We start from the raw sequence: 112047 nt of genomic DNA, 5'->3' as shown, positions 1-112047 counted from the left end.
GACGTCTTCGCCCTCGTCACCGAGGAGCTCGAGGCCTCCGTCCAGGTCTTCCACGTCCGCCAGGGACGGATCAGGGGCCAGCGGGGATGGATCATCGAACGCTCCGACGACCACACCCCGGCCCAGCTCACCACCGACTACCTGAGACAGGCATACACGGGACTCGACGCCGAGGCGATTCCGCGCGAGATCCTCGTCGACACCGTCCCCGCCGACCTCGAGTCGCTCGAGGGATGGCTGAGCGGGCAGCGCGGGGCCAAGGTCACCGTCCGTGTGCCCGAGCGAGGGGAGAAGAAGGCGGTGCTCGAGACCGTCGCGAAGAACGCCAAGGAGGCGCTGCTCCAGCACAAGCTCAAGCGATCCTCCGACCTCACCACGCGCAGCACCGCGCTCAGGGAGATCCAGGAGCACCTCGGCCTGCCCGAGGCGCCGCTGCGCATCGAGTGCATCGACATCTCGCACACCCAGGGGTCGAACGTCGTCGCCAGCCTCGTCGTCTTCGAGGACGGACTGGCGAAGAAGCGCGACTACCGGCACTTCGCGATCCACGGGGAGGCGGCCGCCGACGACACCGCCTCGATGTACGACGTCGTGTCCCGCCGGTTCTCCCGCTACCTCGAGACGCTCGGGGACGCAGAGCCCGACGAGCGCTTCGGGTACCGGCCGAGTCTCCTCGTCGTCGACGGCGCGGCCCCGCAGGTCGCTGCCGCCACCCGGGCCCTGTCCGACCTCGGGATCGTCGACATCTCGGTTGTCGGGCTCGCCAAGCGGCTCGAGGAGGTGTGGATCCCCGACGACCCGTTCCCCGTCATCCTTCCGCGCAACTCGGAGGGGCTCTTCCTCATGCAGCGGCTGCGCGACGAGGCCCACCGCTTCGCGATCACCTACCACCGGTCGAAGCGGGCGAAGGCGATGACCTCGTCGGTCCTCGACGACATCCCCGGCCTCGGCGAGTCCAAGCGCAGCGCTCTGCTGCGGCACTTCGGCTCCGTGCGGAAGGTGCGGGAGGCGAGCGTCGAGGAGCTGTGCGAGGTCCGGGGGATCGGACCGGCGCTGGCCGAGAAGATCGCCGCCGCCCTGGAGTGAGGCACCCTGCCCGACTGCAGGGCACGGGTCGGACTGCAATAGAGTAGGGAGCACAACGATGACCCGCAGCAGGGCCGAGGAGGACGTGTGAACGCACAGGCAGAGGCGAACGGATCCGAGCATTCGGTCGAGGTCGTGCTCGTCACCGGGATGTCGGGAGCCGGACGCACCTCGGTGGCGAACGTCCTCGAGGACATGGACTGGTACGTCGTCGACAACCTGCCTCCCCAGATGATGCGCCCGCTCGTCGAGCTCGTCGCCCGTGCGGAGGGTGCGCTGCCGAAGATCGCGATCGTCACCGACTCGAAGGGGCGGGCGAAGTACGGTGAGCTCGAGACGACGATCACCGACTTCCTCGACCAGGGCCTGTCCCTGCGCGTGCTCTTCCTCGACGCCTCCGACGAGGTGCTCGTCCGGCGCTTCGAATCGGTCCGCCGGCCCCACCCCCTGCAGGGCGACGGCACCCTGCTCGAGGGGATCGAGGCGGAGCGGAACTCGATGCAGTCGCTCAAGCGGCGCGCCGACATCATCATCGACACCTCCGACCTCAACGTCCACCAGCTGACCACCGAGGTGCGGCGTCGCTTCGCGACCGAGGACGTCCCCCTGCTGCGCCTGACCGTGATGAGCTTCGGCTTCAAGTACGGGCTGCCGAAGGACGCCGACCACGTCGCCGACGTCCGATTCCTCCCCAACCCGTACTGGATCTCCCACCTGCGTGGGCACAACGGCCTCGACTCCGCGGTGTCCGACTTCGTGCTCGGCCAGAACGGCGCCGAGGAGTTCATCGAGCGCTACACCGAGACCCTCGACGTCGTCGCCCAGGGCTACCTCCGCGAGGGCCGCGGCTACGCTCTCATCGGGATCGGCTGCACAGGCGGCAAGCACCGCTCGGTGGCGATCAGCGAGCGAATCGCCAAGGCCCTCGCCGCGAAGACCGGGATCCCGGTCTCGGTGCGCCACCGCGACCTGGGAAGGGAATGAGATGAAGACCGAGGATCTCCCGCAGATCTCCCCGGCCGTCAAGGACAAGGGACCCAAGATCGTGTCCTTCGGCGGCGGCCACGGGCTCTACGCGGCGCTGCGCGCCTTCCGGCTGCTCACCGAGTCGCTCACCGCGGTGGTCACCGTCGCCGACGACGGGGGCTCCTCGGGCCGACTGCGCGACGAACTCGGCGGACTGCCGCCCGGGGACCTGCGGATGGCGCTGGCCGCGCTGTGCGACGACGGGAACTGGGGCCGGACCTGGCGCGACGTCATCCAGCACCGCTTCGCGTCCACCGGCGACCTCAACGGGCACTCGGTGGGCAACCTGCTCATCGCCGCGCTGTGGCAGATCCACGGCGACCACGTCGCCGGACTCGACTGGATGGCGAAGCTCCTGCGCGCCCACGGGCGGGTGCTGCCGATGTCCTCGGTGCCGCTGACGATCGAGGCCGACGTCCGCTTCGCCGACTCCTTCCAGGTGGTGCGCGGACAGTCGGTGCTCGCCTCGACCCGCGGGCACGTCGAATCCGTCCGTCTCGACCCCGCCGCCCCGCCGGCCCGCTATGAGACCGTCGAGGCCGTCGCCGAGTCCGACGTCCTCAACCTCGGTCCCGGCTCGTGGTACACCTCGGTCATGCCGCACCTCCTCGTCCCCTCCCTGGCGCAGGCGATCGAACGGTCCGCGGCGGTGAAATCCCTCACCCTCAACCTCGGCTCGAGCGACGGAGAGACCCGCGACCTCAGCCTCGGCGAGCACCTCGTCTCCCTCCACCGGCACGCCCCCCGCCTCGTCCTCGACTACGTCCTCGTCGATGAGGCGGCCGTCCGCGCGGAACCGGACCTCGCCGCCCGCGCGGAGGACATGTTCAGCGCCAAGCTGTGGGTCCGGCCGCTGAGCTCGAGGCGGGCGGGTCAGCACGACAGCCTCAAACTCGCGGCGTGCTACCGTGACATGTTGATCGACGCCGGGATCGACGTCGATGAGCAGTGGTAGGAAGAGTGTCAGGAGGACGAACAATGGCATTGACCGCTCAGGTCAAGGATGAGTTGGCGCGGGTGACGATCACCCGCACCTCCGCCCGGAAGGCCGAGGTCTCCGCGATCTTCCGCTTCTCCTCCGCGCTCCACCTCGTCAACGGGTCCATCGTGCTCGAGGCCGAGCTCGACACCGCGCAGGCCGCCAAGCGGCTGCGCAGCGAGATCAAGGAGCTCTACGGGCAGTTCGCCGACATCGTCGTCATCAACGCCGCCGGGATCCGGCGGTCCAACCGCTACCTGCTGCGCGTCACCCGCGACGGGGCGGCCCTGGCCCGGCAGACCGGCCTCGTCGACAACCGGGGACGGCCCGTGCGCGGACTGCCCTCGGCGATCGTCAACGGCTCCGTCGCCGACGCCGAGGCGGCCTGGCGCGGGGCCTTCCTCGCCCACGGATCGCTCACCGAGCCCGGACGCTCCGCCGCCCTCGAGGTCACCTGCCCCGGGCCCGAGGCCGCGCTGGCCCTCGTCGGCGCCGCCCGCCGTCTGGGACTCAGCGCCAAGGCCCGTGAGGTCCGCGGGGTCGACCGGGTCGTCATCCGCGACGGAGACGACATCGCCGCCCTGCTCACCCGGATGGGCTCGCACAGCGCCGTCCTCGTGTGGGAGGAGCGGCGGATGCGCCGGGAGGTCAGGGCGACGGCGAACCGGCTGGCGAACTTCGACGACGCGAACCTGCGCCGCTCGGCCCGCGCCGCGGTCGCCGCCGGGGCCCGGGTCGAGCGGGCGCTGGAGATCCTCGGCCCCGACGTCCCCGAGCATCTGCGCTACGCCGGCCAGCTGCGGGTGACCCACAAGCAGGCCTCCCTCGAGGAGCTCGGCCAGCTCGCCGACCCGCCGATGACGAAGGACGCCGTCGCCGGGCGGATCCGCCGGCTCCTGTCGACGGCCGACAAGCGCGCCGAGGAACTGGGAATCCCGGGAACCGAAGCCAGTCTGACCCCGGAGATGCTCGAAGATCGCTAAGATCGACGCCAGAGCCCGCCTCACTCCACCCACAGTCGAAAGGCCCTCATGAGGACATACTCCGACCCGCAGGAATTCGCGGACCGCACCGTCCTGGTCCGCAGCGACCTCAACGTCCCGATGGACGGGACGACGATCACCGACAAGGGCCGGATCCTGGCCTCCGCGGGCACGATCAGGGAACTCGCCGAGGCGGGCGCCCGGGTCATCGTCATGTCCCACCTCGGCCGGCCCAAGGGCGAGCCCGACCCGCGGTACTCGCTTGCTCCCGTCGCCGGCGAACTCGCCGCCGCGATCGGGCGCGAGGTGGCCTTCGCCTCCGACACCGTCGGCGAGGACGCGCAGGCGAAGGCCCGGGCACTCACCGACGGGGAGGTCCTCCTGCTGGAGAACCTCAGGTTCAACCCGGGGGAGACGTCCAAGGACGATGCCGAGCGCCAGTCCTTCGCCGCCGAGCTCGCCGCGCTGGCCGAGGTCTTCGTCTCCGACGGGTTCGGGGTCGTCCACCGCAAGCAGGCCTCCGTGTTCGACATCGCCGCCCTGCTGCCGCACTACGCCGGCTCCCTCGTCAGGGCCGAGGTCGAGGTCAGCGACCGTCTCCTCAACTCGCCCCGCCGCCCCTTCAGCGTCGTCCTCGGTGGGTCGAAGGTCTCCGACAAGCTCGGGGTCATCGACAACCTCATCGACCGCGCCGACCACCTGCTCATCGGCGGCGGGATGGTCTTCACCTTCCTCGCGGCCCTCGGCCACGACATCGGCTCGAGCCTCGTCGAGTCCGACCGGATCGACGACGTCAGGGACTACCTGCGGCGCGCGGAGGACGGGGGTGCGACGATCCACCTGCCCAGCGACATCGTCATGGCCGCCTCCTTCTCCGCCGACGCCGAGCACTGGGTGTGCCCGGTCGACGCCCTCGAGACGACGCCCGCGGGAACCGCGGCACTCGGCCTCGACATCGGTCCCGTCACCGCCGCCTCCTATGCCCAGGTGATCGAGGACTCCGCGACCGTGTTCTGGAACGGCCCCATGGGCGTGTTCGAGTTCCCCGCCTTCGCGGAGGGAACGAAGACCGTCGCCTCTGCCCTCACCGCCGCCGACGATCGGCTCACCGTCGTCGGGGGAGGGGACTCCGCGGCCGCCGTGCGGGCGCTGGGCTTCTCCGACGACGACTTCGGGCACATCTCCACGGGGGGCGGCGCGAGCCTCGAGTACCTCGAGGGCAAGACGCTGCCCGGACTGGTGGCACTGGGATGAGGACGAGGACGACGATGAGCGACCGGACCCTGCTGCTCGCGGGCAACTGGAAGATGAACCACGACCATCTCGAGGCGATCGCCACCGTGCAGAAGCTCGCGTGGGCGCTCGAGGACGCGAAACTCGACGACAGCTCGTGCGAGGTCGTCGTCATCCCGCCCTTCACCGACCTGCGGTCCGTGCAGACGCTCGTCCAGGGCGACAAGCTGTGGCTGCGGTACGGCGCCCAGGACGTCTCCCGCCACGAGCCCGGCGCGCACACGGGTGAGATCGCCGCGAGCTTCCTCGCGCGGCTCGGCTGCGCCTACGTCGTCGTCGGGCACAGTGAGAGGCGGGCCGACAACCACGAGACGAACGAGGTCGTCGCGGCCAAGCTCAGGGCCGCGCTCGGCCATGACCTCACCCCGATCCTCTGCGTGGGCGAATCCCTGGCCGAGCGCCGGGAGGGTCGGCACGTCGACTTCACCCTGGGGCAGCTCGAGGAGTCGCTGGCCGGGATCGAGGCCACCGACCTCACCGGCCTCGTCATCGCCTACGAACCCGTCTGGGCGATCGGCACCGGGGAGACGGCGACGGCCGCCGACGCCGCCGAGATGGCCGCGGCGATCCGCGGCCGCCTGGCCGAGCGGTACGGAGACGCGGTGGCGGCGGGAACCCGGATCCTCTACGGCGGGTCGGTCAAGACCGACAACGTCGCCGAGATCGTCGCCGCCGCCGACGTCGACGGGGCGCTGGTCGGCGGGGCCAGCCTCAGCGGCCCCGACTTCGCCGCTTTGTGCAAGGCCGCCGTCGGCAAGTAGACTGCCAGTAAACCCCCTGACGAAACATAGGTTGATCTCGACGTGGAAATCCTCAACATCATTCTCATCGTGGTGCTCGTCATCACGAGCATCTTCCTGACCCTCCTCATCCTCATGCACAAGGGCAAGGGCGGAGGCATGTCGGACATGTTCGGCGGCGGGATGTCCTCCTCGCTGGGCTCGTCGGGAGTCGCCGAGCGCAACCTCAACAGGTTCACGACCCTGATGGCCGTCATCTGGGGAGCGAGCATCGTCCTCCTCGGCCTGCTCACCCGCTTCAGCGCCTGAGCACCGGCGCGGCCGGGCATCGGCCGATGAGAGGCTGAGCACCGCCCCACCCGGGCACCGAGACACTCACAGGGCCCCTGCCGTACGGCAGGGGCCCTGTGACATCCACGTCCGCGGACGACCGCGCGGCCGTCCGCGGACGGGCTCAGTCGACGCCGTAGTGGTGGCGGGGCTCGACCGCCTCGATCGCGGCCCTCAGCTGCTCGAGGCCCTGCGACCGGTCGAGCAGATGGACGCGCAGCACCCTCCTGCCCTTCTCGGTCAGCGCCGCGGCGTCGCCGAGCGCCTGCGCCCTCTGCAGGACGCTGAACCCGTACGGCCGTCCGGGCACGAGCAGCTCGGTGCGGGCGGCGGCCGTGATCTGGAGGAACACACCATTGGCATGGCCTCCCTTGTGGTACTGGCCGGTCGAGTGGAGGTACCGGGGGCCGAAGCCGAACGTCGCCTGCACCCCGGCGTGGAGGGAGACGAGGGGCCGCAGCGACTCGGCATGCGCCTCGGCGATCCGGTCGAGGAACGCCTGGACCCCGACGTAGCCGTACTCGTCGACCTCGGAGAAGAGACCGTCGAGCGCGGAGACGAGGTCGCGGGCCTCACCGACGTCCCCGAAGACCTCGACGTGGCCCTCGCGGAACGCCGGCTCCTCGTCCTCGGTCCCGCCGCCGGCGGAGAGCACGGTCCGCGCATGGGACTTCGCGGCCTCGACGTCGGGCTGGTCGAAGGGGTCGACGCCGATGCCGTAGCCGGCGATGGCCGTCGCGTGCTCCCAGAACAGGAAGAGCTCGCCGAGGCTGCCGTCGATGACGGCGTGGAAGCCCGAGGGTGCGGTGAACTCGGCCGCCGGGCCGAGGGCGCAGAGGAGGGCGTCGGCCCGGGCGTCGGCGAATCCGACGTCGTCGGTGCCGTCGACGACGACGGGGAGGATTCCCTGCCCGTCCTTGCCCAGGGACTCGGCGATGAGCTGCTCGATCCACCTCCGCAGCCCCGTCAGGGCCGGAGAGGTCTCGGCGAGGACGAGCTTCTCCGTGGCCCGCGCATGGGCGACGGAGAGCCACGTGCCGAAGCGCAGCGCGGGATTGTCCGCGTCGTCGGATTCGAGCGTCGGGCTCGCGGCCGCCGCCTCGGCGACGATCGCCCGGACGTCGACCCCGGCGAGACCGGCCGGCACGAGTCCGAACGCGGAGAGGGCGCTGAACCGGCCGCCGACGGTCGCATCGGCGTGGAAGGTCGCCAGGAACCCCTCCTCGGCGGCGAGCCGGTCGAGCTCGGTCCCGGGGTCGGTGATCGCGATCATCCGCGTCGCCGGGTCGATCCCCGCGGCCGCGAAGGCGTGGGCGAACGCGCGGCGGATCGCATCGGTCTCGATCGTCGTCCCGGACTTGGAGGCGACGACGAGGACGGTGTGGGCGAGGTCGGTGCCGATCGCCTCGATGACCTGGTTGGGATCGGTCGAGTCGACGATCTCCAGACGCACTCCGGCGGCCTCGGCCATCACCTCGGGGGCGAGCGAGGACCCGCCCATCCCGGTCAGGGTGATCGACCGCAGGCCCTGCTCCTCGAGCGTGGCCCGCAGCGACTCGATGCGGGTGAGCAGCTCCTCCGCGCGGTGGGGGAGGTCGACCCAGCCGAGGCGCTGGGCGGCCTCGGAGCCGGCCGGCCACAGGGAGGGATCGGCGGCCGCGAGCCTCGCGGGCACATGGGCGTCGAGGAGCCGCGCGAGCTCGGCGTCGAACTCCTCCTGGACGGGGACGCTCAGCCGGACTCTCATGATTCCTCCAGTGCCGTCGCGACGGTCGCCTGGAGCTCTGTCCAGCTCGCGTCGAACTTCTCGAGCCCCTGGACCTCGAGCAGGTCCATGACCTCGGCGTAGTCGATGCCGAGCCGGGCGAGGGCGTCGAAGACCTCGTCGGCGGCGCGGTAGTCGTCGGGGGAGATCTCCCGCGTCACCTCACCGTGGTCGGCGAAGGCGGTGAGCGTCGCCTCGGGCATCGTGTTCACGGTGTTCGGGGCCACGAGCGAGGACACGTAGTGCGTGTCCGGGTAGTCGGGGTTCTTCACCCCCGTCGAGGCCCACAGGAGGCGCTGCGGGGCGGCTCCGGCGAGTTCGAGGACCCGGAACCGCTCCGAGGTGAACAGCTGGGAGTGGATCTCGTGGGCGAGGACGCAGTTGGCGACCCCCGCCCTGCCCTTGAGCTTCGCCGCGGCCGGATCGTCGATCGCGTCGAGGCGCTGATCGATCTCCGAGTCGACGCGGGAGACGAACACGGAGGCCACCGACTGGATGCGGCTGAGGTCGTGTCCCGCGGCCCGGGCCTTCTCCAGCCCCTGCAGGTACGCCTCGACGACGTGCCGGTAGCGGGTGAGGGAGAAGATGAGGGTGACGTTGACGCTGATGCCCGCGCCGATCGTCTCGGCGATCGCGGTCAGACCCGCCTCGGTGGCCGGGATCTTGATGAGCGCGTTGGGCTCCCCGACCTTCTCCCACAGCGCCCTCGCGCTGGCCGTCGTCGCGGCCGCGTCGTGGGCCAGCGGGGGAGCGACCTCGATCGAGACCCGGCCGTCGACCCCGTCCGTGGCCTCGTGGACGCCGCGGAACAGCCGGGCCGCCTCGGCGACGTCGGCGGTCGTCAGCTCCTCGATGGCCTCGTCGACGCCGACTCCCCGGACCTTGAGGTCGTGGAGGGTGTCGGTGTAGCCGTCGCCGGCGATCGCGGTGGCGAAGATCGTCGGGTTCGTCGTCACCCCGGTGACGTGGGACGTCTCGATCATCGCCGCGAGCCCGCCGGATTCGAGGCGCGGCCGCGAGAGGTCGTCGAGCCAGATCGAGACTCCGTGGTCCTTCAGCTGCTGCAGTCCGCTGCTCATGCTCCCACCTCTGCCGTCGACAGGGACTCCTGCGCCGCGGAGACGACCGCGGCGGGGGTGATCCCGAACTTCTCGTAGAGGGTCGCGTAGTCCGCCGAGGCGCCGAAGTGCTCGATCGACACCGCCCGGCCCGCGTCCCCGAGGTACTTGTGCCAGCTCATCGCCGAGGCGGCCTCGACGCTCACCCGCGCCCGCAGGTCCCGCGGGAGCACGGATTCCCGGTACTCGGCCGGCTGGGCGTCGAACCACTCCTGGCACGGCATCGACACGACGCGCGCCGCGGTGCCCGCCGCCTGGAGCTGCTCGGCCGCGGCGACCGCGATCGCGACCTCGGATCCGCTGGCGATGAGTGCGACCTCGGGGTCCGCGGACGTGTCCCAGAGGACGTAGCCGCCGCGGGCCGCCTCGGCGGCCGGCGCGAACCGCTCCCGGTCGAGGACCGGCACGGCCTGCCGGGTGAGGACGAGGCCGCTGGGGCCGTCGGCGCGGTCGAGGACCTTCCGCCACACGATCGCGGTCTCATTCGCATCCGCGGGGCGGACCACGTCGAGGCCGGGGATGGCCCGGAGGGCGGAGAGGTGCTCGATCGGCTGGTGGGTCGGACCGTCCTCGCCGAGGCCGATCGAGTCGTGGGTCCACACGAACAGGGTCGGCAGCTGCTGGAGGGCGGCCAGCCGCACGGCCGGGCGCTGGTAGTCGCTGAAGACGAGGAACGTGCCGTTGTAGGGGCGGGTGTTCCCGTGCAGGGCGATGCCGTTGCAGATGAGGCCCGCGGAGAACTCGCGGACGCCGAAGTGGATGTTGCGACCGTACTCGTGACCGGCGAAGGTCGACGAGGAGCGGTGGGCGGGCAGGAAGCTCGGCTCGCCCTTGATCAGCGTGTTGTTCGATCCCGCGAGGTCGGCGGACCCGCCCCACAGCTCCGGCATGGCGCCGGCGATCGCGTTGAGCACCTGACCCGAGGCCGCGCGCGTCGCGATGCCCTTCTCACTGGGCTCGAACACCGGCAGCAGCTCGTCGAGGCCGTCGGGCAGCCGGCGCTCGGCGAGACGGTCGAACAGCTCGACGGCCTCCGGATTCGCCTCGCGCCACGCCCGGTAGGACTCGTTCCACTCGGCATGGGCCGCCGCTCCGCGGTCGCGGACGGCGCGGGTGTGCTCGAGGACCTCGGGCTCTACGGCGAAGGTCGCCTCGGGGTCGAAGCCGAGCAGCTCCTTCGTCGCCCGGACCTCGTCCTCGCCGAGGGCCGCCCCATGGGCGGCACCGGTGTTGCGGGCGTTGGGGGCGGGCCACGCGATGATCGTCGACAGGCGGATGAACGAGGGGCGCGGATCCTCGCGGGAGGCCTCGAGGGCGGCGTGGAGGGCCTCGATGTCCTCGGTGTACTCGTCACCGGCGGTGAAGTCGACGTGCTGGACGTGCCAGCCGTAGGCGGCGTAGCGGGCGGCGACATCCTCGGCGAAGGCGATCGAGGTGTCGTCCTCGATCGAGATCCGGTTGTCGTCCCAGATCACCGTGAGGTTGCCGAGCTCCTGGGTACCGGCCAGGGACGAGGCCTCGCCCGAGACTCCCTCCTCGAGGTCGCCGTCGGAGGCGAGGACGACGATCTGATGGTCGAAGGGGGAGGTGCCGGGCGCGGCATCGGGGTCGAAGAGCCCGCGTTCGCGGCGGGCGGCCATCGCCATGCCCACCGCCGAGGCGAGGCCGGAGCCCAGCGGGCCCGTCGTGATCTCGACGCCGGCGGTGTGCCCGACCTCGGGGTGGCCGGGGGTCAGGGAGCCCCAGGTCCGCAGCGCCTTGAGGTCGTCGAGCTCGAGGCCGAAGCCGGCGAGGTAGAGCTGGACGTACTGGGTGAGCGAGCTGTGCCCGCAGGAGAGGACGAAGCGGTCGCGGCCGATCCAGGTCGGATCGGAGGGATCGTGGTGGAGGCCGTGCTGGTAGAGGTAGTACGCGACGGGAGCCAGGCTCATCGCCGTTCCCGGATGCCCGTGACCGGCCTTCTGGACGGCATCAGCGGCGAGGAGGCGGGCGGTGTCGACAGCGCGGTCGTCGAGTTCGGTCCAGGACAGGGTTGTCATGAGGCGTGGCGATCCTTCGTTCGGGTCTTCTGCACTGTGAAGCTTGCACTCAAACTCTACCGTGCCGGGTGCCGGACACGGCCGGGCACCGACTGGCGAAAACTTCGACAGAGGGTAGAATCGGGGGCGTGAGTGAACTTCGTCAGACCCCCGCCGCGCAGAGCGAACGACCTCTGCAGAGGACGATCGATGAGGAGAGGCACTCCAGACGGCCCCGGTCGATCATCGGGGCCTACATCGCACTGACGAAGCCCCGGGTCATCGAGCTCCTGCTCGTCACCACCGCCCCCGTGATGTTCCTCGCCGCGGACGGCCTGCCGAGCATCTGGCTCGTCATCGCCACGCTCATCGGCGGAGCCGCGGCGGCCGCCTCGGCGTCGGTGTTCAACTGCTACGTCGACCGCGACATCGACGCGAAGATGGAGCGGACCAAGCACCGACCCCTCGTCACCGGCGAGATCAGCCCGCGCGCGGCCCTGATCTTCGCCTTCAGCCTCGGGATCGGCTCGATCTTCTGGCTCGGCGGCTTCACCAACTGGGTCGCCGCGGGCCTGACCGCGTGCGCGATCCTGCTCTACGCCGTCTTCTACACACTCGTGCTCAAGCGCCGGACCACCCAGAACATCGTCTGGGGCGGGGCCGCGGGCTGCATGCCGGTGCTCATCGGATGGTCGGCGGTGACCGGATCCCTGTCGTGGGAGGCTCTCCTGCTCTTCCTCGTCATCTTCTTCTGGACGCCGCCGCACTACTGGCCGCTGGCGATCAAGTACAAGGCCGACTACGACGCCGCCGACGTCCCGATGTTGCCCTCGAAGGTCCCGCCGACCTCGGTGGGCCGGCAGATGATCCTCTACACGTGGGCGATGATCCTCTGCTCGCTCGCGCTCATCCCGGTCGCCCCGATGGGCCCGGTGTACACGATCACCGCCGTCGTCGCCGGCGCCTGGTTCCTGCTCTCGTGCTACGCCCTGGTGTCCCGCGCGAAGAAGGGCCTCGACGGGACCTCGCTGCGGGCGATGCGCGTCTTCCACGGCTCGATCACGTACCTGTCCGTGCTGTTCCTCGCCGTCGCGATCGACCCGTTCGTCGACCAGCTCATCCCCGGCGTCTGGTGACCGCCCGCCGCGTGCGCTGACGGCACGCGGCCTCTGAACGGATACCGCGACCCGGAAGTGCGTACGCGCGGCACGAATGCCGCGCATCTGCACTTCCGGGTCGCGGTCGTCGGCGGGCCGTCATGATCGTGTGCGCCCGACCGCGCTCAGCCGGCGCCCACGAGGTCGGCGATGACGATCTTCTTCATTCCCATCAGCGCCCTGATCTGAGCGTCCCCGGTCATCAGCTCGCCGAGGTTCTCCGGCACGATCTGCCAGCTGACCCCGAAGCGATCCTTGAGCCAGCCGCACTGCTCGTGCTCGGGTGAGGCCGACAGCGCCGACCAGTAATGATCGATCTCGGCCTGATCCGCGCATTCGACGGTCAGGGAGATCGCCTCGTTGAAGGTGAAGGCGGGACCGCCGTCGAGGCAGACGAAGCGGCTGCCGTCGAGCTCGAAGACGCCGGAGAGGACCCTGCCCTCCATCCCCTCGAAGTGCTCGTCGAGGGAGGCATCGGGATATCTCTCGATGGAGACGATGCGCGAGTTCGGGAACACGGAGCAGTAGAACTCCATGGCCTCCTCGGCGCTGTCAGCGAACCACAGGCACCCGACGATCGGTGTCGGCATGGGTGCTCCTCGGGTATGCGCTGTCGCAGACCGCGACGCTTGCCGCGATGGTAGCCGAGAGACCGATCATGTGGAAGGCCACGAGGACGATCGGGACGCCGAGGAAGTACTGGACGTAGCCGATGAGCCCCTGGAGGATCTCGATGACGAGGAGGACCTGCAGCGGCCGCATCATCGGCTGCCACCGCCGACGGGCCGCGACGACGAGGGCGCCGATGGTCGTCGCCACGAGCAGCCAGACCGGCACCGCGTGGGCGCGGGTGATGAGGACGTTGTCGAGCCCGTTGCGCGTCGACATCGTCGACCCCGAGTGCGGGCCCGCGCCGGTGGTGAGCACCCCGAAGACGACGATGATCGCGGTGAGGCCGAGGATGATCCAGCCGAGCGCCGGCAGCGGTTGCGGCGCCCTCCGGCCGGTGCGCACCCCCGTGTCGTAGGTGCGGCGGACGAAGTAGGCGGCGACCCCGACGGCGATCGCCGAGGGCACGAAGTGCCCGGCGACGACCCAGGGGTTGAGCTTGGTCCACACCGTGATGCCGCCGACGACGGCCTGGACGGGGACGATGGCGACGAGGCCGACGTTGAGCCAGAACAGGTCCGGGCGCGCCTTCCGGCCCTTCCACAGCATGATCATGATGACCACGCCGAGGAGGGCCAGGCCCACGGCGAGCAGCCGGTTGCCGAACTCGATGGCCCCGTGGATGCCCATCTCCTCGGTCGCGACGAGGGAGTCGGGAGTGCACTTCGGCCAGTCGGAGCAGCCGAGCCCCGAGCCGGTGAGCCGGACGATTCCGCCGGTGAAGATGATTCCGGCCTGGGCGATGAGCATGGCCCAGGCGGCGATGCGGATCTTGGTGGTGACCACTTCTCTCCTCATTCGAATCGGAACCATCTGCGCGCGGCGGCGGTTCCGGCGAGCCCCCACACGAGGAGCACGATCAGTGCGGTGATGTCGATGGTGCCGGATCCCACGGCGGCGCGCATCGCGTCGCCGAGGGCTCCCGACGGCAGGTAGGACACGACGGTGCCCCATTCGCCCGGATGGGCGAGGACGAGACCGCCGGCCCCGGCCATGAGCACCCACAGGAGGTTGGCCCCGGCCAGGGTCGCCTCGGCGCGCACGGTGCCCGCCAGCAGCAGTCCGAGGGAGAGGAAGGCGGCGGTGCCGAGCACGGTCGCGAGGACGAGCGCGGGCACGTCGACGGCGGCGGAGAGGCCGAGGACGACGGCGATGGCGAACGCCAGGGCGAACTGGATGAGCACGACGACCACGACGGCGCCGAGCTTGCCGAGGATGAGCCCGCTCGTGCCCAGCGGTGTCGTCGCGAGCTGCCGGAGCACCCCGTAGCGGCGGTCGAAGGCCGTGGCGATCGCCTGCCCGGTGAACGCCGTCGACGCCAGGCACAGGCTCAGGGCCGCGGGCAGGGCGAAGGTGAGCGGATCGGTTCCCGGTGCGATCATCCCGAGGGCCTCGAGCAGGGGAGTGCGGGCGAGGACGACGAGCATCCCCAGCGGCAGGACGAGGGAGAGCAGCAGCTGCTCCCCGTTGCGGAGCACCGCGAGCGTCTCGAAGCGCGTCTGGGCGAGCACGCGCCGCAGGCGCATCCGGGCTCCCGTGCCGGCGACGGCTGTCGTCAGGTCGAGGACGGTCATCGCAGCGGCCTCCCGGTGAGGTCGAAGAACACGTCCGACAGCGACTGCGCCTGCAGCTCGATGTCGGTGATCTCGAGGCCCGCCTCGGCGATCCGCGTGCACAGGGCCGCGATCTGCCCGCTCGTCAGCGGACCGGAGACGACGACGCGCGCATCGCCGGCCGCCGTGGGCGCGATGGCGTCGAGCGCCGCGAGCAGCTCGGGGGGCGGCCCGAGGGGGGCGAGCCCGATGACGAGCCGCCTGCTCTCCGGGTTCGTCCCGCGCAGCTGCTCGGGGGCGCCGTGGGCGATGACCCGGCCGCGGTCGATGACGACGACCTCGTCGGCGAGCTCCTCCGCCTCGGCGAGGTCATGGGTCGTGAGCACGAGGGCCACGCCCTTCTCGCGCAGCTCCCGGATGAAGGAGTGGACGACGGCGCGAGACTGCGGGTCGAGGCCGGCGCAGGGCTCGTCGAGGAAGACGAGGCGGGGCCGACCGATGAGCGCGGCCGCGAGCGCCACCCGCTGCCGCTGGCCGCCCGAGAGGCGGCGGATCGAGCGGTCGGCGAACTCGTCGATGCCCAGGGGCCCGGCGAGCTCGGACACCGGCACGGGGTCCGGGTAGAGAGAGGCGAGGTGGGTGAGGACGGAGCGCGGCTTCGCGCTCATCGGCAGCCCGCCCTCCTGGAGCATGACCCCGGTCAGGAGCGAGGTCCGCTCATGGTCGCGCCACGGATCGAGGCCGAAGATGCGCACCTCGCCCGCATCGGGGGCGCGGGTGCCCACCGCCAGGGAGATCGTCGTCGACTTCCCGGCGCCGTTGGGGCCGAGGACGGCGAGGAGGGAACCGGCACGGGCCTGCAGATCGATTCCGTCGACGACCTCATGCGCTCCGTACGAGTAGCGGAGTCCGCGGATGGAGAGGGCGGGTTCTGACACCCCACCATTCTACGCGCCGTCGAAACGGGCGCGGAGTTAGGCTTACCTCGTTTTACGAAACAATTTACGCAACAATATTGTTGTGTTAGTCAAGGAGGTGGGAAATGGCAGCGCATGACACGGAAGAGAGCCGGACACGGCAGAAGGTCTTCCGCTCCGTGCTCGACGACGGACCCATCACCGCATCGGCTCTGGCGAAGGGCCTCGACCTGACCCCGGCGGCGATCCGTCGCCACCTGGACGCGCTGGAGAGCGAGGGCCTCATCGAGGTCCGCGAGCTCGCCGGCAAGCAGGCGGGCCGCGGCCGACCGGCGCGGCACTACGTGGTGACGTCGCGCGGGCACGGCGAGCTCAGCCATTCCTACGATCGTCTGGCCCTCGACATCCTCCGCTACATGCAGAGGAAGGTCGGGGCGGACGCGATCGACGACTTCAGCGCAGACCTGGTCGCGAAGCTCCGCGACCGGCTGGGGCCGGAGCTCGACCGACGGGGAGGCGCCACCGTGGCCTCCCGGTCCCGGGCCCTGGCCGCGGCGCTGACACGGGAGGGGTACGCCGCCTCGGCGACACCGGTGGCCGCCGGGACCCCGCTCGAGGCGATGCAGCTGTGCCAAGGGCACTGCCCGATCCAAGCGGTCGCCGCCGAGTTCCCCGAGATCTGCGAAGCAGAGCTCGCGATGTTCTCGGAGTACCTGGGCGTCGACGTGCGCCGCCTGTCGTCCCTGGCGCACGGCGACCACGTCTGCACGACCCACATTCCGACCTCGGAACTCACCCGCCCCCTCATCCACAGCAACGATCGACCTCAAGGAGGTTCACGATGACTGACACCAGCAATCCGATCATCGAGGCGAACCCCGAGCTCAAAGACCTCGGACAGTACGCTTACGGTTGGCACGACAAGAACGACGCGGGGGCGCTGGCCGCCCGTGGTCTGTCCGAGGACGTCGTGCGCAACATCTCGGCCCTCAAGGACGAGCCGGAATGGATGCTGCAGCGCCGGCTCAAGGCGCTCAAGCTGTTCGGCAAGAAGCCGATGCCGGGTTGGGGCGCGGACCTGACCGGCATCAACTTCGACGACATCAAGTACTTCGTGCGCTCGACCGAGGGCCAGGCCACCTCGTGGGAGGACCTGCCCGAGGACATCAAGAACACCTATGACCGCCTCGGCATCCCCGAGGCCGAGAAGCAGCGCCTCGTCGCCGGCGTGGCCGCGCAGTACGAGTCCGAGGTCGTCTACCACAAGATCAACGAGGAGCTGGAGAAGCAGGGTGTCATCTTCCTCGACACCGACACCGGCCTCAAGGAGCACCCGGAGATCTTCGAGGAGTACTTCGGCTCCGTCATCCCCGCCGGCGACAACAAGTTCTCGGCGCTCAACACCGCCGTGTGGTCGGGCGGCTCGTTCATCTACGTCCCCAAGGGCGTCCATGTGGAGATCCCGCTGCAGGCCTACTTCCGGATCAACACCGAGAACATGGGCCAGTTCGAGCGGACCCTGATCATCGCCGACGAGGGCTCCTACGTCCACTACGTCGAGGGCTGCACCGCCCCGATCTACAAGACGGACTCCCTGCACTCGGCCGTCGTCGAGATCATCGCGAAGAAGGACGCCCGCGTCCGCTACACGACGATCCAGAACTGGTCGAACAACGTGTACAACCTCGTCACCAAGCGCGCCATCGCCGAGGAGGGCGCGACCATGGAATGGGTCGACGGCAACATCGGCTCCAAGGTGACGATGAAGTACCCGGCGATCTGGCTGACCGGTGAGCACGCCAAGGGCGAGACGCTGTCGGTCGCGTTCGCCGGTGAGGGCCAGCACCAGGACACCGGTGCCAAGATGGTCCACGCCGCACCGCACACGCAGTCCTCGATCGTGTCGAAGTCCGTCGCCCGCGGCGGCGGCCGCGCCGGCTACCGCGGACTCGTCCACGTCCACCCGGGCGCCGAGGGATCGTCGAACAACGTGCTCTGCGACGCCCTGCTCGTCGACAACATCTCGCGCTCGGACACCTACCCCTACATCGACATCCGCGAGGACGATGTGACGCTGGGCCACGAGGCCACCGTGTCGAAGGTGAGCGAGGACCAGCTCTTCTACCTGATGAGCCGCGGACTCGAGGAGACCGAGGCGATGGCGATGATCGTGCGCGGATTCGTCGAGCCGATCGCCCGCGAGCTCCCGATGGAGTACGCCCTCGAACTCAACCGCCTCATCGAACTTCAGATGGAAGGGGCCGTGGGCTGATCGTGCCCGCGGGAGACCAAGGAGATTCACTTGACTGACACCACCAACCCGCTGGGCCTCGACGCGCACTCCCATGGCGCAGGGGTCCAGGTACCCGATTCCAAGCGCGATGCGCGCACCCGCAGCTTCGACGTCGCCGACTTCCCCGTCCCCACCGGACGCGAGGAGGAATGGCGCTTCACCCCGGTCCGCCGGCTGACCGACTTCTTCTCCGACACCGCCTCGGCGGGACGGCTGACGATGACGAGCGACCTGCCCGCGGGCCTCTCCGTCGAGCAGATCAGCCTGGCCGCCGCCCAGGAGCTCGGCATCCTCGAACCCGAGGACCGTGCCGCAGTCGTCGCCGCCAACCGGGCCGAGACCGTCACCCACTACTCGGTGCCCGCCGAGACCGAGGTCGACGGCGCCGTCATCATCCACGCCGACGGCACCGGTGAGGACCTCGTCCACGGCCACACCGTGATCTCCGTGGGAGCCAACGCCAAGGCGACGATCGTCGTCGAGCACGAGGGCCTGGCCCGGTACTCCGAGCTCGTCTCCCTCGTCGTCGGCGACGGCGCGGACGTCACCTTCGTCTCGCTGCAGCTGTGGGACGACGGGTCCCAGCACCTCGGCCAACACGATGCGATCGTCGGCAAGGACGCGAGGTTCAAGCACATCGTCGTCACCCTCGGCGGCGACGTCGTGCGCCTGAACTCGAACGTCCGCTACTCGGCGAACGGGGGAGAGGCCGAGCTCCTCGGGCTCTACTTCGCCGACGCCGGTCAGCACCTCGAGCACCGGACCTACATCGACCACAACACCGCGAAGGCCACCTCGAACGTCATGTACAAGGGCGCTCTGCAGGGCAAGGACGCGCGCAGCGTGTGGATCGGCGATGTGCTCATCCGGCCCGAGGCCCTGGGCATCGACACCTACGAGCTCAACCGCAACCTCATCCTCACCGATGGCGCGCGGGCGGACTCGGTGCCGAACCTCGAGATCGAGACCGGCGACATCGCCGGGGCCGGCCACGCCTCCTCGACGGGACGCTTCGACGAGGAGCACCTGTTCTACCTGATGAGCCGCGGCATCCCCGAGGACGTCGCCCGGCAGCTCGTGGTCCGCGGGTTCTTCAACGAGGTCATCCAGAAGATCCAGGTCCCGGAGATCGAGACGACCCTCAACGACCGGATCGAGGACGAGCTCGCTCGGAGCGTTCTGTGACGATGATCGACGTGGCGGCCAGTGCCGACGTCGCGGCCGGGGGCACCCTGCGGGTCGAAGTGGACAGCCACGAGATCTGCATCGCCCGCGACTCCGACGGCACCATCCATGCCATCGACGATCTGTGCACGCACGGCGAGGTGTCCCTGGCCGAGGGCGATGTCGAGGGCTGCGCCATCGAATGCTGGCTGCACGGCTCCCAGTTCGACCTCACGACCGGCCGCCCGCTGAGCCCGCCGGCCTTCGAGCCGGTGTCCGTGTACGCGTGCAAGGAGATCGCCGGGCGCATCCTCCTCGACCCCGGCACCGTGCTCAACTGAATCGACCCGCGCACCGCGCCGAGGCGCGATGCCCAATCAACAGCGAAGGATCATCATGTCCACTCTGACCATCACCGACCTCCACGTCAGCGTCACCACCGACGCCGGCGCGAAGCCGATCCTCAACGGGATCAACCTGGAGATCAACTCCACCGAGACCCACGCGATCATGGGCCCCAACGGCTCCGGCAAGTCCACTCTCGCCTACGCCCTGGCCGGCCACCCCAAGTACGAGGTCACCTCCGGTTCCGTCACCCTCGACGGTGAGGACGTCCTCGAGATGAGCGTCGACGAGCGCGCCAAGGCGGGCCTGTTCCTCGCCATGCAGTACCCCGTCGAGGTTCCCGGCGTGACCGTGACGAACTTCCTCCGCTCGGCGAAGACCGCGATCGACGGCGAGGCTCCCAAGCTGCGCAACTGGACCAAGGACCTCAAGTCGGCGATGGAGAACCTCCGCGTCGACCCCGAGTTCGCCTCGCGCAACGTCAACGAGGGCTTCTCCGGCGGTGAGAAGAAGCGCCACGAGATCCTCCAGATGGAGATGCTCAAGCCGAAGTTCGCCGTCCTCGACGAGACCGACTCCGGACTCGACGTCGATGCCCTGCGCATCGTGTCCGAAGGCGTCAACCGGGCGAAGGACGCGACAGACGTCGGCATCCTCCTCATCACCCACTACACGCGGATCCTGCGGTACATCAAGCCCGACCACGTGCACGTCATCGTCAAGGGCAAGGTCGTCGAGGAGGGCGGACCGGAGCTCGCCGACCGTCTCGAGGCCGAAGGCTACGACCGGTTCCTGCAAGCCGCGGTCTGATGTTCGCCAGGCTTCGCAACGACTTCCCGATCCTCGACACGAGGATCGGGGAGTCGCCCCTGAGCTACCTCGACTCCGGCGCGACGTCGCAGAAGCCGCAGTGCGTCATCGACACATTCACGGAGTACTACTCCCAGCGGAACGCGGCCGTCCACCGCGGCGCGCACTCCCTGGCCGTCATGGCCACCGACGCCTTCGAGGCGGGGCGGCGAGCCGTCGCCGATCTCGTCGGCGGTGCCCCTGAACAGGTGTGCTGGACGAAGAACGCGACCGAGGCGCTCAACATCGTCGCGCTCGGCATGGACCGGGCCAGCCGTGGACTCGGCGGCTCTGAGGCGAGCCGGTTCGCGGTCTCGCCCGGGGACTCGATCGTCGTCACCGAGATGGAGCATCACGCGAACCTCGTGCCCTGGCAGCAGCTCGCCGAGGCGACGGGGGCGACCCTGCGGTGGCTGTCCGTGACCGAGAGCGGCGAACTCGACCTCACCGACCTCGAGTCGATCGTCGACGAGTCGACGAAGGTGCTCGCGTTCACCCACGTGTCCAACGTGCTCGGCACGATCAACCCGGTCGAGACCCTCGTCGCCCGGGCGCACGCCGTCGGCGCGCTCGTCGTCCTCGACGCGTGCCAGTCGGTGCCGCACATGCCCGTCGACCTGCCGGGCCTCGGCGTCGACTTCGCCGCGTTCTCCGCGCACAAGGCGCTCGGGCCCACGGGCCTCGGCGTGCTGTGGGGGAGGACGGAGCTGCTCGACGCCCTGCCGCCCGTGCTCACCGGCGGATCGATGATCACCACCGTGACCATGGAGGGCGCGGCGTTCATGCCCGCCCCGCAGCGCTTCGAGGCGGGCACCCAGCCGGTGGCCGAGGTGGCGGCGTTCGCGACCGCGCTCGGCTACCTCGCCGAGGTGGGACTCGAGAACGTCCTCGCCCACGAGCAGGAGCTCGTGCGCATCCTCCTCGACGGCATCGCCGAGATCCCCGGGATCCGGGTCCTCGGCGCCGCCGAGAACCGGATCGGGGCCGTGGCCTTCGACGTCGACGGCGTCCACGCCCACGACGTCGGGCAGTACCTCGACTCGCAGGGCGTGGCCGTGCGCGTGGGCCACCACTGCGCCCAGCCCCTGCACCGACGGTTCGGGGTCACCGCCTCGACCCGGGCGAGCACGTACCTGTACAACGACGTCGAGGACTGCCGCCGGTTCCTGGCGGCGCTGTCCGAGGTCCGGCCGTTCTTCGGACTCGGCGACAGCGCGGGCGAGGGGGCGGCCTCGTGAGCACGCAGATGCAGCAGCTCTACCAGCAGGTGATCCTCGACCACTCGCGGTCGCGGATCGGCAGCGCCGCGCTGCTGCGCGACTCCGCGACCGGCCCCTGCGGTTACTCCCACCAGATCAACCCGACCTGCGGCGACGAGATCGAACTCGAGACCGAGCTCGGCGCCGACGGCGCGCTCATCGTGCGCTGGACGGGCGACGGCTGCTCGATCTCGATGGCCTCGGCCTCCGTGCTCAGCGAGCTCGCTGCCGACTCGACCCCCGAGCGGATGCTCGAGATCGAGGCGAGCTTCCATGAGCTCATGCACTCCCGCGGCACGATGGAGCCGGACGAGGAAATACTCGGCGACGCCGCGGCGTTCACGGGAGTGTCGAAGTTCCCGGCCAGGATCAAATGCGCGCTGCTGGCGTGGATGGCGTTCAAGGACGCCCTGAGCCAAGCGCAATCGTCCCTTGAGGAGAAGTAATGCCCGAAGTCATCGACTCACCCAGCAATGCGAGCGTCGACGAGGTGAGAGAGGCTCTCATGGACGTCGTCGACCCCGAGCTCGGAGTCAACATCGTCGACCTCGGCCTCGTCTACGGCGTCAGCGTCGAGGACGACGGCACGGCGGTCATCGAGATGACACTGACCTCGGCGGCCTGCCCGCTCACCGACGTCATCGAGGACCAGACGGCCCAGTGCCTCGACGGCATCGTCCCGGCCTACCGCGTCAACTGGGTGTGGATGCCGCCATGGGGTCCCGAGAAGATCACCGAGGACGGCCGCGAGCAGATGCGTGCGCTCGGCTTCAACATCTGAGAAGCCGCTCCGCACGAAGTGAGACAGCGCGTCCCCGCGGGGACGTCGCCGGCCGAGGTGGGTGTGACGGAACCGTCGCCCCCACCTCGGTCTCGTCGCGGCCCGACGTGGAAGAATGGGACTCCGACCCGCAAGGAGAATCATTGACCATCATCGCCGCCGCAGACGGCTCGGCCCTCGGCAACCCCGGACCCGCCGGCTGGGCCTGGTACATCGACGACGGCTGCTGGCACGCCGGGGGATGGCCGGAATCGACGAACAACCGCGGTGAGCTCATGGCCGTCCTCGACCTCCTCCGCTCCACCGCCGAGGTCGACGACGACCTCTTGGTCTACTGCGACTCCCAGTACGTCATCAATGCCCTGACCAAGTGGATGCCCGGCTGGAAGCGCCGCGGCTGGAAGAAGGCCGACGGCAAGGAGGTCCTCAACCGGGACCTGCTCGCCGAGCTCGACGAGGCGCTGACCGGGCGCAGCGTCGAGTTCGAATGGGTCAGGGGACACAGCGACCACACGATGAACGAAGCCGCGGATCGGCGCGCCCGGGCCGCCGCCACCGCCTTCCAGGACGGGACCACGGTCCCCGAGGGCCCGGGTTTCGTCACGGCCGAGGTCCCCGAATCCGTGCCCTTCGAACAGTCGGAACCAGTCCCGACTCCGTCCACAGGTCAGCCCCGTCCAGCCGGGCCCGAGACCACCGTCGTGTCCTGCCGCGTGCCCACTGCGGTCGCCGACGAGCTCGTCGCCCGGGCCCACGCCGCGGGCGTCCATCCGCAGTCATATCTGGCCGACCTCATCGGCCGCAGTTTGGAGAACGAATGATCCAGGCCTCAGGGCTCGAAGTCGTCGTCGGCGCCCGCACGCTGATGTCCGACGTGTCCTTCCGCGTCGACAAGGGTGACCGGGTCGGCCTCGTCGGCCGCAACGGAGCCGGGAAGACGACCCTGACGAAGGTGATCATGGGCGGGCACCCCGCGGCCGCGGGAACCGTGTCCGTGTCCGGATCAGTCGGCTACCTGCCGCAGGACCCGCGCAGCGGCGACCTGCAGGCGACCGGCAAGGAGCGCATCCTCGGCGCCCGCGAACTCGACGTGCTCGTGCGCCGACTGCGCAAGGCCGAGAGGCAGATGGCGTCGCCCGACGAGAAGATCGCGGCCAAGGCCATCGATCGCTACCCGCGCATCGAGGCGGAGTTCATGGCGGCCGGAGGCTATTCGGCCGAGTCCGAGGCGTATGCGATCGCGGCGAACCTCGGTCTCGACGAGGAGCTGATCAATCAGGAGATCGGCACCCTCTCGGGCGGTCAGCGCCGCCGCGTCGAGCTCGCCCGGATCCTCTTCTCCGCCCCGGACACGATGATCCTCGACGAGCCGACCAACCACCTCGACGCCGAATCCGTGCTCTGGCTGCGTGACTACCTCAAGGCCTACTCCGGCGGGCTCATCGTCATCAGCCACGACCTCGATCTCATCGACGAAGTCGTCAACAAGGTGTTCTTCCTCGACGCCACCCGGCAGACCATCGACATCTACTCGATGGGCTACCGGCTCTACCTCAAGCAGCGGGAGGACGACGAGCGGCGCCGCCGCCGCGAACGCGCGAACGCGGAGAAGAAGGCAGCGGCGCTGACCGCGCAGGCGAACAAGATGATGGCCAAGGCGACGAAGACCGTCGCCGCCCAGCAGATGGTCAAGCGGGCCGAGCGGATGATGGCCGGCCTCGAGGACGAACGCAGCACGGACAAGGTCGCGAACCTCCGGTTCCCGGCGCCCGCCGACTGCGGCCGAGTGCCGCTGACGGCCGAGGGGCTCTCGCGCAGCTACGGCTCGACCGAGGTCTTCACCGGCGTCGACCTCGCGATCGACAAGGGCTCCCGTGTCGTCATCCTCGGATTCAACGGCGCGGGCAAGACGACGCTCCTGCGCCTCCTCGCCGGCCTCGACGAACCGGACTCGGGGACCGTCATCCCCGGTCACGGACTCAAGCTCGGCTACTACGCGCAGGAGCACGAGACCCTCGACCTCGATCGCAGCGTGCTCGAGAACATGCGCAGCTCCTCACCGCACCTCGACGACACCGCGGTGCGGACCGTGCTCGGCTCGTTCCTGTTCTCCGGCGACGACGTCCACAAGCCCGCCCGCGTGCTCTCCGGCGGTGAGAAGACCCGGCTGGCGCTGGCGACGCTCGTCGTCTCGAGCGCGAACGTCCTCCTCCTCGACGAGCCGACGAACAACCTCGATCCGGCTTCGCGTGAGGAGATCCTCGCCGCGATCCGCCGCTACGAGGGCGCGATCATCCTCGTCACCCACGACGAGGGGGCCGTTGCCGCCCTCGACCCCGATCGGGTGCTCCTGCTGCCTGACGGAGACGAGGACCTGTGGAACGAGTCCTACCTCGACCTCGTCACCCTGACCTGAGGCACGGGCGTCGCCCTGGACTGAGGCACGCGGTGCGGCCCCGGTGGCGTCCGGCCGCCTACCGGAAGCGGTCGTCGAGCAGGGCGTCCTCGTCGGCCTCGTCCCTGCCGTGCACGACCGGAGCACCGAGCCGGTGGCGGCCGTAGCGGCTGCCCGGCCGGATCTTCGCCCCGGCGGCGAGGGCGGCCTTGTCGACGACGACGTACTCGACCTCTCCCGCCGGCCCCTGGCTCGCCTCGGCGGCCGCCGCGCGCTCCCGACGCGCCGAGATCGCCACGGCGATGATGATCATCACCCCGAAGGTGAACCACTGGAGCATGTAGGACAGGTGGTTGCCGGGGTTGCGATCGGGTTCGGGCAGCGCCGTCAGACCCTGCCCGTCGGTCCCGTCGGGGCGGACGTCGTCGAGGGCGACCTCGCCGTAGACCTGCGCATAGCCCTCGTCCATCCCGGGGATCCGCTCGGGATCGATCGCCCTGATCATGCCCTCGGGATTCCTGTCGTCCGATCCGTCCTGCGCCGGGCGGAGGCGGGCGGTGACGGTCTGCACGCCGCTCGGGGCCGCGGGCACCGCCTCGGCGTCGGGGATCCACCCGCGCACGAGCGCGATCGTCTCTCCGGTCTCGAGCCGGAACGGGACGACGACGTAGAAGCCGGTCCGATCGTTGACGGTGCGGTTGCGGGCGAGCACGGTGTCCTCCGCCCGGTACTCACCGGTGAGGGCGACCGGGCGCCATTCGTCTCCCGGATCCAGGGTCGCCGAGGTGGAGTCGAGGAGCTCCTCGACGTCGACGGGCTCGGCGGAGTAGTTCGCCTCGATCGTGGCGATCTCCGCACTCCGCTGCTCCTGGCGGTCCTTCTGCCACAGGGCCAGGACCACGCACGCGATGACGACGATGACGGTCATCGCCATGTACTTGAGCCAGCGGGCGCTGAGCAGGAACGAGTAGCGCGCCATCAGCCGGCGTCCTCCGGGATCTCGTCGAGTCCGACATCGGCGACGTAGAAGCCGCGCAGACGGTGGAACTCGCGCAGGTGGTCGAGATGTTCGTCACAGGCCAGCCACACCTTGCGCCGCACCGGGGTGTGCAGTCGCGGGTTGTTCCACAGGATCGCGCGGGTGGCATCGGCTCGGCAGCCCTTGGCCGAGCACTGGAGCTCACGGTTCAACTCTCACTCCCCATTCGGCTTCGACTCGGGGGCCTCCGTCGGTTCCTCGACGACGTCCCCGGCGACAACGCTACCCTCACCAGGATCTGCGACGACATCGCCGGTCAGCGTCTCACCGCGCGCCGGCGGCAGTTCGGGGCGCGGGGCGGCGTCGATGAGGGCCGAGCGGTCGTCGCGCGTCCGCTCGCGCCCGGCGTTGGCGAAGATCACCGCGGGATAGGGGAGGACGACGGCTCCGGCGACGAAGATCCACATGAGGACCGGGGCCGAGGCGTCGAACGCGAAGTAGGCGGCCACGAAGCAGACGGTCCGGATGCCCATCGTGATCGAGTACTTGATGATCCGCGATCGCATGTCGTCGTCGAGGGCGGTGTCGGCCGTCGTGATCTGCTGCGGGTGCTTGGACATGTCCTTCTTCGATCGGTTGGTCGACAAAATCATACTCCTGCATTGTGGGAGTCGTATCGACGCCGGTGCCAAACACGGTAGGTTTGGTCTGTATTCGTCGACCAACAGGAGAGATCCGTGTCTGAACCACGCGTAGTCCTCGTCACCGGGGGCAACCGCGGGATCGGCCGCACCATCGCCGAGGAGTTCCTCGCTTCCGGCGACAAGGTGGCCGTCACCTCGCGCAACGGAGACGCCCCCGAGGGCGCACTGGCCGTCGCCGCCGATGTCACCGACACCGCATCACTCGACCGGGCATTCAGCCGGGTCGAGGAGGAGCTCGGCCCCGTCGAGGTGGTCGTCGCCAACGCGGGCATCACCCGGGACAACCTGCTCATGCGCATGAGCGACGACGAGTTCGAAGCCGTCGTCGACACCAACCTCACCGGTGCATTCCGCACCGTCAAGCGCGCCATCACCGGCATGATCCGCGCCAAACGGGGACGGATCGTGCTCATCTCCTCGGTCTCGGGCCTCTACGGGGTCCCCGGGCAGGCCAACTACTCGTCCTCGAAGGCGGGTCTCGTCGGCCTGGCCCGCTCGGTCACGCGTGAGCTCGGCTCACGGGGGATCACCGCCAACGTCGTCGCCCCCGGCTTCATCCGCACTGACATGACCGACGAGCTCAGCGACAAGCAGCGCAGCGAGTACCTGGCCACGATCCCGGCCAAGCGCTTCGCCGAGGCCGAGGAGGTCGCGAAGGTCGTGCGCTGGGTCGCCTCCGACGACGCCGCCTACATCTCCGGAGCCGTCATCCCCGTCGACGGCGGACTCGGCATGGGACACTGAGCACGGACACCTTCACGAGCACCACCCACCACCGCTCGTCGCGAGCATCTTCGAAGAAAGGACCACAATGGGAATTCTTGAGGGAAAGCGCATCCTCGTCACCGGTGTGCTGACCGAGGCCTCGATCGCCTTCGCAGCCGCCCGCATCGCCCAGGAGCAGGGAGCCGAGGTCATCCTCTCGAGCTTCGGCCGGCAGATGAAGATCACACAGGTCATCGCCGAGCGCCTCCCGACCACCCCGCGGGTGATCGAGCTCGACGCGACCAACGAGGACGACCTCGCCGCCCTGCCCGAACGCCTCGAGGGCAACATCGACGGCATCGTCCACGCGATCGCCTTCGCCCCGAAGGACGCCCTGGGCGGCGTGTTCCTCGACACCCCGTGGGAGTCGGTCTCCGCCGCGATCCACGTCTCGGCCTACTCCCTCAAGGCGATCACCGTCGCCGCCAAGCCCGTCCTCAACCCGGGCGCCGGCGTCGTGGGACTGACCTTCGACGCGACGATCTCCTGGCCCGTCTACGACTGGATGGGCGTGGCCAAGGCCGCCTTCGAGTCGACCGCCCGGTACCTGGCGAAGTACGTCGGCGAGGACGGCGTGCGCGTCAACCTCGTCTCCGCGGGCCCGCTGAAGACGACCGCGGCGACCTCGATCCCCGGCTTCGGCACGCTCGAGGACATGTGGGGCGAACGCGCTCCTCTCGGCTGGGACCAGAAGGACACGACTCCCGCCGGCAAGGCGATCGTCGCGCTCCTCTCCGACTGGTTCCCGGCGACCACGGGTGAGATGGTCCACGTCGACGGCGGCTTCCACTCCACCGGCGCCTGATCTCCTGCCACCGAAGGAGTACGTGATGCCTGTGCTCATCCTGGCCCGCCACGCGAAGGCGGAGGACGACGGTCCGACCGACGCCGAACGCACGCTCGATGCGAAGGGCCTGGCGCAGGCCGTCGAGGCCGGAGCCGAGATCGCCGAGCGCTGGTCACCCGACGTGGCCATCGCCTCGGCGGCCCGGCGCACCGTGCAGACGGGTCAGGCCGTCGTCGAGGCCGTCAACGCCCACCACGGGGACTCGGCCGAGACGGGTCTGCGCCTGCGGCTCGACGAGTCCCTCTACCAGGGCGGGGTCGAGGACTGGCTCGACGCGATCCGCTCGATCCCGACCGGGTCCCGCTGCGCCTACATCGTCGGTCACCAGCCCGCCGTCGCCGAGGTGATCGGCCGCCTGTGCCCCGGCTTCGGCGTCCCGGAGTCGTTCCGGCCCTCGTCGATCGCCGTGTTCGACCTCCCCGACTGGGACGTCGAGCCCGGAGCGTACCCGCAGCCGCAGCTGCGGTACTTCCACGGCGTCTGAACCGCGCGCGGACCGCCTGCCCGGACCACCGGCTCAGAGCAGGCTGAGGACCTCACGCAGGTCACGGTCGACGACGACCGCGTCGGCCGCCTCGGCGAGCGCGGGCTTCGCGCAGAACGCGACGCCGAGGCCCGCCGCGCGGATCATGCCGATGTCATTGGCCCCGTCGCCGACCGCCACGGTCGCGGCGGGGTCGCACTCGTAGGCGGACACGAGCTCCGCGAAGATCGCCGCCTTCGCACCGGGGTCGATGACCCGGCCGCGGGTGCGGCCGGTGAGCCGTCCGCGATCGATCTCGAAGCTGTTGGCGAAGACGTCGGTGATCCCGACCTCGGTGGCCAGCGGGGCGATGACCTCGGTGAACCCTCCCGAGACCAGGGCGACGCGCCCGCCTCCGGCGCTCACCGCCGCGACGAGCTCCCGGGCCCCGGTCGTCAGGGTGATCTCCTCGCGCACCTCGTCGAGCACGCTCACCGGCAGCCCCGCCAGCAGGCCGACGCGCTCGGCCAGGGAGGCCGCGAAGTCCAGCTCACCGGCCATCGCCCGCTCCGTGATCGCGGCGACCTCGTCGCCGACCCCGGCGTGATCGGCGATGAGGTCGATGACCTCCTCGTTGATGAAGGTCGAGTCGACGTCCATGACCAGCAGCTGTGTTCTCATCTCGTTCACTCCCTCATCGTAGCCACAGCCGTGATGTAGTCGGCGGCGGCCGGGTGGAGTCGGGACAGGAGGGCGCCGAACTCCGGCGGCGCGACCGTGGCGGGGGCGAGCACCGTGCGCATCCGGTCGTGGATGTCGAGGGCCGCATGGATCGCCCGGCCGTCGGCGCTGCGGGGGATGAGCTTCGAGAGAGGGTGGCTCGTGCTCAGCTCCTCCTGCCAGTCCCGCCACGGGCCCGAGCGCCACGCCTCGGGCACCTCGACGGTCTCGACGATGCCCAGACCCTCCATGACGAGCAGACGCAGGCGGCGCAGGGCCTCGGCGGGAGTGCCCACCGTGACCGGGCGGTACACGGCGTCCGCGCACCCGATGACCTCGACGTTCTCCTCGGCGCCGAGGAGGACGACCGCGATCTGCCGCTCACCTCGGTGGAGGATGACGGGAGCGGAGTGCCGGCCCACCCGGAGCCGGTGCTCCTTGGCCACGGGAGGAGTCGTGTGCGGCAGCGAGGGGTGGTGCAGCGCGAGACGGGCGTGCGTGACGCCGTGCCGGGCGATCTCCGCGGCGAAGAGGAGCAGGCCCGTGGGCGGGGCGGAGGAGAAGACGTCGTCGGCGACGATGAGGGGAACATCACGTCCGTCGTCGAGGAAGGCCGACGAGACCTCGTCGGGGGCCATCGTCGCGCGCAGCCGGTGATTGAGCGCGAGGGTGAGCAGGAAGGCGTCGAGTGTGAAGTCCATGTCGAACCAGGATAGCCGTGCGCGCCTGCGCTAGAGTGTGGAGCCATGAGCGATGTCCTGACTGTGGAATCCGTGACCGTGCGCCGAGGGGCCAACCACCTCCTGAGGGACTTCTCCCTCACCGTCTCCGAGGGCCAGCACTGGGTCGTCCTCGGACCCAACGGCGCCGGCAAGACGACTCTGCTCGAGCTCGCCGCCGGTCGGATGCACCCGACGTCGGGGACGGTCGGCATCCTCGAGGAGCGGCTGGGCCGCGTCGACGTGTTCGAGCTGCGCCCGCGCATCGGCTACGCCTCGACGGCGCTGGCCAACCGGATCCCCACCTCCGAGGCCGTCCTCGACACCGTGCTCACCGCCGCCTACGGAGTCACCGGGCGCTGGGCCGAGCGCTACGACGACACCGACATCGAGCGCGCCAGGGATCTCCTCGCCGCGTTCGCCATCACCCACCTCGCCGACCGCACCTTCGGCACCCTGTCCGAGGGCGAGCGCAAGCGCGTCCAGATCGCCCGTGCGTTGATGACCGACCCGGAGCTGCTGCTCCTCGACGAACCGGCCTCCGGCCTCGACCTCGGCGGGCGGGAGGAGCTGCTCACGGCGCTGACCGAGATCCTCGGCTCGAAATGGGCCCCGGCGACGATCATGGTCACCCACCACGTCGAGGAGATCCCCGTCGGCATCACCCATGCCCTGCTGCTCAGGGAGGGCGCGGCCGTCGCCGCCGGGCCCCTCGACGAGACCCTGACCGCGGAGAACCTGTCGGCGACCTTCGACATCGACGTCAAGCTCAGCCGCGACGGCGCGCGCTTCCACGCCCGATCGCAGCTGCAGTGATGGAATGGTGGCAGATCGCGCTCATCGTCCTCGCGGGCGTCGGCGCCGGTGGGATCAACGCCGTCGTCGGCTCCGGAACCCTCATCACCTTCCCCGCGCTCGTCGCCTTCGGGGTCCCGCCCGTCGTCGCGACGATGAGCAACGCGGTCGGGCTCATCCCCGGCAACATCGCCTCCTCCTTCGGCTACCGCGAGGAGCTGCGCGGACAGTGGCGGCGGATCCTCGGGTTCGTCCCCGCCTCCATCCTCGGCTCCCTGACCGGGGCGTATCTGCTCCTCCACCTGCCCGAGGACGCATTCGAGACGATCGTGCCGGTGCTCCTCGTCGTCGCGCTCATCATGGTCGTCGGACAGCCGGCGCTCTCGCGCCACCTCAAGGAGAGGTCGCTGCGGCGGGCGCAGGCGAGCGGAACCGAGGCCAAGGTCGCCGAGGTGGGCGATCCCCTCGGGGCCGGACGCTACACCCTCACGCTCGTCGTCGTGTTCCTCACCGCGATCTACGGCGGCTACTTCGCCGCCGCCCAGGGCATCATCCTCATCGCCCTGCTCGGACTCCTCCTGCCCGACGACCTCCAGCGCCTCAACGGGCTCAAGAACGTCCTCGTCCTCGTCGTCAACACGGTCTCGGCGTCGACGTACATCATCGTCGGCCATGACCGGATCAACTGGATCGCCGTCGTGTGCGTGGCCGTGGGATCCCTCATCGGCGGGTACTTCGGGGCGCGGATCGGGCGGAAGTTCTCACCGGTCCTCCTGCGCACGATCATCGTCCTCCTCGGCCTCGTGGCGATCTGGAGGATCCTCACCCTATGAGGTCCCGCCGTCCCAGGCTCCGCTGGTCGACCGGGTCGAGCAGGAGGACGCGATGAACACCCCGGCCAAGGCACCCCTGACCCGCGCCGAGGTCATCGAGCGCGCCGTCGCCCGCGGCATCGGGGCCGAGCGGCTCCACTTCTTCGACGCCGAGGCGGTGGAGGCGTCCGGCTCGTCCGCCGGGTCCGGGACATCCGGTCCGGCCGCCGGGTCCGGGACGTCCGGTCCGGCCGCCGCGCCGGGTCTGCGCGACTACACGCAGCTCACCGACGTCGCCCTGCGCAGCGTCAGGGAACCCGCCGAGGGACTGTTCATCGCCGAGTCCTCGAAGATCATCCGCCGCGCCCACGCGGCAGGACTGAGGGTGCGCTCCTATCTGACGAGCCCCAAATGGCTCTTCGACCTCGCCGACCTCATCGCCCTGGACGAGGCGCCGATCCACATCGGCACCGACGCCGCCGTCGAGGCGCTGACCGGGTTCCACCTCCACCGCGGGGCGCTGGCGGCGATGCACCGGCCGGTCCTCCCTCCCGTCGCCGACCTCGTCGCCGACGCCCGGCGGATCGTCGTCATCGAGGACGTCGTCGACCACACGAACGTCGGCGCGATCTTCCGCTCGGCCGCCGCCTTCGGCGTCGACGCGGTGCTCGTGACGCCGAGGTGCGCCGACCCTCTCTACCGTCGCTCCGTGCGGGTGTCGATGGGCACCGTGTTCCAGGTGCCGTGGACCCGGATCGCGGACTGGCCGGGGGACGTCTCGCTCCTGCGGGACCTCGGGTTCCATGTCGCGGCGCTGGCCCTCGACGAGGACTCCGTGTCGATCCAGGAGTTCGCGGTCGCGGCTCCCGAGCGGTGCGCGATCGTCCTCGGCACCGAGGGCGACGGGCTGAGGCGCTCGACGATCGCCGCGTGCGATTCGACGGTGATGATCCCGATGAGCGGGGGAGTGGACTCGCTCAACGTCGCCGCCGCCTCGGCGGTCACCTGCTTCGCCCTGCAGCCGGCCGGGGGCTGAGGCCTCTGCGTCAGTGGCGGAGGCTACCGTGGGATCATGGACGACTCAGTGGAGCTGTACACGACTCAGGACGGTGAAACTTCGCTTCGGGTTCGCACCGATGCCGAAACAGTCTGGTTGACCAGACATCAACTGGCCACCCTTTTCGGGCGCGATGTGAAGACGATCGGCAAGCACATCTCCAACGCCTTGCGAGAAGAACTCGAAGGAGAGGCAACTGTCGCAAATTTTGCGACAGTTCAACGTGAGGGGGAGCGTACCGTCACTCGGCAGGTCGAGCACTACAACCTCGACCTGATCATCTCTGTCGGATATCGAGTGAAATCCCCGGAGGGCGTTCGCTTCCGAAAGTGGGCGACAACAGTTCTGCGCCGTTACCTCATCGACGGTGCGGCACTCAATGAACGGCGTCTGGCCGAGATCGGCAAGATCGTCCGGGTGCTTGGTCGTTCGAACGACGAATTGGTCGCAGGTGTCGCCGATGTGCTGTCCGGGTATCTGCCCGGGTTGACGATGCTTCGAGATTTCGACGAAGGACACATCGAAGTGACGCCTGCGAGCACCCCGGAACGGGGTGCTCGATAATTCCCGGGGAAACCCCAGGGTCGCCAACAACGCTCTCGCGGCGATCACTCTCATGGTCGCCATGAGCGACCCGCAGGAGAAGGATCTCATGATCGCCCTCATCGTCCGGATGATCACGGCGACGGGCTGACACGATGGGCCGACCTCATTCGTCGCCGCCTGGTTGTGAGCCGGCCAGGTGCCTGGCAGAGTGAGGGCATGTTCGACGACTTCAGCGCTGAAACGGTTGATGCCGGCAGACTGAGGTTCTTCGTCCGTCACTGTGGCGAGGGACCGGCCGTCCTGCTGCTGCACGGACACCCTCGCACCTCGGCCACCTGGCATCTTGTCGCTCCGCGGCTCGTCGAGCAGGGATTCACGGTGGTATGCGCCGACCTACCCGGTTACGGGAGGTCCGGCAAAAAGCAGCAGCGACTCCGACTGGGTCGCGCCCGATCGAGTAGGACCGGCCGTCGGCCGGATGCGGTTATGGGAAGATGAGTGCGCTGAGACTTCACCCCTGACCGAGGAGACCATTGGACCGCAGCCGGCTTGCCCACCACCTGGAACGCGCGCGCATCACGGGGGAGGTGGCGACACCGCGGGAGAACAACCTCGCGCACATCCACCGATTCCTGGCCGGCGAGCGACAGTTCGACTTCGGCGTCGAGCTCACCCGTGAATGGGACTACGAGTCCGTCTTCGCCCTCATGGTCGACCGTGCGGGTCTGCGCCCGGAGGCCGACTACTCCGACGGCGTCGACACCATCTCCACTGATCGCTGCCTCGACGCCCTCGAGCTGCTCGCCGCTGCCGTCGGCGAGACCGCGCGGGCCGGAGGCCGGATCCTCTTCGCCACGGGCCATCCGGCGGGTCTGCTCCCCGTCCACATGGCGCTTGCCGCGGCCGCCGAGGACCAGGGGGCGAACATCGTGCGACAGGACTCGGTGATCCCGGTCCCCGACATCGGCGGGGACTGCCGTGAGATCAACCGCGTGTGGATCTGGCATCTGCACGGCGGCACGCCGCACACCCACCTCGGCGAACCCATGCATGCCCTCCTCGACGACCTCGAGGCCCGGGACCGCGCCGTCCCCGACCTCGTCGTCGCCGATCACGGCTGGGCCGGAGCGGCGTCGAGCAGGGGACTGCGCGCCTTCGGCTACGCCGACTGCAACGACCCTGCCCTCTTCGTCGCCGAGGCGCAGGGGCAGCTCGAGGCGACGATCCCCCTCGACGACGACGTCGCCCCCTACCTCTACGAGCCGATGATCGCCTTCCTCCTCGACCGGGCCGGCTTCAGCCGGTCGGAACCGAGCGCCGCACTCAGCTGATCTCGGTCGCGAGTCCCTCGACCACCTCGGCGCCGGGAAGGGAGGAGAGGGCCGCTCCCGAGAGGAGGAGCTTCGAGCCGCGGATGCCGGAGCCGATGATGACCTCGCTCGCCGAGGCGACCCGGGAGTCGATGAGGACCCGGTAGTCGGCGGGCAGGCCGATCGGTCCGATCCCTCCGTACTCCATTCCGGAGTCCCCGACCGCCCGGTCCATGGGCAGGAACGACGCCTTGCGGACGTCGAGGAGCTTCTTCACCCGCTTGTTGACATCGGCACGGGTGTGGGCGAGGACGAGGCACGCCGCGACTCTCTCCTCACCGCCACGGCTGCCCGCGACGAGCACGCAGTTGGCCGAGGTCTCCGGTCCCAGCCCGGTGGCGTCGAGCAGGGCGGCGGTGTCGGCGATGACGGGATCGATCGCGAACACCTCCACCTCCCCGTCGAGCGCGGGCAGGGCCTGGGCGGTGGCCGGAGCCATGAGCTCCGGGGCATCGGCTGCGGGACGCAGCGTGAAGTGGGTCGAGAGCCGGTCCTTCGTTCTCATGTGCGTTGTGTCCATGGCCACAGTCTAGGAGCGTGGCGCCGAATCGCTTCCCGCGCGTCCATCGGATAGACTGGACTGTCGGTTCGCGTCCGGTTCCTACGGCGCGAAACGTGTCCAGCAGACGAATTCGGGCACTGGCGGATGGGTCGACCCATACCAGGCGCCTGAGCGGATTCAGCAAAGGTAAGCATATGAAGAAGGACATCCACCCGGAATACGGGCCGATCGTGTTCAACGACCTGGCCTCCGGAACCAAGTTCCTCACGCGCTCGACCGCGAAGAGCGACAAGACGATCGAATGGGAAGACGGCAACACCTACCCCGTGATCGACGTCGAGATCTCGAGCGCCTCGCACCCGTTCTACACCGGAAAGCAGCGCATCCTCGACTCGGCCGGTCGCGTCGAGAAGTTCAAGGACCGCTACAAGGGCTTCGGCAAGCGCTGAGCCCCCGCGGTCCCCGACCGCACATCCGTTCCACGCGAACTGCCCCGCACTCCTCGAGTCCGGGGCAGTTCGTCATTCACCGGTGTGCGCACCGGGCCACGGCCCGGTGGGTCACCTCGCGATTCTCAGGGGTTCGTCGACGGTGACGACCACCTCGGACGAGGGCGCGGTCCGTGCGGCGGGGTGGAAGAGGGACGCGACGCCGGTGGCGTTGTCGAGGCAGGCGGCGATGCCGTGGGCGACCTGCTCCTTGGCGGCGACGACGGCCTCCCTGATGCTCATCCCCGTCGCGATGCCGGCGGCGATCGACGAGGCGAAGGAGCAGCCGGCGCCGTTGACGAGCTTCTCGTGGACCTTGGGCGAGTGCAGGGTCGTCACGGTCTCGCCGTCGAAGAGGATGTCGATCGCGTCGTCGCCGGCCAGGCGTGCTCCGCCCTTGACGACGACGTTCTGGGCGCCCTGAGCGTGGATGATCCTCGCGGCCTCGATCATGCCCTCCACGGAGTCGATCGGGTCGAGTCCGGCCAGGGTCGCGGCCTCCTCGAGGTTCGGGGTGATGACCGTGGCCAGGGGGACGAGGTTCTCGACGAACAGGTCCTTGAGGTCGACCATCGTTCCCGCGCCCTTGCACACGAGCACGGGATCGAAGACGTAGGGCAGCTCGTTGCTCCGCAGCTTCTCGGCCAGGACGAGGGCGGAGTCGACGGACCCGAGCATTCCCGACTTGATGGCGTCGAACTCGTGGACGGACAGCGTCGACTCGAGCTGCCGGGTGACGACCTCGGGGGCGATGAACTCGAGCACATGGCTGTAGCTCTCATTCGGATCGAAGGTGACGATGCAGGTGACGACGGCGGTGCCGAACGCCCCGTACTCCTCGAACATCTTCAGGTCGGCTTCGAGCCCGGCTCCGCCGGAGACGTCGGATCCGGCGATGGTGAGCACTTTGGCGGTCATGGGGGTCCTTTCGAGATTGTGTGACGACGACGAGTCTACGTCGGATCAGCACCGGGCGAGGCCGGCATCGCCGCGCCCGCATAGCCGTGCTGGCGCCACGCCTCGTAGACGGCGATCGACGCGGAGTTCGCGAGGTTGAGCGAGCGCCTCGACGGCAGCATCGGGATCCGCACCCTGAGGTCGACATGCCCATCGGCGATGACCTCCTCGGGCAGACCCGTCGATTCCCGGCCGAAGAGGAGGACATCGCCGTCCCGGTACTCCACCTCGGCGAAGGAGTCCTCGGTGTGCGTCGTGAACGCGATGACCCTCCGCTCGCCGAGGCTCTCCCAGAGGTCGGTCAGGCGTGCGTGGACGGTGACGTCGGCGAGGTCGTGGTAGTCGAGGCCCGCCCGCCGCAGCTTCGCATCCGAGAGGTCGAAACCGAGGGGCTCGACGAGGTGGAGGTGAGCCCCGGTGACAGCGGCCAGACGGATCGCGTTGCCGGTGTTGCCCGGGATCTCAGGGGTGTGGAAGACGATGTCGATGTTCATATGGGTGCCATTGTCTCACTCCAGCATGATCTGCTCGAACGTCGTGGCCGAGTGGATGTGCACGGCCTCGTACCCGCCCTCGTCGGTGACGAACCTGTGCGGAGTCCAGGCCTCGACGACGAGGATCTGCCCGGCGTGGGCATGGATCTCACGCAGTTCGCCGACGCGATCGGAGGGACGCTTCAGGGGAGCGGCTCCCACGGTGAAGGTCGCCCCGCCTCGGCGGATGACGAAGGTCTCCGCATACGGGTGGAGGTGGAGGCGCGGGCCCCGGCCGCCTTCCCTCGTCGACTCCATGATCAGGGAGATCCCCGGTCCGCCCGGGAGCTCGGTGTAGTTCTCCGCCCACTCCTCGCCGTCGCTGCGACCGGAGGGGCGATCGATGACGTGCGCGCTCATGGCCGTTCCTCCTCGCCGAGGCGGGGCCCGCGCACGAGCAGGTAGCCCTGCCGTGTGCTCTCGGGGTACTGACCGTGCCCGTCGGGCTCCCTCTCGACGCGCGCCGAGGCGGTGAACCCGTGGGCGGCCAGGCGGGAGGCCACCTCGTCGAGCGATCGGCGGTGGAAGTCGAGGTCGACGGGAATGCCGGCGAGTTCGCTGAAATGCTCGACCTGCCGGCCGGCGGCGAGGCTGCCGGGGCCTTCGAGCTCGGATGCGGCGGCCGGGATCGACGGGAGCTGGAAGGCGAGCTGGAACCAGCCTCCGGGCCTGAGCACGCGCGCGACCTCGGAGAAGACCTCGTCGAGCTCCTCATCCGGGACGTGGATGATCGAATACCAGGAGACGACGCCGGCGAGGCTGGAATCGGCGCAGCGCAGGGAGGTCATCGACCCGACGGTGAAGTCGATGCCGGGGTGGTGCCGCCGGGCGAGCTCGATCATGGAGGGGGAGAGGTCGAGGCCCCCGGCGTCGAGCCCGAGGGCTGCGAGGAACGCCGTGACCCGTCCCGGGCCGCAGCCGATCTCGAGGGTCGGCCCGCCGCCGGCGGCGAGGACGAGCTCGGAGAACGCCCCGAGGAGCGCCCGGTCGTAGGGCTTGGCGGCGAGTTCGTTCGCGATCCACGCCGTGTACTCGGCGGCGATCGCATCGTAGGAGGCGCGGGTGGCGCTCCGGTGCGCGGGAGCCGTGTCATCGGTCATGTCACCAGCGTACGACGGCCGCCGAGCTCCGACCCGGCCCGCGCGAGCGGACCTTGCCGCAGTCCACCGACTGTGCTCAACTGGCAGAACCTGCACTGTGCACGATTCATCGACGTGATGCGAGGCGGTGACATTGGACTGGGACTGGCTGGTGCTGCTCGACGCGCACGACTACACGATCGCCCGGGAGGTGATCCTCCGCGGGGTCGCCGCCGTGTTCCTCCTGGCCTTCCTGTCGACGTTCTGCCAGTTCCCGGCCCTCCTCGGCGATCGCGGGCTCCTGCCGGCGCGGGTGTTCATCGGCCGCACGAGCGCCCGCTGGTCGCCGAGCCTCTTCCGCTGGCGGCGCACCCCCTACAGCGACCGACTGCTGCGCATCGTGTGCGGACTCGGGATGGCCCTGGCCGCCTCGGTGGTCGTGGGCCTGCCGCAGGCGGGGCCGGCCTGGGCTCCGATCCCGGTGTTCCTCGCGATGTGGGGGCTCTATCTGTCGATCGTGAGCATCGGGCAGCGGTTCTACGGTTTCGGCTGGGAGTCGATGCTCCTCGAAGCCGGTTTCGTCGTCGGCTTCCTCGGTTCGCACGAGGTCGCCCCGCCGCTGCTCATCCTCCTCTTCCTCCGCTGGCTGATGTTCCGCCTCGAGTTCGGGGCGGGGATGATCAAGATGCGCGGCGACTCCTCCTGGCGCGACCTCACGGCGATGAACCACCACCATCAGACCCAGCCGATGCCCAATCCGATCAGCCGCTGGGCCCACCTCAAGCCGCAGTGGTGGCACAAGGCCGAGACGCTGGGCAGCCACATCATCCAGCTCGGCATGCCCTGGCTGCTGTTCCTCCCGCAGCCGATCGCCTCCTTCGCCGCGGGACTGATCATCGTCAGCCAGCTGGCGCTCGTCATCACGGGCAACTACGCGTGGCTCAACTGGCTGACGATCATCCTCGCGTTCTGCGGGATCAGCGACTCGTTCCTCCGCTGGCTCGGCGGCGGGCCGTTCCCCGGGTGGGGGTGGGAGGGACTGCTCGGCGATGGGACCGCGACCGGTGCACCCTCCGGACCCTCTCCTCTGTGGTGGCTGATCCTCACGACGGGGGTGTTCCTCGTCCTCGTCTCCCTCAGCAGACGCCCGCTGCTCAACCTCTTCTCCTCGCACCAGCTGATGAACGCGAGCTTCAACCGGTGGCACCTCGTCAACGCCTACGGGGCGTTCGGGTCGATGAGCGAGCAGCGGCGCGAGGTGATCATCGAAGGCACCCTGAGCGAACGACCCCAGGAGGAGGACTGGCACGCGTTCGAGTTCAAGGGCAAGCCGGGCGACGTCTCGCGGATGCCCCGGCAGTTCGCCCCCTATCATCTCCGGCTCGACTGGATGATGTGGTTCCTCGCCCTCGGCGACTGGGGAGAGGAGTGGTTCGTCCGCCTGCTCCGGAAGCTCCTCTCCGGCGACCCGGCGGTGCGCCGACTGCTGCGCATCGATCCCTTCGACGGCCGGGCGCCGACGATGATCCGCGTGCGCGTCTTCGACTACCGCTTCTCCACGAAGGAGGAGAAGCGCGAGACGGGGCAGTGGTGGGTCCGCGAGGAGATCGGCATCCTCGTGCCGCCGAGGCGTCACCTCTGACGTCGTCCCCGCGGGGACGTGGGGAGGGGGACGGCATGTCACCGGCGTCCCCGCGGGGACAAACATTGACCTCCCTGCGGGGACGTGAATGGGTGTCCGGGCCCGGGAACCGCAGCGATTCGAACGTCATCGATCATCCCTTCTGTCTCCCGACGTTTCATGTCAGTGCCGAATCCTAAAGTGAGGGCAAGGTCGGAGGAAGCGCCCGCGGCGTCGGTCGCGACCGGCATTCGCGGCCGGAGGCGTGAGGGAGTGGGAGGACGGTGCGAGTCATGGATGCCGATGTCATCAGCGCGGATGTGCCAGCCGATGAGACGTTCGGTGGGGCGATGTTCGCCGGGGAGATCGCCGAGGCGGTGCGCTCGGGCCCGTCGGATGCCGGGACGCCGGACGGCGGGGACTGCAGCGGCGACGCCGATCGCGGCGAATTCCGGGAGCGGAGCCCCGCCGATCTCAGCCCCGACGAGCTGGTCGAGGACATCCGTCGCACCATCGGATGTATCGCCCACTGCCATGCCCGGGTCATCGCCCTCATCGACGAGGTCGATCGCCGGGACCTGTGGGCGCAGTGGGTGGGAGTGACGTCCCTGGCCAACTGGGTCATGCACGTCGCGGCGGTGAGTCCCCACACGGCCAGGGAGTACGTCCGGGTGATGACGGCGCTGCGCGAGATGCCGCAGGTGAAGGAGAGCCTCGTCGAGGGCAACGTCAGCTATTCGAAGGTGCGCGAGGTCACCCGATTGGTCGGTCGGATCCCCGATGAGGACGCGCTGCGGCTGGCCGAGCACGCCACCGGCAGCCAGATCGGGGTGGTCGTGCGCAACTACCGCCAGCTCAGCGCCGCCGATGACAGCGGTGAGCTCCCGAGACTGCTGCCGAGGGACTCCGTGACCGTCCGCGGAACGGAACCGGGGCGGGCGCGGGTGACGGTCGACTTGGCGGAGGATGAGGCCGCAGAGCTCGTCACGATGCTCGAGGCCGCACGCCATACCCTCGAGCAGCACTCGGATGAGGACGCCGAGGAGCCGCGGGAGCAGATCTCCCAGGTCCAGTGCCTCATGGAGATCGTCCGGGCCTTCCCCCGAGCGGTTCCTGCCGGCAGCATGAAGGCCGATCGGGCGCGCATGCTCATCCACGTCTCCGCCGAGACGCTCGTCGGACCGACGGCGTCCAGCCCGTCCGCCGTCGGGTCATCTGCGCGCCCCACGACCGAAGCGCCCGGCGTGACGACGGTCGTGGCGTCCGCCCAGACGACGGGCGCGGCGAGGACCGAAGCGTCCGTCGAGGTCAAGGACGTCCCCGAGGCAGCCGAGGTCCAGGACGTCCCCGAGGCGGCGGCTGAGGTCCAGGACGTCCCCGCGGGGACGCCGGAGCCAATCGAGCGGGAACACCCCGCCGGCCCGACAGGATCGCGGCCCGACGAGACGGACACCACCTGCCGGATCGACGGGTTCGGCGGCATCGGCGCGGCCACCGCCCAGCGACTGCTCTGCGAAGCCCTCATCGCCGGGGTGGTCAAGGGCGGGGCCGGCGACGTCCTCGCGCTCGGCCGCTCGAAGCGCCTGGTGAGCGGACGGCAGCGCCGGGCCCTGAGCGCGCGGGACATCGGCTGCCAGTTCCCCGGCTGCCGCACGCGCAGGCGCTGCGACGCCCACCACATCCGTCCCTGGTCCCAGGGCGGGACGACCGATCTCGACAACCTCATCCTGCTCTGCCGCACCCACCACACCGCGGTCCATGAGCACGGCCTGACGATCCGGCGGACCCCGGCACCGTTCGCCGGGCGGCTGCGCGGTGCCCCGGCCTTCGCCTTCTTCACTCCCGCCGGCGCCGAGCTGCTCCCACTCGGAGACGACTGGCGGGCACGGCAGGTGTTCGACACCGCGCGGGTGGTCGAACGCGCCGAGGCGGCGACGCTCGAGGCGGATCCGAGCATTCGCGGAGGAGGCTGGGGCTTCAGGCTGGCGAATTGTCTCGCATGGATGTTCGAAGCGGAGTGGCGACACGCCCGAGAATCCGAAATCGCCGCCTAAATCTTGCCTATTTCGAACACTAGTTCGATAATGGAGACATGTCTGCAGTGCCACTCGTCGAACAGCTCAGCCGGGAGATGGGGATCTCCACGGCCACGGCTCTGTTCCATGGGCACGCACCCAGGCCGGTGCACCCGGTGCTGGCGCCGCTCTTCCGCCGCGGCGGCCTTCCCCGGGGCGAGATCGTCACCATGACGGGGGCACAGTCGCTGAGCTGCGCACTCGCCGCCATCGCCGAGGCGACCACGGAGCAGAGATGGTGCGCGGGGATCGGACTGGGTGAGCCCGCCGTGTCCTCCATCGCGGACCTCGGCGTCGATCTCGACCACTTCGTCAACGTCGCCACCCCCGCCCAGGACTGGCTGCGGGTCGCCTCGATCCTCATCGAATCCTTCGACATCCTCGTCGTCGATCCCGGCTACCTGCCCAGTGCGGGTGAGCAGGCCCGCCTGCTGGCGAAGGTGCGCGAACGCAGGATCAGCTTCATCAGTCTGGCGCCGGCGAAGGGGAGCACGGAGCACATCGAGATCACCGAGGCTCGCTGGTCGGGCACCGAGCACGGTCGCGGTCGGCTGCGCTCCTGCCGGGTCACGGCCCGCTCCCAAACCGGGGTCCACCGGTTCCTGCTGCCCGGTCCCGACGGCACCCCCGCCGAGGTGCCCGCCCCCGTCACGATGCCCGCTCTCGCCGAGGTGCCCGCTCCCGCCGAGGTGCGCACCTCCGTCGCCCGGATGAGATCGGTGATCCGCAGTGTCGGCTGACTCCGAGCGGACCCTGGTCCTCACCGTTCCCGACTGGTCGGCGGTGGCGGCCGCCGCCGACCTCGATCTGGATCCTCGCACCCCGGTGGTGGTCCTCCACCGGGGCCGGGTGATCGCCGCCGACGCCTTCGCCCGGGCCGCGGGAGTCATCCTCGGCATCGGCAAGCGAGCGGCTCAGCTGCGCTGCCCCGAGGCTCGCGTGGTGGCCTGGGACGAAGAGGCGGACAATCGTCACTTCTCAGCGGGCGTCGGTGCGCTGGAGGGACTCGTCGCCCGGTTCACCCTGCTCAGCCCCGGCACCCTCACGATTCCCCTGAGCTCGCTCCGCCACGGCTACCCCGATGAGCCGAGCGCTGTGGAGGCGCTGGTCTCCGCCCTCGTGTCCGCGACCGGCTGGGAGTTCTTCCCCGGCATCGCCGACACGGTCTTCGCGGCAGTGCTCGCCGCTCGGCAGGCGCGGCGGGTCGAGCCGGGGGCGACGCGGCGGTTCCTCGCCGCCCAGCCGATCGACACCCTCGAATACGCCGGAGCGGAGTACTCCGAGCTCATCGACGTCTTCGACCACCTGGGGCTGCGGACGCTCGGCGATCTGGCCGCTCTCGACGCGCAGGACGTCACCTCGCGCTTCGGGGAACTGGGCAGACGCGCCCACGGACTGGCGGCCGGACGCGGCCGCACACCCCTGAGCGACCATGTCCGGTCCGAGCAGTTCGCGGTCGCACGCGGCCTCGACGCCCCGACCACGCGCAGCGACACCCTGGGATTCCTCACTCGGCAGCTCGCCGCCGAACTGCTCGCCACGGTCCGCCGTCACGGCCTCGTGTGCACGCAGATCACGATCGAGCTCAGAGCCGTCGGCGGGCAGTCCTCGGTGCGGACCTGGCGGATCGACGACATGAACGAGAACACCATCGCCGACCGCCTCCGCTGGCAGGCCGAGGGCTGGCTGGCCGCCGGCCCCGGAGGACCCCGTCCCGGAGGAAAGGGGTCCACGAGCACCGGGGGAACGCGGCCCGCGAGCACCGAAGCCGATTACGACCTGCCCGATGCCGGTCCGGACCCCGAGGACTTCAGCGAAGAGGGCATCATCGCCCTGAGCCTGGCCGCCGCGGAGCTGACGACGGCCATCGGGGCCACGAAGAGCCTCTTCGACGAGAACACCGGGCAGGTCACCCACACCCTCGAGAGGCTGCAGGGCCTGTTCGGCCCGGACGCGGTGCTCGTCCCCGCCCTCCAGGGCGGGTGGGACCCGGCCGAGACGAACCTGTGGACGCCGTGGCAGCAGACCGCGACGCCCGAGCGCAACCCCCGTGCCCCCTGGCCCGGCGCCCTGGGCGCACCCCGGCCCACCACGGTCGAGCACCTGCCCGTCGACGTCCTCGCCCCCGACGGACGCCAGGTGGGAGCCCGCCCGGCAGGCCTCGAGGCCGAACCCCGGGCGATCCGGTTCCCGGCCGGGGACACCGAGGCGATCGTCGACTACTCCGGCTCCTGGCCCCTCGAATCCGGATGGTGGGACCCCGAGCACTCGACCTACCGAACCCGCCTGCAGGTCGTCACCGAGTCCGGTCGCGCCCTGCTGCTGAGCAAGGAGAACGGCCAATGGTACCTCACGGGACGGTACTGCTGAGATGGGCTTCTCGAACCCGCGCACCCCCTGGTCGCAGCTGGCCGAGCGGCTCGAGGGCAAGCACGCGCCCCGCGTCCCCGAGACCCGTGCGGGAGCCGTCGACGAGCACGCCGACGGCTCCGACGCCCCCGCCTTCTCCCGCCCCGACCGCTACCGGGTCTCCGTCGGCCCCGGCGGCTCCGACGGAGCCGACCGGTACTCGGGACCCGAACCCGAGCCGCAGCCCGAGCGCCGCCGCGCCGGTCAGGGTCCGACAGCGGGACCACTCGTGCGCACCGGGACCCAGCCCTGGGCGGAGCTGCACGTGCACTCCCACTTCAGCTTCCTCGACGGCGCCTCCGACCCCGAGGAGCTCGTCGCCGCAGGCGCGGCCGCGGAGCTGTCGTCCCTGGCGTTGACGGACCACAACGGCCTCTACGGCGCGGTCCGCTTCGCCCATGCCGCCGCCGAGGTGGGTCTGCCCACCGTGTTCGGCTCGGAGCTGTCCCTGGGGCTGGAGGAGAAGATCCCCGGACAGGTCGATCCCGAGGCGACTCACCTGCTCGTCCTCGCCCGCGGGGTCTCCGGCTATCACCGGCTCTCGGCCGCCATCACGCAGGCGAACCTGCGCGGGGAGAAGAACCGCCCCGTCTTCGACCTCGAGGAGCTTGCCGCCATGGATGCCGACTGGATGATCCTCACGGGCTGCAGGAAGGGACCTCTGCGTCGGGCCCTGGACGATGCCGATGGGGGGCTCGGCGCCCTGCGTCGGCTCATCGCCCTGTTCGGACGGGAGAGGATCGCGGTCGAGCTCAGCCGGGACGGGACTCCGGCCGACGATGAGCGGCTGCGTCACCTCCGCGAGCTGGCGGCCCGGACCGGCCTGCCCGTGGTGGCGAGCAGCAACGTCCACTACGCCACTCGAGCGCAGTGGCGGGCGGCGCAGGTGCGAGCCTCGATCCGCTCGCGCAGGCCGCTGCCGGAGCTGACCGGATGGCTGCCGGCGAGCGCGGTCTCCCGCATCCACACGGGGGAGGAGATGGCGGCCATGTTCCCGCGTGAGGCGCTCGAGACGGCGGTGAGGATCGGCACCGACTGCGCCTTCGGACTCGAGACGGCGCGCCCCGACCTTCCGCGCGATCCGATTTCCGCCCGCAGCGGGGAGAGGGAGGAGGACGCCCTGCGCCGCCTCGTCGCGGAGAGAGGCGAGAAGCGCTACGGGACCAGGGACGACAACCCCCGGGCCTGGGCCCAGATCGATCGGGAGATGGAGCTGATCGTGCGCATGGGCTTCTGCGGCTACTTCCTCATCGTCTGCTCCATCACCGACTTCTGCGCCGAGAACGACATCTTCTGCCAGGGTCGGGGATCGGCGGCGAACTCCGCCGTCTGCTACGTCCTCGGCATCACCACCGTCGATGCGGTCAAGGAGGAGATGCTCTTCGACCGCTTCCTGTCCCCGGAGCGCAAGGGCTATCCGGACATCGACATCGACATCGAGTCCGGGGACCGGCGCGAGGCCGTCATCCAGCACGTCTACGAGCATTTCGGCCGGGACCGGGCGGCGCAGGTCGCGAACGTCATCACCTACCGGGCGAAATCCTCGGTCCGGGACGCCGCTCATGCCCTCGGATACGAACCCGGGCAGCAGGACGCCTTCTCCAAGACGTGCCACGGATGGTCGACCCTGCCGAAGCCGGAGGAGTCCGATGTCCCGGAGCAGGTGCTCGACGTCGCCGGCTGGCTGCTCGGCTCGCCCCGGCATCTCGGCATCCACTCCGGGGGCATGATCCTCACGGACCGGCCCATCGGCGAGGTGGTGCCGATCGAGCACGCGACGATGGAGAACCGCACCGTCGTGCAGTGGGACAAGGACGACTGCGCGGAGATGGACCTCGTCAAGTTCGACCTGCTCGGCCTCGGCATGCTCAATGCCCTGCACGAGATGGTCGACCTCGTCGCCGAGCACGAGGGAAAGCAGATCGACCGCGCCGCCCTGGGCACGGACGACCCTGCCGTCTACGAGATGCTCAGCCGGGCCGATGCCGTCGGGGTGTTCCAGGTCGAGTCCCGGGCTCAGCTCGCGACCCTGCCCCGGCTGCGACCCGAGACGTTCTACGACCTCGCCGTCGAGGTGGCCCTCATCCGTCCCGGTCCCATCCAGGGCGGCGCCGTCCATCCCTATATCCGCCGGAAGCAGAAGAAGGATCCCGTCACCTTCCTCCATCCGCTGCTCGAGAAGTCGCTGGCGAAGACCCTCGGCGTACCGCTGTTCCAGGAGCAGCTCATGCAGATGTCGATCGACGTCGGCGGGTTCACCGGTGCCGATGCCGATCAGCTGCGGCAGGCGATGGCCTCGAACCGGTCGCAGAAGCGGATGGCCGAGCTCAAGGGGAGGTTCATGCGCGGAGCCGCGGAGAGGAATGTCGACGAGGAGACCGCGGAGTCGATCTTCGCGACCATCGCCGCCTTCGCCAACTACGGCTTCCCCGAGTCGCATGCGATCAGCTTCGCCAGCCTCGTCTACCAGTCCGCCTGGTTCAAGCTCTACCACCACGCGGCCTTCACGGTGGGTCTGCTGCGCTGCCAGCCCATGGGCTTCTACTCCCCGCAGTCGCTCATCGCCGATGCCCGCCGCCACGGGGTGCCGATCCTCCCGGTCGACATCCGGTCCTCGGGGACCACGAGCGATCTCGAGCTCGTCGAACCCGCACGGGGCGAGCCGGGAGAGGAGGGCGGCGCGCCCGCCGTCTTCGGGATCCGGCTCGGATTCGAGCAGGTCACCGGCGTGTCCGCCGCTGCTGAGACGATCGTGACCGAGCGCGAGAAGAACGGCCCCTTCACCTCGGTGATGGATCTGGCCGAGCGCACGGGCATCGGGAAGAGCGCGCTCGAGAGCCTCGCCACGGCGGGAGCCTTCGACTGCTTCGGCCTCGACCGCAGGCAGGCGCTGTGGCTGGCCGGAGGGGTCGCGGGAGCCGGACCCACGGTGCTGCCGGGGACCACCTCGGTCACCTCGGCGCCGGCCCTGCCGCTCATGGACTCCCTCGACATGACCCTGGCCGAGCTCTTCTCCACGGGGATCACCGTCGACGGCTATCCGACCGAGATCCTGCGGGAGAGCCTGACCGCGCGCGGTTACGCCTCCATCGACGACGCCTGGAAGGCTGCGGACGGCCAGCGGATGACGGTGGCCGGCATCGTCACCCACCGGCAGCGGCCGGCCACCGCCTCGGGGATCACCTTCATCAACCTCGAGGACGAGTTCGGGATGCTCAACGTCGTCGCCACGGCAGGGCTGATGAAGCGGTTCCGGAAGGTGGCGACGACGAAGAACGTCCTCGTCGTCAGCGGACTGATCCAGCGCGGGGGAGACGTCGTCAGCCTCTACGCGCACAAGCTGCTCCCACTCGACGTCCAGTTCCCGACGCACGCTCGCAACTTCCGCTGACACCTGCGGCCGGGGCCGCCGGGCGCACCAGGCCCCGGTGACGGACCGCGGCCGGCCCGACGGCGGACCGCGGCTCCGTGACGAACCATGGCCCTCGCAGAGCCATTCGCCGGGGACGGAGGGTCCCTGTGACGAAACATGACGGAGCGTGACACGAAGATGACAGGTCCGCGCACGCGCAGCCGGGTCCTCGCCGACAGTAGACACAGCACCGCTCGTCGCACCGACGCAGCACCGCTCGTCCCACCGCCGCGCAGCGCGCCAAAGCACAGGAGCAGACATGAGCCAGTCCTTCGAAACCCGGCAGATCCATGCGGGCCAGAGCCCCGACCCGACGACGGGATCCCGGGCCCTGCCCATCCACCAGACGACCTCGTTCGTCTTCGACAGCAACGAGACCGCGGCCAACCGCTTCGCCCTGTCCGAGCTCGGACCCATCTACACCCGCATCACCAACCCCACCACCGAGGTGGTCGAGAACCGGATCGCCGACCTCGAGGGCGGAGTCCACGCCGTCCTCACCGCCTCCGGCCAGTCCGCGGAGTTCCTCGCGATCACGAACATCGCCGGCGCCGGCGACCACGTCGTCGCCAGCTCCAGCCTCTACGGCGGCACCTACAATCTCCTGCACGTGACCCTGCGCAAGCTCGGCATCGAGACGACCTTCGTCGACGTCGACGACCTCGACGCCTGGAAGGCCGCCGTCCAGGACAACACGAAGCTGTTCTTCGCCGAGGTGGTCTCCAACCCCCGCTCCGACGTCCTCGACATCGCAGCCGTCGCCGACATCGCCCACCGGGCCGGCGTGCCGCTCATCGTCGACAACACGCTCGCCACCCCCTACCTCGTGCGTCCGATCGAGCACGGCGCCGACGTCGTCGTCCACTCGGCGACGAAATACCTCGGCGGCCACGGCACCTCGATCGCCGGCGTCGTCGTCGACGGAGGCACCTTCGACTACGGGGCCGAGCCGGAGCGGTTCCCCGGGTTCAACACCCCCGACGAGTCCTACAACGGCCTCGTCTACGCCCGCGACCTCGGGGCCGACTCCCCGTTCGGCGCCAACGTCTCCTACGGGCTGAAGATCAGGGTCCAGCTGCTGCGAGACATCGGTCCCGCCGCCAGCCCGTTCAACGCCTTCCTCATCGCCCAGGGCATCGAGACCCTGAGCCTGCGCGTCGAGCGCCACGTCGCCAACGCGCAGAAGGTCGCGGCCCACCTCGAGGGCCATGACCAGGTGACCCGGGTCGCCTACGCGGGACTCGAGTCGAGCCCGTGGCACGAGCGGGCGAAGAAGTACCTGCCGAACGGCGTCGGCTCCGTCCTCGCCTTCGACATCGCCGGCGGCTACGATGCGGCCGTCGCCTTCGTCGACGCCCTCGAGCTCCACTCGCACGTCGCCAACATCGGCGATGTCCGGTCGCTCGTCATCCACCCCGCGTCGACGACCCATTCGCAGCTCGACGAGGCGGCGCAGGCCGCGGCCGGGGTCAACCCCGCCCTGGTGCGCCTGTCCGTGGGTCTCGAGGGGATCGACGACATCCTCGCCGACCTCGACAAGGGCTTCGCCGCGGCCGCGGCCGTCACCGCCCGGGCCGCGTGAGCCGACTGCGGCGAAGCAGCTGACATGACCGCCCAGAGCACCTCCGTCGAGAGGATCCTCGGCTTCGTCACGGATTCCGGATTCACGTTCGGCACCGTGGAGGTCGCCTATGAGACCTATGGCGAGCTCAACGCCGAGCGCAGCAACGCCGTGCTCGTCGAGCACGCCCTGACCGGCGACACCGCCGCCGCCGAATGGTGGTCCGGTGTCGTCGGTCCGGGTGCCGCGATCGACACGGACCGGTACTTCGTCGTCTGCGCCAATGCGCTGGGCGGGTGCTCGGGGACCACCGGACCGCAGTCGCTGTGCGACGACGGGCTGCCCTACGGGTCGCGGTTTCCCGCCGTGTCGATCCGGGACATGGCCAGGCTCGAGCTCAACCTCTCCCAGATCCTCGGCATCGAGACCTGGCACGCGGTGATCGGCGGGTCGATGGGCGGCGCCCGGGCGCTCGAGTTCGCCCTGCTCGCCGGCGGCAAGGTCGCCAAGTGCGCCGTCCTCGCCGCCCCCGCGTTCGTCGAGGCCGATCAGATCGCGTGGGCGATGATGCAGGAGCGGGCGATCCAGCTCGACCCCGACTACTTCGCCGGCGACTACTCGGCCGTGGGCCGGTTCCCCGCGCAGGGGCTGGGCCTGGCCCGGCAGATCGCGCACCTGACGTACCGCAACGACGTCGAGCTCAACCAGCGCTTCTCCCGCCGGAGGCGCGCCGAGGACTACTACGAGGTGACGTCCTACCTCGACCATCAGGCGAAGAAGCTCACGGCCCGCTTCGACCCGCAGAGCTACGTCATCCTGTCCCGGGCCCTGCGCGACCACGACGTGCGCCCCGGGCGCTCCCCGGACCTGCGCACCGCCCTGTCGGCCGGGTGCCGGGACAACCTCGTGCTCTCCGTGTCCTCCGACCGGCTGTTCCCGCCCGACCAGGTCGAGATGCTGGCCCGGAACCTCCCCGGCAGGGTCGACTACCGGGTCATCGACTCCCCGGTCGGCCACGACGGGTTCCTCACCGAGGCCGCCGCGGTCTCCGCAGCGGTCGGCGAGTTCCTCGACACCTGAGCGGCGCTCAAGGTATCGCGGCGGCGCTCAAGGTATCGAGGCGCTCAGGCGGTGTCGGCCCGGCGCAGATGCTTCTCCGCGACGGGGAAGTCACGGCGGGCCCGCGCGTGCCGGTAGTGCTCGGCGGCCTCCCGCTGCCGCCGGGCCTCGATGCCGGTCGCGATCGTCGCCCGCCGATGCTCGTCGGTGTACCCGAAGGCCTCGACGAGGTCGAGCGAGTCGGCGGCGAGCTTGGCGCACAGCCGGTTGAGGGTGTCGGGCAGCTGCCGCGCCCGAGACATCGGCAGCCGACCGTACATGAGGTGCCAGCTCATGTGCTTCTCGATGAGGCTCAGCCCGTAGGTGTCGCGCAGGCGCCGGAACACCTTGGCCTGGTCGGGGTCGGTCTGGTCCCGCATCGCCTCGTCGAGGGCCTTCCACTTCTCCAGCTCGACATAGGCCCGGCCCATCTCGATGAGCTCGTGCTGGCGCGAGTTGAAGAGCGCGGCGGCATCGGCCTGGTTCATCCGCGTGGCCGGGCGCAGGTCGCCGGCGAGCTCGGAGACCATGACCTCGAGGCGGGTCTCGAGCAGGGAGCGCTGGAGCCGGCCCGAGCGGATGCGGCGGTCGGACAGACCGCGGGTGAAGGCGTCGGAGATGGCCAGCCCGGCGTTGGCGAGTCCCGTGCGGTAGAGCGAGTGCTCCGCGGCCTGGGTGCCGATGAACCGGGCCACTCCGCCGACGTCGATCTGCGCGAACTCCTTGGCGTAGTCGCCGAGGATCCGCTTCGCCGCGAGCTGGAGGAGCACCGTGTTGTCGCCTTCGAAGGTGACGTAGACGTCGAGGTCGGCGCGCAGTCCGACGAGCCGGTTCTCCGCCATGAAGCCGGCACCCCCGCAGGCCTCCCGGCACTCCTGGATGACGTCGAGGGCGAGCCACGTCGAGTCGGCCTTGAAGGCCGCGGCCCGGGTCTCGAGCAGGGCGCGGTTCTCCTCGCTGTCGTCGGCGCCGGAGAACACCTCGTCGAAGGAGGCGAGCAGCTTCTCATGGGCGAGCGCCGAGGCGTACACGGCCGCCAGGGCGGGCATGAGGCGCCGCTGATGCTGCTGGTAGTCCATGAGCGTCGTCTCGGTGATCTCGTCGGCGGTCGTGAACTGCCGGCGCTCGTGTCCGTAGCGGACGGCGATGTCGAGGGCGAGCTTCGAGGCGACGACGGCGGCTCCGTCGAGGGACACCCTGCCCTGGACGAGGGTGCCGAGCATCGTGAAGAAGCGTCGTCCGGGGGAGGCGATGGGGGAGGAGTAGGTCCCGTCGGCGGCGACCGCCCCGTAGCGGTCGAGCAGGTGGGTCCGGGGGATGCGGACGGAGTCGAAGGCGACGCGGCCGTTGTCGACTCCCGGCAGCCCGCCCTTGTACCCGTCGTCGGCGAAGGTGACCCCCGCGACGGGAGCTCCCTCGTCGGTGCGCACCCGGACGAGGAAGGCGTGCACCCCGTGGTTGACTCCCGCGGTGATGAGCTGGGCGAAGACGACCGCGGCGCGGGCGTCGCGGGCGGCGTTGCCGATGTACTCCTTCGTCGCGGCGGCGAACGGGGTGTCGATGACGAACTCATCGGTCTCGGGCGCGTACGTCGCGGTGGTCCCGATCGCCGCGACGTCCGAGCCGTGGCCGATCTCGGTCATCGCGAACGAGCCGAGCAGCTCGCCGGTCATCGCCGGGCGCAGCCACCGCTCGTGCTGGTCGCCGTTGCCCAGATGGAGGATCGCCCCACCGAAGAGGCCGAACTGGACGCCCGCCTTGATCTGCAGGCTGGGGGAGGCGGTGACCGTCTCCTCGAAGCCCGCGACGTTGGCCGCGTGCGCATTGGCCCCGCCGAGCGCCTCGGGCAGGGCCATGAGGGGCAGGCCGGTCCGCGCCATGAGTCCCACGGCCTCGAGCGTCCTCGCGCGAGTGGTCTCGAGATCGTCGGCGGGGTCGAGGTGGGTGGCGTCGTCGAGGGCCAGCGACCGGCCCAGCTGCCGGGACTCGGCCCAGCGTCCGTCGAGGACGGCGCCGATGCGGCGCGGATCGAGGGAGAGTGTCATGTGTTGCGCTCCTGTGTGTGCTCGGTGACGGTGCTCTGCTGCAGTGATGCCCACAGCCAGCGGCTGATCGTGGCGGCGAACTCCTCCGGAGGGCCCGGATCGGCCAGCCAGTTCTCGGTGGCGGCGCGGACGAATCCGATCGCGCCCGACGCCCACAGCGTGCCCTCGGGCCCCTCGAGCCCCACCCGTTCGGCGAGCAGCCGGGCGATGGAGTTGAAGAACCCGCCGGTCTCGGTCGGGGCGAAGCGGTTGACCGCGGTGTCGCAGAAGCGGTAGACACTGGGCGAGCCGGCCGCGAGCGTGACGAACGCGCCGATCATCGCCGTCAGCGCCTCCTGCGGCGTCAGCGACTCCTGCGCCGGCGGTGCGGTCGGCGCGGAGGAGGATGCGGTGCGCGCGGCTCCCGCGTCGTCGAGCGACTTGGCGATGACCTCCATCGCCCATTCGCCCATCGCCGCCTGGAGCCCCGCCCGGTCCGTGAAGTAGCGGTAGAGGGCGGCCTTCGTCGTTCCGGAGTACTCGGAGATCTGTCCCATCGACAGGTCGTCGCCGTGCTCGTCGACCACGTGCCGCACGGCCCGCAGCAGTTCCCGGCGGCGCAGGTCGCGATGCTCCTGCCATCTCGTCGACCGGCCGTCTGTGAGCGATTTCATGTTACAGACGGTAACAGGTACTGTCTGTAACAGCTAAATCCACTCACTCGGAGGTGCCGATGTCCACTCCCCGCCCACGTGCCGTCATCCTCGGCGGCAACCGCATACCGTTCGCCCGCTCCAACAAGCAGTACGCGAAGGCGAGCAACCTCGACATGCTCACGAGCGCCCTCGACGGGCTCGTCGCGCGCTTCGGACTCGCCGGCGCCCGCCTCGGCGAGGTGGCCGGAGGTGCGGTGCTCAAGCACTCGAAGGACTTCAACCTCACCCGGGAGGCGGTCCTCGGCTCGGCGCTCGCGCCGACGACCCCCGCCTTCGACGTCGGTCAGGCCTGCGCGACCGGGCTCGAGACCGTCGTGAGCATCACGCACAAGATCAACGCCGGGCAGATGGAGTCGGGCATCGCGGCCGGCGTCGATTCGGCCTCCGACGCCCCCATCGTCGTCGGCGACTCGATGCGCGAGATCCTCCTCGAGCTCAGCCGTGCCAAGACCCTGCCGCAGCGGGCGAGGATCGCCTCCCAGATCCGCCCCTCGTACCTCACCCCCCAGGCCCCGTCGACAGGGGAGCCGCGGACGGGGCTGAGCATGGGTGAGCACCAGGCGCTGACGACGGCGGCCTGGGGGATCAGCCGGCAGGCGCAGGACGAGCTCGCGCTGGCCTCCCACCGCAACCTCGCCCAGGCCTGGGACGAGGGCTTCTTCGACGACCTGTCCACCCCGTACCTCGGCGTCACCCGTGACACCAATCTGCGCCCGGACTCGACGCTCGAGTCGCTGGCCAAGCTCGACCCCGTCTTCGGCAGGCGGCTCGACGCCCCGGCGACGATGACCGCGGGCAACTCGACCCCGCTGACCGACGGGGCCTCGACGGTGCTGCTCGGCAGCGAGGACTGGGCCGCCGAGCACGGCTTCACCCCGCTGGCGCGGCTCGTCGACGCCGAGGCCGCCGCGGTCGATTTCGTCGACGGTGCCGAGGGCCTCCTCATGGCCCCGGCCTACGCGGTGCCCCGCCTGCTCGCCCGCAACGGACTGACATTCGCGGACTTCGACGTGTTCGAGATCCACGAGGCCTTCGCCTCGACCGTCCTGTGCCACCTCGCGGCATGGGAGTCCGAGGAGTTCTGCCGCGAGAAGCTCGGACTCGACGCGCCGCTCGGGGCGATCGACCGCGCGAAGCTCAATCCGCTCGGATCGAGCCTGGCCGCCGGACACCCGTTCGCGGCCACAGGCGGACGGATCATCGCGAGCACCGCCAAGCACCTGAGCACCACCGGAAAGAAGCGTTCCCTCGTCTCGATCTGCGCCGCCGGAGGCCAGGGACTGACCGCGATAGTGGAGGCAGCATGAAGGACACATACCTCGACCTCGTCAACGGACCGCTGGGGCAGATCGCCAAGCGGCTCGGGCTCCCGCAGCCGGTGAGGCTCCACCGCTTCGGCCAGGTGCCCGAGCACCATCTCACCGCCCCGGTCCTCGTCCTCGGCGGCAGCCCCGGCGCCCAGAGCATCGCCGACAGGCTGCTCTCCGAGGGCTTCGAGGTCCGCCGCCACGCTGGCTCTGCCGAGAGGCTGCGGGCGGTCATCGCCGTGTTCGACGAGGCGAAGGAGCCGGCCGACCTCTCCGCGACCGCGCTCGAGATCGGCGCCTCCCTGCGCTCCCTGCTCCCGTGCGCGCGGGTCATCACCGTCTCCCGGGCGCCCCGTCCCGGGACCGGAGCCGCCGAGGCGGTCGCCACCGCACAGGCCGTGACCGGCCTGACCCGGTCGCTCGCGCACGAGATGCGAGCCGGATCGACGGCCAACGGCATCCTCCTCGACGGCGTCGACGTCGAGGCCGCCTCGGTGACCGCGGCGCTGTGGTTCCTCCTCTCGGCGAAGTCCGCCTACGTCTCCGGTCAGTTCATCCCGGTCACGGGCGCGGGCGAGGCGATCAGCGCCGCCGACTTCGAATCCACCGGTGAGCGGGGACCCCTGGCCGGGCGCACCGCCGTCGTCACCGGAGCCGCACGGGGGATCGGCGCGGCCATCGCCCGCACGCTGGCCCGTGACGGGGCGAGCATCGTCGGCGTCGACATGCCGCAGGCAGGTCAGGCGCTGGCCGAGGTGATGAACGAGGTGGGAGGACGCACCCTCCAGCTCGACATCACCGCGGACACGGCGGCCGATCGGATCGCCGAGAGCCTCGACGGGCGCGTCGACATCCTCGTCCACAACGCCGGCATCACCCGGGACAAGCTGCTCGCCAACATGGATCCGGCTCGCTGGGACTCCGTCCTCGCGGTCAACCTCGAGTCCCAGGCGAGGATCAACGCCGAACTGTCCGAGCGCGGTCTCTTCGTCACCGGGGCGCAGGTCGTGTCGCTCGCCTCGACCTCGGGCATCGCCGGCAACCGCGGGCAGACGAACTACGCGGCCTCGAAGGCCGGGGTGATCGGACTCACGGCCGCCTCGGCGCAGGAGTTCGCCCGTCGCGCCGGCAGCATCAACGCCGTGGCCCCGGGATTCATCGAGACCGACATGACCGCGAAGATGCCGGCGCTGACCCGCCAGGTCGCGCGCCGGCTCTCGAGTCTCCAGCAGGGAGGGCAGCCGATCGACGTGGCCGAGGCCGTCGCCTTCCTCGCCTCGGCGCCCGCCCGTGGGATCAACGGGTCGACCCTGCGGGTCTGCGGCCAGAACATGGTGGGTGCGTGATGGCCGACTCCATGCTCCCGCTCTATGCGAAGGCCGTGCTCAAGGCGCTGCCGCTGCCCGGCGCGAGCCGCGCGAGGATGCCCGAGCGCACGATCGTGCGCAGCGTGCCCATCGACGCGGACGCCTATGCCGGGTTCACGACCGTCGTCGAGGCGGGCCTGGGCGACATCGTCCACCCGGGCTACCTCCATGTCCTCGCGTTCCCGCTGAGCATGCAGCTGCTCAGCGATCCCGGGGTGCCGCTGCCGATGATGGGCATGGTCCACATCCGCAACCGGGTCGACTCCCTGGCACCGGTGCGCGTCGGGGACGTCGTCGACCTCCACGTGCGCCTCGACGGACCGTTCGAGCACGACAAGGGCACGACGATCGACGTCCTCGTCGAGGCGAGGGTCGACGGAGAGCCCCGGATGCTCGAGACGACGACCTATCTCGCGAAGGGCCGGACTCTGTCCGGAGCGAAACCGGGGCCCGTGATCGACCGGCAGGAGTTCACGGCCCCGCAGCCCACGGCCCTGTGGCGCCTCGACCCGATCGTCGGCACCCGGTACGCGCGGGCGTCGGGCGACTACAACCCCATCCACCTGAGCAGCCTCGCCGCCCGGGGATTCGGGTTCCCGCGGGTCATCGCCCACGGGATGTACAGCGCGTCCCGGGCGCTGGCCGCCGTCGACGTCCGGCTCGAGCGCTACCGGTGGGACGTCGCATTCGCCAAACCGGTGCTCCTGCCCTCGACGGTGGGCTTCGCGATCACCGCGGGCAGGCGCCACGAGGAGTCGGCATCCGCCGTCTTCGACCCGCGCAGGGGCCGCCCGCACGTGCTCTCCGAGGTGTCCCGGCTCGACTGAGGCGGGCCGGAAGTGGAGTGCGTCACAATCGCCTGTTTCGGTTTGGCACTGCCGTCGAAGCCGTGTAGAGTAATTCCTGTTGCCAGCGCGGGTGGCGGAATTGGTAGACGCGCTAGCTTGAGGTGCTAGTGCCCAACTTATCGGGCGTGGGGGTTCAAGTCCCCCTCTGCGCACATCGGTCAAGGCCTCCGGATTTCGATCCGGGGGCCTTGATGCATTCACGATCGCAGTTCGTCCTCGCGCTAGGCTGGGAGCATCAGCACCGTCGCCCCACCGATCGGAGACCCCCGTGAACGATTTCAGCGCCGCCGAGGCCGAGGTCACGTCCCTGTGCCAGCAGCTCATCCGGATCGACACCCAGAACTGGGGCGGGAACCGCGCCAACCCGGAGCGGCCCGCCGCCGACCTCATCGCCTCCTGGTTCGACGAGGTGGGCCTGACGTCGACGATCGTCGAATCCGCTCCCGGCCGGGCCTCCCTCGTCGCCCGCATCGAGGGCACCGACCCCGAGGCCGCGGCCCTCGTCGTCCACGGGCACACCGACGTCGTGCCCGCAGCGGCCGAGGACTGGAGCGTCGACCCCTTCGCCGGAGAGATCAGGGACGGGCTCCTGTGGGGCCGGGGAGCCGTGGACATGAAGGACATGGACGCGATGATCATCGCCGCGGTCCGCGACATGCTCCGCACCGGACGACGGCCCCGCCGCGACCTCATCATCGCGTTCTTCGCCGACGAGGAGGCCGGAGGCGACTACGGCGCCGGCTACATGGTCAAGCACCACCCCGAGCTCTTCGCCGGCGCCACCGAGGCGATCTCCGAGGTCGGGGGATACTCCGTCGACATCCGCGGCCAGCGCGTCTACCTCATCCAGACCGCGGAGAAGGGGCTCGCCTGGCTCAACCTGCTCGCCCACGGCACGGCCGGCCACGGTTCGCAGCGCAACGACGACAACCCCGTCACCCTGCTCGCCGCCGCGATCGCCCGGATCGGCGCGCACCCGTGGCCGCAGGAGATCCCGCTCGCGACCCGGCAGCTGCTCGAGGGCGTCTCGGAGATCACCGGCATCGAGTTCCGCGCCGAGACGGTCTCCGAGCTGCTCGCCGAGCTCGGCTCGGTCGAGAAGTTCGTCGCCCCCACCCTGCAGAACACCTCGAACCCGACGTTCCTCGAGGCCGGCTACAAGCACAACGTCATCCCGGGCACCGCCTCGGCGTACGTCGACTGCCGCACCCTGCCCGGCCGGCACGAGGACGTCATGCTCCGGATCAAGGAGCTCGCCGGACCCGGGATCGACATCGAGGTCTCCACCGAGGGCATCGCGCTCGAAGCCCCCTTCGACACCCCGCTCGTGGCGCAGATGAAGGCGAGCCTGCTCGCCGAGGATCCCGGCGCCCGGGTGCTGCCGTACACGCTCTCGGGAGGCACGGACAACAAGTCGCTCGCCGAGCTCGGGATCACCGGCTACGGGTTCGCGCCCCTGCGGCTGACCGGCGACCTCGACTTCCCCGCGATGTTCCACGGCGTCGACGAGAGGGTCCCCGTCGCGGCCCTCGAGTTCGGGACCCGCGTCCTCGGAGACTTCCTGCTGCGGGCATGAGCGTGACCGCGATCCCGGCGAGCACGAGGGCGGCGCTGAGCACCGTCGTCGTGCTCACGAGGGATCCGGGCAGGGGGACGGCGAGGTCGAGGAGGAGGGCGCCGGCGAGGTTGCCGAACAGCGAGAACAGGGTGAGCAGCAGCACTCCCAGGCGCCGCACCGTCAGCGACGTGAACGCGATGAACACGACCCCGAGGACCCCGCCGAGGAGGATCCACCACTGACCGGGGCCCGGGAAGCCGGTCCACCGCACACCCGAGGCGAGGAGGACGCCGGTGAGCGCGAGCAGGAGGAGGAACCCGACGGCGAAGTTGACCGCGGTCGCCACGACCGCCGAGCCGGTGGCCGCGCGGATTCGCCCGTTGCACGCCTGCTGGAGGGCCGTCAGGGCTCCCGAGGCGAAGGGCAGCAGCGGCGCCCACAGCGGCACCCCGAGGACGAGCCTCTCCCAGGCTCCGAGGGTGAGGGCCGCGAGGACGACGAGGACGCCGAGGATGCGGAAGAAGGTCAGCCGCTGCCTCCCGCCCGGCGGCAGATGCGTCGCATCGACGCACAATCCGCCGGTGACCTGACCGGACACGAAGGCCATCGTGAACATCGCGATGCCCATGACCGGCACGGTCGTGGCCTGGGCGATGACGACGAGCGCCCCGCTGCAGCCGCCGAGCAGCATCCACCGGGGGAGGGCACCGGTGCGGACCAGCGAGAAGAGGCGCACCGCGGCCGCGCGGGAACGCGCGGAGAGGAGAAGTGCGCCGCCGACGAGGAGCAGTCCGGTGGCGAACGAGAGCAGGGCGGCGAAGACGGCATGCCCGAGGACGGGGCCGAGGATGCCGTTGGCCCGACCCTGCAGGGACATCGCGGCACCGGCGACGATGGTCGCGAGCCCGGCCCACAGCAGCGGCAGCGCGGGGGAGCGGCGGGCCGTCACCGGCGGCGGCTCACGAGCGCTGCGGGGCCAGGGGCATGATCTTGCGGCGCAGCCACACGGTGCGGGTGCCGCCGGCGGAGATCCGGGTGCGGGCGAGCTCCCACTTCCCGTACTCCGCGTGGTCGGTGAGCTCCTGCAGGCTCACGGAGCGGGGGACGTCCTTGGAGAACGAGACCTTGCGGAACTCATAGGTCAATGCCGGCCGCTGACGCTTCATAGGCCCACGATAGACGATGTGGGCTAGTCTTGGGCACATGCCCGTCATCGTCCTTCTGCGACACGGGATCTCCACCGCCAACACGGCAGGGATCCTCGCCGGACGCACTCCCGGCGTGTCGCTGACCGAGCAGGGGGTGAGCGCTCTCGAGAACACCCTGCGGATGCTCCCGCAACGCTCCTTCACCCGCCTGATCCACTCCCCGCTGCTGCGCTGCGAGCAGACGGCGCGGATCGCGGCCGGGGTGGTCGAGGCGGAGACGATCGAAGCGAGCCCCGACCTCCTCGAACTCGACTACGGCGAATGGTCGGGGCGCAGCCTCGAGGAGTTGCGCCGCGAGGACGACTGGCGCCTCGTCCTCGAGCAGGCCTCCCGGTTCCGGTTCCCCGGCGGAGAGTCGATCGCCGAGGCGGCGGACCGGTCCGTGCGCCGCGTCCGCTCGGTCGTCGAGGGGCTGCGCGCCGCGGAACGGGAGCGGCCCCGAAGTCCCCAGGCGGAGCGGGGCGCCCCGCTGTGGGCGCTGCTCGTCACCCACGGGGACATCATCAAGGCGGTCGTCGCCGATGCCCTCGGCCTGCCCCTCGACGACTTCCAGCGGCTGAGCGTGGCCCCCGGATCGTTCTCGGTCATCGACTTCGGCGCCGCCCACCCCGTGCTCACCGCGTTGTCGGTGACCTCGGCGGGCATCGCCGAGGCGGCCGAGCCCGGCGGCGGGGGCCTGCGGACGCGCGCCGACACCCCACCGGGATGAGCCGGATCCCGGCGTCGGCCGTCACACGGCGCTGATGGCTCCGGTGCCCAGGAGGATGTAGAGGAGGATGCCCAGGGCCACGCGGTACCAGACGAAGATCGCGAACGACCGCGTCTTGACGTAGCCGAGGAACCAGTGGATGACGGCGAGGCCGAGGCCGAAGGCGATGACCGTGGCCATGATCGTCGGCCCCCAGCCGATGACCATGTCGGGGTCGCCGATGCTCTTGAGCAGTCCGTAGAAGCCGGCTCCGAGGACGGCGGGGATCGCGAGCAGGAACGAGTAGCGGGCCGCCTCGGGGCGGGAGAAGCCCATGAACCGGCCGGCCATGATCGTGCCGCCCGAGCGCGACACGCCGGGGATCACCGCGAGCGCCTGCGCGAGTCCGAAGAGGATGCCCTGACCCCAGCTCATGTCCTCGAGGGTGAGCTTGCGCTTCCCGACCCAGTCGGCGAGTCCGATGAGCAGGCCGAAGACGATGAGCATCGTCGCGGTGATCCACAGGCTCCGCAGCGCCCCTTCGATCGCGTCCTCGAAGAGGAGGCCGATGACGACGATCGGGATCGAGCCGAGGATGATCAGCCAGCCGAGGCGGACCTCGGGATCGCTGCGATCGTGGCGGCCGACGAGGGCCAGGCACCACTTCCGGACGATCGTGACGATGTCGCGCCAGAAGTAGACGACGACGGCCAGCTCCGTGCCGATCTGGATGATCGCGGTGAAGAACGCGCCGGGATCCTCACCGGGGAGCATCCATTCGCCGACGATGCGCACATGCGCCGATGATGAGATCGGGAGGAACTCCGTCAGCGCCTGGACGATTCCGAGCACGGCGGCGACCAGCCAGTCGTACATGCGACTCCTTGGGTAGGGGGATGGGGCGAAGTGCGGATGAGGGGTCGTGACCGACCCCCGGACGATCCGGACTCGGGGACGGATCCACGGTAGTCGGCGAATCGGGTAACCTCAAGAAACATGAAGCACCAGCGCCTCGGAACCACCGGCCTCGACGTCAGCGATCTGGGTCTGGGGACCTTCGAATGGGGGCACAGGGTCGACGTCGGCGCGGCGCAGCGGATCCTCGATGTCTTCATCGACGCTGGTGGGAACCTCGTCGAGCTGCCGAGCTCGGGAGTCCAGGCCGCCGCCGTGCTCTCCCGGCTGAGTGTTCCCGCAGAGATCGTGCTCTGTGCACGGGTCGGCGTGTCCATGAGTGAGACATCCCACATCGAGGTCGGGCTCGGCCGCTCGCGCATCCTCGACCAGGTCGACCGGCTGCTCTCCGCGACGGGTCGCGAGCACATCGACGTCCTCGTCCTCGACGTCTTCGACGAGGTCGTCGACAAGGAGGAGACCGCCTCGGCGCTGTCGACCCTGCTCACCCTCGGCAAGATCCGCTACATCGGCCTCTCCCACCACACCGGTTGGCAGCTGTCGGAGATGCGGCACATGTCGGTGCCGGTCGCCGCGGTGCTCGCCGAGTACTCCCTGCTCAACAGGGAGGCCGAGCACGACCTCATCCCGGCCGCCGACTACGCGGGCATCGGGTTCATCGCCGGTGCCGGGCTCGGCCGGGGCGTGCTCAGCGACAAGTACGTCCGGTCCACCCCGGGCGACTCCCGGGCCGCCGGCGAGCTCGCCGAGTACGTCGGCGCCTACCTCGACGACCGCTGCTCCCGGGTGATGGCGGGAGTGCGCAGGGCCGCGACCGCCCTCGGGGTGAGCTCCGCGGACATCGCCCTGGCGTTCAACCGGCACCGCGGGGTCACCTCGTCGCTCGTCTCCGCGCGGACCGAGGAGCAGATGGCCGCGCTCGCGCGCAGCGACGTCGCCCTCGCCCCGGAGATCGCCGAGGTGCTCGAGCAGATCTCCTGAGCGCTCAGTCGTCGTCGACGATCTCGTAGTCCTCGTCGTCCTCGCGGGCGTCCTCGACGTCGTCGAAGAGCTCGAAGGGGGTGACCTCGTCGAACGCCGTGTAGATCGCGTCCTCGTAGATCTCGAACGCGTCGGCCAGAGCCATGTAGGCCGCTTCGACCCGGGTGTCGTGGTCTCCGGTGCGGTGCGCGGATGCGGCGTAGTGCTCCCGCACGGCTTCGAGGAATGCGTCCAGGGCCTCACGAGGATCAGTGCTCATGGGTCAAATGTATCCCAGGCAGGTTCGACATGTAAGGGCGTGAACTAGGCTGTGAGCATGGCAGCTCTCTACGACCACCCCACCCCGGATCGATTCGTCGTCGGCACGATCGGACTGCCCGGCGAGAGAACCTTCCTCCTCCAGGCGAAATCGGGATCGTCGCTGACCACAGTGGTCGTGGAGAAGGAACAGGTCGAGATCCTCGCCGATCGGATCACCGAGCTCCTCGACATGGTGATGATCAAGGACCCGGCCGCCCGGGTCCCGCAGACGGCCCTCGACGAGCGCGTCGACAACGCCGGCCTCAACGTGCCCATCGACCCCGAGTTCCGGGTCGGGACGATGAGCCTCGGCTGGGACACCGTCGCCCACGAGCTCGTCGTCGAATGCTTCGAGCTCACCGAGGAGGATGCGCAGGCGGGCACCTCGGCGGACCCCGACGACGACGAGGTCGAGCGCGACGTCCTGCGGATCGTGCTCGACGCCGCCGGAGCCCGTGAGTTCGCGCGCCGCGCCGAGCAGGTCGTGTCCGCCGGCCGCGGCGACTGCCCGTTCTGTTCCCTGCCGCTCGAACCCGACGGCCACCTGTGCCCGCGCGCCAACGGGATCGCCCGCGCCTGATGCACGACGTGGTCGCCGCCGCCCTGAGCGCGGGGACGTGCACGGTCATGGGGGCGATCCCGCGGGCGAGCAACGACACCCGCCTCGTCGTCGTCGAGCACGCCGGACGCACCCTGCGCGCCGTCTACAAGCCCAGCGCGGGCGAGAGCCCCCTGCGCGACTTCCCGGCCGGCAGCCTCGCCGGGCGCGAGGTCGCGGCCTACCGGCTGAGCAGCCGGCTCGGCCTCGACGTCGTCCCGCCCACCGTCGCGCGCAGCGACCTGTCCGCGGGTCCCGGCTCCCTGCAGGCGTACGTCGAGGACGCGGGGGACGACGCCTCGATCACGCTGACCGAGGTCGACGAGGTCCCCGCCGGGCACGCCCCGATGTTCGCCCTGCGCACCCCCGACGAGCGCGATCTCGTCCTCGCCCACGACACCTCGGCGGCCCTGCGGAGGATCGCGTTCTTCGACCTCCTCGCCAACAACGCCGACCGCAAGGCCGGGCACATCATCCGCGGCAGCGTGCTGCCGGGCCTCGGCACCCGCGGGTCGGCAGTCCGCTCCTACGGGATCGACAACGGGCTCACCTTCCACGTCGAGGACAAGCTGCGCACGGTCCTCTGGGGGTTCTCCGGGTCCTCCTTCACCGCGGCCGAGGCGCGCGCCCTCGACACCGTGGCGACGATGCCCGACGAGCTGCGCGACGACCTCGTCGGGGTCCTGTCCGCGACCGAGATCGCCTCCCTGCGCTCCCGCGCCGAGGCGCTGGCCGGTCTCGGCGTCTGGCCGGAGCCGGCGGGGGACCGGATGATCATCCCCTGGCCCCCGATCTGAGGCCGTCGGGCCCCCGATCCGAGGACCATCGGACCGAAATGCCAAGGAGGGTGGTCTCGGTTAGGCTGGGCACCGTGAAATCTTGGCCCGAACCCCACCTCCCTCGAATCTCGCATCCCGGCACCGTGCCCACGGTCTTCGACACCGGCAGCCGCGGCCCCCGACGCCTCACGGTCGACGGCGGCCGAGCCGGTCTCTACGTCTGCGGGATCACCCCGTACGACGCGACCCACCTCGGCCATGCCGCGACCTACGTCGCCTTCGACCTGCTCAACCGGGTCTGGCGGGATGCCGGGATCGAGGTCGTTTACGTGCAGAACACCACGGACGTCGACGATCCTCTGCTCGAACGGGCCACCGCGCGCGGTCTCGACTGGCGTGAGCTCGCCGATGACCAGATCGAGCTGTTCCGCTCCGACATGGAGGCGCTGCGGGTGCTCCCGCCCGACCACTACATCGGCGCGGTCGAGTCGATCCCGCAGGTCGTCGCCGCCGTCGAGGAGCTCATCGCCTCCGGTGCCGCCTACACGCTCGAGTCCGGCGACGTCTACTACCGGGTCTCGACGCCGGTGCAGCCGCCCTTCGGCAGCGTCAGCCACGACGCCCGGGCGACGATGGCCAGGCTCTTCGCCGAGCGCGGGGGAGACCCCGAGACGCCGGGCAAGGAGAACCCGCTCGACGCCCTGCTGTGGCGGGCCGCGCGTGACGGGGAGCCGTCCTGGGGCGGAGCCAGCCTCGGCCCGGGTCGACCCGGGTGGCACATCGAGTGCGCCGTCATCGCCGCCGACTACGCCGGCCTGCCGCTCGACGTCCAGGGCGGGGGCAGCGATCTCGTGTTCCCCCACCACGAGATGGGAGCGGCCCACACCGCCGCGTGGAAGCGGACCCCCCTGGCCCGGACCTACATGCACACCGGCATGGTCGGCTACCAGGGCGAGAAGATGAGCAAGTCGAAGGGCAACCTCGTCCTCGTCTCGAAGCTGCGCGAATCCGGGGTCGACCCGATGGCCATCCGCACGGTGCTGCTGAGCAACCACTACCGCAGCGACTGGAGCTTCACCGAGGAGCTGCTGGCCACGGCCGAGCAGAGGCTGCGCAAGTGGCGGCATGCCGCCCGGTGCGAATCCGAGTGCCGCGACTCCCTGCGCGTCCACATCATCGGGCTGCTGCGCGAGGCGCTGGCCGATGACCTCGACGCCCCCCGGGCGCTGGGGGTCCTCGACGAGTGGGCCGAGCACTACACCGACACCCCGGTGCGGGACCGGGGACCGGTGAGCGGCGACAGGGTCGCCGACGCCGTCGACGCGCTGCTCGGCATCCGCCTCCACGACTGAGCGATGACCGCCGCGCGCGGGTGCGCGCCGCTACTTCTCGCGGCCGCGCCTGCGCAGGTAGCGTTCGAACTCCGCGGCGATCGCATCGCCGCTGGCCTCGGGCAGCTCGGTGGAGTCGTTGAGCTTCTCGAGGCCCCTGACGTGCTCGGCGAGCTGCGGGTTGAGGGAGACGAGCTCATCGGCGCCGAGCTCCCACGCCTGGCTCTCCTCCTCGAGCACCGGGATGTCGATCTCGAGACCCGTGTGCGCCTCGAGGGCCCGGGCCAGGGCGAGCTCCGCCTTCGGCGACGGCGAGTCGGTGAGGTAGTCGGGCACCCCGACCCAGAGGTTGACGGCGCTGATCCCGTGCCACGCGCATTCGACCCCGAGCAGCCCGAGGATGCCGATGGGGCCCGTGTAGCTGTTGATCTCGATGTGGAGGTCGGCGGCGAGTCCCGCGTCCTCGGTGTTGGCGACGACCGGCAGGGGGCGCGTGTGCGGGACCTCGGCGTGGAGCCCGCCGAGGAGGACGACGGCGTCCCCGACGGCGATCCGGCTGATGACGAGGGAGAGGAACTCCCGCCACTTCAGTCCCGGCTCGTGGCCGTGGATGACGGTGACCGGGATGCCCTCGTGGCTGCCGCGGTGGACCTCGACGCCGGGCCAGGCGATCTTCGCCCGCCCGGTGTCGTCGCGGACGATCTCCGGTTCGGAGAACCGGAACTCGTAGAAGCCGTCGGTGTCGAGGATCTCGCTCTCACTCAGCTGCCACACGTCGATGAGGTCCTTGACCAGCGAGCTGGCGGCCTCGGAGGCATCGGCGTCCTGCCCCTCGAAGGCGACGAGGACGAGCGAATGCGACCCTGATGGGAGAAAAGTCATGGTCCCAGATTACGCTGGATGCATGGTCACCCCTGCTGCGATCCTCTGGGATATGGACGGAACCCTTGTCGACACCGAACCGTACTGGATCGAGGCCGAAACCGAGCTGATGCGCGCGCACGGGCTCGACTGGAGCCACGAGCAGGGCCTCGAGTTCGTCGGCAACGACCTGCTCACCTCCGCGGGGATCCTCCGCGCGGCGGGTCTCGACCTCGCCCCCGACGTCATCGTCGACCGTCTGCTCACCGCGGTCATCTCCCGTGTCGAGGTCGCGGTGCCGTTCCGGCCGGGGGCGCTCGAGTTCCTCGGCGCGGCCAGGGCCGAGGGCATCCCCTGCATGCTCGTCACCGCCTCCTACCGGAGCCTCGCCGAGGCGGTCGTGGCGGCCTGCCCGCCGGACAGCTTCGTCGGCATCGTCGCCGGCGACGAGGTCAGCGCCGGGAAGCCGGACCCCGAGCCCTATCTCACGGCGGCGGCGCTGCTCGGGCTCGACCCCCGCGACTGCGCGGCTCTCGAGGACTCCGTGCCGGGACTGGCCAGCGCCGAGGCGGCCGGGACGATCGCCGTGGGGATCCCGCACCTCGTCGAGCTCGATCCGCTGCCCGGGCGCCACCTGTGGTCCGGGCTCGAGGGCCGCTCTCCGGCCGACCTGCGGGCGCTCAGGCCCCGACTATCCGTGTGATCTCCGGCGTGGCCGGGGGCGTGCCGCCCCATGCCGGGCACAGCGGCTTGAATGTGCACCAGCCGCACAGGGGGGACTTCCGCGGCCGCCACCGGTCGGACTCGGCGGCGGCGACGATGTCGGCCCAGATCGCGGCGATCTCGAACTCGGTGCGCTCGAGGTCGGCCGGGGTCGGGTGCATCTTCACCACGGTGCCGGAGCCGAGGTACATGAGCTGGAGCGTGTGGACGAGGTCGCCGGAGAGCCGGTACTCGACGAGGGCGTAGAAGCCCATCTGGAACTTCGCCTCCCGCCCGTACTGCGGCTTCGGCTGGCGGCCGGTCTTGTAGTCGACGAGGCGCTTCTCTCCTCCCGGGGCGATGTCGACGCGGTCGATGAACCCGCGCAGCTCGAGCCCGTTGTCCAGGGTCGTCGTCACGTACTTCTCTGTCTGCGCCGGCTCCAGGTGCTCGGGGAACTCGAGGGTGAAGTAGGAGCGCAGGAGCGCCCTCGCGCTTGTGAAGAATGTCACCTTCTCCGCCTCGCCGGCGAAGAGCCCGAGCACCTCGGGGTCCTTCTCGACGAGCTCGGACCACGCGGGCATGAGCAGCTCCTCGGCCGCCGCCTGCGTCCTCTCCTCGGCCGGGAGGGTGAAGAGCCGCTCGAGGACCGAATGGACGACAGTCCCCTTGAATGCCGCGAGCGACGGCGGTTCGGGCAGCCTGTCGATGCTGCGGAACCGGAACTTCAGCGGACACTGGAGGAAGTCGTTCGCGCGGGAGGGTGAGAGACTCGTGAGCTCGGCCATGCCCCCACTCTAACGAGGGGGACTGACACGACGATCGCGCGCCGATCGGCGGTGGGCGCACTGCTACGCTTGAGACTTCCCGACCCCGAATCATGAGGACTCCCTTCGATGGCCGTGAAAAACCACCTGACCGGCGCCTCCTCGGGCTTGCGTCTGGGCACGGTTCTCGGTGCTCCGGTGATCCTGGCGTGGTCCTGGTTCCTCGCCGCGATCGTCATCACGCTCCTCTTCGCACCCTGGCTGGCCTCGGTGCGCCCGGATCTGGGCCTGTGGGCGTGGCTGGTCTCGTTCGCGTACGCCGTGCTCCTCTTCGCCTCGGTGTTCCTCCACGAACTCGCCCACGGCGTGGCCGGTCAGTTCTATGGGCAGAAGGTCGCGGCGATCGAGCTCAACATCTGGGGCGGATTCACCCGCTTCGAGCCGCAGGTCGACAACCCCCGGGACAAGGCCGCGCTGACGAGCTTCGTCATCTCGATCGTCGGCCCCATCGTCAACATCGTCCTCGCCCTCATCGGGTGGTGGGCGCTGAGCGCGGTCGAACAGGCCTCGGTCGCCTGGCTGCTCCTCATCGCGGTGACCTTCGCCAACGTCGCCCTCGGGGCGATCAACCTGCTGCCGGGCATCCCGCTCGACGGAGGCTGGGCGCTGCAGGCGCTGATGTGGAGGCTCACCGGCTCCCAGTACCTGGGGACGATCGTCGCGAGCTGGGTGGGGAGGATCATCGCCGTGGGCTTCATCGGCTGGTCGGTGATCACCCCTCTGCTCGCCGGGGCCCGCCCCGACCCGCTGACCGTGGCCTGGATGTCGCTCATCGCGATCATGCTGTGGTTCTCCGCCGGCGACGCCGCCACCCATGCCAAGCGGGCCCGGAAGATGGAGACCTACGACCTCGACCAGGTCGTCCAGCCGGCGATCGCCGCCACCTGGGACGCGGACCTCGCCGACACCCTCGACTACGCGAACACCCTGGGTCATGCCAAGGAGCGGACGCTCATCGTCGTCCTCGACCAGAAGGGGCTGCCGTTCGGGCTCGTCGACCGGCACGCGGCCGCCCGGCGGCTGCGCGACGCCCTCGACCAGGTGCCCGCCGGTGAGGTCGTGCGCCCCCTGGGCGGCTGGATCGGGGTGCCCAAGGACATCACCGCGCCCCACCTCCTCGAGTCGCTCACCCACCGGCCCAAGGCCCAGTTCTGTCTGGTCATGGACGAGAACACGCTCGTCGGCGTCATCGACCTCCAGGAGTTCTACGACGAGCTTCTCGCCGCCTGAACCGGTGTTCTTAGGACAGCCTTGCCCGGCGTAGAGTAGAGCCATCATGACACGTCCAACCCAGACCGAGTCCCGAGCGCTGAGCGCGGGGGAGAAGATCCAGCTCACCGATCCCAAGGGGCGGATGCACACGATCGTGCTCGCCCCCGGCGAGGTGTTCCACACCCACAAGGGCCTGATCCCGCACGAGGACATCATCGGCCGTCCCGAGGGCATCGTGGTGACCAACACCGGGGGAGTCGACTTCCAGGTCTTCCGCCCCCTCTACGAGGACTTCGTCCTCTCCATGCCGCGCGGGGCGGCGGTCGTCTACCCCAAGGACGCGGGACTCATCGTCGCCCTCGGGGACGTCTTCCCCGGGGCGACGGTCGTCGAGGCCGGAGTCGGCTCCGGCGCCCTGTCCATCGCCCTGCTGCGGGCCGTCGGCCCGCACGGTCGCGTCCACTCCTTCGAGCTGCGCGAGGAGTTCGCCCGCATCGCCGGCGGCAACATCGCCGACTTCTTCGATGGTCGGCCCGACAACTGGGACGTCACCGTCGGCGACCTCGCCGAGACGCTGGGCGACACGTTCGACGAGCACACGGTCGACCGGGTCGTCCTCGACATGCTCACCCCCTGGACCACCCTCGACGCGGTCGGCCGGGCGCTCGTCCCCGGAGGAGTCGTCATCGCCTACGTCGCCACCGTCCCCCAGCTCTCCCGCTTCGTCGAGGCGCTGCGGGCGAGCGGCTGCTACAGCGAACCGCAGTCGATGGAGGCGATGGTCCGCGGCTGGCACGTCGACGGCCTCGCCGTGCGCCCCGACCACCGGATGATCGCCCACACCGGATTCCTCGTCACCGCCCGCCGGATGGCCCCGGGCGAGACCCCGCTCGAGAAGAAGAGGCGGCCGCAGGGGTCTCCCGCCTCCGCCGACGACGTCGAGGCCTGGACCGGCCCCGAGGTCACCGAGGAGGCGATCGGCACCCGCACGGCCACGGGCAAGAAGCTGCGCCGCGTGATGCGCGAGGCCGGCCGACGATTGGACCGACAGTTCCCGACCTCGAAGGAGGACCAGTGACCGAGACGACCACCGAGGTCAAGAAGCTGCGCGAGGACACCGCGTCGCTCCGCCAGCAGCTCTACAGCGCGGGCAAGCGGAACGAGGCCCTGTCGAAGACCCTGCGCACGGCCCGCGACGAGCTCGACCGGATCAAGGAGGAGGCCCGGCGGCTGACCGAGCCCCCCAACACCTGGGGGACGCTCATCGGGCTCACCGAGACCGGCACCGCCGCTGACGTCATCGTCGGCGGCCGGCGCATGCGCGTGGCCGTGGGGCCCGAGGTCGAGCCGGCCCGGCTGCGCGCCGGCGCCGACGTGCTCCTCTCCGAGGGACTCGTCATCATCGGCACCGGGGACTTCCCTCCGGTCGGCGGCGTCGTCACGGTCCGGGAGTTCGTCGACGAGCGGCGCATCCTCGTCGGCGCTCCGGGCGACGACGAGCAGGTCTACACCCTCGGCGAGGGGCTGCGCGAGGCGGGCGTGCGCGTCGGCGACGCCGTCCTCGTCGACACCCGCTCCCACTTCGCCCTCGAGATCATCGAGAAGCCCGAGGTCTCCTCGCTCCTGCTCGAGGAGGTCCCCGACATCACGTACTCCGACATCGGCGGGCTCTCGGAGCAGATCGATCAGATCAAGGACGCCGTCGAGCTGCCGTTCGAGCATCCGCAGCTCTACACCGAGCACGGGCTCAAACCGCCCAAGGGCATCCTCCTCTACGGTCCTCCCGGGTGCGGGAAGACGCTCATCGCCAAGGCCGTCGCGAACTCGCTGGCGGACCGGTCCGGCGCCGGGGCCGGACGGAGGACCTACTTCCTCAACATCAAGGGCCCCGAGCTGCTCGACAAGTACGTGGGCGAGACCGAGCGACAGCTGCGGATCATCTTCGCCCGGGCCCGCGAGAAGGCCTCGGCCGGGTTCCCCGTCGTCGTGTTCTTCGACGAGATGGAGTCCCTCTTCCGCACCCGCGGGACCGGGAAGTCCTCGGACGTGGAGACGACGATCGTCCCGCAGCTGCTCACCGAGATCGACGGCGTCGAGAAGCTCGACAACGTCATCGTCATCGGCGCCTCGAACCGGGAGGACCTCATCGACCCGGCGATCCTGCGTCCGGGCCGCCTCGACGTGAAGATCCGCATCGAGAGGCCCGACGCCGCCGCCGCACGGGACATCTTCGAGAAGTACATCACCGCGGACCTGCCCCTGCACGAGAGCGTGCTCGCCGGTCACCCGGGTCGCACCGAGGCGGTCGCCGCCCTCATCTCCTACTGCGTCGAGAGGATGTACGCCCAGACGCCGGAGAACGAGTTCGTCGAGGTCACCTACGCGGACAGCTCGAAGGAGATCCTCCACTTCTCCGACTTCGCCTCGGGGGCGATGATCCACAACATCGTCGACCGGGCGAAGAAGGAGGCGATCAAGACCCTGCTCGACACGGGTGAGCGCGGCCTGAGCCGGGAGCACTTCGCGGCCGCGATCGCCGAGGAGTTCAGCGAGCACGAGGATCTGCCCAACACGACGAACCCCGACGAATGGGCGAGGATCTCCGGGCGCAAGGGCGAACGGGTGACGCACCTGCGGATGATGCACCTCGGCGCCGACCGCTGCGCGTCGACGCTGCCCGACGAACCCGTCGCCGAGGTGTACCCGAACTCCGACCTGCTCTGAGCGCCGGGTGTCACGGCCCACGGACCGGTGGGCCGGGCGGTCAGCGACCGGACTTCGTCAGCGCCGCCGCCACGACCCGCCACCCGACGAGGGTGAGCAGGTTGAGGGAGGCGGCGACGACGATGAACGCCCCCGCCGTGCCCTGACCCGTCAGGGCACGGATGACGAGGGCGGTGAGCACGGTGATCGCCCACACCGCGCCGCCCGTGTGCAGCGGCGAGACCGGCCGGTCCCAGACCGCGCCGAGCAGCCACGCGAGGACGAGCCCGGCGAGGAAGGGCCAGGCCGTGGACCACAGCCCGGTCGGGTCGAAGGTGTGAGAATGTGTGTAATGGCCGATGATCGTGAACAGGATCACGAGGATGAGATCGACGGTCAGGGCGATGGGGAGATGAGATCTTTTCGCAGCCACGTGAGAAGTCTAGACGCAAGGGAGAGGCGACGTTGATCAGTGTGCACCGCGTGATGGGCTCGGAGACCGAGTTCGGGATCTCGCAGCCGGGCAACCCCCACGCCAACCCGATGCGCGACTCCGCGCGGGTCGTCGACGCCTATGCCGGGCCGCGCGGACTCAAGTCCTCGCAGAGCTTCTGGGACTTCGCGACCGAGTCCCCCCTCGCCGACGCCCGCGGCTTCCTCATGAACGTCGCCGACGCCGACATCTCCCAGCTCACCCACCTGCCCCAGGAGTCCGTCGAGGCCCAGTACCTCGCGAACGTCGTCACGGAGAACGGGGCCCGCTACTACGTCGACCACGCCCACCCCGAGTACTCCTCGCCCGAGGTGCTCACCCCCCGCGACCTCGTCACCTACGACCGCGCCGGGGACCTCGTGGCGCTGGCCTCCGTGCGGGCGCTGGCGGCGAGCGACGAACCCGTCAACCTCTACAAGAACAACACCGACTCCAAGGGCTCGTCCTACGGGGCGCACGAGAACTACCTCGTCGACCGGGCCGTCGAGTTCGACGCGATCGTCGCCGGTCTGACCCCGTTCTTCGTCACCCGGCAGGTCCTCTGCGGAGCCGGCCGGGTGGGCATCGGCCGGGAGGGGGAGACGAAAGGGTTCCAGATCTCCTCCCGGGCCGACTTCTTCGAGGCCGAGGTCGGCCTCGAGACGACCCTGCGCCGGCCCATCGTCAACACCCGCGACGAACCGCACGCGGACCCCGCGAAGTACCGCCGGCTCCACGTCATCCTCGGCGATGCGACCCTGGCCGAGGAGGCCACCCTCGTCCGGTTCGGCTCCACCGCCCTCGTCCTCGGGCTCATCGAGTCCGGGCTCGCCCCCGCGGTCGAGCTCGCCGATCCCCTCCAGTCGCTGTGGGACGTCAGCCACGACCTCGGTCTGCGCACGCGGCTGCCGCTGCGCGACGGCGGCGAGGCCACCGCGCTCGAGATCCAGGAGATCTACTACTCGGCCTGCGCCGCCCATGCCGCCGACGACGAGGACACCAGGCAGGTGCTTCAGGTGTGGCGGCGGTTCCTCGACGGTCTGCGCGAGGACCCGCGCTCGCTCGCCGACTCGATCGACTGGGTCGCCAAATGGGTCCTCCTCGACGGCTACCGACAGCGTGAGGGCATCGACTGGGACCACCCCAAGCTCGCGCTCATCGACGTCCAGTACCATGACGTCCGGCCCGAGAAGGGCCTCTTCCACCGGCTCGAGCAGGCCGGCCGGATCCGCCGGCTGACCACCGGCGCCGAGGTCGAGCGCGCCGTCGTCACCCCGCCCGACGGCACCCGCGCCTACCTGCGGTCCCTGGCCGTGACCCGGTTCTCCGAATCGCTCGTGGCCGCGAGCTGGGATTCGCTCGTGCTCGACGCCGGGGCCTTCGGCACCGTGCGGCTGCCGATGTCCGAACCGCTCAAGGGCAACCGCGCCCTGCTCGCCGACCGCCTCGCCGAGGTGCGCACCTCGGAAGAGCTCCTCCGTGCCCTGGGTGTGACTAGACTTGAGACCAACCGAGATGACGAGGGATGAGATGAGTTCCAACGAACAGATCAGCAAGGACCGTTCCACCGGCGGCTCGGAGCCCCCGGTCGAGCCGCCGACGGCAGTGTCGGCGCAGATCAACACCTCCAACGTCGATTCGATCCTCGACGAGATCGACAGCGTGCTCGAGTCCAACGCCGAGGAGTTCGTCCGCAACTTCGTGCAGAAGGGCGGACAGTGACATGGCAGGGTTCCCTCCTGCCTTCCTGACGTCGACGAGCAACTCCTTCGCCGAGTTGGCGCGCGCCGTCGCCCCCGAGACCCTGCCCGCCCTGAGCGCGTCGGACGTCCACGACCAGGTGCCCGAGGGCACGACGATCGTGTGCCTGAAGACCGCGACCGGGATCCTCATGGCCGGTGACCGGCGGGCGACGATCGGCCATGCCATCGCCTCCCACGCGATGGAGAAGGTGCACCCCGCCGACGACTCCTCGGTCATCGGCATCGCCGGCACCGCCGGAGTCGCCCTCGAGCTCATCCGGCTGTTCCAGCTCGAACTCGAGCACTACGAGAAGATCGAGGGCGCCCGGCTCTCCCTCGAGGGCAAGGCGAACCGGCTCGCGTCGATGCTCCGCGGCAACCTCGGACTGGCCATGCAGGGACTGGCCGTCGTCCCGCTCTTCGCCGGGGTCGACGACTCCACCCCCGCGGGGCAGATCTTCAGCTTCGACGTCACCGGCGGCAAGTACGAAGAGCACCGCTTCCATTCGATCGGCTCCGGCTCGGGCCCGGCCCGCGGGGCGCTGAAGAAGCTCTGGGAGCCGGGTCTCGACGTCGAATCCGCGATCACCATCGCCGTCGAGGCGCTCTTCGACGCGTCCGACGACGACTCGGCCACCGGCGGGCCCGACTTCGTCCGCGGGATCGCCCCGACCGTCTTCACCGTCGACACCGTCGCCGGTGCCCAGGAGGTCGACCCCGAGGCGATCCTCGCCACCGCCGACGAGGTCGTGGCCCGCCGCAGAGGGAGGGCGCGCTCATGAGCCAGGCACCGTTCTACGTCTCGCCCGAGCAGCTGATGAAGGACCGGGCGGACTTCGCCCGGAAGGGCATCGCCCGCGGCCGCTCCGTCGTCGTGCTCCGGTACGCCGAGGGGATCCTGTTCCTCGCCGAGAATCCCTCGCCGACCCTGCACAAGATCGCCGAGATCTACGACCGGATCGGCTTCGCCGCGGTCGGGAAGTACAACGAGTTCGAGACCCTGCGTCAGGCCGGGGTGCGGTATGCGGATCTGCGCGGCTACTCCTACCACCGCACCGACGTCACCGCCCGTGGGCTGACCAACGCCTACGCCCAGACCCTGGCCGGGGTGTTCACGACCGAGTCGAAGCCCTTCGAGGTCGAGCTCGTCGTCGCGGAGCTCGGCGAGAGCGCCGCCGGCGACCAGCTCTACCGCCTGTCCTACGACGGGTCCGTCATCGACGAGACCGAGCATGTCGCCATCGGCGGCCAGGCCGACGCGATCACCGCGAAGCTCGACGGCCTGACCACCTCGACGCTGCCCCTGGGCGAGGTCCTCGTCCACGGCGTCGGGGCACTCGCCGAGGCGACGAGCGGTCCGCTGCCCACCTCCGACCTCGAAGCGGCGGTCCTCGACCGCACGGCGCCCGGGCACCGGAAGTTCCGGCGGCTGAGCGAAGCCGCCCTGACCGAGATGCGCAGCAGCTGATGGCCCGCATCTACGGGCTCGAGACCGAGTACGGGCTCGCGCACTCCCCGGGCCCCGAGCAGCGGAGGATCGGCCCGGAGGAGATCGCCCGCCACCTGTTCCGGCCGATCGTCGAATGGGGTCGGTCCTCGAACGTGTTCCTGCCCAACGGGTCCAGGCTCTACCTCGACGTCGGCTCCCACCCCGAGTACGCGACCGCCGAATGCGACACGCTGATCGACCTCCTCACCCAGGACCGGGCGGGGGAGGCGCTCATGGTCGACCTCCTCGCCCAAGCGCAGTCGAGCATCGAGGCCGAGGGGGTGGGCGGACGCATCCACATGGTCAAGAACAACACGGACGCGGCCGGGAACTCCTACGGCTCGCACGAGAACTTCCTCATCCGGCGCAACCTCGACTTCAACCGGCTGACCTCCGTCCTGCTGCCGTTCCTCGTCTCCCGGCAGCTGCTCGTCGGCGCCGGGGCGGTCATCCCGACGAAGTCGTCCTTCCACCCCGACGAGGAGGTCGCCGGCGACGAGAGGATGTTCGGCCTCTCCGCCCGCTCCGATGTGATGTGGGAGGGGCTGTCATCGGCGACGACCCGGTCGCGGCCGATCATCAACGCCCGCGACGAACCCCATGCGGACTCGGAGAAGTACCGCCGGCTCCACGTCATCGTCGGCGACTCCTCGATGTCGACGGCCACCTCGGCGCTGAAGATCGGCTCGGCGGTGCTCATCCTCGACCTCATCGAACAGGGGGCGCGCATCCCCGAGCACGGGCTGCGCCACCCCGTGCGCGACATCCGCCTCGTCGCCCGGGATCTCACCGGCACGGTGCCGCTCGAGCGCACCGACTCCTCGACGATCACCCCGCTGCGTCTGCTCGCCGACTACCGTGACCGCGCCCAGGTCATCGTCGAGAAGGGCGACCACAGCCTCGGCGACGACGGGCTCGCCGGCTACGTCATCGATCTGTGGACGAGGATGCTCGCCGCCGTGGAGTCCCAGGACTTCAGCGCCGTCGACCGCGAGATCGACTGGGTGATGAAGAAGGCGCTCATCGACCGGGCCCTGGGCCGGGGCATCGATGACATCGCCGATCCCCGCATCCACCGGCTCGACATCGCCTACCACGACATCACCCCCGCGACCGGGCTCTTCCCCAAACTGGAGGCCGCCGGCATGGCCGAGTGCCTCGTCGACCCCGAGGCGGTCGCCCGGGCCAAGGACCGGCCCCCGCAGACCACGCGCGCGGCCATCCGCGGCGAGTTCGTCCGCGCCGCCCACGCGGCTCGCCGCGACTACACCGTCGACTGGGTCCACCTGCGCCTCAACGACGAATCCGGGCGGGCGGTGGCGCTGAAGAACCCGTTCGAGTCCTCGCATCAGCAGGCCCAGGCCCTCATCGCCGGACTCTGAGAGCCACTCTGGGAATCCGCCCGCGGCCCGGGCGGTAAGATCCTGCAATGGTCCACCCCCTGCGAAAGGAACCACGTGCGCACTCAAGTGCTCAGTGCCATCGCCGCCGCCGTGCTGCTGCTGTCGGCCTGCGGTCAGGACGACTCCGCCGAGTCGACCCCCAGCGCCCCGCCGTCGGTGTCCGCCGAGGACGCGAAGTCGACGAGCCTCGACGACGTCAGCGTCGAGGGCGCGTTCGGTGAGAAGCCGACCGTGACGTTCGAGTCCCCGCTCGTCGTCGAGGGCAGCGCCAGCAAGGTCGTCAGCGAGGGCGACGGCGCGAAGGTCGCCGAGGGCGAGCAGGTGTCGGCGCAGATGACCCTCGTGTCCGGCACGACCGGTGAGGTCATCGAATCGAGCTACGACTCGAAGGCCCCGGCCGGGTTCCCGATGGACAGCTCGCAGATCTCCCAGGATCTCTACGACGCACTCATCGACGTGCCCGTGGGATCGCGGGTCGTCATGTCCCTCAACGGCAGTGCTCAGCAGGGGCAGCCCGAGCAGACCCTCGTCTACGTCATCGACGTCGAGGACACGTCCCGGCCCCTGACCCGGGCCGAGGGGGAGAAGCTCGACCAGTCGGGCAACCCCGTCGAGGTCACGTGGGCGGACAACGGCGAGCCCGCGATCTCCGCGCCCCAGGGCGAGGCCCCGACCGAGCTCGAGGCGTACACGACGATCGAGGGGGAGGGCCCCGAGGTCAAGGAGGGCCAGAGCGTGGCCGTCCACTACTCGGGATGGCTGTGGGACGACACATCGAAGCAGTTCGACTCGAGCTGGCAGGACGGGCGGGAGCCATTCGCCGTCGACCCGGTCGGCCAGGCCCCGGTCATCGACGGCTGGAACGAAGGGCTGATCGGCCAGAAGGTCGGCAGCCAGGTCGTCCTCGTCATCCCCCCGGACAAGGGCTACGGAGAGCAGGGAAGCCCCCCGAACATCCCGGGCGACGCGACCCTGATCTTCGTCGTCGACATCCTCTCGGCACAGGGCTGAGCGGCAACCACCAGGAGAGAACATGAGCAAGCAGAAGCCAGAGGTCGAGTTCCCGGGCGAGGCCCCGACCGAACTCGTCGTCACGGACACGATCGTCGGCGACGGGCGCGAGGCCGGGCCCGGAGACACCGTCAGCGTCCACTACGTGGGAGTGGCGCACTCGACCGGTGAGGAGTTCGACGCCTCCTACAACCGCGGCACCCCGCTGGAGTTCCGGCTCGGGTCCGGCATGGTCATCGCCGGCTGGGACCAGGGCATCCAGGGCATGCGGGTCGGGGGACGCCGCACCCTGCAGATCCCGCCGCACCTCGCCTACGGCGACCAGGGCGCCGGCGGAGTGATCAAGCCCGGCGAGAGCCTGATCTTCGTCTGCGACCTCGAGAACGTCCGCTAGGACCGCCAGTCAGGATCGTCGGACCGTCCGCTGGGACCGTCCGCTCACGGCCGCAGGGCCGAACTGCCCGCCGCGGCGGCAGCCAGGAAGGCTGCCGCGTCGGCGGGCAGTCTGCGTCCCATCGTCGACAGCCTCACCGGGCATGCGCGCAGGGCCGGCCACAGCCCGCGCAGATCGACGTCGACGAGGTCGTGCATGGACAGGCGCTCGAGCTGGCCGGCGGTGACCTCGGCGAGCTCGTTCGGGTCGGAGTCCATCTCGGCGATCTCGGTCGCGCTCAGGGTGGTGAAGTCGGGCACCGGCACGCGGACGCCCGGGCGGGCGACCTCGGCCAGCGTCGTCAGGGAATGGTGGGAGATGCCGAAGTGCCGGCCGCGGGCGTCGGCGTTCGACATCCGCAGGACCCCCACCGGACGGCCGCCGAGGAGGGCGGCGGCGTTGAGGTGATCGCCGACGACGAGGCCCGAGAAGCCGTACTTCGTGCCCGTCCCGAGGTTCCCGGGACCCTGGGCGACGATGGCGACATCGGCGGCGAGGACGTGCCGGGCGGCGAGGAGGCCCGTGTGGATCGTCACCGCCTCGAGGTCGCCGCCCCACGACTGGCCGGTGCTGATGCTGCCGGCCAGCCACCCGGCCTCCTTGAGCCCGGCCAGGGCCTGGGAGAACGCGGCGGGCAGGGCCGCGCCGTCGCTGAGCACGTAGACGATGCGGGCCGCGGGCGCCTCCGCGCGGATCCCGGCGATGATCGCCGGCACCGCGGAATGGAGATCGGCGACGAGCACCGGCATCGACTCGAGCGACTGTGCCGCGGCCAGCGTCGCATGGTGCTCCGACTCCTGGTCGTCGACGCCGAGGACCATCGTCTGCAGTGGCGAGTACCTGTCCTTGACGAGGTGTCCGGGACCGGGAGGCGGGTCGGCCGGCAGCGCCTCGGGCAGGGCCGCGACGAGGCCGAACCCGCCCGTGCCCAGGCGCTTGGCCAGGGCGGAGACGTTGAGGAGGACGACGTCGCCGACCTGCGGGTCTCCCACCGCCTCCGTGTAGGCGATCGCCCTGATGTCCACGGTGTCCGAACCGGGCAGCGCCTTGTCGAGCTCCGCCTCGATCTCCGTGCAGCCGGGCCGCCTCGAGCGGATCGCGGTCACGATTCCCTTGCGCCAATGGATCATGTGCCCAAGACTAACGCCGGTCTGCGCTACGGTGGAATCGTGAACACTCCTCGCCCCAGCAGACAGCGGCAGCAGACGGAACGTCTGATGAACCTGCTCATCGCCCTGCGCTCCGCGCGCGGGTGGGTCTCGAGACGGACCCTGATGCGGGTCATCGACGGCTACGCGGGCCTCGACGAGGCGGCGTTCGACCGGAAGTTCTCCCGTGACAAGGAGCTCCTGCGCCAGATGGGCATCTCGATCGCGACCCGCGCGGAGCACGACGCCTACGGCGACGAGGGGGAGACGGGCTACCGGATCTCCGCCGACGACTACGCGATGGGCGACGTCGACCTCACCCCGGCCGAGGCCGCGGCCGTCGCCGTCGCCGCGCAGTTCTGGTCGAACACCGAGCTGGGGGAGAGCGTGGGCCAGGCCCTGACGAAGCTGCGGGGGCTCGGCATCGACCTCGTCGAGGCGGCCCCGAACCCGGTCGACGGGGACCGGGCCCTGGCATCGAGCAGGCTCTCGAGCGCGAACTTCGCGACCGCCCTGCGCCACGTCAACGCCCGCGAGGCGATCACCTTCCGGTACCACAAACCGGGCCGCCGGCCGCGCAAGGTCAGGCTCGAACCCTACGCCCTGCTCAGCCGCGGCGACCGCGTCTACCTCATCGGCCACGACCTCGACCGGCAGGCGCAGCGGACGTTCCGGCTCAGCCGCATCGAGGGGAAGCTCGGCAAGCTCGGCGGGCGGGAGCCCGGCGACTACGAGATCCCGGCGGACTTCGCCCCCCACCTCACGCTCGGGTCGAGCTCGGAGATGGCCGTCGTCGCCGAGGCGCGACTGCGGCTGCGCGCGCACCGGGCCGATCCGCTGCGCCGTCGTCAGGTCAGGGCGGAGGGGGAGACGATCGTCGTCGAGTACAGCGACGCCCAGGCGCTCGCCGCCGAGATCGTCGGCTACGGCAGCGCCGTCGAGGTCGTCGGACCCGAGGAGCTGCGCACCGCCGTCGACCGGCGCCGGTCCGTCATCGTCGAATCCCTCCACCGGCTGGGAGGCCGCGATGTCCTCAGCGCGTGAGCGGCTGACCCGCCTGCTCAGCCTCGTGCCCTACCTCGACGCCCACCCCGGGGCGGACCTCGAGGAGACCGCCGAGTACTTCGGCGTCGACGCCGAGACCCTCATCGACGACCTCCAGCTCCTCTTCGTCACCGGCCGCCCCGGGCACATGCCCGACGATCTCATCGACGCGTCGTGGGAGGGCGGGAAGATCCACATCTCCAACGCCGAGGAGGTCTCGGTGCCCGTGCGCCTGAGCGCCGAGGAGGCCGGAGTCCTCGTCCTCGCCCTCGACCTCATCGACCTCACCGAGGGCCTCGACGCCGAGGCGGTGCGCACCGCGGCGACCAAGCTGCGGCAGGCGGCCGGGGAGAACCTCCGCCGTCCCGTCGAGGTGTCCCCGCTGCCGGCCGACGAGGAGCTCATGGAGTTCCTCCGCACCGCGATCGCGGCTCAGGCGGCCGTGGGGATCGACTACTACGTCGCCTCCCGCGACGAGCTGACGTCGCGCGTCATCGCCCCGCACCGACTCGTCCCGGGGGCCGACTGGTACCTCGACGCCTGGTGCTACGAGGTGCAGGCCCCGCGCCGGTTCGCCCTGAGCAAGATCCGCGACGTCAGGCCCGCGGCCCATCCGCCGCTCTCGGCCGCCTCGGCGGTGTCGACGAGCCGCGAGGTGACGATGCGGCTGACGGCCGAGGGCGCATGGCTCGCCGATGAGCTCGAGGTGCTCGAGCGCGAGTACGCGGCGAACGGGGACGGCAGCGTGCGCATCAGGATGCTCGTCCATTCGGTCGACTGGCTCAGCCGGTTCCTCCTCTGCCATGCGGATGTCGTCGCCGAGATCGACGACTCCGAGGCCGTCGCCGCCGCGCTCGAGCGCCTCGATGATGAAAGGCCCAGCCGCACGGCGTAGAATCGACAATGCACGTTCTACCGAAGGAGCCGCCCTCATGGGTCACGTCAGCCTGCCCCACATCCTCATCGTCGTCGCCGTCATCGTCCTCATCTTCGGAGCCCCGAAGCTGCCGATGCTCGCCCGCAGCCTCGGCCAGTCCCTGAAGATCTTCAAATCGGAGGTCAAGGACCTGCGCGACGACGAGCCGAAGTCCACCGAACCGGGCGAACTCAACTCCGGGACCGGCGATGAGCCGCGCCCGACCACCGGCGGGGCCACGCGCAGCGCCGATGAGAAGCAGGACCCGCAGACGCACGGGAAGTGAAGGAGCACAGCGACCGGAAGCCGGCAGGCAGGAAGAAGAACCCCGAGAGGAAGATGCCCGTCCTCGGGCACCTCATCGAACTGCGCAACCGGGTCCTCATCTCGGTCCTCGCGATCGTGCTCGGGGCCGTCGTGGGCTGGTTCCTCTACGATCCCGTCCTCGACATCCTCCAGGCCCCGGTGAGGACGATCAACGCGACCACCGGGCGCAACGCCCAGATCAACTTCGCCGGCGTCGCCTCGCCGTTCGACATGAAGATCAAGCTCTCGTTCTTCATCGGCATCTTCATCTCGTGTCCGATCTGGCTCTACGAGGTGTGGGCGTTCGTCATGCCGGGGCTGACGAAGAAGGAGAAGCGCTACTCGGTCGGGTTCCTCGCCGCCGCGATCCCGCTGTTCCTCGCCGGCTCGACGATGGCGTTCTTCGCCCTGCCCAACGCCGTCAAGGCCCTGACGTCGTTCACCCCGGAGGGGGCGGCGAACATCATCCCGGCCCAGGACTACCTGACGTTCGTGATGATCATCATCGTCGTCTTCGGCCTGGCGTTCGTGCTCCCCGTCCTCATGGTCGGACTCAACCTCATGGGGATCCTGTCGGCGGCGACGATCCGCAGGTCGTGGCGCGTCATCGTGCTCATCGTCTTCGTGTTCGCCGCCATCGCCACCCCCACCCCGGATGCGATGTCGATGTTCTTCCTCGTCATCCCCATGCTCACGCTGTTCACCCTGGCCTGGGGCGTGTGCGTGCTGGCCGACCGGAGACGGAAGAAGAGGCTCATCGCCCAGGGACTCTGGGTCGACGAGCAGGAACTGGAGAAGCTGGACGACGATGACTGAACCCCTGAGCCCCTCCGCGGCCTATGCCCGCTACCGCTCCCGCGCCGAGGAGGCGGTGACCCCGTTGGGGGCCTTCCGGGCCCGGATGGGCTTCGAGCTCGACGACTTCCAGCTCGAGGCGTGCCGTGAGCTCCAGGAGGGCAAGGACGTCCTCGTCACCGCTCCGACCGGGGCCGGGAAGACCCTCATCGCGGAGTTCGCCGTCGAACTCGCGATGGCCGAGGGACGCCGGGTCTTCTACACGACCCCGATCAAGGCGCTGAGCAATCAGAAGTTCAACGACCTCATGGCCGTCCATGGGCAGGACGCTGTCGGTCTGCTCACCGGGGACACGTCGATCCGGCGCGATGCCCCGATCATCGTGATGACGACCGAGGTCCTGCGCAACATGCTCTACAACGACCTGTCCGGGCTGCACGACCTCGGATTCGTCGTCCTCGACGAGGTCCACTACCTCGCCGACCGGTTCCGCGGCCCCGTCTGGGAGGAGGTCATCATCCACCTGCCCGACCGGGTGCAGGTGGTGTCCCTGTCCGCGACGGTGTCGAACGTCGAGGAGTTCGGCGCCTGGCTGCGCGAGGTGCGCGGCCCGACCACCGTGATCTCGACCGACCACCGGCCGGTGCCGCTGGTCAACCACGTGCTCGTCGGGCACCGGATGTACGACCTGTTCACGCAGCACGACTCGGACCGGATCGATCCCGCCCTCGGGCATGCGACGCGCACCTACGGCGGTCCGCGGTCGAAGCGCGATCGCGGCCAGCGGGCGCGCTTCCGCCGGCCCGCCCGGACCCAGGTCGTCGCGTCCCTGGCCGAATCGGGGATGCTTCCGGCGATCATGTTCATCTTCTCCCGCAACGGCTGCGACGAGGCGGTCGAGCAGTACCTGTCGACCGGCGCCGACCTCACCTCGAAGGACGAGAAGGTCATCGTCGCCCGCCGCCTGGAGGAGCTGCGTGACGAGCTCTCCGGCGACGATCTCGGGATCCTCGGCTTCCACTCCTTCAGCGAGGGTCTGATGCTGGGCGTCGCGGCCCACCACGCGGGCATGATCCCGCAGTTCAAGGAACTCGTCGAGGAGCTGTTCTCCGCGGGGATCATCAAGGTCGTCTTCGCCACCGAGACCCTGGCCCTGGGCATCAACATGCCCGCGCGCACCGTGGTGCTCGAGAAGCTCGTCAAGTTCAACGGCGAGGCCCACGTCTCGATCACCCCGGGGGAGTACACCCAGCTGACGGGCCGCGCCGGTCGGCGCGGGATCGACCGCATCGGTCACGCGGTCGTCGTCTGGCACCCGAGCTTCGAGGTCAGCGAGCTCGCCGCCCTCGCCTCGAACCGCTCCTACGCCCTCAACTCGGCCTTCGGACCGACGTACAACATGACCGCGAACCTGCTCTCCCGGATGGGCTCGGACGAGGCGGCGAAGGTCCTCGAGACGTCGTTCGCGCAGTTCCAGGCCGACAAGGCCGTCGTCGGCCTGGCCCGGAAGGTCCGCAAGAACGAGGCGACGATCGCCGCCTACGAGAAGTCGATGCAGTGCGAGCTCGGCGACTTCGCCGAGTACGCCCGGCTGCGCCAGGAGATCTCCGAGACCCAGAAGCAGGAGACCACGGTCCGGAAGCGCAACCGGCAGCGCGAGACGATCGAATCGCTGTCGGCCCTGCGCGTCGGCGACGTCATCACCCTTCCGGCCCGTCGGGTGGAGGGCACCGCGGTCATCATCGCGCCGATGAGCAGCCGCGACGGCGTCTCCCGACTGCCCACCGTGCTCACCGAGACCGGGAAGGTGTGGCACCTGCGACCTCACGAGGTCGACGCTCCGGTGGCCTCGATGGGCCGGATCCGGGTGCCGAAGAAGTTCAACCATCGGCAGGCCGGGGACCGGCGCACCCTGCTCGCGATCCTCGCCGAGGCCAAGAGCGAGGGCAAGGTCGATTGGCACGCGCAATGGGAGGGTCCCGAGGAGAGGGCCGGGATCAGCCGGAAGGTCGCCGAACTCGATCGTCGGCTGCGCACCCACCCCTGCCACGACTGCCCGGACCGAGAGATCCACGCCCGGTGGGCCAACCGCGCCGCGAAGCTGGTCAAGGAGAACAGCTCCCTGATCTCGCGCATCGAGGGCCGGACGACGTCGATCGCGCTCGTGTTCGAACGCGTCCAGGAAGTGCTGCGCATCCTCGGCTTCCTGCCCGACGACTCCGGGATGCTCCGGCGCATCTACGGCGAACGCGATCTCCTCGTGGCCCTGACGGTGCGCGCCGGCCTCTGGGACTCGCTCGTCGAGCCCGAGCTCGCCGCTTTCTCCTCCTGTTTCGTCTACCAGTCCCGGGGCGGGGATCCGCTGCGCTCCGAGCGGGCGCCGAGCCGGGATCTCAAGGCGGCCGGTGACGAGGCGGTGGCGATCTGGCGCAACCTCTTCCTGCTCGAGGAGCAGCACGCACTGGGCACGACCCCCGAACCGGATCGGGGCCTGTTCAAGCCGATGTACCGCTGGACCGAGGGCAAGAGCCTCGCGGAGACCCTGCGCGGGACCGACATCGCCGCCGGCGACTTCGTCCGGTGGGCGAAGCAGAGCCTCGATCTCCTCGGCCAGGTCGCCGAGGTCGTCGAGCCCGAGGTCGAGGTGCGCATCCGGCGGACCATCGAGGCGATCCGCCGCGGCGTCGTCGCCGACTGAGACCCGCCGCGCCGTGCTCGGTCGGGGGGTGCCTCAGCGTCGGATCTTCTTGACGATGTTCTCGATGTCGGAGCCGAACGCGCTCTCCGTCGTCAGGTAGGTCCACGTCGAGGAGGGGCGCTTGAGGCCATGGGAGGCGAGGTCGATGCCGGACGCGGTGAACTCCGCCTCCTCGACGGTCGTCCGGGAATCGTCGAGGACGTCGGTCCAGAAGGTGGAGAACACCCGGATCGACTCGGTGTTGAACGCCTCGTGCGGCTTCTCGCGGGCGAAGGTGCGCAGGTGGATGCCTTCGCGCAGGTCGTTGAGGAACGCGAGGTGATCGACCCAGCGGGCATCGAGGTGGAAGAGCATGACCTCGACGAGCGTCCTGTCGACGAGTTCGCTCGAGTGCTTCTCGTCGAGCTCACGGGCGGTGTCGCCGAGGCGCTCGCGCAGCTCGTCGACTCCGTCGTTCTCGGTGCGCAGCCGCCGGCGCCGCTCGAGCACGAGCTCGCGCTGCTTGGCCATGAGCTCGTTGAACCGCCACGTGTCGCGGTGCAGGGCCGTGTTCTCTCCCTCGGCGATCCGCTGCGCGTGCTCGACGAGCTGGAGGGCGCGCTTCGACTCGATCCGTCCCGTCTCGTCGCCCTCCGAGACGAACCGCTGGATCTCCGGCACCCGGGTGACCAGCTCGTCCTCGAGGCTGGTGAAGAACACGGAGGTGCCCGGGTCCCCCTGGCGGCCCGCGCGACCGCGCAGCTGGTCGTCGAGGCGGGAGGACAGGTACCGTCCGGCTCCGATGACGAGCAGACCGCCGGCCTCGGCGACCTCGTCGCCGGCGAGGCGGATGTCGGTGCCGCGCCCGGCCATCTGCGTCGAGACGGTGACGGCGCCGGGGCGTCCGGCGGCGGCGATGATCTCGGCCTCGGCCGAGTCGTCCTTGGCGTTGAGGACGCTGACGTCGATGCCGCGGTCGACGAGGCGGGCGGCCAGGGACTCGCTCTCGGCCACCGAGGAGGTGCCGATGAGCACCGGGCGGCCCTTCGCATGGTTGTCGGCGGTCTCCTCGACGATCGCCCGCTCCTTCGACTCCTGATAGGTGTAGAGGCGGTCGGGCTCGTCGATGCGCACGACCGGCAGATGGGTGTCGACCGGCACGATCTCGAGGTCGTAGAACTCCCGCAGGTCGTCGCCGACGGCCAGGGCCGTTCCGGTCATCCCGCACACCGTGGCATAGCCGTGGACGAGCTCCTCGACGGTCATCTGATCGAGGATCTCCCCGCTCTCGGTCGTCGTCACCTTCTCCTTCGCCTCGACGGCGGCCTGGAGGCCGTCGGGCCAGCGCTGGAGCTCGGCGACGCGCCCGCGGGAGGCGGAGATGAGCTTGATGCGTCCTTCGGAGACGAGGTAGTCGACGTCGCGGTGCACGAGCGTCTTCGCGTAGAGGGCGAGGTTGACCGCGGCCAGGGTGCTCGAGTCCTCGCCGTAGAGGTCGACGCCGAGTTCGGCCTCGACCGCCGAAGTGCCCGCGTCGGTGAGGGACACGGCCCGGTGGTCGGGGCTGATCTCGTAGTCGACCCCCGGTGTGAGGGCCTCGACGAGAGCCGCGATCCGCTCGTCCGCGTCCTCGATGCTCGCCGAACCGGCGAGGACGAGGGGCACGCGCGCTTCGTCGATGAGCACCGAGTCCGCCTCGTCGACGATGACGACGTCGCGTTCGGGCACGCGGATCTCGGCGTCGTCGGTGACGAAGCGGTCGCGCAGCACGTCGAAGCCGACCTCGGTGACCGAGGCGTAGACGACCTCGGCGCGGTAGGCCTCACGGCGGTCCTCCTCGCTCAGTGAACCCGAGATCGCGGCCGATGTCACCCCCATGAGGTCGAAGACCGGCTTCATCCACGTGCGGTCGCGCACGGCGAGGTAGTCGTTGACGCTGACGACGTGGACCCGACGTCCCTGCAGGGCGTAGCCGGCGGCGGCCAACGCTCCGACCAGGGTCTTGCCCTCACCGGTGGCCATCTGGACGACATTGGCCGTGAGGAGGCCGACGAGGCCCTTGAGCTGGGTGTCGTAGGCCCGCTCGTCGAGAGCGCGGGCGGAGACCTCCCGGGCCAGCGCGCAGAACCGGACGAGGTTCTCCTTGGCCGTCCCCGAGGCGAAGACGTCTCCGGCCTCCTCGCGCAGCCGCGCGTCGTCGAGGTCCGCGAACTCCCGCGCCGCCGTCTCGATCTCGTCCGCGGCGCGGTCGAACCAGCCGGTCGTCCTCTCGGCCTGGGCACCGGGGCGGTTGAGCAGTCGAGCGAGGAATCCCATTGTCGTCCTTCTAGAGGTTGTCGTGATCGGAACCGATTCTAACGTCCGTCGCCATCGGCCAGGACGCGTCGACGACCGCCAGCGGGTCGCGATTGCGGCGCAGCCAGGACTGCAGGTCCTCCGCCTGCGCCCGCTTCCAACCGCCCTGAGCGGTCATGATCTCGGCGCAGGTCAGCGCGGCGATGTCGAGAGAGCTCAGGGCCAGGGCACGGGCGATCTCCAGGGCGGCGAGTGCATCGGCGGCGGCGTCGTGGGCGTCGAGCAGCTCGACGTTCCAGCGCAGCGCCGTCTGGGTCAGCGTGCGCTTGCCGCGCCGGCGGGGTTCGACCTGGCGGTCGAGGACGTAGGTGTCGACGACGGCGGGCAGGAGCGCGGCGAGGTCGACGTGCGGGTGGTGCCTGCGCACCTCGGCGGCGAGCACGCTGAGGTCGTAGACGATGTTGTGCCCGACGAGGACCCCGCCCTCGGCGCGGAGCCCCGCGAGGACGGAGCACAGGTCGGCGACGACCTCGGCCGCGGGGCGCCCGTTGGCCGCCGCGTACTCGGTGGTGATGCCGTGGACGGCGCGCGCGGATTCGGGGATCTCGATGCCGGGGTCGGCGAGCCAGGTGCGGACCTCGGCGGCGGATTCGACGATCGCGGCGGTGACGATCCGCGCCGTCGCGGGGTCGACTCCCGTCGTCTCCAGGTCGAAGCCGACGAGGCGGCACTGCGACCAGGGCAGGGGAGCCGACACCGAGGGCACGGCGGGCGCGGCGAGGGCCGAGGGCGCCGCGGGACGCTGCTCGGAGAGGGCGTCGAGGAGGGATCGCACGGAGCGGGCGATGTTCTGGCCCACGGCGGCCTCCTCGACGGCCCGGCGGTCGGGGGAGGAGGGGACCGTCCCGAGGTCGATGCCGTGGTCGACGTCGGTCAGGCAGGTCATCACGCGCACGGTGCTGACGAGGGCGTCCTCGTGCTCGATGAGGGTCTGCGCGCGCTTCGGGCTCAGTCCGCCCGTCTTCACCCCGGCCTTCGCGGCGCGCAGCACGGAGTCGAGGGAGCCGAAGCTCTCCAGCAGGGTCGCCGCGGTCTTCTCCCCGATCCCCGGGGCGCCCGGCAGTCCGTCCGAGGGATCCCCGCGCAGCGCCGCGAGCTCCCGGTAGCGGGTGCCGTCGGGCACCCCGTACAGCGCGGGCAGATCCGCAGCGGTGATCTCCTCCCATTCGCCGCCCTTGCGGGGTCGCAGCACGCGCACGTCGCGCTCGGCGTCGAGGAGGGCGAGCAGATCGCGATCGGGAGAGACGATGACCACCGGGGTCCGGGACTCGGCGGCCATCGTCGCGATGACGTCGTCGGCCTCCGTCCCGGCCACCTCGGCGATGGGGATGCCCGCCGCGGCGAGCACGCGCCGCAGCAGCGGCAGCTGGGCGGCGAGCAGCTCGGGGATCTCCGTCCCCGCCGCCTCGTCGCGGACCCGCGCCGCCTTGTACTCGGGCATGATCGCGGTGCGGAACTCCGGACGCCAATCGGCGTCCATCGTCGCCACGACCCGGTCGGAGTCGAGGCGGCGGATCATCGCGGCGATCGCGTCGAGGACGCCGCGGACGGCGTTGACCGGCATCTTGTCGTCGTTGACGATCGAGTCGGGCACCGAGTAGAACGCACGGTAGTACAGGGCCGGAGTGTCGATCAGAACCAATGGCTTCACACCCGAGACGATACCGGACGCACCTGACGCGACTGCTGGAGCGCCGCAGGCGTCCGTGTACTGTGTCCGCTGTGACTATGTACTGTGGTGGAGATGTTTACAGCAGCGCCGATCCGTTCGCGACGGCGCTGGGCACGACCGCGGGGCGCGTGACGTTCATCGGATCCGACGAGGCAGCCCTGGCCCTCGACCCGGACGCCGAGGATCTCGACGGCGACCTCCTGACCCCGGGATTCGTCCATGCCGGGCTCGTCCTCGCCGCCGGCGCACCGGATCCGGAGGAGCTCGCCGCCCAGGGGTTCACGCACGTCCACGCGCTCGGCGCCGCCGAGGCGGTGTCGCGGTTCGCGGCTCGCGCGCCCGAGGGACTCACCGTCGTCGGGTATCCCCGTGCCCGGCCCGCCGACCTCGGCGGAGCCCCGCCTGCGGCGCCGGATCTCGGGGGAGCGGCGGCGGCCGGAGTGTCGATGACCGCCGAGGAGCTCCTCCGCCTCGAGCGGATCCCGGACATCGGCGTCTACCTGGGAGTGTCGTCCGAGTCCGAGCTGCGCGCCGTGCTCGAGCGCCTGCGGGCCGACGCCGTGGTGGCCCAGCGCCACGGCTACCGCCTCCTCCTCGACCTCGACGTCCCCGAGGAGCTCGCCGGAGACCTCGGCCGCGCGGGCGTGGCGATCACGATCGACCCCGCCCGTCCCCAGCCGCTCGCGCAGCTGCTCGCCGCCGGCGCGCAGGTGTCCTGGGCGCACTCCCACCCGTCCCCCTGGGCCGCGGTGCGCGATGCGGTCATCGGTGAGAACGGGATCTCGGCGCGAGCGGCGTTCAACGCCGCCACCCGCTTCGCCCACCGGGCGGCGGGCGACCCCGAGGGAGGGGTCCTCGCCCCGGGCGCCCGTGCCGACATCGTCCGGTGGCAGGTCGAGCGCCTCGTCGTCCAGGTCGCGGATCCGCGGGTCGCGGCGTGGAGCACCGATCCCCGTGCGGGCACTCCGGGACTGCCGGAGCTCGCCTCCGACGTGCCCCTGCCCCGGCGCGTGGCACTCGGCTGAGACGAAACTCAAGCCGACACGCCGAGGGCCGAGAATTCTCTGTGGCGGCCCCTGGCGCGTCTGACCAGCGGATTCGAGCGAATTCCCTGGTCAGAGAGATTTTGCAAAGATCGAACCAGCCAGTAGATTCGAGTCTGACATTCCGCTCGACGCGGAGTGGAGCCGGCACCCCCGTCACTAGACAACTCGTTGCACAACGTGGCCCGAAGGCGGGGGTGTCGGCTCACTGTTCTCCGCGCCGCGGGCGTAGGGTGGGGGCCGTGGTTCCGAAGATTCTGGTGGTCATCCCGACGTACAACGAACGTCTCGCCCTTCCCGTCACCCTGTCCGCGCTGTTCGAGCATCGCCCCGAGGTCGAGGTCCTCGTCGTCGACGACGGCTCGCCGGACGGCACGGGGGACTGGGTCGACGAGCAGGCGGCCCGCGACCCCCGGATCCACGTCCTCCATCGCAGCGAGAAGGCCGGACTGGGCATGGCCTACATCGCCGGGTTCGCCTGGGCGCTCGAGCGCGACTACGACATCATCTGCGAGTTCGACGCCGACGGCTCCCACCGGCCCGTCGACCTCGGCCGGCTCCTCGAGGTCGCCCGCGGCGACGACGCCGATCTCGTCATCGGCTCGCGCTGGACGCGCGGCGGCGCGATCGTCAACTGGCCGCGCTCCCGCTTCCTCCTCTCCCGCGGCGCCAACATCTACGTCGACACCGTCATGGGGCTGGGGGTCAGGGACGCGACCGCCGGCTTCCGCGCCTACCGCCGCGAGGTCCTCGAATCCCTCGACCTCTCCGGCGTCGAGTCCCAGGGCTACTGCTTCCAGATCGACATGACGTATCGCACGGTCGAGGCCGGCTTCCGGGTCGCCGAGGTGCCCATCGTCTTCGTCGAACGGGAACTCGGGGAGTCGAAGATGAGCTCCTCGATCATCTCCGAGGCCTTCACGAGGGTCGCCGCGTGGGGACTGTCCCGCCGCGGTCGCCAGGTGCGCAGGGCGCTGAGCGTCGTCGCCGCGCGCCGGTCGGGTCACCAGACGACCCGGGAGCACGGCGCCGAGGCGAAATGAGAGGGCGGGCGGGGTGCGCTGCGCACCCCGCCCGCCCTGACTCCCCGGTGGGAGGCGGTCTCAGCTCTGCGCCGGCGCCTCTCCCCGGCGGATGGCCAGCCGTTCGTCGAGGAGGACCTGGAGCTCCTCGAAGGAGCGACGTTCGAGCAGCATGTCCCAGTGCGAGCGCACATGCTTCTCGGGTTCGCCGTCGGGTTCGTTGACGCCGACGCGGACACCGATGCCGTGCTTGCCCGAATCCCAGGTCGAGGGAACCTCGGCCTCGATGGAGAACGGAACCTTGAATCGGGTGCCGTCCTCGCATTCGAACTCGACCATCTGCCGCGGTGCGGGCTCGACACCCTCTTCCGACTCGAGGCTGCGTGAGCCCAACTGTGTGCCGCGGAGACTGCGTTCACTCATACTTCTTCGTCACCTTCCGATTGGACTGCCGACCTCTGCTTCGAGGGAACAGTCTATCGCCTCCCCTTATTCCCCCGACGCGCGCAGGACCGACAGCGCCAGCGCGACCTCGTCGGTGACGATCCCGTCGACCCCGACGGCGAGGAGGCGGCGCATGTCCGCGGGGTCGTTGACCGTCCAGACGTGGACGAGCAGACCTCGGGCGTGGGCTCGGGCGACGAGGCGGGGGGTGATGACCCGGACTCCGCGCACCCGCAGCGGCAGCTGGAGGGCGTCGAGGTCCGCGGGCGGGTGCGCCGGGAGGCCGGAGAGGAGCGCCGCGACGCAGGCCACGGCCTCGCCGGTCCCCGCCGAGGTGGCGGTGCCCGGCAGCGCCTCCCGCAGCCGGCGCAGCGTCGAGGAGTGGAAGGAGGCCAGGCGCACCCGCTCCTCGGCGCCCGCTCTCCGGATCGTGCGGACGGTCGCCGGGATGCTGCGGGCGGACTTGACGTCGATGTTCCACCGCGCGTCAGGCAGCGCGGAGAAGAGCTCGGCCATGCGCGGCAGGCGTCCGCCGCCGACGAGGTCGATGGTGTCGAGCTCGTCGGCGGTGAGTTCGCCGATGCGCTGCGGTCGTCCGGCGATCCGCGCGAGGTCCTCGTCGTGGGCGGCGAAGAGCACCCCGTCGGCGGAGGCGTGGACGTCGGTCTCCATCCACTCGACGCCCGCGGACGCCGCGGCGGCGAACGCCTCGGCGGTGTTCTCGCTCATCCCCGGCCACCGGCCGCCCCGGTGGGCGATGACCTCTGCCTGGGAATTCATGGTCCAATCCTAGGATGCTGTTGACCAGCCCGGCGAGGTCGATGACGATAGAGGAATGAGCCCACGACAAGAGCCGATCGAGCCCGATTACGTCATCGATTCCACCGCCCGCACCCCGCAGGATCGAGTCCGCTCCGCGGCGAACCGCGCCTACTCGGCGGCGAGCACGAGCGCCCAGAGCGTGCGCCGGGCCGCCTCCGGCTCGCGGCTCATCGAGTCGACCGAGACGAAGGTCAACGAACTGCTCGGGCGAGCCTCCCATGCGATCGACGACGCCGTGCGCACCGGCAAGGTCGACCGGGTGTTCGCGAAGGCGCAGCACACGGTGAGCTCGGGCGCACAGGGCGCCCGGAAGCTGTTCCGGCGCCGCTGAGGCCGAGGACCCCGCCGACCCGCACCCACGAGGGTGCGGGTCGAGTTGTGAATGTAACAGTTTCTTAACTACACTGACTCCAGGTAACGATCCGATAACTTGGAGTCTCGACTGTGGGCAAACACTCTGCATCCTCGCCGAACACGCTGCGCTCCCTGGTCGCCGCACTGCGACCGCGGGCGAGGTCCGGCCGCCATTCGGCCGACCAGCGCTCCGCGAGCGGCGTCCTCGCCTCCGTCCGATCGCGTCCCGTCCTCTCCGCGTTCGTGGTGCCGACGGCCGCCACCGCCGCCGTGGTCGCCTCGAGCCTCGCGATCATGCCCGAGCAGACGGACCGGGGAGCCCAGGTGGTGACCGCGGCGCCCGTCGTCGTCGAGAACGAGGCCGCTGAGGTCACGGACGAGACGCTCGAGAAGGCGAAGGAGCAGGCGAAGGCGAAGCCCGCCGAGGTGTCGATCGAGGTCCGGACGGAGGCTCCGAAGCCGCGGACCACCTCGACGGCCAAGGCGAGCGGCGACGCGAAGTCCGGCGGGTCCGGCGGTTCCGGCAAGGCGGCCGGGCAGGACGGCTCGTGCCCGATGTCCTACTACGGCGGGGGAGACGGCTTCGACGGTCGGAAGACCGCGAACGGCGAGACGTTCGACACGAACAAGCTCACGGCCGCCCACAAGACCCTGCCCTTCGGCACGAAGGTGAAGATCACCAACCAGGCCAATGGGAAGTCCGTCACCGTGCGCATCAACGACCGCGGCCCCTACCACGGGGACCGCTGCTTCGATCTCTCGAAGGCCGCGATGGAGGCCGTCGGCGGAGTCGGCGCCGGACAGATCACCGGCAGCTACACGATCCTCTGAGCCGTTCCTGCTGCTCCCCGGCCGGCACCTGAGCATTGCGCCGCGCCAGCTCTCCGGCCCGGCGCGCCAGGAGCGCGCGGAGGCTGCGAGGTGCGAGCACTTCGACCCCATCGACCGTGAGCAGGCCGGCGACGGCGATCTCGTCGGCCTCGACCGGCAGCTCGACGTCGACCGTCTGCCGGCCCGTCCTCGCCGCGTCGAGCGCCTCCTCGGTGACCCGCCCGGGAAACGCGCGGCGCAGGTCCTCGAGGCTCGTGACCGGCAGCCGCAGGAGTGCCGTGCGAGTGCGGATCGCGCGCTCGAAGTCGACCTGCGATCGCCGCCACACCTCGTCGAGGCTCAGCCCCGGCGGCGGACTCACCGAGACGAACCGTTCGACCACCGACTCGATGCGCGAGACCCGGTAGGTGCGCGGGCGCCCTCCCGGCGGCTGGCCGACGAGATACCAGCGCCCCGCCTTGACGACCAGCCCCAGGGGGATGAGCGAGCGCTCCCGCGGGCCGCGTGAACCGTGGTAGCGCAGGCGCAGCCCCCGACCGCTGCGCAGCGCGGTGACGATCGTCGACAGCGCGCGCGGACGCTCGCTCGTCATGAACCAATCCGGCCCGTCGACGAGGATGCGTCCGGCGAGCCGGGCATCCGCCTCGGCGAGGATCTTCGACCGTGCCGTCGCGAGCTCCCGGGAGAGCCCGAGCTCCGTCGCCGCGAGGGAGCCGATGAGCACCGAGTCGAGTTCGTCCCTCGTGAGTCCGGACAGGGGAGAGGTCCAGGTGCCGAGCAGCGAGATCCCGCCGCCGGGCCCCGACTCGGCGATGATCGGGACGCCCATGCGAGAGAGGTCGACGAGATCCCGGTAGATCGTGCGCCGGTCGACCTCGAGCCGCTGCGCCAGCTGCGCCGCGGTGATCGGGGCCGAGCGGGCGGAGAGGATGACGATCTCGGACACCAACCGCGCTGCCTTCATCCTCCCGAGAATATCCACCACCGCTGACACAGGCTGTCAGTCATGGGCGCGCAGACTGGCCCCATGACGACGAACACGATCAGTGAGCATCCATTCCCTCCCTTCGAGCAGAGGGCCCTGGCCGGACGGGTCGCCCTCGTCGCCGGCGCCACTCGCGGAGCGGGTCGAGCCATCGCCGTGTCGCTGGCGAGGGCCGGGGCCCACGTCTGGTGCACGGGACGGTCGACCGCCGGGCGGCCCTCGGACTACGGGCGGCCCGAGACCCTCGACGGCACCCTCGCCCTCATCGCCGAGCACGGCGGGCGGGCCGAGGCGCACGTCTGCGATCATCTCGACCCCGACCAGGTGCGCGCCCTCGTCGAGCGGATCGACGCCGTCCACGGCCGCCTCGACATCCTCGTCGACGACATCGGGGGAGAGGCCTACATGAGCCGGGGCGAGTCGTTCTGGCAGCGCGACCTCGAGGCCGGGATGCGTCAGCTTCGCACCGGCCTCATCACCCACGTCATCACCGCGCACGCCGCGCTGCCGCTGCTCACCCGCAGGCCGGGCGGTCTCGTCGTCGACATCACCGACGGGACCGAGGAGTACAACGGCACCCACTTCCGCGACAGCGTATGGCTCGACCTGACGAAGACGGCGGTGAGCCGCTTCGCATTCGGACTCGGGCACGAGCTGCGCGCGGCCGGGGCCACCGCCGTCGCGATCACGCCCGGCTGGCTGCGGTCGGAGCTCATGCTCGAGGCCTTCTCCACCACCGAGGAGACCTGGTGGGCCGACTCCCTCGACGCCGACCGCGACCTGCCTCCCGCGGACTTCGCGATCTCCGAGAGCCCCCACCTGCTCGGCCGCGCCGTCACGGCGCTCGCCGCCGACCCCGACCGTGGCCGATTCACCACCCGGACGGTGAGCACCTTCGCGCTGGCACGCCACTACGGGTTCTCCGACACCGACGGCTCACGACCGGACAGCTGGGGCTACATCGCCGCGAAGGAGAAGCACGGGAGAGCCGATCCGGAGGCGTTCCGGTGACCGTCGGGACCTCCGACGACTTTTGGTGTCGGCACCCGACCCTGGCTATCCTGTAGCGCATGCGCGGCGGATCGGTCCGCGACAGTTCGAAGGAGAGCACCATGTCATCATGCGACGTCGTCATCGTCGGAGCCGGACCGACCGGGCTCATGGCCGCCCGCACCCTGCGGGCCGCCGGGAGGTCGGTCAGGGTCCTCGAGGCCCGGGACCGGGTGGGCGGTCGCACGTGGACCGGACACATCGACGGTCAGATGTACGAGATCGGCGGTCAGTGGGTCTCTCCCGACCAGACCGCGCTGCTCGACCTGCTCGCGGAGCTGGGCAAGGAGACCTACCCCAGATACCGGGACGGCGACAGCGTCTACATCGCCCCCGACGGCACCCGCACGGTCTACCGCGGCGAGATGTTCCCCGTCGGCGAGGACACCCAGGCCGAGATGGAGCGGCTCATCGGGATGCTCGACGAGATGGCCGCCCGGATCGGAGCGGAGGCGCCATGGGACGCCGAGGACGCCGCGGAGCTCGACTCGATCTCGTTCCACCACTGGCTGCGGCAGCAGAGCTCCGACGAGCTCGCGTGTGCGAACATCGGCATGTTCATCGCCGGGGGGATGCTCACCAAGCCCGCCACCGCGTTCTCCGCTCTCCAGGCCGTCCTCATGGCCGCCTCGGCGGGATCGTTCTCCCACCTCGTCGACGACCATTTCATCCTCGACCGGCGCGTCGTCGGCGGCATGCAGTCGGTGTCCGAGCAGCTCGCCGCCGACCTCGGCGACGGCGTCATCGAACTGAACAGCCCCGTCCGGTCGATCAGCTGGACGGACGAGGGCGTCGTCGTCACCGCCGACGGGACCACCGTCGAGGCCGGGCACGCCATCGTCGCCGTCCCGCCGAACCTCTACTCGCGCATCACCTACGACCCGCCGCTGCCGCGCACCCAGCAGATCTTCCACCAGCACCAGTCGATGGGACTCGTCATCAAGGTCCACGCGACCTACCCCACGCCGTTCTGGCGCGAGGAGGGGCTGTCGGGCACCGGCTTCGGCGCGGGCCGGCTCGTGCAGGAGGTCTACGACAACACCAACCACGGGGAGGAGCAGGGCACCCTGGTCGGATTCATCTCCGACGTCAACGCCGAGGCGATGTGGGCCCTCGACGAGGAGGAGCGCAAGAGGACCATCCTCGAGGCGATCGCGGAGTTCCACGGCCCTCGCGCCCTCGACCCGATCGTGTTCTACCTCTCCGACTTCGGGTCCGAGGAGTGGACCCGCGGCGCCTACGCGACGAGCTACGACCTCGGCGGACTCCACCGCTGGGGCCGCTTCCAGAACGACCCGGTGGGGCCCATCCACTTCGCGAGCTCCGACATCGCGAGCCTGGGCTACCAGCACGTCGACGGCGCGGTGAGGATCGGCCGAGACACAGCCGAGAAGATCCTCGGCGAATCCGGGCGAGACTGAGATGATGATCCGATGACCTCGCAAACCCCCCTCCCGACGGGCGCCGACTCCCGTTCCGGTCTCAGTGCCAAAGGACTCTCCGCCGGCAAGATCGGCGCGATCGGCGGCGCCGTCATCGGCATCTCCTGCATCGCTCCCGCCTACACGCTGACCTCCGGGCTGGGCCCGACGATCGCGGAGGCGGGAGTGCACACTCCCGCCATCCTGCTCATCGGCTTCGTGCCCATGCTCCTCGTCGTCTTCGGCTATCGCGAACTCAACACCGCGATGCCCGACTCCGGCACGACGTTCACATGGGCGACCCGCGCGTTCGGTCCGTGGATCGGGTGGATGGGCGGATGGGGACTCATCGCCGCGACGGTGCTCGTGCTGTCCAATCTCGCCGCTGTCGCGGTCGACTTCCTGTTCCTCCTCCTCTCGCAGGTGTTCTCCGACCCGGCGATCGCCGAGCTCACCCGCGTGCTGTGGATCAACATCCCGGTCACGGTGCTCCTCACCGCGGCCGCGGCGTGGGTGTCCTACCGCGGCGTGGAAGCCACGAAGAAGGTGCAGGTGTGGCTCGTCGCGTTCCAGGTCATCGCCCTGGTCTGGTTCGTCGTCGCCGCGTTCGTCCACCTGTCCCAGGGCACCGCCTTCGACGCCACCCCGGTCGAGCTGGGCTGGTTCAACCCCGCCGAGGCGGGCGACTTCTCGACGATCGCCGCCGCGGTCTCCCTGTCGATCTTCCTCTTCTGGGGCTGGGACACCGTGATCACGATGAACGAGGAGACGAAGAACCCGGAGAAGACGCCCGGGCGGGCCGCGATGCTGACGATCATCGCGATCGTCGTCATCTACATCGCGTGCACGCTGGCCGTGATCTCCTTCGCCGGCGTCGGCACCGAGGGACTGGGCGCCGGCAACCCCGACAACCAGGAGTCGATCTTCGCCGCCCTCGCCGGACCGGTGATGGGACCGTTCGCCATCCTCGTCTCGATCGCCGTGCTCTCGAGCTCGATCGCCTCCCTGCAGTCGACGATGGTCTCACCGTCGCGCACGATCCTCGCGATGGGCCACTACCGGGCGCTGCCGGAGAAGTACGGGCGCGTCTCACCCCGGTACAAGTCGCCGTCGGTCGCCACCGTCACCTCGGCGGGAGCGGCGATCGTCTTCTACGTCGTCATGCGGCTGCTGTCGGAGAACGCGCTGTGGGACACGATCACGGCGCTCGGGCTCATGGTCTGCTTCTACTACGGGATCACCGGTCTGGCCTGCATCTGGTACTTCCGCACCTCGCTGTTCGCCAGCGCGAAGAACGTGTTCTTCCGGTTCCTGTTCCCGCTGCTCGGGGGAGTGACGCTGCTCGTCATCTTCGTCACCACCGCGATCGACTCGATGGACCCGGCCTACGGCTCGGGATCGTCGGTGTTCGGCATCGGCCTCGTCTTCGTCCTCGGCATCGGCGTCCTCCTGCTCGGCGTCGTGCTCATGATCGTCCAGTCGATCCGGCACCCGGCATTCTTCCGTGGACAGACCCTCAAGCAGGGCGTCCACGACGGTGAGTGAGGCCGGTGGCCACACCGGGCTCCACCGGTCCCCGGCGGCAGGCGGGTGCGCCTCGCCTCGATGAGCTGCGGCGGCTGCGCCGGGTCCGCGACCGCATCGACCGCGAGTTCGACCGGCCGCTCGACGTCGCGGGCCTGGCCGCGGGGGAGCACATGTCGGCGGGGCATCTCAGCCGGCAGTTCAGGGCCGCCTACGGCGAGTCGCCTTACTCGTACCTGATGTCGCGGCGGATCGAGCGGGCGATGGCGCTGATCCGCCGTGGCGACCAGACCATCACCGACATCTGCTTCCAGGTCGGTTTCTCCTCCCTGGGGACCTTCAGCACCCGGTTCAGCGAACTCGTCGGCATGTCGCCGCGGGCCTATCGGGACGCCGCGGTCGACGGTGAGCACGAACTGCCGACCTTCATCGTCAAGAACGTCCTGAGACCGATCAGGAATCGAGAAGTCCGATGAGTCCCGGACTCGCTAGGATCGGGACCATGGACCTCTCGATCAGCGCCAGCTTCCTGCCCCATGTCGATGCCGAGGAATCCTTGGCCTTCTATCGCGACGTGCTCGGATTCGAGGTCCGCCTCGACGTCGGATCCGGGCAGATGCGGTGGATCACCGTCGGGCCCGCCGACCAGCAGGACACCTCCATCGTGCTCACCCCGGCGATCACCGACCCGACGATCAGTGAGACCGAGCGCGAGGTCATCGAATCCCTCATCGCCAAAGGCAGCTATGCCGCCATCATCCTCGCGACCGACGACGTCGACGCGGTCTTCGCCGAGGTGGAGGCCAGGGGAGCGGACATCGTCCAGGAGCCCATGGACCAGCCCTACGGCCTGCGCGACTGCGCCGTGCGCGACCCGGCCGGCACCATGATCCGCATCCAGCAGCGCGACTGACACCGGCATCCCCTCCACCGGCACCCCGTCCACCCACCTCACGGAGACCGACCCGATGACCCATCCGGCAGACACCCATGACCTCATCCGCGTGCGCGGCGCCCGCGAGAACAACCTCAAGGACGTGAGCATCGACATCCCCAAGCGCCGGCTGACCGTCTTCACCGGGGTCTCGGGGTCGGGGAAGAGCTCCCTCGTGTTCTCGACGATCGCCGCGGAGTCCCAGCGGATGATCAACGAGACCTACTCCGCATTCGTCCAGGGCTTCATGCCGACCATGGCCCGCCCCGACGTCGACGTCCTCGAGGGTCTGACCACCGCGATCATCGTCGACCAGGAGAGGATCGGGGCCAACCCCCGCTCGACGGTGGGCACGGTGACCGACATCAACGCGAAGCTGCGGATCCTGTTCTCCCGTCTGGCCGAGCCGGCGCTCGGCTCCCCGAACGCCTACTCCTTCAACGTCCCCACCGTCTCCGGGACCGGGTCGATGACCGTCGAGAAGGCTGAGGGCTCTCAGGTCGAGAAACGTAGCTTCAGCGTGAGCGGCGGCATGTGCCCCCGCTGCGAGGGCATGGGGACCGCCACCGACATCGACGTCGCCGAGGTCGTCGACTTCTCGAAGTCGCTGGCCGAGGGGGCGATCCTCATCCCGGGCTTCAAGGTCGGCGGCTGGTCGGTGCGCTTCTACACCGAATCGGGGTTCTTCGACCCCGACAAGCCGGTCGGTGAGTTCACCCCGGACGAGCGGGACAGGCTGCTCAACGCCGAGGGGGAGAAGATCGTCATCAACGGGACGAACCTCACGTTCGACGGCCTGCTCCCGCGCATCCGCCGGTCCTTCCTGTCCAAGGACCGCGACGGGATGCAGAAGCACATCCGCGCCTTCGTCGACCGCGCCGTCGTCTACACCGAGTGTCCCGACTGCGGCGGCACCAGGCTCGGGGCCGCCGCCCGCGGCTCCCGGCTCGCCGGTCGCTCCATCGCCGAGGTGTGCGCGATGGAGGTCTCCGACATCCCCGCCTGGCTCGCCCGCATCGACGATCCCACGGTCCAGCCCCTCGTCGACTCGCTCGCCGGGACCGTCCGGGCATTCATCGACATCGGTCTGGGCTACCTGTCCCTCGACCGGTCCTCGGGATCCCTGTCCGGGGGAGAGGCACAGCGGATCAAGCTCGTCCGCCACCTCGGCTCCTCGCTCACGGACGTCACCTACGTCTTCGACGAGCCGACGATCGGCCTCCACCCGCACGACATCGCGCGGATGAACTCCCTGCTGCTCGAGCTGCGCGACAAGGGCAACACCGTGCTCGTCGTCGAACACAAGCCGGAGACCATCCTCATCGCCGATCACGTCGTCGACCTCGGTCCGCGGGCCGGAGCCCTCGGCGGTCAGATCTGCTACGCCGGAGACGTCGACGGACTGCGGGACAGCGACACGCTGACGGGCGCGCATCTGGGCTACAGGGCGGCGCTGCGGACCGAGACCCGCACGCCCACCGGCGCGCTCGAGATCAGGGGAGCGGACACCCACAACCTCACGGGCGTCAACGTCGACGTTCCCCTCGGCGTCCTCACCGTCGTCACCGGTGTCGCGGGTTCGGGCAAGAGCTCCCTCATCCACGGTTCGCTGAGCTCACGCGAGCGCGTGGTCACGATCGACCAGGGGGCGATCAAGGGGTCACGGCGCAGCAATCCGGCCACCTACACCGGGATGCTCGAACCGGTGCGGAAGGCGTTCGCGAAGGCCAACGGGGTCAAGCCGGCGCTGTTCAGCGCCAACTCGGAAGGGGCCTGCCCCAACTGCAGCGGCGCCGGCGTCGTCACCGCCGACCTCGGCGTCATGGCCGGGATGTCGTCGCCGTGCGAGGTCTGCGAGGGCCGCGGGTTCCAGGCCGAGGTGCTCGAGTACACCCTGGGCGGGAAGAACATCCGCGAGGTCCTCGACATGCCGGTCAGCGAGGCACTCGAGTACTTCGCCGCGGGCGAGTCGCGGATCCCCGCGGCCCGGAGGATCGCCGGCCACCTCGCCGAGGTGGGGCTGGGCTATCTCAGTCTCGGCCAGCCCCTGACGACGCTGTCCGGAGGCGAGAGACAACGCCTGAAGTTGGCGACTCATCTCTCGGCGAAGAGCGCCGACCAGGCCGGGGTGTTCATCCTCGACGAGCCGACGACGGGCCTGCACCTGGCCGATGTCGCGAACCTGCTCGAACTGCTCGACGGGCTCGTCGACTCGGGACGCTCGGTCATCGTCATCGAGCACCATCAGGCGGTCATGGCCCACGCGGACTGGATCATCGACCTCGGGCCGGGCGCCGGACACGACGGCGGACGCATCGTCTTCGAGGGCACGCCGCGCGACCTCGTCAGCCGCGGCGAGACGCTGACGGCGCAGCATCTGGCCGAGTACGTCGGGGCGCGGGAACCGGCTTGAACAGAACGCCGATAATATACATTATGTCAAGTAAACTCATCGGGGCGCCTCCCCTCTGATTCGCGGCACCCGCGACGCCTGAGCCGAGCTGACGCGCGTCGCGGAGGCCGCAGCGCCCGCGGGAGGCCGAGCTCAGAGCACGAGCAGACCGACGACTGCGGAGCCGACGACCAGCGCCCAGGGCGGGACCCGGGTCGTCTGCAGTGCGGCGAAGCCGGCGACCGCGACGACGAATGCCGGCCCCGAGGAGATTCCCTCGGTGAACACGGGATCATAGAGTGCCGCCGCGAGGAGCCCGACGACGCCGGCGTTGACGCCGAGAAGCACCGCTCGCGCTCCGGCGGCCCGGCGCAGGCGCGCCCAGAACGGCAGCGTCCCGCAGACAAGCAGGCCCGCGGGCGCGAAGATCGCGAGGAGGGCGATGACCGCCCCGAGCAGACCGTTCGGATCCGAGCCCGCGGCGGCCCCGAGGAAGGCCGAGAACGTGAACAGCGGGCCCGGGACCGCCTGGGCCAGTCCATATCCGGCGAGGAACGTCGAGTCGTCGACGAGTCCCCCGGCGACCACCTCGGCGTCGAGCATCGGCAGGACGACGTGGCCGCCGCCGAAGACGAGAGACCCGACCCGATAGAAGATGTCGGTGAGGCGCAGCGCCGGATCGCCGGTGACCGCGGCGAGCACGGGCAGGCCGACGAGCAGGAGGCCGAAGACGAGCAGGCTGACTCCCCCGGCCCGTCGCGACAGCGGCACCTGCAGCTCCTCGACCTCGTCGTCGCCGACGCCGCGGGCCTCGCTGCGGAGCAGCAGCGCCCCGAGGAGCCCGGCGAGGACGAGCGCGGCGATCGTCGTCCACACACCGGGGGCCAGGATCGTGATCGCGAGGACGAGGACCGCGATGCCCGCGCGCCTGGCATCCGGGGTCAGCGAGCGGGCCATGCCGAGGACGGCGTGGGCGACGACCGCGACGGCCGCGGCCATGAGTCCCCGCAGCCACCCGCTCTCCCCCGGATCCTCGAGCCGTGAGAGCCCGAGCGCGGCGGCGGTGAGCAGGAGCGCCGAGGGCAGGGTGAAGCCGGCCCAGGCGGCGAACAGTCCCGGCAGACCGGCCCGGGACAGTCCGAGCGCCATGCCCACCTGGCTCGAGGCGGGACCCGGCAGGAACTGGCACAGCGCGACGAGATCGGCATAGGCCCGCTCCCCGAGCCACCGCCTGCGGACGACGAAGGCCTCGCGGAAGTACGCGAGGTGGGCGCTCGGCCCGCCGAACGAGGTGAGGCCGAGCCTGAGGAAGATGAGGAACACAGCGCGCACGAGCCTCAGGCTAACCCGGATGACCCTGGGCGCCGAGTCCGGACGAGCCCGCGCGTCATCGATTCACTCGATGTTCACCATCTTCAACGTCTGTCCTGATAGTCGGGAACTTCGTGGTCAAGCCTCCGCTACCGTGCCGTAGCCGGGTATACCTGACTCCATGGGGCACATCGGTCGACGGTGACCGGATCCCCCGTTCGCGGCCGACCGGAGCCCACCCGGTTCCGGCGGCCGCCCGATCTGCTCGACAACGAAGTGAGGAGCGTCAGACATGGTGATCTCAGCCGGTGGCCAAGCCGACTACATCGGCCTGGCCAATGCCCCAGTCCTCTGGATACTCGCGATGACGGTCATGGGTGTCGTCGCTCTCCAGTCCCTCATCTACATGAACGCGGTGAAGAAGAACGCCGAGTCAGCGGGGATGAGCCAGCGGGAGGTGAGGACGGCGTTCCGTGCCGGCGGAGTCGCCGCGATCGGTCCCTCTCTGTCGGTGGTGCTCGTCGCCATCGCCCTACTCCCGCTCTTCGGCACTCCTCCTGTCGTGGTCCGCGTCGGCCTCATCGGCTCGGCGGCCACCGAGGTCGCCTCGGCGTCGATCGCCGCAGGCACCATGGGAGCCAATCTCGGCGACGAGACCTTCACCCGCGGCGTGTTCATCGTCGCCCTGATGGCGATGAGCCTCTCCGGAGCCGGCTGGATGATCTCGACCCTGCTGCTCACCCCGGTGTTCCGGCGCAGCACACACAAGCTCGAGAAGGTCAATCCGGCTCTCATGTCGATCATCCCCGGCGCGGCGCTGCTCGCGGCCTTCGCGGCCCTGACCTTCCGCGAGCTGCCGAAGTCCCCGACCCACATCATCGCCATCGTCGTCTCGGCCATCGTCATGAGCATCTGCCTGTTCATCGCCAAGAAGTTCGATCAGCAGTGGCTCAAGGAATGGGGCCTGGGCATCTCACTGCTGGTCGCACTCGTCGCGTCCTACTTCGCCCACTATGCCGGCCTCGGCATGCCGGAAGCCTGAGGAGCACACCATGTCGAACATCACCGCCGTTCCCTCCCACGAAGCCTTCGAGAGGACGACGACCCGCTGGGGCTCGATCACCCTGTTCATCGGCTTCCTCATCGCCACCTCGGTGCCCTTCTACCTGCTCTTCGTCGCCGACGCCGATATCGACTTCGGCGACATCTTCACCGGGTTCCTCGCCGTCTTCGCCGTCTACGGCGTCTTCTACATCGTCGAACCGCTCACCTACTACCCGATCCTCGGACCAGCCGGAATGTATCAGGCGTTCCTCATCGGCAACATCTCGAACAAGCTGCTGCCCTCGGCGATCGTCGCGCAGGCCACCATCGGGGTGAAGCCGGGCACCCGGAAGGGCGAGTACGCCGCGACGATGGCGATCTGCGGCGCCGCCCTCATCCATGTCGCCTCGATGGTCCTCTTCGTCGGCATCCTCGGCACGTGGCTCGTCACTCTCATTCCGGAGCCGGCGACCCTCGTCGCCAAGCTCTACATCCTGCCCGCTATCCTCGGCGGTGTCACCGTGCAGCTCATCGCCTCGCTCAAGCAGGTGAAGTCGACGATCATCGCCCTCGTCATCGCGGCCCTGGTCATCCTCGTGCTCATTCCCCTGGTGCCTGTGCTCGCACCCGGAGATGTGGCCATCGTCGTCATCCTCACGATCGCCATCACCTGGTTCACCCGGAACAAGGCCGTCACCGACCGGAGCGCCGAGGAGACGCACGGGATCAACTGAGGCCAGGTCCGCGGACAGGCCACAGGGACACTCAGGGACTCGGGCCCGATCCGGCCCGGGACACATCAACGAAAGGACGCCATGCCACTTCGCTCCGCCCTCAGGGAGGCGATCTCCGCCGACCTCGCCCAGACCGTCGAGACGTACAAGGAGTTCCACCGCTCCCCCGAACTGTCGATGCAGGAGACCCGGACGGCGGCGGCCATCGCCGAGCGGCTCACCGCCCTCGGGCTGACGACGATGACCTTCGGCGGCACGGGCGTCGTCAGCGTCATCGAGAACGGGGACGGTCCCGTCGTCGCCTACCGGGCCGACACCGACGGGCTGCCGATCGCCGAGGACACCGGGCTCGACTACGCCTCGACGGTCGAGGGCACCCTGCCCGACGGCTCCACGACGAAGGTCATGCACGGCTGCGGCCACGACACGCACATCACGGTCGGCCTCGCCCTGGCCAAGCACCTCGTCGAGCACTGTGAGGAGTGGTCGGGAACCGTCGTCATGCTCTTCCAGCCGGGTGAGGAGACCGGTCAGGGCGCCCGCGCGATGCTCGACGACGGCCTCTGGGACCGGGTCGTCAGGCCGGATGTCGTCTATGGCCAGCACGTCTGGCCCGGGCAGGCCGGTCACGTCTACGCCGCCTCGGGCACCGCGATGGCGATGTCCGACTGTCTCAGGGTCACCGTCAAGGGCAAGCAGGCCCACGGATCCCAGCCGGAGAACGCGATCGACCCGATCGTGCTCGGCGCCTACATGATCACCCGGCTGCAGAGCGTCGTGTCGCGGGAGATCTCCGGGCGTGACATGGCCGTCGTCACCGTCGGCACCTTCCACGGCGGGCTCAAGGAGAACATCATCCCCGACTCCGCCGAGTTCAAGCTCAACATCCGCACCTTCTCCGAGGAGGTCCGCGAGGTCGTCCTCGACCGCATCCGGCGGATCATCCTCGCCGAGGCGCTGGCCTCCGGGGCGCCGGAGCCCGAGATCGAGGAGATGTACCGGTTCCCCCGCTGCTACAACGACCCCGACCTCGCCGAGGCCCTGCTGTCCGACCTCGGCGCCGAGCTCGGCACCGACCAGGTCCACCTCTCCGAGGCGGTCACCGGCAGCGAGGACTTCGGGGCCTTCGGCGACGACATCGACGTCCCCTACGTCTACTGGTTCTTCGGCGGGTACTCCCCCGAGAAGCTCGCCGCCGAGGAGACCCCGCCGGGGAACCATTCGCCGTTCTTCGCCCCCGATGACGTCGAGACGACCCTGGAGACCGGGATCAGGGCGGCCCTGACCGCCGTGCTCAGCCGGGTCGGGCGCGGAGGGGACCGATGAGCGACGAACTGCGCTGGCTGTCGACCCGTGAGCTGGCGGCGAGGATCGCGGCGAAGGAGATCTCGGCCCGCGAGGCCCTCGAGGACCATCTGGAGCGCATCGACCGGATCAACCCCGCGATCAACGCCGTCGTCACCCGCGACGACGAGGCCGCCCAGTCCCGGGCCGCGGCTGCCGACGAGGCGCTGGCCGCGGGGGCGGAGATCGGGCCGCTCCACGGTGTCCCGATGACCCACAAGGACACCCACGACACGGCGGGCATGCGCACGACATGGGGTTCGCCGCTGATGGCCGACCGCGTTCCCGAGTCCGATTCCCTCATCATCTCCCGCCTTCGGAGCGCCGGGGTGAACACGACGGGGAAGACGAACGTCCCGGAGTTCGCCGCCGGGTCGCACACCTTCAACGACCTGTTCGGGACCACGCTCAATCCCTACGACACGACGAAGTCGGCGTCCGGGTCGTCCGGAGGGGTGGGGGCCGCCCTGGCCGCGGGGATCCAGGCCTCGGGCGACGGGTCCGACATGGGCGGATCGCTGCGCTCCCCCGGGTCATTCAACAACGTCGTCGGATTCCGGCCTTCGAACGGACGGATCCCCCACACCCTGCCGGGCAACCCCTTCGCGTGGCTCGCCCAATCGGGATTCATGGCCCGGACCGTCTCCGACGTCGCTCTCCTCATGAGCGTGGCGAGCGGCCCGGAACCGGGTGGTCCGGGCTCGATCGACGAACCGGGCAGCGTCTTCGACCTGCCGGAGTTCGCACTCGGCGCCGACTTCGAGCCCGAGCTCAACGGGGTCCGCGTCGGGTTCAGCCCCGACCTGGCCGGGCTGCTGCCGCTCGAGACGGAGGTCGCGGAGGTCGTCGCGGGGACCGCGGATGTCCTCGCGGGCCTCGGCGCCGAGGTCACCGACACGATTCCCGACCTCTCCGACGCCGATGAGGTCTTCGCGGTGCAGCGGGCGCTCGACTTCGTCACCGCCTGGGGCCCTCTCCACGACGCCCACCGCGATCGGATCAAGGACTCCGTCGTGTGGAACATCGAGCTGGGTCTCGGGCTCACCGGCGCCGAGGTGGCGTCGGCGGCCCGCGCCCGGGCCCGCCTCTTCGGCGAGGTCGAGCGGTTCTTCGCCGGTCACGACGTGCTCGTGCTCTCGACCTGCCAGGTGCTTCCCTTCGACGCCTCGATCGAGTACCCGACCGAGATCAACGGGACACCGCTCGAGACCTACCTCGACTGGATGCGGGCGCTGTGCCTGATCTCGGCGACGGGGTGCCCGGCGATCTCGGTGCCTGCGGGGTTCTCCGCCTCAGGCCTGCCGGTCGGCGTGCAGCTGGTGGCCAAGCCGGGCAACGACGTGGGACTGCTGCGGATGGCCCACGCCTTCGAGGCCGTCACCAGTCACCACCTGCGGCACCCTCAGATCTGAGAGGGGTCCGCGGAGATGTCCTGGTCGGTCGCGATCCGCGAGATCTCCTCGGCCATCGCCGTGTCCTTGTCGGTGAGACCTCCCGCGTCGTGCGTGGTCAGGGTGATGTCGACATGGTCGTAGCGCAGATCGACGTCGGGGTGGTGCCCGGCCGCCTCGGCGGCATCGGTGATCGCATTGATGAATGCCACTCCCCGGACGAAGGATCCGGTGAGGAACCGGGTCGTCAGCGCGGTCTCGGTCTGATTCCAGTGGGTGATCTCTTCGCTGCCAGTCATGTCTCCAGCGTGACACAGAGATCCCGGGTTTGCTATGCCTGAGCTTTGTTTGCGGAGCCTAACCATTCTGGAATCATTCCGGAGAAGGTGTCAGTCTTGTGGTACGGAAGGCGGCCGATCGGTCGTCTCGGATCTTCGAAGGAGCATGAAATGCACTTGAGCCCAGCAATGCAGAATGTCCTCGGCGAGCAGGTCACCCTCGAACTCGAGGCGTCGATGGTCTACCTGCAGCTGTCCATCCAGCTCGACGACCTCGACCTCCCCGGCATGACGCGCTGGATGCGCGCGCAGTCGGAGGAGGAGCAGGTGCACGCGGCGAAGTTCATCGAGCACTGCCTCGATCGCGGCTTCGCCCCGCAGATCGGCGACATCGCGGCGCCGAAGGTCTCCGGTTCGCGCCCGATCGACTTCTTCAAGGCCGCCCTGGCCCACGAGGAGAAGGTCTCGGAGTCGATCCGCGGTCTCTACCGCACCGCCCAGGCCGAGTCCGACCTCGACGTGCTCCCGCTGCTCCACTGGTTCATCGACGAGCAGGTCGAAGAGGAGTCGAGCATCTCCGAGATCATCGGACGACTCGAGATGGTCGGCGAGTCCGGAGCCGGTCTGCTCCGCATCGATGCCGAGCTCGGCTCCCGTCAGCCCGACATCAGCGCCGACAGCGAATGAGCGCACGGTCCGTCTGAGTCCGCATCCTGGGAACGGGTGCGGGCTTCCGCACGGGAGCGCACACGCGGCCGGGTCCTCCTCGTGAGGGCCCGGCCGCAGTCGTCTCCAGGTGTGCCAAGCACGGGGTGGGCGACGCCCACTCCCCTGTCCCCCGCGATCTCTCCAGGAGAATGAGAATTTCCTGAGAAGGGAATGATTTCAAAGTTGAGTGTGTTTGACTCAACGTAAGGACCTCGCGTGAGAAAGGAAAGCCCATGGCAACTCGTTTCGATCCCATCCGTGACCTCGACCGCTTCTTCTCGGAGGTGACGAGGACTCCGTCGTCGACCTCGCTTCCCATGGATCTCTATCGGGACGGAGAGGTCTTCGTCGCCCACATCGACATGCCGGGCGTCGACCCCTCGAGCATCGATGTCGACGTCGAGGACCGTACTCTCACGGTCCGGGCCCAGCGCCAGCCGGCCGTCGGGGACAAGGACGTCAAATGGCTGACCCGGGAGCGCACGGTGGGCACGTACGCGCGCCAGCTGACGCTGGGCAACCGCGTCGCCCTCGATCGGATCAGCGCCGACTACCAGGACGGCGTCCTGACCCTGACGATCCCGGTCGCCGAGGAGGCCCGTCCGCGCAAGATCTCGGTCTCCCACGCGGCCGGCTCGAGTCGCCCGACGTCGTCGCCCGAGGTCGTCGAGTCCTCGTCGGAGGAGCAGAAGCAGGTCTCCGGACAGTCCTGAGCGCAGAGGCGATCGCCTCTCGAGCGGGTCGCACCGAGGTGGTGCGGCCCGCTCGTCGCATTCAGTCCCCCGCGCGGAGCAGGTAGGCCAGGCACATGTAGGGCAGCTCCATCGCCTCGGCGATCGGGTGCTCGCCGGCGAAGTACCCGCGCAGGTTGGACTCGACACGCTCCCGGGTCCGCTCGTTCGACCGCAGCCAGTACGAGCGGGTCCGGGCGAGATCGACGACCCCGTCGACGGTGATGGAGGTCGCGAACTCGACGAGCGAGTGGGTGACGAGTTCGAATCCCGACCCCGGACGGGGTCGGAACTCGGGGCGGTAGACGTCGCCGGCATGCATGATCCGGCTCAGGCGCAGCACCCAGTCGACGCGGACGTCGAGCTGATTGATGAGGACGAGCAGCCTACCGCCGGGGGCGAGGATGCGGGCGATCTCCTCCCCTGCGGTGGCCTCGTCGAACCAATGCCATGCCTGAGCGACCGTGACGACGTCGACACAGGCATCGGGCAGGCCCGTCGACTCCGCCGTGCCCACCCGGCCCGGCACCGGATTGCGCTCGAGGGCCGCGGCGTCGGGGTCGACCGCGACGACGTCGGCTCCGCGCTCGAGCAGGAGTCGGCTGAGGATCCCGGTGCCGGCCCCCAGATCGCAGACACGCAGACCCGACCAGTCGCCGACGAGGTCGAGCGCGGCCTCCGGATAGCCGGGCCTGACCGCGTCGTAGAGTTCGCTCAGCATGCCGAAGCGCGTGCCGTGCGCGGCATTCGCCCGAGGTCTCACACCCACCCCATTCCCGTCGATCCGTACCCGTCCACTCTATCGGCCGCCCGCACGGTCCGCCGCGCCGGTGACTAGGATGGAGACACCGGCCGAAACCGAGCGTCTAGGAGCATCGATGACCCCCACGTCCGACCTGCAGGAGCAACTCGACACCGCTGCGCGCGAGTATGAGGAGTTCGCGGCCAGAGGCCTCGCGCTCGACATCACGCGGGGCAAGCCGGGAAGCGACCAGCTCGATCTCTCCGCGGGCCTCCTCGACGCGGTCAGCGGCGAGGACGTCTTCACTCCCGGCGGCGTCGACACCCGCAACTACGGCGGTCTCGAGGGCATCGACGAGCTCCGCGCTCTCTTCTCCCCCCTGCTCAAGGTGCCGACGGCGCAGCTGCTCGCGGGCGGCAACGCCTCCCTGACCCTGATGGCTCAGTCACTGACCTTCGCGCTCCTGCACGGCACACCGCTCGACTCCCGCCCGTGGGGCGCCGGCCCGCACAAGATCCTCTGCCCGGTGCCCGGGTACGACCGGCACTTCACCCTCGCGGAGTCCCTGGGCTTCGAACTGCTGAGCATCCCGATGGACGAGGAGGGCCCCGTCGTCGCCGAGGCGGCGCGATTGGCCGAGGACCCCTCCGTCAAGGCCATGTGGCTGGTCCCCATGTACTCGAACCCGACCGGGGTCACGATCAGCGAGTCGAGGGCCCGCGAGCTCGCCGCCATGCCCGCGGCGGCCGCGGACTTCACCCTGCTGTGGGACAACGCGTACGGTCTCCACCATCTGCGGGAGGAGCACCCCGAGAACCTCGACATCCTCAGCATCTGCGCCGAGGAGGGTCACCCCGAGCGTCCGTGGATCTTCGCGTCGACGTCGAAGATCACCCACGCCGGGGCCGGTGTGTCGTTCTTCGGGGCGGGACCCGAGACCTTCGCCTGGTTCCGGGCGAACCTGTCCGCCGTCGCGATCGGCCCCGACAAGATCAACCAGCTGCGCCACCTGCGGTTCTTCGGCGACGCAGCGGGAGTCGAGGCGCACATGCGCCGCCATGCCGAGATCATCGCCCCGAAGTTCGACGCCGTGCTCTCCACCCTGGAGTCCGGACTGGGCGGCACCGGTCTCGCGCAGTGGACGGAGCCGGACGGAGGCTACTTCATCACCCTGACGACGCCGGAGGGAACTGCTGATCGCATCGTCAAGCTCGCCGGCGAAGCGGGCGTCAAGCTCACTCCTGCCGGCGCCACCCACCCCTATGGTCTCGATCCGAGCAACAGCGTCATCCGCATCGCCCCCACGATGCCGAGCCTCGAGGAGGTCGAGCTCGCGTCGACGGGACTCGTCGCCTGCGTGAAGGTCGCCGCCCTCGAGAAGCTCATCGCCGGCTGACGACGGCTCCCGAGGCCGGCGACCGGGCCGCCCGGTTCAGTACTCGTAGAACCCGCGGCCGGACTTCACGCCGAGCAGTCCGGCGTCGACCATGCGGGAGAGCAGGACCGGCGGCTTCACGGCGGGGTCGCCGGTCTCGGCGTACATCGACTCGGCCGCGAACAGGCACGTGTCGAGTCCGACGAGATCGGCGAGTGCGATCGGGCCCATCGGGTGGGCGCAGCCGCCGACCATCCCCGCGTCGATGTCCTCCTTCGTCGCGAACCCGGATTCGAGCATCCTCATCGCCGAGCACAGGTACGGGATGAGGAGGGCGTTGACGATGAACCCGGGACGATCACCGGCCTGGATCGGCGTCTTGCCGAGCACCTCGGCGACGAATCCGGTCATCGTCCGGCTCACGTCGGGGTCGGTGAGGACCGAGGACACGATCTCGACGAGCGGCTGCACGGGCGCCGGGTTGAAGAAGTGCACCCCGAGGACGCGCTCCGGGCGCGACGTCGCCTGGGCGAAGCGGATGATCGGCATCGACGAGGTGTTCGATGCGAGGATCGCGTGCGCGTCGGTGACGACCCGGTCGAGGTCGGCGAAGATCGCCTTCTTGACGTCCTCGTTCTCGCTCGCCGCCTCGATGACGAGCTGCCGATCGGCCAGGTCGCCGATGTCGGTGGTGAAGCGCAGACGCCCCAGCGCCGCGTCCCTGTCCTCGGCGCTCAGCTTGCCCTTGGCCACGGCCTTGTCGAGTGACTTCCCGATCCGGGCCCGGCCTGCCGCCACCGCCTCCTCGCCGACCTCGGACACGATGACGTCCTGGCCGGCCTTCGCCAGCACCTCGGCGATGCCGGCCCCCATGAGTCCTCCGCCGATGACCGCACTGCGCTCGATGCTCATCTCTTCCTCATCCCTTCGTCGCTGTCTGACCTGCG

At 69.9% G+C, this 112047-nt stretch carries 114 protein-coding genes, 1 tRNA gene and 1 pseudogene (2 of these 116 running past the window's edge); 79 read left to right on the top strand and 37 right to left on the bottom strand.

Annotated elements, in window-relative coordinates:
* The 7 genes from uvrC to secG all read left to right on the top strand — a co-directional run.
* Positions 1-1086 carry the 3' portion of an excinuclease ABC subunit UvrC gene (uvrC, locus tag DFO65_RS09765; RefSeq protein WP_113904222.1) on the top strand. It extends 771 nt beyond the left edge of the window, so 1086 of the gene's 1857 nt are visible here — the last part of the coding sequence; its start codon lies off the left edge, out of view; it ends in the stop codon at positions 1084-1086.
* Between the two features lie 87 nt (positions 1087-1173).
* Positions 1174-2070, top strand: coding sequence for an RNase adapter RapZ (rapZ, locus tag DFO65_RS09760; RefSeq protein ID WP_113904221.1), 897 nt, complete (start codon positions 1174-1176; stop codon positions 2068-2070).
* 1 nt (position 2071) lies between these two features.
* Positions 2072-3067, top strand: a complete 996-nt coding sequence (locus DFO65_RS09755; RefSeq protein ID WP_113904220.1) for a gluconeogenesis factor YvcK family protein — start codon at positions 2072-2074, stop codon at positions 3065-3067.
* Between the two features lie 23 nt (positions 3068-3090).
* Positions 3091-4074, top strand: a complete 984-nt coding sequence (gene whiA / locus DFO65_RS09750) for a DNA-binding protein WhiA (protein WP_113904219.1) — start codon at positions 3091-3093, stop codon at positions 4072-4074.
* A gap of 48 nt (positions 4075-4122) precedes the next feature.
* Positions 4123-5328 carry a phosphoglycerate kinase gene (locus tag DFO65_RS09745; RefSeq protein ID WP_113904218.1) on the top strand — a complete coding sequence of 402 codons (1206 nt, stop codon included), beginning with the start codon at positions 4123-4125 and terminating at the stop codon, positions 5326-5328.
* A gap of 14 nt (positions 5329-5342) precedes the next feature.
* Positions 5343-6128, top strand: coding sequence for a triose-phosphate isomerase (tpiA, locus tag DFO65_RS09740; RefSeq protein WP_181778682.1), 786 nt, complete (start codon positions 5343-5345; stop codon positions 6126-6128).
* Between the two features lie 42 nt (positions 6129-6170).
* Entirely contained in the window at positions 6171-6416 is a 246-nt protein-coding gene (gene secG / locus DFO65_RS09735) for a preprotein translocase subunit SecG (RefSeq protein WP_113904216.1), read from the top strand.
* A gap of 145 nt (positions 6417-6561) precedes the next feature.
* On the opposite strand, the gene DFO65_RS09730 is transcribed toward secG, so the two are convergent.
* The 3 genes from DFO65_RS09730 to tkt are packed head-to-tail and all read right to left on the bottom strand — an operon-like array spanning position 6562 to position 11359.
* Complete coding sequence (locus tag DFO65_RS09730; protein WP_113904215.1) at positions 6562-8184, bottom strand: glucose-6-phosphate isomerase; 1623 nt, start codon at positions 8182-8184, stop codon at positions 6562-6564.
* Positions 8181-9281, bottom strand: a complete 1101-nt coding sequence (gene tal / locus DFO65_RS09725; protein WP_113904214.1) for a transaldolase — start codon at positions 9279-9281, stop codon at positions 8181-8183. The genes DFO65_RS09730 and tal overlap by 4 nt, the downstream gene beginning before the upstream one ends.
* Positions 9278-11359: a transketolase gene (tkt, locus tag DFO65_RS09720; protein ID WP_113904213.1), complete on the bottom strand. Its 2082-nt coding sequence runs from the start codon at positions 11357-11359 to the stop codon at positions 9278-9280. Before tkt ends, tal begins: the two co-directional genes overlap by 4 nt.
* 128 nt (positions 11360-11487) lie before the next feature.
* On the opposite strand from tkt, the gene DFO65_RS09715 reads away from it, so the two are divergent.
* Entirely contained in the window at positions 11488-12474 is a 987-nt protein-coding gene (locus DFO65_RS09715; RefSeq protein WP_113904212.1) for a heme o synthase, read from the top strand.
* 146 nt (positions 12475-12620) lie between these two features.
* Here DFO65_RS09715 and DFO65_RS09710 read toward each other — a convergent pair whose 3' ends face one another.
* Genes DFO65_RS09710 through DFO65_RS09695 form a run of 4 tightly spaced genes read right to left on the bottom strand, consistent with a single transcriptional unit; the run spans position 12621 to position 15655 of the window.
* A complete protein-coding gene (locus DFO65_RS09710) occupies positions 12621-13085 on the bottom strand; it encodes a VOC family protein (RefSeq protein WP_113904211.1) in 465 nt (154 codons plus the stop codon).
* On the bottom strand, positions 13048-13950 hold the full coding sequence (locus DFO65_RS09705; protein WP_245940594.1) for a COX15/CtaA family protein: 903 nt from the start codon (positions 13948-13950) through the stop codon (positions 13048-13050). The genes DFO65_RS09710 and DFO65_RS09705 overlap by 38 nt, the downstream gene beginning before the upstream one ends.
* Positions 13951-13958: 8 nt before the next feature.
* Positions 13959-14738: an ABC transporter permease gene (locus DFO65_RS09700; protein ID WP_113904209.1), complete on the bottom strand. Its 780-nt coding sequence runs from the start codon at positions 14736-14738 to the stop codon at positions 13959-13961.
* Positions 14735-15655, bottom strand: a complete 921-nt coding sequence (locus DFO65_RS09695; protein ID WP_113904208.1) for an ABC transporter ATP-binding protein — start codon at positions 15653-15655, stop codon at positions 14735-14737. The genes DFO65_RS09700 and DFO65_RS09695 overlap by 4 nt, the downstream gene beginning before the upstream one ends.
* Before the next feature lie 104 nt (positions 15656-15759).
* Between DFO65_RS09695 and DFO65_RS09690 the strand changes: the two genes are divergently transcribed.
* The 10 genes from DFO65_RS09690 (at position 15760) to DFO65_RS09645 (ending at position 24741) form a co-directional block, all read left to right on the top strand.
* Positions 15760-16479: a helix-turn-helix transcriptional regulator gene (locus tag DFO65_RS09690; RefSeq protein WP_113904207.1), complete on the top strand. Its 720-nt coding sequence runs from the start codon at positions 15760-15762 to the stop codon at positions 16477-16479.
* Positions 16476-17906 (top strand): Fe-S cluster assembly protein SufB, encoded by a 1431-nt coding sequence (gene sufB, locus DFO65_RS09685; RefSeq protein WP_113904206.1) that lies wholly within the window; start codon positions 16476-16478, stop codon positions 17904-17906. The genes DFO65_RS09690 and sufB overlap by 4 nt, the downstream gene beginning before the upstream one ends.
* A gap of 30 nt (positions 17907-17936) precedes the next feature.
* On the top strand, positions 17937-19112 hold the full coding sequence (gene sufD / locus DFO65_RS09680; RefSeq protein ID WP_113904205.1) for a Fe-S cluster assembly protein SufD: 1176 nt from the start codon (positions 17937-17939) through the stop codon (positions 19110-19112).
* Positions 19109-19432, top strand: a complete 324-nt coding sequence (locus DFO65_RS09675; RefSeq protein WP_113904204.1) for a non-heme iron oxygenase ferredoxin subunit — start codon at positions 19109-19111, stop codon at positions 19430-19432. The genes sufD and DFO65_RS09675 overlap by 4 nt, the downstream gene beginning before the upstream one ends.
* A gap of 55 nt (positions 19433-19487) precedes the next feature.
* Positions 19488-20246, top strand: a complete 759-nt coding sequence (gene sufC, locus DFO65_RS09670) for a Fe-S cluster assembly ATPase SufC (RefSeq protein ID WP_113904203.1) — start codon at positions 19488-19490, stop codon at positions 20244-20246.
* Positions 20246-21523, top strand: coding sequence for a SufS family cysteine desulfurase (locus tag DFO65_RS09665; protein WP_113904202.1), 1278 nt, complete (start codon positions 20246-20248; stop codon positions 21521-21523). The genes sufC and DFO65_RS09665 overlap by 1 nt, the downstream gene beginning before the upstream one ends.
* Positions 21520-21990 (top strand): Fe-S cluster assembly sulfur transfer protein SufU, encoded by a 471-nt coding sequence (gene sufU / locus DFO65_RS09660; protein WP_245940592.1) that lies wholly within the window; start codon positions 21520-21522, stop codon positions 21988-21990. Before DFO65_RS09665 ends, sufU begins: the two co-directional genes overlap by 4 nt.
* Entirely contained in the window at positions 21990-22325 is a 336-nt protein-coding gene (locus DFO65_RS09655; RefSeq protein WP_113904201.1) for a metal-sulfur cluster assembly factor, read from the top strand. Before sufU ends, DFO65_RS09655 begins: the two co-directional genes overlap by 1 nt.
* Positions 22326-22468: 143 nt before the next feature.
* Positions 22469-23146 (top strand): ribonuclease H family protein, encoded by a 678-nt coding sequence (locus DFO65_RS09650; protein ID WP_113904200.1) that lies wholly within the window; start codon positions 22469-22471, stop codon positions 23144-23146.
* Entirely contained in the window at positions 23143-24741 is a 1599-nt protein-coding gene (locus DFO65_RS09645; protein ID WP_113904199.1) for an ABC-F family ATP-binding cassette domain-containing protein, read from the top strand. The genes DFO65_RS09650 and DFO65_RS09645 overlap by 4 nt, the downstream gene beginning before the upstream one ends.
* Before the next feature lie 58 nt (positions 24742-24799).
* Here the strand turns inward: DFO65_RS09645 and DFO65_RS09640 are convergent, their stop codons facing one another.
* The 3 genes from DFO65_RS09640 to DFO65_RS09630 are packed head-to-tail and all read right to left on the bottom strand — an operon-like array spanning position 24800 to position 26352.
* Positions 24800-25699 (bottom strand): SURF1 family cytochrome oxidase biogenesis protein, encoded by a 900-nt coding sequence (locus DFO65_RS09640; protein WP_113904198.1) that lies wholly within the window; start codon positions 25697-25699, stop codon positions 24800-24802.
* Positions 25699-25911, bottom strand: a complete 213-nt coding sequence (locus tag DFO65_RS09635; RefSeq protein ID WP_113904197.1) for a hypothetical protein — start codon at positions 25909-25911, stop codon at positions 25699-25701. Before DFO65_RS09635 ends, DFO65_RS09640 begins: the two co-directional genes overlap by 1 nt.
* Before the next feature lie 3 nt (positions 25912-25914).
* Entirely contained in the window at positions 25915-26352 is a 438-nt protein-coding gene (locus tag DFO65_RS09630; RefSeq protein ID WP_245940590.1) for a DUF3099 domain-containing protein, read from the bottom strand.
* A gap of 84 nt (positions 26353-26436) precedes the next feature.
* Here DFO65_RS09630 and DFO65_RS09625 point away from each other — a divergent pair, with 84 nt between their 5' ends.
* The 3 genes from DFO65_RS09625 to DFO65_RS09615 all read left to right on the top strand — a co-directional run bounded on the left by DFO65_RS09625 (position 26437) and on the right by DFO65_RS09615 (position 28499).
* Positions 26437-27147: a beta-ketoacyl-ACP reductase gene (locus DFO65_RS09625; protein ID WP_113904196.1), complete on the top strand. Its 711-nt coding sequence runs from the start codon at positions 26437-26439 to the stop codon at positions 27145-27147.
* 67 nt (positions 27148-27214) lie between these two features.
* Complete coding sequence (gene fabI, locus DFO65_RS09620) at positions 27215-27973, top strand: enoyl-ACP reductase FabI (RefSeq protein ID WP_113904195.1); 759 nt, start codon at positions 27215-27217, stop codon at positions 27971-27973.
* Positions 27974-27998: 25 nt separating this feature from the next.
* Positions 27999-28499, top strand: a complete 501-nt coding sequence (locus tag DFO65_RS09615) for a SixA phosphatase family protein (protein WP_113904194.1) — start codon at positions 27999-28001, stop codon at positions 28497-28499.
* A 33-nt stretch (positions 28500-28532) separates the two neighbouring features.
* On the opposite strand, the gene serB is transcribed toward DFO65_RS09615, so the two are convergent.
* Both serB and DFO65_RS09605 read right to left on the bottom strand, forming a co-directional pair.
* Positions 28533-29159: a phosphoserine phosphatase SerB gene (serB, locus tag DFO65_RS09610; protein WP_113904265.1), complete on the bottom strand. Its 627-nt coding sequence runs from the start codon at positions 29157-29159 to the stop codon at positions 28533-28535.
* Positions 29160-29164: 5 nt separating this feature from the next.
* Complete coding sequence (locus DFO65_RS09605) at positions 29165-29899, bottom strand: hypothetical protein (protein WP_113904193.1); 735 nt, start codon at positions 29897-29899, stop codon at positions 29165-29167.
* Positions 29900-29944: 45 nt separating this feature from the next.
* On the opposite strand from DFO65_RS09605, the gene DFO65_RS09600 reads away from it, so the two are divergent.
* From DFO65_RS09600 to DFO65_RS09575, 7 genes are all read left to right on the top strand, one after another.
* The gene (locus tag DFO65_RS09600) at positions 29945-30733 is read left to right on the top strand and encodes an ABC transporter ATP-binding protein (protein WP_113904192.1); all 789 of its coding nucleotides are present in this window, start codon (positions 29945-29947) and stop codon (positions 30731-30733) included.
* Positions 30733-31545: a sulfite exporter TauE/SafE family protein gene (locus tag DFO65_RS09595; protein WP_113904191.1), complete on the top strand. Its 813-nt coding sequence runs from the start codon at positions 30733-30735 to the stop codon at positions 31543-31545. The genes DFO65_RS09600 and DFO65_RS09595 overlap by 1 nt, the downstream gene beginning before the upstream one ends.
* 52 nt (positions 31546-31597) lie before the next feature.
* Complete coding sequence (locus tag DFO65_RS09590) at positions 31598-32560, top strand: TrmH family RNA methyltransferase (RefSeq protein ID WP_113904190.1); 963 nt, start codon at positions 31598-31600, stop codon at positions 32558-32560.
* 36 nt (positions 32561-32596) lie between these two features.
* Positions 32597-33145 carry a virulence RhuM family protein gene (locus DFO65_RS09585; RefSeq protein WP_220151280.1) on the top strand — a complete coding sequence of 183 codons (549 nt, stop codon included), beginning with the start codon at positions 32597-32599 and terminating at the stop codon, positions 33143-33145.
* Complete coding sequence (locus DFO65_RS17185; protein ID WP_220151281.1) at positions 33135-33275, top strand: hypothetical protein; 141 nt, start codon at positions 33135-33137, stop codon at positions 33273-33275. Before DFO65_RS09585 ends, DFO65_RS17185 begins: the two co-directional genes overlap by 11 nt.
* A gap of 68 nt (positions 33276-33343) precedes the next feature.
* Positions 33344-33625 (top strand): alpha/beta fold hydrolase, encoded by a 282-nt coding sequence (locus tag DFO65_RS09580; protein WP_220151282.1) that lies wholly within the window; start codon positions 33344-33346, stop codon positions 33623-33625.
* Positions 33626-33660: 35 nt separating this feature from the next.
* Positions 33661-34458 carry a phosphatase gene (locus tag DFO65_RS09575; protein ID WP_113904189.1) on the top strand — a complete coding sequence of 266 codons (798 nt, stop codon included), beginning with the start codon at positions 33661-33663 and terminating at the stop codon, positions 34456-34458.
* Here DFO65_RS09575 and DFO65_RS09570 read toward each other — a convergent pair.
* Positions 34451-35017, bottom strand: coding sequence for a YbaK/EbsC family protein (locus DFO65_RS09570; RefSeq protein ID WP_245940589.1), 567 nt, complete (start codon positions 35015-35017; stop codon positions 34451-34453). The genes DFO65_RS09575 and DFO65_RS09570 overlap by 8 nt on opposite strands.
* A gap of 176 nt (positions 35018-35193) precedes the next feature.
* Between DFO65_RS09570 and DFO65_RS09565 the strand changes: the two genes are divergently transcribed.
* Positions 35194-35448, top strand: coding sequence for a type B 50S ribosomal protein L31 (locus DFO65_RS09565; protein WP_113904187.1), 255 nt, complete (start codon positions 35194-35196; stop codon positions 35446-35448).
* A 111-nt stretch (positions 35449-35559) separates the two neighbouring features.
* Here the strand turns inward: DFO65_RS09565 and DFO65_RS09560 are convergent, their stop codons facing one another.
* The 4 genes from DFO65_RS09560 to DFO65_RS09545 are packed head-to-tail and all read right to left on the bottom strand — an operon-like array spanning position 35560 to position 38077.
* Positions 35560-36405: a PfkB family carbohydrate kinase gene (locus tag DFO65_RS09560; protein WP_113904186.1), complete on the bottom strand. Its 846-nt coding sequence runs from the start codon at positions 36403-36405 to the stop codon at positions 35560-35562.
* A gap of 35 nt (positions 36406-36440) precedes the next feature.
* Positions 36441-36938, bottom strand: coding sequence for a tRNA (cytidine(34)-2'-O)-methyltransferase (locus DFO65_RS09555; protein WP_113904185.1), 498 nt, complete (start codon positions 36936-36938; stop codon positions 36441-36443).
* A 15-nt stretch (positions 36939-36953) separates the two neighbouring features.
* The gene (locus DFO65_RS09550) at positions 36954-37337 is read right to left on the bottom strand and encodes a cupin domain-containing protein (protein ID WP_113904184.1); all 384 of its coding nucleotides are present in this window, start codon (positions 37335-37337) and stop codon (positions 36954-36956) included.
* Positions 37334-38077, bottom strand: coding sequence for a class I SAM-dependent DNA methyltransferase (locus tag DFO65_RS09545; protein ID WP_113904183.1), 744 nt, complete (start codon positions 38075-38077; stop codon positions 37334-37336). The genes DFO65_RS09550 and DFO65_RS09545 overlap by 4 nt, the downstream gene beginning before the upstream one ends.
* Positions 38078-38210: 133 nt before the next feature.
* On the opposite strand from DFO65_RS09545, the gene DFO65_RS09540 reads away from it, so the two are divergent.
* From DFO65_RS09540 to metX, 7 genes are all read left to right on the top strand, one after another.
* Positions 38211-39698, top strand: coding sequence for a lipase maturation factor family protein (locus DFO65_RS09540; protein WP_113904182.1), 1488 nt, complete (start codon positions 38211-38213; stop codon positions 39696-39698).
* 272 nt (positions 39699-39970) lie between these two features.
* Positions 39971-41731, top strand: a complete 1761-nt coding sequence (locus tag DFO65_RS09535) for an HNH endonuclease signature motif containing protein (protein WP_113904181.1) — start codon at positions 39971-39973, stop codon at positions 41729-41731.
* A 38-nt stretch (positions 41732-41769) separates the two neighbouring features.
* Complete coding sequence (locus tag DFO65_RS09530) at positions 41770-42492, top strand: DNA recombination/repair protein RecA (RefSeq protein WP_245940587.1); 723 nt, start codon at positions 41770-41772, stop codon at positions 42490-42492.
* Positions 42482-44122, top strand: a complete 1641-nt coding sequence (locus DFO65_RS09525; protein WP_113904180.1) for a DNA polymerase Y family protein — start codon at positions 42482-42484, stop codon at positions 44120-44122. The genes DFO65_RS09530 and DFO65_RS09525 overlap by 11 nt, the downstream gene beginning before the upstream one ends.
* A 1-nt stretch (position 44123) precedes the next feature.
* The gene (locus DFO65_RS09520) at positions 44124-47552 is read left to right on the top strand and encodes an error-prone DNA polymerase (RefSeq protein WP_113904179.1); all 3429 of its coding nucleotides are present in this window, start codon (positions 44124-44126) and stop codon (positions 47550-47552) included.
* 280 nt (positions 47553-47832) lie between these two features.
* On the top strand, positions 47833-49155 hold the full coding sequence (locus DFO65_RS09515) for a bifunctional o-acetylhomoserine/o-acetylserine sulfhydrylase (RefSeq protein ID WP_113904178.1): 1323 nt from the start codon (positions 47833-47835) through the stop codon (positions 49153-49155).
* 24 nt (positions 49156-49179) lie between these two features.
* Complete coding sequence (gene metX / locus DFO65_RS09510; RefSeq protein WP_113904177.1) at positions 49180-50214, top strand: homoserine O-acetyltransferase MetX; 1035 nt, start codon at positions 49180-49182, stop codon at positions 50212-50214.
* Positions 50215-50258: 44 nt separating this feature from the next.
* On the opposite strand, the gene DFO65_RS09505 is transcribed toward metX, so the two are convergent.
* A complete protein-coding gene (locus DFO65_RS09505) occupies positions 50259-52277 on the bottom strand; it encodes an acyl-CoA dehydrogenase family protein (RefSeq protein ID WP_113904176.1) in 2019 nt (672 codons plus the stop codon).
* Complete coding sequence (locus DFO65_RS09500) at positions 52274-52930, bottom strand: TetR/AcrR family transcriptional regulator (RefSeq protein ID WP_113904175.1); 657 nt, start codon at positions 52928-52930, stop codon at positions 52274-52276. Before DFO65_RS09500 ends, DFO65_RS09505 begins: the two co-directional genes overlap by 4 nt.
* A gap of 59 nt (positions 52931-52989) precedes the next feature.
* On the opposite strand from DFO65_RS09500, the gene DFO65_RS09495 reads away from it, so the two are divergent.
* The 5 genes from DFO65_RS09495 (at position 52990) to DFO65_RS09475 (ending at position 58070) form a co-directional block, all read left to right on the top strand.
* The gene (locus tag DFO65_RS09495; protein WP_113904174.1) at positions 52990-54279 is read left to right on the top strand and encodes an acetyl-CoA C-acetyltransferase; all 1290 of its coding nucleotides are present in this window, start codon (positions 52990-52992) and stop codon (positions 54277-54279) included.
* The gene (locus DFO65_RS09490; protein WP_113904173.1) at positions 54276-55625 is read left to right on the top strand and encodes a 3-oxoacyl-ACP reductase; all 1350 of its coding nucleotides are present in this window, start codon (positions 54276-54278) and stop codon (positions 55623-55625) included. The genes DFO65_RS09495 and DFO65_RS09490 overlap by 4 nt, the downstream gene beginning before the upstream one ends.
* Entirely contained in the window at positions 55625-56473 is an 849-nt protein-coding gene (locus tag DFO65_RS09485; RefSeq protein WP_245940586.1) for a MaoC/PaaZ C-terminal domain-containing protein, read from the top strand. Before DFO65_RS09490 ends, DFO65_RS09485 begins: the two co-directional genes overlap by 1 nt.
* A gap of 85 nt (positions 56474-56558) precedes the next feature.
* Positions 56559-56646, top strand: a tRNA-Leu gene (locus DFO65_RS09480).
* A gap of 116 nt (positions 56647-56762) precedes the next feature.
* Positions 56763-58070, top strand: coding sequence for a M20/M25/M40 family metallo-hydrolase (locus DFO65_RS09475; RefSeq protein ID WP_113904171.1), 1308 nt, complete (start codon positions 56763-56765; stop codon positions 58068-58070).
* 19 nt (positions 58071-58089) lie between these two features.
* Here the strand turns inward: DFO65_RS09475 and DFO65_RS09470 are convergent.
* Positions 58090-59001: pseudogene (locus DFO65_RS09470) on the bottom strand (DMT family transporter); the annotation flags it as partial.
* A gap of 10 nt (positions 59002-59011) precedes the next feature.
* Positions 59012-59218 carry a DUF5703 family protein gene (locus DFO65_RS09465; protein WP_245940585.1) on the bottom strand — a complete coding sequence of 69 codons (207 nt, stop codon included), beginning with the start codon at positions 59216-59218 and terminating at the stop codon, positions 59012-59014.
* 37 nt (positions 59219-59255) lie between these two features.
* Here DFO65_RS09465 and DFO65_RS09460 point away from each other — a divergent pair, with 37 nt between their 5' ends.
* Complete coding sequence (locus tag DFO65_RS09460) at positions 59256-59969, top strand: histidine phosphatase family protein (RefSeq protein ID WP_113904169.1); 714 nt, start codon at positions 59256-59258, stop codon at positions 59967-59969.
* Between the two features lie 21 nt (positions 59970-59990).
* Here DFO65_RS09460 and DFO65_RS09455 read toward each other — a convergent pair whose 3' ends face one another.
* Positions 59991-60824, bottom strand: coding sequence for an undecaprenyl-diphosphate phosphatase (locus DFO65_RS09455; RefSeq protein ID WP_113904168.1), 834 nt, complete (start codon positions 60822-60824; stop codon positions 59991-59993).
* Positions 60825-60944: 120 nt separating this feature from the next.
* On the opposite strand from DFO65_RS09455, the gene DFO65_RS09450 reads away from it, so the two are divergent.
* Positions 60945-61844 carry an aldo/keto reductase gene (locus tag DFO65_RS09450; RefSeq protein WP_113904167.1) on the top strand — a complete coding sequence of 300 codons (900 nt, stop codon included), beginning with the start codon at positions 60945-60947 and terminating at the stop codon, positions 61842-61844.
* A 4-nt stretch (positions 61845-61848) separates the two neighbouring features.
* Here the strand turns inward: DFO65_RS09450 and DFO65_RS09445 are convergent, their stop codons facing one another.
* Positions 61849-62103: a hypothetical protein gene (locus DFO65_RS09445; RefSeq protein WP_113904166.1), complete on the bottom strand. Its 255-nt coding sequence runs from the start codon at positions 62101-62103 to the stop codon at positions 61849-61851.
* A gap of 57 nt (positions 62104-62160) precedes the next feature.
* Here DFO65_RS09445 and DFO65_RS09440 point away from each other — a divergent pair, with 57 nt between their 5' ends.
* The 3 genes from DFO65_RS09440 to mshC all read left to right on the top strand — a co-directional run bounded on the left by DFO65_RS09440 (position 62161) and on the right by mshC (position 64873).
* Complete coding sequence (locus DFO65_RS09440; RefSeq protein WP_113904165.1) at positions 62161-62724, top strand: DUF3090 family protein; 564 nt, start codon at positions 62161-62163, stop codon at positions 62722-62724.
* Positions 62724-63539, top strand: a complete 816-nt coding sequence (locus DFO65_RS09435; RefSeq protein WP_113904164.1) for an SCO1664 family protein — start codon at positions 62724-62726, stop codon at positions 63537-63539. The genes DFO65_RS09440 and DFO65_RS09435 overlap by 1 nt, the downstream gene beginning before the upstream one ends.
* A gap of 74 nt (positions 63540-63613) precedes the next feature.
* Positions 63614-64873, top strand: coding sequence for a cysteine--1-D-myo-inosityl 2-amino-2-deoxy-alpha-D-glucopyranoside ligase (gene mshC / locus DFO65_RS09430; protein WP_113904163.1), 1260 nt, complete (start codon positions 63614-63616; stop codon positions 64871-64873).
* 30 nt (positions 64874-64903) lie between these two features.
* Here the strand turns inward: mshC and DFO65_RS09425 are convergent, their stop codons facing one another.
* Positions 64904-65734 (bottom strand): proteasome assembly chaperone family protein, encoded by an 831-nt coding sequence (locus DFO65_RS09425; protein ID WP_113904162.1) that lies wholly within the window; start codon positions 65732-65734, stop codon positions 64904-64906.
* A 22-nt stretch (positions 65735-65756) separates the two neighbouring features.
* On the opposite strand from DFO65_RS09425, the gene DFO65_RS09420 reads away from it, so the two are divergent.
* Positions 65757-66416 (top strand): HAD family hydrolase, encoded by a 660-nt coding sequence (locus tag DFO65_RS09420; RefSeq protein WP_113904161.1) that lies wholly within the window; start codon positions 65757-65759, stop codon positions 66414-66416.
* On the opposite strand, the gene DFO65_RS09415 is transcribed toward DFO65_RS09420, so the two are convergent.
* On the bottom strand, positions 66394-67203 hold the full coding sequence (locus DFO65_RS09415; RefSeq protein ID WP_113904160.1) for a RecB family exonuclease: 810 nt from the start codon (positions 67201-67203) through the stop codon (positions 66394-66396). The genes DFO65_RS09420 and DFO65_RS09415 overlap by 23 nt on opposite strands.
* 108 nt (positions 67204-67311) lie before the next feature.
* Between DFO65_RS09415 and DFO65_RS09410 the strand changes: the two genes are divergently transcribed.
* The 3 genes from DFO65_RS09410 to arc are packed head-to-tail and all read left to right on the top strand — an operon-like array spanning position 67312 to position 71178.
* The gene (locus DFO65_RS09410) at positions 67312-68472 is read left to right on the top strand and encodes a site-2 protease family protein (RefSeq protein ID WP_113904159.1); all 1161 of its coding nucleotides are present in this window, start codon (positions 67312-67314) and stop codon (positions 68470-68472) included.
* Between the two features lie 46 nt (positions 68473-68518).
* Complete coding sequence (locus DFO65_RS09405) at positions 68519-69532, top strand: tRNA (adenine-N1)-methyltransferase (protein WP_113904158.1); 1014 nt, start codon at positions 68519-68521, stop codon at positions 69530-69532.
* The gene (gene arc, locus DFO65_RS09400) at positions 69529-71178 is read left to right on the top strand and encodes a proteasome ATPase (RefSeq protein ID WP_113904157.1); all 1650 of its coding nucleotides are present in this window, start codon (positions 69529-69531) and stop codon (positions 71176-71178) included. The genes DFO65_RS09405 and arc overlap by 4 nt, the downstream gene beginning before the upstream one ends.
* A 40-nt stretch (positions 71179-71218) precedes the next feature.
* Here arc and DFO65_RS09395 read toward each other — a convergent pair whose 3' ends face one another.
* The gene (locus DFO65_RS09395) at positions 71219-71590 is read right to left on the bottom strand and encodes a DUF3054 domain-containing protein (RefSeq protein WP_113904156.1); all 372 of its coding nucleotides are present in this window, start codon (positions 71588-71590) and stop codon (positions 71219-71221) included.
* A 32-nt stretch (positions 71591-71622) separates the two neighbouring features.
* Here DFO65_RS09395 and dop point away from each other — a divergent pair, with 32 nt between their 5' ends.
* From dop to DFO65_RS09360, 7 genes are all read left to right on the top strand, one after another.
* Entirely contained in the window at positions 71623-73158 is a 1536-nt protein-coding gene (dop, locus tag DFO65_RS09390) for a depupylase/deamidase Dop (protein ID WP_181778681.1), read from the top strand.
* A gap of 1 nt (position 73159) precedes the next feature.
* Positions 73160-73351 carry a ubiquitin-like protein Pup gene (locus DFO65_RS09385; protein ID WP_113904155.1) on the top strand — a complete coding sequence of 64 codons (192 nt, stop codon included), beginning with the start codon at positions 73160-73162 and terminating at the stop codon, positions 73349-73351.
* 1 nt (position 73352) lies between these two features.
* Positions 73353-74153 carry a proteasome subunit beta gene (prcB, locus tag DFO65_RS09380; protein ID WP_113904154.1) on the top strand — a complete coding sequence of 267 codons (801 nt, stop codon included), beginning with the start codon at positions 73353-73355 and terminating at the stop codon, positions 74151-74153.
* Entirely contained in the window at positions 74150-74839 is a 690-nt protein-coding gene (gene prcA / locus DFO65_RS09375) for a proteasome subunit alpha (RefSeq protein ID WP_113904153.1), read from the top strand. Before prcB ends, prcA begins: the two co-directional genes overlap by 4 nt.
* Positions 74839-76242 carry a Pup--protein ligase gene (pafA, locus tag DFO65_RS09370; RefSeq protein WP_113904152.1) on the top strand — a complete coding sequence of 468 codons (1404 nt, stop codon included), beginning with the start codon at positions 74839-74841 and terminating at the stop codon, positions 76240-76242. The genes prcA and pafA overlap by 1 nt, the downstream gene beginning before the upstream one ends.
* A 75-nt stretch (positions 76243-76317) precedes the next feature.
* Positions 76318-77274, top strand: coding sequence for an FKBP-type peptidyl-prolyl cis-trans isomerase (locus tag DFO65_RS09365; protein ID WP_245940583.1), 957 nt, complete (start codon positions 76318-76320; stop codon positions 77272-77274).
* Between the two features lie 22 nt (positions 77275-77296).
* Positions 77297-77668, top strand: coding sequence for an FKBP-type peptidyl-prolyl cis-trans isomerase (locus tag DFO65_RS09360; RefSeq protein ID WP_113904150.1), 372 nt, complete (start codon positions 77297-77299; stop codon positions 77666-77668).
* 44 nt (positions 77669-77712) lie between these two features.
* Here DFO65_RS09360 and DFO65_RS09355 read toward each other — a convergent pair whose 3' ends face one another.
* Positions 77713-78837 (bottom strand): DUF3866 family protein, encoded by a 1125-nt coding sequence (locus DFO65_RS09355; protein WP_113904149.1) that lies wholly within the window; start codon positions 78835-78837, stop codon positions 77713-77715.
* A 39-nt stretch (positions 78838-78876) separates the two neighbouring features.
* Between DFO65_RS09355 and DFO65_RS09350 the strand changes: the two genes are divergently transcribed.
* The 5 genes from DFO65_RS09350 to DFO65_RS09330 are packed head-to-tail and all read left to right on the top strand — an operon-like array spanning position 78877 to position 84614.
* Positions 78877-79899 carry a helix-turn-helix transcriptional regulator gene (locus tag DFO65_RS09350; protein WP_245940582.1) on the top strand — a complete coding sequence of 341 codons (1023 nt, stop codon included), beginning with the start codon at positions 78877-78879 and terminating at the stop codon, positions 79897-79899.
* Positions 79883-80794: a helix-turn-helix transcriptional regulator gene (locus DFO65_RS09345; RefSeq protein ID WP_113904147.1), complete on the top strand. Its 912-nt coding sequence runs from the start codon at positions 79883-79885 to the stop codon at positions 80792-80794. Before DFO65_RS09350 ends, DFO65_RS09345 begins: the two co-directional genes overlap by 17 nt.
* Positions 80795-80831: 37 nt before the next feature.
* On the top strand, positions 80832-81101 hold the full coding sequence (gene tatA / locus DFO65_RS09340; RefSeq protein ID WP_113904146.1) for a Sec-independent protein translocase subunit TatA: 270 nt from the start codon (positions 80832-80834) through the stop codon (positions 81099-81101).
* Positions 81098-81937 (top strand): twin-arginine translocase subunit TatC, encoded by an 840-nt coding sequence (gene tatC / locus DFO65_RS09335; RefSeq protein ID WP_342766919.1) that lies wholly within the window; start codon positions 81098-81100, stop codon positions 81935-81937. Before tatA ends, tatC begins: the two co-directional genes overlap by 4 nt.
* Complete coding sequence (locus DFO65_RS09330; RefSeq protein WP_113904145.1) at positions 81930-84614, top strand: DEAD/DEAH box helicase; 2685 nt, start codon at positions 81930-81932, stop codon at positions 84612-84614. Before tatC ends, DFO65_RS09330 begins: the two co-directional genes overlap by 8 nt.
* A 33-nt stretch (positions 84615-84647) precedes the next feature.
* On the opposite strand, the gene secA2 is transcribed toward DFO65_RS09330, so the two are convergent.
* Both secA2 and DFO65_RS09320 read right to left on the bottom strand, forming a co-directional pair.
* Positions 84648-86909, bottom strand: a complete 2262-nt coding sequence (gene secA2 / locus DFO65_RS09325; RefSeq protein WP_113904144.1) for an accessory Sec system translocase SecA2 — start codon at positions 86907-86909, stop codon at positions 84648-84650.
* 10 nt (positions 86910-86919) lie between these two features.
* Positions 86920-88599 (bottom strand): 5'-3' exonuclease H3TH domain-containing protein, encoded by a 1680-nt coding sequence (locus DFO65_RS09320; RefSeq protein ID WP_245940580.1) that lies wholly within the window; start codon positions 88597-88599, stop codon positions 86920-86922.
* A 77-nt stretch (positions 88600-88676) separates the two neighbouring features.
* Between DFO65_RS09320 and DFO65_RS09315 the strand changes: the two genes are divergently transcribed.
* On the top strand, positions 88677-89645 hold the full coding sequence (locus DFO65_RS09315) for a metal-dependent hydrolase (protein WP_113904142.1): 969 nt from the start codon (positions 88677-88679) through the stop codon (positions 89643-89645).
* A gap of 260 nt (positions 89646-89905) precedes the next feature.
* Positions 89906-90706, top strand: coding sequence for a polyprenol monophosphomannose synthase (locus DFO65_RS09310; RefSeq protein ID WP_113904141.1), 801 nt, complete (start codon positions 89906-89908; stop codon positions 90704-90706).
* Positions 90707-90766: 60 nt separating this feature from the next.
* Here DFO65_RS09310 and DFO65_RS09305 read toward each other — a convergent pair whose 3' ends face one another.
* Both DFO65_RS09305 and DFO65_RS09300 read right to left on the bottom strand, forming a co-directional pair.
* Entirely contained in the window at positions 90767-91108 is a 342-nt protein-coding gene (locus DFO65_RS09305; protein WP_113904140.1) for an RNA polymerase-binding protein RbpA, read from the bottom strand.
* Positions 91109-91174: 66 nt separating this feature from the next.
* Positions 91175-91909, bottom strand: a complete 735-nt coding sequence (locus DFO65_RS09300) for a glycerophosphodiester phosphodiesterase family protein (protein ID WP_113904139.1) — start codon at positions 91907-91909, stop codon at positions 91175-91177.
* Positions 91910-91964: 55 nt separating this feature from the next.
* Between DFO65_RS09300 and DFO65_RS09295 the strand changes: the two genes are divergently transcribed.
* Together DFO65_RS09295 and DFO65_RS09290 are read left to right on the top strand one after the other, a co-directional pair.
* On the top strand, positions 91965-92282 hold the full coding sequence (locus DFO65_RS09295; protein ID WP_113904138.1) for a hypothetical protein: 318 nt from the start codon (positions 91965-91967) through the stop codon (positions 92280-92282).
* 113 nt (positions 92283-92395) lie between these two features.
* Entirely contained in the window at positions 92396-93136 is a 741-nt protein-coding gene (locus DFO65_RS09290; protein WP_113904137.1) for a septal ring lytic transglycosylase RlpA family protein, read from the top strand.
* Here DFO65_RS09290 and DFO65_RS09285 read toward each other — a convergent pair.
* A complete protein-coding gene (locus tag DFO65_RS09285; protein WP_113904136.1) occupies positions 93111-94100 on the bottom strand; it encodes a helix-turn-helix transcriptional regulator in 990 nt (329 codons plus the stop codon). The genes DFO65_RS09290 and DFO65_RS09285 overlap by 26 nt on opposite strands.
* A 63-nt stretch (positions 94101-94163) precedes the next feature.
* On the opposite strand from DFO65_RS09285, the gene DFO65_RS09280 reads away from it, so the two are divergent.
* The 6 genes from DFO65_RS09280 (at position 94164) to DFO65_RS09255 (ending at position 101463) form a co-directional block, all read left to right on the top strand.
* A complete protein-coding gene (locus tag DFO65_RS09280) occupies positions 94164-95132 on the top strand; it encodes an SDR family oxidoreductase (protein ID WP_113904135.1) in 969 nt (322 codons plus the stop codon).
* Positions 95133-95233: 101 nt separating this feature from the next.
* Positions 95234-96592, top strand: coding sequence for a flavin monoamine oxidase family protein (locus tag DFO65_RS09275; RefSeq protein WP_113904134.1), 1359 nt, complete (start codon positions 95234-95236; stop codon positions 96590-96592).
* Positions 96593-96604: 12 nt separating this feature from the next.
* Complete coding sequence (locus tag DFO65_RS09270) at positions 96605-98137, top strand: APC family permease (protein WP_113904133.1); 1533 nt, start codon at positions 96605-96607, stop codon at positions 98135-98137.
* A 5-nt stretch (positions 98138-98142) separates the two neighbouring features.
* Entirely contained in the window at positions 98143-98592 is a 450-nt protein-coding gene (locus tag DFO65_RS09265; RefSeq protein ID WP_113904132.1) for a helix-turn-helix transcriptional regulator, read from the top strand.
* A gap of 26 nt (positions 98593-98618) precedes the next feature.
* Entirely contained in the window at positions 98619-99029 is a 411-nt protein-coding gene (locus DFO65_RS09260) for a VOC family protein (protein WP_113904131.1), read from the top strand.
* Positions 99030-99084: 55 nt separating this feature from the next.
* Positions 99085-101463, top strand: a complete 2379-nt coding sequence (locus tag DFO65_RS09255; RefSeq protein WP_113904130.1) for an ATP-binding cassette domain-containing protein — start codon at positions 99085-99087, stop codon at positions 101461-101463.
* A gap of 132 nt (positions 101464-101595) precedes the next feature.
* Here the strand turns inward: DFO65_RS09255 and chrA are convergent, their stop codons facing one another.
* Complete coding sequence (gene chrA, locus DFO65_RS09250) at positions 101596-102774, bottom strand: chromate efflux transporter (RefSeq protein ID WP_342766918.1); 1179 nt, start codon at positions 102772-102774, stop codon at positions 101596-101598.
* A gap of 271 nt (positions 102775-103045) precedes the next feature.
* On the opposite strand from chrA, the gene DFO65_RS09245 reads away from it, so the two are divergent.
* From DFO65_RS09245 to DFO65_RS09230, 4 genes are all read left to right on the top strand, one after another.
* A complete protein-coding gene (locus tag DFO65_RS09245) occupies positions 103046-103795 on the top strand; it encodes a DUF5058 family protein (protein WP_181778680.1) in 750 nt (249 codons plus the stop codon).
* A gap of 10 nt (positions 103796-103805) precedes the next feature.
* Positions 103806-104531, top strand: coding sequence for a hypothetical protein (locus DFO65_RS09240; RefSeq protein WP_113904128.1), 726 nt, complete (start codon positions 103806-103808; stop codon positions 104529-104531).
* Positions 104532-104612: 81 nt separating this feature from the next.
* Positions 104613-105857, top strand: coding sequence for an amidohydrolase (locus tag DFO65_RS09235; RefSeq protein WP_113904127.1), 1245 nt, complete (start codon positions 104613-104615; stop codon positions 105855-105857).
* Positions 105854-107287, top strand: coding sequence for an amidase (locus DFO65_RS09230; RefSeq protein WP_113904126.1), 1434 nt, complete (start codon positions 105854-105856; stop codon positions 107285-107287). Before DFO65_RS09235 ends, DFO65_RS09230 begins: the two co-directional genes overlap by 4 nt.
* Here the strand turns inward: DFO65_RS09230 and DFO65_RS09225 are convergent.
* Entirely contained in the window at positions 107278-107565 is a 288-nt protein-coding gene (locus tag DFO65_RS09225; RefSeq protein WP_113904125.1) for a 4a-hydroxytetrahydrobiopterin dehydratase, read from the bottom strand. The two genes, DFO65_RS09230 and DFO65_RS09225, sit on opposite strands and share 10 nt — an antisense overlap.
* 150 nt (positions 107566-107715) lie before the next feature.
* Here DFO65_RS09225 and DFO65_RS09220 point away from each other — a divergent pair, with 150 nt between their 5' ends.
* Entirely contained in the window at positions 107716-108231 is a 516-nt protein-coding gene (locus DFO65_RS09220; RefSeq protein WP_113904124.1) for a ferritin, read from the top strand.
* Positions 108232-108485: 254 nt separating this feature from the next.
* Positions 108486-108965: an Hsp20/alpha crystallin family protein gene (locus DFO65_RS09215; RefSeq protein ID WP_113904123.1), complete on the top strand. Its 480-nt coding sequence runs from the start codon at positions 108486-108488 to the stop codon at positions 108963-108965.
* 61 nt (positions 108966-109026) lie between these two features.
* On the opposite strand, the gene DFO65_RS09210 is transcribed toward DFO65_RS09215, so the two are convergent.
* Positions 109027-109746 (bottom strand): class I SAM-dependent methyltransferase, encoded by a 720-nt coding sequence (locus DFO65_RS09210; RefSeq protein WP_245940578.1) that lies wholly within the window; start codon positions 109744-109746, stop codon positions 109027-109029.
* Between the two features lie 115 nt (positions 109747-109861).
* On the opposite strand from DFO65_RS09210, the gene DFO65_RS09205 reads away from it, so the two are divergent.
* A complete protein-coding gene (locus DFO65_RS09205; protein ID WP_113904122.1) occupies positions 109862-111121 on the top strand; it encodes an aspartate aminotransferase type Ic in 1260 nt (419 codons plus the stop codon).
* Positions 111122-111157: 36 nt separating this feature from the next.
* Here DFO65_RS09205 and DFO65_RS09200 read toward each other — a convergent pair whose 3' ends face one another.
* Together DFO65_RS09200 and DFO65_RS09195 are read right to left on the bottom strand one after the other, a co-directional pair.
* A complete protein-coding gene (locus tag DFO65_RS09200) occupies positions 111158-112012 on the bottom strand; it encodes a 3-hydroxybutyryl-CoA dehydrogenase (protein WP_113904121.1) in 855 nt (284 codons plus the stop codon).
* Positions 112013-112019: 7 nt separating this feature from the next.
* Positions 112020-112047 carry the final stretch of a peptide deformylase gene (locus DFO65_RS09195; protein WP_113904120.1) on the bottom strand. Its footprint extends 488 nt past the window's final position, so only the last 28 of its 516 coding nucleotides appear in the window; its start codon lies beyond the right edge, outside the window; its stop codon occupies positions 112020-112022.

Origin of the sequence: Brevibacterium sanguinis, from assembly GCF_003315415.1 — a bacterium.
GTDB lineage: Bacteria > Actinomycetota > Actinomycetes > Actinomycetales > Brevibacteriaceae > Brevibacterium > Brevibacterium celere_A.
This window is presented reverse-complemented; position numbering and strand designations above follow the sequence as displayed.

What these genes read in the sequence shown, in the direction of transcription:
- serB (WP_113904265.1), bottom strand. Translation starts at nt 29,159, where the DNA reads ATGAGAACACAGCTGCTGGTCATGGACGTCGACTCGACCTTCATCAAC.
- DFO65_RS09555 (WP_113904185.1), bottom strand. Translation starts at nt 36,938, where the DNA reads ATGAACATCGACATCGTCTTCCACACCCCTGAGATCCCGGGCAACACC.
- DFO65_RS09530 (WP_245940587.1), top strand. Translation starts at nt 41,770, where the DNA reads ATGTCTGCAGTGCCACTCGTCGAACAGCTCAGCCGGGAGATGGGGATC.
- DFO65_RS09295 (WP_113904138.1), top strand. Translation starts at nt 91,965, where the DNA reads ATGAGCCCACGACAAGAGCCGATCGAGCCCGATTACGTCATCGATTCC.
- DFO65_RS09600 (WP_113904192.1), top strand. Translation starts at nt 29,945, where the DNA reads ATGAGCGATGTCCTGACTGTGGAATCCGTGACCGTGCGCCGAGGGGCC.
- DFO65_RS09590 (WP_113904190.1), top strand. Translation starts at nt 31,598, where the DNA reads ATGAACACCCCGGCCAAGGCACCCCTGACCCGCGCCGAGGTCATCGAG.
- DFO65_RS09550 (WP_113904184.1), bottom strand. Translation starts at nt 37,337, where the DNA reads ATGAGCGCGCACGTCATCGATCGCCCCTCCGGTCGCAGCGACGGCGAG.
- DFO65_RS09415 (WP_113904160.1), bottom strand. Translation starts at nt 67,203, where the DNA reads ATGGCCGAGCTCACGAGTCTCTCACCCTCCCGCGCGAACGACTTCCTC.
- DFO65_RS09215 (WP_113904123.1), top strand. Translation starts at nt 108,486, where the DNA reads ATGGCAACTCGTTTCGATCCCATCCGTGACCTCGACCGCTTCTTCTCG.
- tatA (WP_113904146.1), top strand. Translation starts at nt 80,832, where the DNA reads ATGGGTCACGTCAGCCTGCCCCACATCCTCATCGTCGTCGCCGTCATC.
- DFO65_RS09255 (WP_113904130.1), top strand. Translation starts at nt 99,085, where the DNA reads ATGACCCATCCGGCAGACACCCATGACCTCATCCGCGTGCGCGGCGCC.
- DFO65_RS09665 (WP_113904202.1), top strand. Translation starts at nt 20,246, where the DNA reads ATGTTCGCCAGGCTTCGCAACGACTTCCCGATCCTCGACACGAGGATC.
- DFO65_RS09230 (WP_113904126.1), top strand. Translation starts at nt 105,854, where the DNA reads ATGAGCGACGAACTGCGCTGGCTGTCGACCCGTGAGCTGGCGGCGAGG.
- DFO65_RS09445 (WP_113904166.1), bottom strand. Translation starts at nt 62,103, where the DNA reads ATGAGCACTGATCCTCGTGAGGCCCTGGACGCATTCCTCGAAGCCGTG.
- DFO65_RS09545 (WP_113904183.1), bottom strand. Translation starts at nt 38,077, where the DNA reads ATGACCGATGACACGGCTCCCGCGCACCGGAGCGCCACCCGCGCCTCC.
- prcB (WP_113904154.1), top strand. Translation starts at nt 73,353, where the DNA reads ATGGCAGGGTTCCCTCCTGCCTTCCTGACGTCGACGAGCAACTCCTTC.
- DFO65_RS09345 (WP_113904147.1), top strand. Translation starts at nt 79,883, where the DNA reads ATGTCCTCAGCGCGTGAGCGGCTGACCCGCCTGCTCAGCCTCGTGCCC.
- fabI (WP_113904195.1), top strand. Translation starts at nt 27,215, where the DNA reads ATGGGAATTCTTGAGGGAAAGCGCATCCTCGTCACCGGTGTGCTGACC.
- tpiA (WP_181778682.1), top strand. Translation starts at nt 5,343, where the DNA reads ATGAGCGACCGGACCCTGCTGCTCGCGGGCAACTGGAAGATGAACCAC.
- DFO65_RS09200 (WP_113904121.1), bottom strand. Translation starts at nt 112,012, where the DNA reads ATGAGCATCGAGCGCAGTGCGGTCATCGGCGGAGGACTCATGGGGGCC.
- tal (WP_113904214.1), bottom strand. Translation starts at nt 9,281, where the DNA reads ATGAGCAGCGGACTGCAGCAGCTGAAGGACCACGGAGTCTCGATCTGG.
- DFO65_RS09450 (WP_113904167.1), top strand. Translation starts at nt 60,945, where the DNA reads ATGAAGCACCAGCGCCTCGGAACCACCGGCCTCGACGTCAGCGATCTG.
- DFO65_RS09305 (WP_113904140.1), bottom strand. Translation starts at nt 91,108, where the DNA reads ATGAGTGAACGCAGTCTCCGCGGCACACAGTTGGGCTCACGCAGCCTC.
- DFO65_RS09300 (WP_113904139.1), bottom strand. Translation starts at nt 91,909, where the DNA reads ATGAATTCCCAGGCAGAGGTCATCGCCCACCGGGGCGGCCGGTGGCCG.
- whiA (WP_113904219.1), top strand. Translation starts at nt 3,091, where the DNA reads ATGGCATTGACCGCTCAGGTCAAGGATGAGTTGGCGCGGGTGACGATC.
- pafA (WP_113904152.1), top strand. Translation starts at nt 74,839, where the DNA reads ATGGCCCGCATCTACGGGCTCGAGACCGAGTACGGGCTCGCGCACTCC.
- DFO65_RS09410 (WP_113904159.1), top strand. Translation starts at nt 67,312, where the DNA reads ATGGCCGTGAAAAACCACCTGACCGGCGCCTCCTCGGGCTTGCGTCTG.
- DFO65_RS09655 (WP_113904201.1), top strand. Translation starts at nt 21,990, where the DNA reads ATGCCCGAAGTCATCGACTCACCCAGCAATGCGAGCGTCGACGAGGTG.
- tkt (WP_113904213.1), bottom strand. Translation starts at nt 11,359, where the DNA reads ATGACAACCCTGTCCTGGACCGAACTCGACGACCGCGCTGTCGACACC.
- DFO65_RS09585 (WP_220151280.1), top strand. Translation starts at nt 32,597, where the DNA reads ATGGACGACTCAGTGGAGCTGTACACGACTCAGGACGGTGAAACTTCG.
- DFO65_RS09570 (WP_245940589.1), bottom strand. Translation starts at nt 35,017, where the DNA reads ATGGACACAACGCACATGAGAACGAAGGACCGGCTCTCGACCCACTTC.
- DFO65_RS09690 (WP_113904207.1), top strand. Translation starts at nt 15,760, where the DNA reads ATGGCAGCGCATGACACGGAAGAGAGCCGGACACGGCAGAAGGTCTTC.
- sufB (WP_113904206.1), top strand. Translation starts at nt 16,476, where the DNA reads ATGACTGACACCAGCAATCCGATCATCGAGGCGAACCCCGAGCTCAAA.
- DFO65_RS09535 (WP_113904181.1), top strand. Translation starts at nt 39,971, where the DNA reads ATGGATGCCGATGTCATCAGCGCGGATGTGCCAGCCGATGAGACGTTC.
- DFO65_RS09495 (WP_113904174.1), top strand. Translation starts at nt 52,990, where the DNA reads ATGTCCACTCCCCGCCCACGTGCCGTCATCCTCGGCGGCAACCGCATA.
- DFO65_RS09315 (WP_113904142.1), top strand. Translation starts at nt 88,677, where the DNA reads ATGTACTGTGGTGGAGATGTTTACAGCAGCGCCGATCCGTTCGCGACG.
- DFO65_RS09565 (WP_113904187.1), top strand. Translation starts at nt 35,194, where the DNA reads ATGAAGAAGGACATCCACCCGGAATACGGGCCGATCGTGTTCAACGAC.
- DFO65_RS09490 (WP_113904173.1), top strand. Translation starts at nt 54,276, where the DNA reads ATGAAGGACACATACCTCGACCTCGTCAACGGACCGCTGGGGCAGATC.
- DFO65_RS09560 (WP_113904186.1), bottom strand. Translation starts at nt 36,405, where the DNA reads ATGACCGCCAAAGTGCTCACCATCGCCGGATCCGACGTCTCCGGCGGA.
- DFO65_RS09360 (WP_113904150.1), top strand. Translation starts at nt 77,297, where the DNA reads ATGAGCAAGCAGAAGCCAGAGGTCGAGTTCCCGGGCGAGGCCCCGACC.
- DFO65_RS09260 (WP_113904131.1), top strand. Translation starts at nt 98,619, where the DNA reads ATGGACCTCTCGATCAGCGCCAGCTTCCTGCCCCATGTCGATGCCGAG.
- DFO65_RS09285 (WP_113904136.1), bottom strand. Translation starts at nt 94,100, where the DNA reads ATGAAGGCAGCGCGGTTGGTGTCCGAGATCGTCATCCTCTCCGCCCGC.
- prcA (WP_113904153.1), top strand. Translation starts at nt 74,150, where the DNA reads ATGAGCCAGGCACCGTTCTACGTCTCGCCCGAGCAGCTGATGAAGGAC.
- DFO65_RS09425 (WP_113904162.1), bottom strand. Translation starts at nt 65,734, where the DNA reads ATGACTTTTCTCCCATCAGGGTCGCATTCGCTCGTCCTCGTCGCCTTC.
- DFO65_RS09420 (WP_113904161.1), top strand. Translation starts at nt 65,757, where the DNA reads ATGGTCACCCCTGCTGCGATCCTCTGGGATATGGACGGAACCCTTGTC.
- secA2 (WP_113904144.1), bottom strand. Translation starts at nt 86,909, where the DNA reads ATGGGATTCCTCGCTCGACTGCTCAACCGCCCCGGTGCCCAGGCCGAG.
- DFO65_RS09710 (WP_113904211.1), bottom strand. Translation starts at nt 13,085, where the DNA reads ATGCCGACACCGATCGTCGGGTGCCTGTGGTTCGCTGACAGCGCCGAG.
- DFO65_RS09515 (WP_113904178.1), top strand. Translation starts at nt 47,833, where the DNA reads ATGAGCCAGTCCTTCGAAACCCGGCAGATCCATGCGGGCCAGAGCCCC.
- DFO65_RS09460 (WP_113904169.1), top strand. Translation starts at nt 59,256, where the DNA reads ATGCCCGTCATCGTCCTTCTGCGACACGGGATCTCCACCGCCAACACG.
- DFO65_RS09435 (WP_113904164.1), top strand. Translation starts at nt 62,724, where the DNA reads ATGCACGACGTGGTCGCCGCCGCCCTGAGCGCGGGGACGTGCACGGTC.
- DFO65_RS09500 (WP_113904175.1), bottom strand. Translation starts at nt 52,930, where the DNA reads ATGAAATCGCTCACAGACGGCCGGTCGACGAGATGGCAGGAGCATCGC.
- DFO65_RS09220 (WP_113904124.1), top strand. Translation starts at nt 107,716, where the DNA reads ATGCACTTGAGCCCAGCAATGCAGAATGTCCTCGGCGAGCAGGTCACC.
- DFO65_RS09755 (WP_113904220.1), top strand. Translation starts at nt 2,072, where the DNA reads ATGAAGACCGAGGATCTCCCGCAGATCTCCCCGGCCGTCAAGGACAAG.
- DFO65_RS09205 (WP_113904122.1), top strand. Translation starts at nt 109,862, where the DNA reads ATGACCCCCACGTCCGACCTGCAGGAGCAACTCGACACCGCTGCGCGC.
- DFO65_RS09355 (WP_113904149.1), bottom strand. Translation starts at nt 78,837, where the DNA reads ATGATCCATTGGCGCAAGGGAATCGTGACCGCGATCCGCTCGAGGCGG.
- DFO65_RS09330 (WP_113904145.1), top strand. Translation starts at nt 81,930, where the DNA reads ATGACTGAACCCCTGAGCCCCTCCGCGGCCTATGCCCGCTACCGCTCC.
- DFO65_RS09745 (WP_113904218.1), top strand. Translation starts at nt 4,123, where the DNA reads ATGAGGACATACTCCGACCCGCAGGAATTCGCGGACCGCACCGTCCTG.
- DFO65_RS09615 (WP_113904194.1), top strand. Translation starts at nt 27,999, where the DNA reads ATGCCTGTGCTCATCCTGGCCCGCCACGCGAAGGCGGAGGACGACGGT.
- DFO65_RS09275 (WP_113904134.1), top strand. Translation starts at nt 95,234, where the DNA reads ATGTCATCATGCGACGTCGTCATCGTCGGAGCCGGACCGACCGGGCTC.
- metX (WP_113904177.1), top strand. Translation starts at nt 49,180, where the DNA reads ATGACCGCCCAGAGCACCTCCGTCGAGAGGATCCTCGGCTTCGTCACG.
- DFO65_RS09440 (WP_113904165.1), top strand. Translation starts at nt 62,161, where the DNA reads ATGGCAGCTCTCTACGACCACCCCACCCCGGATCGATTCGTCGTCGGC.
- DFO65_RS09225 (WP_113904125.1), bottom strand. Translation starts at nt 107,565, where the DNA reads ATGACTGGCAGCGAAGAGATCACCCACTGGAATCAGACCGAGACCGCG.
- DFO65_RS09385 (WP_113904155.1), top strand. Translation starts at nt 73,160, where the DNA reads ATGAGTTCCAACGAACAGATCAGCAAGGACCGTTCCACCGGCGGCTCG.
- DFO65_RS09520 (WP_113904179.1), top strand. Translation starts at nt 44,124, where the DNA reads ATGGGCTTCTCGAACCCGCGCACCCCCTGGTCGCAGCTGGCCGAGCGG.
- sufC (WP_113904203.1), top strand. Translation starts at nt 19,488, where the DNA reads ATGTCCACTCTGACCATCACCGACCTCCACGTCAGCGTCACCACCGAC.
- DFO65_RS09270 (WP_113904133.1), top strand. Translation starts at nt 96,605, where the DNA reads ATGACCTCGCAAACCCCCCTCCCGACGGGCGCCGACTCCCGTTCCGGT.
- DFO65_RS09280 (WP_113904135.1), top strand. Translation starts at nt 94,164, where the DNA reads ATGACGACGAACACGATCAGTGAGCATCCATTCCCTCCCTTCGAGCAG.
- DFO65_RS09485 (WP_245940586.1), top strand. Translation starts at nt 55,625, where the DNA reads ATGGCCGACTCCATGCTCCCGCTCTATGCGAAGGCCGTGCTCAAGGCG.
- DFO65_RS09245 (WP_181778680.1), top strand. Translation starts at nt 103,046, where the DNA reads ATGGTGATCTCAGCCGGTGGCCAAGCCGACTACATCGGCCTGGCCAAT.
- DFO65_RS09595 (WP_113904191.1), top strand. Translation starts at nt 30,733, where the DNA reads ATGGAATGGTGGCAGATCGCGCTCATCGTCCTCGCGGGCGTCGGCGCC.
- DFO65_RS09240 (WP_113904128.1), top strand. Translation starts at nt 103,806, where the DNA reads ATGTCGAACATCACCGCCGTTCCCTCCCACGAAGCCTTCGAGAGGACG.
- DFO65_RS09730 (WP_113904215.1), bottom strand. Translation starts at nt 8,184, where the DNA reads ATGAGAGTCCGGCTGAGCGTCCCCGTCCAGGAGGAGTTCGACGCCGAG.
- DFO65_RS09505 (WP_113904176.1), bottom strand. Translation starts at nt 52,277, where the DNA reads ATGACACTCTCCCTCGATCCGCGCCGCATCGGCGCCGTCCTCGACGGA.
- DFO65_RS09405 (WP_113904158.1), top strand. Translation starts at nt 68,519, where the DNA reads ATGACACGTCCAACCCAGACCGAGTCCCGAGCGCTGAGCGCGGGGGAG.
- DFO65_RS09700 (WP_113904209.1), bottom strand. Translation starts at nt 14,738, where the DNA reads ATGACCGTCCTCGACCTGACGACAGCCGTCGCCGGCACGGGAGCCCGG.
- DFO65_RS09605 (WP_113904193.1), bottom strand. Translation starts at nt 29,899, where the DNA reads ATGGACTTCACACTCGACGCCTTCCTGCTCACCCTCGCGCTCAATCAC.
- DFO65_RS09630 (WP_245940590.1), bottom strand. Translation starts at nt 26,352, where the DNA reads ATGATTTTGTCGACCAACCGATCGAAGAAGGACATGTCCAAGCACCCG.
- DFO65_RS09455 (WP_113904168.1), bottom strand. Translation starts at nt 60,824, where the DNA reads ATGTACGACTGGCTGGTCGCCGCCGTGCTCGGAATCGTCCAGGCGCTG.
- DFO65_RS09580 (WP_220151282.1), top strand. Translation starts at nt 33,344, where the DNA reads ATGTTCGACGACTTCAGCGCTGAAACGGTTGATGCCGGCAGACTGAGG.
- DFO65_RS09465 (WP_245940585.1), bottom strand. Translation starts at nt 59,218, where the DNA reads ATGAAGCGTCAGCGGCCGGCATTGACCTATGAGTTCCGCAAGGTCTCG.
- DFO65_RS09235 (WP_113904127.1), top strand. Translation starts at nt 104,613, where the DNA reads ATGCCACTTCGCTCCGCCCTCAGGGAGGCGATCTCCGCCGACCTCGCC.
- DFO65_RS09645 (WP_113904199.1), top strand. Translation starts at nt 23,143, where the DNA reads ATGATCCAGGCCTCAGGGCTCGAAGTCGTCGTCGGCGCCCGCACGCTG.
- DFO65_RS09640 (WP_113904198.1), bottom strand. Translation starts at nt 25,699, where the DNA reads ATGGCGCGCTACTCGTTCCTGCTCAGCGCCCGCTGGCTCAAGTACATG.